This window comes from Streptomyces sp. 17_S59 (genome assembly GCF_056930295.1).
Genome location: NZ_JBXOWD010000001.1, coordinates 2507031 through 2616628, shown reverse-complemented (window position 1 = coordinate 2616628; position 109598 = coordinate 2507031). Strand labels below are relative to the sequence as shown.

At 70.2% G+C, this 109598-nt stretch carries 118 protein-coding genes, 2 tRNA genes, 1 other RNA gene and 1 riboswitch (2 of these 122 cut by a window edge); of the genes, 87 read left to right on the top strand and 34 right to left on the bottom strand.

Annotated features, from left to right (window positions below):
• The 10 genes from smpB to AC1Z4A_RS11545 all read left to right on the top strand — a co-directional run.
• Positions 1 to 355, top strand: partial view of an SsrA-binding protein SmpB gene (smpB, locus tag AC1Z4A_RS11590; protein ID WP_483677931.1) — the 3' portion only. It extends 128 nt beyond the left edge of the window; only the last 355 of its 483 coding nucleotides appear in the window; the start codon falls outside the window, past its left edge; its stop codon occupies positions 353 to 355.
• Between the two features lie 120 nt (positions 356 to 475).
• Positions 476 to 845, top strand: a transfer-messenger RNA (tmRNA) gene (gene ssrA, locus AC1Z4A_RS11585).
• 167 nt (positions 846 to 1012) lie between these two features.
• A complete protein-coding gene (locus AC1Z4A_RS11580; RefSeq protein ID WP_483677929.1) occupies positions 1013 to 2191 on the top strand; it encodes a hypothetical protein in 1179 nt (392 codons plus the stop codon).
• Between the two features lie 205 nt (positions 2192 to 2396).
• A complete protein-coding gene (locus tag AC1Z4A_RS11575; protein WP_483677928.1) occupies positions 2397 to 3392 on the top strand; it encodes a LysR family transcriptional regulator in 996 nt (331 codons plus the stop codon).
• Between the two features lie 87 nt (positions 3393 to 3479).
• Complete coding sequence (locus tag AC1Z4A_RS11570; protein WP_483677927.1) at positions 3480 to 4091, top strand: CGNR zinc finger domain-containing protein; 612 nt, start codon at positions 3480 to 3482, stop codon at positions 4089 to 4091.
• Between the two features lie 176 nt (positions 4092 to 4267).
• Positions 4268 to 4807 carry a sigma-70 family RNA polymerase sigma factor gene (locus AC1Z4A_RS11565; RefSeq protein WP_483677926.1) on the top strand — a complete coding sequence of 180 codons (540 nt, stop codon included), beginning with the start codon at positions 4268 to 4270 and terminating at the stop codon, positions 4805 to 4807.
• The gene (locus AC1Z4A_RS11560; protein WP_483677924.1) at positions 4804 to 5565 is read left to right on the top strand and encodes a zf-HC2 domain-containing protein; all 762 of its coding nucleotides are present in this window, start codon (positions 4804 to 4806) and stop codon (positions 5563 to 5565) included. The genes AC1Z4A_RS11565 and AC1Z4A_RS11560 overlap by 4 nt, the downstream gene beginning before the upstream one ends.
• Positions 5566 to 5713: 148 nt before the next feature.
• Positions 5714 to 8098 (top strand): HelD family protein, encoded by a 2385-nt coding sequence (locus AC1Z4A_RS11555; protein WP_483677923.1) that lies wholly within the window; start codon positions 5714 to 5716, stop codon positions 8096 to 8098.
• 475 nt (positions 8099 to 8573) lie between these two features.
• The gene (locus tag AC1Z4A_RS11550; protein WP_483677922.1) at positions 8574 to 10007 is read left to right on the top strand and encodes an NAD-dependent malic enzyme; all 1434 of its coding nucleotides are present in this window, start codon (positions 8574 to 8576) and stop codon (positions 10005 to 10007) included.
• A gap of 288 nt (positions 10008 to 10295) precedes the next feature.
• A complete protein-coding gene (locus AC1Z4A_RS11545) occupies positions 10296 to 10577 on the top strand; it encodes an HU family DNA-binding protein (RefSeq protein WP_004951951.1) in 282 nt (93 codons plus the stop codon).
• 178 nt (positions 10578 to 10755) lie between these two features.
• On the opposite strand, the gene murA is transcribed toward AC1Z4A_RS11545, so the two are convergent.
• A complete protein-coding gene (gene murA, locus AC1Z4A_RS11540) occupies positions 10756 to 12093 on the bottom strand; it encodes a UDP-N-acetylglucosamine 1-carboxyvinyltransferase (RefSeq protein WP_483677920.1) in 1338 nt (445 codons plus the stop codon).
• A gap of 338 nt (positions 12094 to 12431) precedes the next feature.
• On the opposite strand from murA, the gene AC1Z4A_RS11535 reads away from it, so the two are divergent.
• The 14 genes from AC1Z4A_RS11535 (at position 12432) to AC1Z4A_RS11470 (ending at position 28079) form a co-directional block, all read left to right on the top strand.
• Entirely contained in the window at positions 12432 to 13040 is a 609-nt protein-coding gene (locus AC1Z4A_RS11535; protein ID WP_483677919.1) for a YqgE/AlgH family protein, read from the top strand.
• 30 nt (positions 13041 to 13070) lie between these two features.
• The gene (locus tag AC1Z4A_RS11530) at positions 13071 to 13358 is read left to right on the top strand and encodes a DUF3039 domain-containing protein (RefSeq protein WP_483677918.1); all 288 of its coding nucleotides are present in this window, start codon (positions 13071 to 13073) and stop codon (positions 13356 to 13358) included.
• Between the two features lie 174 nt (positions 13359 to 13532).
• A complete protein-coding gene (locus AC1Z4A_RS11525) occupies positions 13533 to 15164 on the top strand; it encodes a beta-N-acetylhexosaminidase (RefSeq protein ID WP_483677916.1) in 1632 nt (543 codons plus the stop codon).
• Positions 15165 to 15534: 370 nt separating this feature from the next.
• Positions 15535 to 16434, top strand: a complete 900-nt coding sequence (locus AC1Z4A_RS11520; protein WP_483677915.1) for an FAD binding domain-containing protein — start codon at positions 15535 to 15537, stop codon at positions 16432 to 16434.
• On the top strand, positions 16431 to 18158 hold the full coding sequence (locus AC1Z4A_RS11515; RefSeq protein ID WP_483677913.1) for a (2Fe-2S)-binding protein: 1728 nt from the start codon (positions 16431 to 16433) through the stop codon (positions 18156 to 18158). The genes AC1Z4A_RS11520 and AC1Z4A_RS11515 overlap by 4 nt, the downstream gene beginning before the upstream one ends.
• A gap of 41 nt (positions 18159 to 18199) precedes the next feature.
• Positions 18200 to 20536 carry a xanthine dehydrogenase family protein molybdopterin-binding subunit gene (locus AC1Z4A_RS11510; protein WP_483683568.1) on the top strand — a complete coding sequence of 779 codons (2337 nt, stop codon included), beginning with the start codon at positions 18200 to 18202 and terminating at the stop codon, positions 20534 to 20536.
• 121 nt (positions 20537 to 20657) lie between these two features.
• Positions 20658 to 21044 (top strand): hypothetical protein, encoded by a 387-nt coding sequence (locus AC1Z4A_RS11505; protein ID WP_483677912.1) that lies wholly within the window; start codon positions 20658 to 20660, stop codon positions 21042 to 21044.
• A 155-nt stretch (positions 21045 to 21199) separates the two neighbouring features.
• Complete coding sequence (locus AC1Z4A_RS11500) at positions 21200 to 21643, top strand: hypothetical protein (protein WP_483677911.1); 444 nt, start codon at positions 21200 to 21202, stop codon at positions 21641 to 21643.
• Positions 21640 to 23214: a WXG100 family type VII secretion target gene (locus AC1Z4A_RS11495; RefSeq protein WP_483677910.1), complete on the top strand. Its 1575-nt coding sequence runs from the start codon at positions 21640 to 21642 to the stop codon at positions 23212 to 23214. The genes AC1Z4A_RS11500 and AC1Z4A_RS11495 overlap by 4 nt, the downstream gene beginning before the upstream one ends.
• A gap of 30 nt (positions 23215 to 23244) precedes the next feature.
• Positions 23245 to 24429 carry a type VII secretion-associated serine protease mycosin gene (mycP, locus tag AC1Z4A_RS11490; protein WP_483677908.1) on the top strand — a complete coding sequence of 395 codons (1185 nt, stop codon included), beginning with the start codon at positions 23245 to 23247 and terminating at the stop codon, positions 24427 to 24429.
• A 16-nt stretch (positions 24430 to 24445) separates the two neighbouring features.
• Positions 24446 to 24754 carry a hypothetical protein gene (locus AC1Z4A_RS11485; RefSeq protein ID WP_483677906.1) on the top strand — a complete coding sequence of 103 codons (309 nt, stop codon included), beginning with the start codon at positions 24446 to 24448 and terminating at the stop codon, positions 24752 to 24754.
• Complete coding sequence (locus tag AC1Z4A_RS11480; protein WP_483677904.1) at positions 24751 to 26430, top strand: alpha/beta hydrolase; 1680 nt, start codon at positions 24751 to 24753, stop codon at positions 26428 to 26430. The genes AC1Z4A_RS11485 and AC1Z4A_RS11480 overlap by 4 nt, the downstream gene beginning before the upstream one ends.
• Before the next feature lie 95 nt (positions 26431 to 26525).
• Positions 26526 to 26996 carry a hypothetical protein gene (locus AC1Z4A_RS11475; protein WP_483677902.1) on the top strand — a complete coding sequence of 157 codons (471 nt, stop codon included), beginning with the start codon at positions 26526 to 26528 and terminating at the stop codon, positions 26994 to 26996.
• Between the two features lie 609 nt (positions 26997 to 27605).
• Positions 27606 to 28079 carry a hypothetical protein gene (locus AC1Z4A_RS11470; protein WP_483677900.1) on the top strand — a complete coding sequence of 158 codons (474 nt, stop codon included), beginning with the start codon at positions 27606 to 27608 and terminating at the stop codon, positions 28077 to 28079.
• Positions 28080 to 28093: 14 nt separating this feature from the next.
• Here the strand turns inward: AC1Z4A_RS11470 and AC1Z4A_RS11465 are convergent.
• The 3 genes from AC1Z4A_RS11465 to AC1Z4A_RS11455 form a co-directional block, all read right to left on the bottom strand.
• A protein-coding gene (locus AC1Z4A_RS11465) for an IS5 family transposase (protein ID WP_483683567.1) occupies positions 28094 to 28884 on the bottom strand; the annotation gives its coding sequence in 2 pieces (ribosomal slippage) (positions 28094 to 28569 and positions 28569 to 28884; 792 coding nt in all).
• A gap of 236 nt (positions 28885 to 29120) precedes the next feature.
• Entirely contained in the window at positions 29121 to 29315 is a 195-nt protein-coding gene (locus AC1Z4A_RS11460; protein WP_483677899.1) for a DUF397 domain-containing protein, read from the bottom strand.
• 11 nt (positions 29316 to 29326) lie between these two features.
• Positions 29327 to 30178, bottom strand: a complete 852-nt coding sequence (locus AC1Z4A_RS11455; protein ID WP_483677898.1) for a helix-turn-helix domain-containing protein — start codon at positions 30176 to 30178, stop codon at positions 29327 to 29329.
• A gap of 282 nt (positions 30179 to 30460) precedes the next feature.
• Between AC1Z4A_RS11455 and AC1Z4A_RS11450 the strand changes: the two genes are divergently transcribed.
• Together AC1Z4A_RS11450 and AC1Z4A_RS11445 are read left to right on the top strand one after the other, a co-directional pair.
• Entirely contained in the window at positions 30461 to 30949 is a 489-nt protein-coding gene (locus tag AC1Z4A_RS11450) for an ATP-binding protein (protein ID WP_483677896.1), read from the top strand.
• Between the two features lie 253 nt (positions 30950 to 31202).
• On the top strand, positions 31203 to 31757 hold the full coding sequence (locus AC1Z4A_RS11445; RefSeq protein WP_483677894.1) for a hypothetical protein: 555 nt from the start codon (positions 31203 to 31205) through the stop codon (positions 31755 to 31757).
• Between the two features lie 111 nt (positions 31758 to 31868).
• Here AC1Z4A_RS11445 and AC1Z4A_RS11440 read toward each other — a convergent pair whose 3' ends face one another.
• The gene (locus AC1Z4A_RS11440) at positions 31869 to 32384 is read right to left on the bottom strand and encodes a hypothetical protein (RefSeq protein ID WP_483677893.1); all 516 of its coding nucleotides are present in this window, start codon (positions 32382 to 32384) and stop codon (positions 31869 to 31871) included.
• A gap of 79 nt (positions 32385 to 32463) precedes the next feature.
• Between AC1Z4A_RS11440 and AC1Z4A_RS11435 the strand changes: the two genes are divergently transcribed.
• From AC1Z4A_RS11435 to AC1Z4A_RS11420, 4 genes are all read left to right on the top strand, one after another.
• Positions 32464 to 32805 (top strand): VOC family protein, encoded by a 342-nt coding sequence (locus AC1Z4A_RS11435; RefSeq protein WP_483677892.1) that lies wholly within the window; start codon positions 32464 to 32466, stop codon positions 32803 to 32805.
• Positions 32806 to 32934: 129 nt separating this feature from the next.
• Positions 32935 to 33366 carry a hypothetical protein gene (locus AC1Z4A_RS11430; protein ID WP_483677891.1) on the top strand — a complete coding sequence of 144 codons (432 nt, stop codon included), beginning with the start codon at positions 32935 to 32937 and terminating at the stop codon, positions 33364 to 33366.
• A 42-nt stretch (positions 33367 to 33408) separates the two neighbouring features.
• Positions 33409 to 33717, top strand: a complete 309-nt coding sequence (locus AC1Z4A_RS11425) for an NIPSNAP family protein (protein ID WP_483677889.1) — start codon at positions 33409 to 33411, stop codon at positions 33715 to 33717.
• Between the two features lie 40 nt (positions 33718 to 33757).
• A complete protein-coding gene (locus AC1Z4A_RS11420) occupies positions 33758 to 34183 on the top strand; it encodes a PPOX class F420-dependent oxidoreductase (protein ID WP_483683566.1) in 426 nt (141 codons plus the stop codon).
• A gap of 42 nt (positions 34184 to 34225) precedes the next feature.
• On the opposite strand, the gene AC1Z4A_RS11415 is transcribed toward AC1Z4A_RS11420, so the two are convergent.
• The 4 genes from AC1Z4A_RS11415 to AC1Z4A_RS11400 all read right to left on the bottom strand — a co-directional run bounded on the left by AC1Z4A_RS11415 (position 34226) and on the right by AC1Z4A_RS11400 (position 36194).
• Entirely contained in the window at positions 34226 to 34555 is a 330-nt protein-coding gene (locus AC1Z4A_RS11415) for a hypothetical protein (protein ID WP_483677887.1), read from the bottom strand.
• 301 nt (positions 34556 to 34856) lie between these two features.
• Positions 34857 to 35177: a hypothetical protein gene (locus tag AC1Z4A_RS11410; protein ID WP_483677885.1), complete on the bottom strand. Its 321-nt coding sequence runs from the start codon at positions 35175 to 35177 to the stop codon at positions 34857 to 34859.
• 13 nt (positions 35178 to 35190) lie between these two features.
• Positions 35191 to 35538, bottom strand: coding sequence for a hypothetical protein (locus AC1Z4A_RS11405; RefSeq protein WP_483677884.1), 348 nt, complete (start codon positions 35536 to 35538; stop codon positions 35191 to 35193).
• A 140-nt stretch (positions 35539 to 35678) separates the two neighbouring features.
• Entirely contained in the window at positions 35679 to 36194 is a 516-nt protein-coding gene (locus AC1Z4A_RS11400; protein WP_483677882.1) for a hypothetical protein, read from the bottom strand.
• Between AC1Z4A_RS11400 and AC1Z4A_RS11395 the strand changes: the two genes are divergently transcribed.
• Both AC1Z4A_RS11395 and AC1Z4A_RS11390 read left to right on the top strand, forming a co-directional pair.
• Positions 36194 to 36367: a hypothetical protein gene (locus AC1Z4A_RS11395; RefSeq protein WP_483677881.1), complete on the top strand. Its 174-nt coding sequence runs from the start codon at positions 36194 to 36196 to the stop codon at positions 36365 to 36367. The genes AC1Z4A_RS11400 and AC1Z4A_RS11395 overlap by 1 nt on opposite strands.
• 42 nt (positions 36368 to 36409) lie before the next feature.
• Complete coding sequence (locus AC1Z4A_RS11390; protein ID WP_483677879.1) at positions 36410 to 36718, top strand: NIPSNAP family protein; 309 nt, start codon at positions 36410 to 36412, stop codon at positions 36716 to 36718.
• Between the two features lie 162 nt (positions 36719 to 36880).
• Here the strand turns inward: AC1Z4A_RS11390 and infA are convergent, their stop codons facing one another.
• From infA to AC1Z4A_RS11375, 3 genes are all read right to left on the bottom strand, one after another.
• Positions 36881 to 37105, bottom strand: a complete 225-nt coding sequence (infA, locus tag AC1Z4A_RS11385) for a translation initiation factor IF-1 (RefSeq protein ID WP_483675814.1) — start codon at positions 37103 to 37105, stop codon at positions 36881 to 36883.
• Positions 37102 to 37893 (bottom strand): GNAT family N-acetyltransferase, encoded by a 792-nt coding sequence (locus AC1Z4A_RS11380; RefSeq protein ID WP_483677877.1) that lies wholly within the window; start codon positions 37891 to 37893, stop codon positions 37102 to 37104. Before AC1Z4A_RS11380 ends, infA begins: the two co-directional genes overlap by 4 nt.
• A gap of 243 nt (positions 37894 to 38136) precedes the next feature.
• Positions 38137 to 39120, bottom strand: coding sequence for a helix-turn-helix domain-containing protein (locus AC1Z4A_RS11375; protein ID WP_483677875.1), 984 nt, complete (start codon positions 39118 to 39120; stop codon positions 38137 to 38139).
• A 124-nt stretch (positions 39121 to 39244) separates the two neighbouring features.
• On the opposite strand from AC1Z4A_RS11375, the gene AC1Z4A_RS11370 reads away from it, so the two are divergent.
• A complete protein-coding gene (locus tag AC1Z4A_RS11370; protein ID WP_483677874.1) occupies positions 39245 to 40276 on the top strand; it encodes a saccharopine dehydrogenase family protein in 1032 nt (343 codons plus the stop codon).
• Between the two features lie 10 nt (positions 40277 to 40286).
• Here AC1Z4A_RS11370 and AC1Z4A_RS11365 read toward each other — a convergent pair whose 3' ends face one another.
• From AC1Z4A_RS11365 to AC1Z4A_RS11355, 3 genes are read right to left on the bottom strand one after another with little or no spacing between them, the layout of a single operon-like run.
• Positions 40287 to 40619 (bottom strand): hypothetical protein, encoded by a 333-nt coding sequence (locus AC1Z4A_RS11365; protein WP_483677873.1) that lies wholly within the window; start codon positions 40617 to 40619, stop codon positions 40287 to 40289.
• Complete coding sequence (locus AC1Z4A_RS11360) at positions 40619 to 41305, bottom strand: class I SAM-dependent DNA methyltransferase (RefSeq protein ID WP_483677872.1); 687 nt, start codon at positions 41303 to 41305, stop codon at positions 40619 to 40621. The genes AC1Z4A_RS11365 and AC1Z4A_RS11360 overlap by 1 nt, the downstream gene beginning before the upstream one ends.
• 22 nt (positions 41306 to 41327) lie before the next feature.
• Positions 41328 to 42065, bottom strand: coding sequence for a hypothetical protein (locus AC1Z4A_RS11355; RefSeq protein WP_483677871.1), 738 nt, complete (start codon positions 42063 to 42065; stop codon positions 41328 to 41330).
• A 411-nt stretch (positions 42066 to 42476) separates the two neighbouring features.
• Here AC1Z4A_RS11355 and AC1Z4A_RS11350 point away from each other — a divergent pair, with 411 nt between their 5' ends.
• Complete coding sequence (locus AC1Z4A_RS11350; RefSeq protein WP_483677870.1) at positions 42477 to 43178, top strand: rhomboid family intramembrane serine protease; 702 nt, start codon at positions 42477 to 42479, stop codon at positions 43176 to 43178.
• Between the two features lie 225 nt (positions 43179 to 43403).
• On the opposite strand, the gene AC1Z4A_RS11345 is transcribed toward AC1Z4A_RS11350, so the two are convergent.
• From AC1Z4A_RS11345 to AC1Z4A_RS11335, 3 genes are all read right to left on the bottom strand, one after another.
• Complete coding sequence (locus tag AC1Z4A_RS11345; RefSeq protein WP_483677869.1) at positions 43404 to 43832, bottom strand: hypothetical protein; 429 nt, start codon at positions 43830 to 43832, stop codon at positions 43404 to 43406.
• A gap of 106 nt (positions 43833 to 43938) precedes the next feature.
• Positions 43939 to 44703 carry a glycosyltransferase family 2 protein gene (locus AC1Z4A_RS11340; protein ID WP_483677868.1) on the bottom strand — a complete coding sequence of 255 codons (765 nt, stop codon included), beginning with the start codon at positions 44701 to 44703 and terminating at the stop codon, positions 43939 to 43941.
• A gap of 2 nt (positions 44704 to 44705) precedes the next feature.
• The gene (locus AC1Z4A_RS11335) at positions 44706 to 45494 is read right to left on the bottom strand and encodes a GntR family transcriptional regulator (RefSeq protein ID WP_483677867.1); all 789 of its coding nucleotides are present in this window, start codon (positions 45492 to 45494) and stop codon (positions 44706 to 44708) included.
• A gap of 499 nt (positions 45495 to 45993) precedes the next feature.
• Here AC1Z4A_RS11335 and AC1Z4A_RS11330 point away from each other — a divergent pair, with 499 nt between their 5' ends.
• From AC1Z4A_RS11330 to AC1Z4A_RS11265, 14 genes are all read left to right on the top strand, one after another.
• Positions 45994 to 46806, top strand: coding sequence for a DUF4097 family beta strand repeat-containing protein (locus AC1Z4A_RS11330; RefSeq protein WP_483677866.1), 813 nt, complete (start codon positions 45994 to 45996; stop codon positions 46804 to 46806).
• A gap of 128 nt (positions 46807 to 46934) precedes the next feature.
• A complete protein-coding gene (locus AC1Z4A_RS11325) occupies positions 46935 to 47225 on the top strand; it encodes a hypothetical protein (protein WP_483683565.1) in 291 nt (96 codons plus the stop codon).
• The gene (locus tag AC1Z4A_RS11320; protein ID WP_483677865.1) at positions 47222 to 47887 is read left to right on the top strand and encodes a GGDEF domain-containing protein; all 666 of its coding nucleotides are present in this window, start codon (positions 47222 to 47224) and stop codon (positions 47885 to 47887) included. The genes AC1Z4A_RS11325 and AC1Z4A_RS11320 overlap by 4 nt, the downstream gene beginning before the upstream one ends.
• Entirely contained in the window at positions 47887 to 49023 is a 1137-nt protein-coding gene (locus AC1Z4A_RS11315) for a conjugal transfer protein (protein WP_483677864.1), read from the top strand. Before AC1Z4A_RS11320 ends, AC1Z4A_RS11315 begins: the two co-directional genes overlap by 1 nt.
• Positions 49024 to 49219: 196 nt before the next feature.
• On the top strand, positions 49220 to 51442 hold the full coding sequence (locus AC1Z4A_RS11310) for a cell division protein FtsK (RefSeq protein WP_483677863.1): 2223 nt from the start codon (positions 49220 to 49222) through the stop codon (positions 51440 to 51442).
• A gap of 140 nt (positions 51443 to 51582) precedes the next feature.
• Positions 51583 to 51834, top strand: coding sequence for a hypothetical protein (locus tag AC1Z4A_RS11305; RefSeq protein WP_483677862.1), 252 nt, complete (start codon positions 51583 to 51585; stop codon positions 51832 to 51834).
• A gap of 17 nt (positions 51835 to 51851) precedes the next feature.
• Positions 51852 to 52046, top strand: coding sequence for a hypothetical protein (locus AC1Z4A_RS11300; RefSeq protein ID WP_483677861.1), 195 nt, complete (start codon positions 51852 to 51854; stop codon positions 52044 to 52046).
• Positions 52047 to 52060: 14 nt separating this feature from the next.
• The gene (locus AC1Z4A_RS11295; RefSeq protein WP_483677859.1) at positions 52061 to 52528 is read left to right on the top strand and encodes a hypothetical protein; all 468 of its coding nucleotides are present in this window, start codon (positions 52061 to 52063) and stop codon (positions 52526 to 52528) included.
• Positions 52529 to 52544: 16 nt separating this feature from the next.
• A complete protein-coding gene (locus AC1Z4A_RS11290) occupies positions 52545 to 52835 on the top strand; it encodes a hypothetical protein (protein ID WP_483677857.1) in 291 nt (96 codons plus the stop codon).
• Between the two features lie 16 nt (positions 52836 to 52851).
• Positions 52852 to 53340: a hypothetical protein gene (locus AC1Z4A_RS11285; protein WP_483677855.1), complete on the top strand. Its 489-nt coding sequence runs from the start codon at positions 52852 to 52854 to the stop codon at positions 53338 to 53340.
• 91 nt (positions 53341 to 53431) lie between these two features.
• Positions 53432 to 54328, top strand: coding sequence for a bifunctional DNA primase/polymerase (locus tag AC1Z4A_RS11280; protein ID WP_483677853.1), 897 nt, complete (start codon positions 53432 to 53434; stop codon positions 54326 to 54328).
• Positions 54321 to 55796 carry an ATP-binding protein gene (locus tag AC1Z4A_RS11275; protein WP_483677851.1) on the top strand — a complete coding sequence of 492 codons (1476 nt, stop codon included), beginning with the start codon at positions 54321 to 54323 and terminating at the stop codon, positions 55794 to 55796. The genes AC1Z4A_RS11280 and AC1Z4A_RS11275 overlap by 8 nt, the downstream gene beginning before the upstream one ends.
• A gap of 439 nt (positions 55797 to 56235) precedes the next feature.
• The gene (locus tag AC1Z4A_RS11270) at positions 56236 to 56451 is read left to right on the top strand and encodes a helix-turn-helix domain-containing protein (RefSeq protein WP_483677848.1); all 216 of its coding nucleotides are present in this window, start codon (positions 56236 to 56238) and stop codon (positions 56449 to 56451) included.
• Between the two features lie 86 nt (positions 56452 to 56537).
• On the top strand, positions 56538 to 57818 hold the full coding sequence (locus AC1Z4A_RS11265) for a tyrosine-type recombinase/integrase (RefSeq protein ID WP_483677847.1): 1281 nt from the start codon (positions 56538 to 56540) through the stop codon (positions 57816 to 57818).
• A gap of 82 nt (positions 57819 to 57900) precedes the next feature.
• Here AC1Z4A_RS11265 and AC1Z4A_RS11260 read toward each other — a convergent pair.
• Positions 57901 to 57972 (bottom strand) — tRNA-Cys (locus AC1Z4A_RS11260).
• Between the two features lie 244 nt (positions 57973 to 58216).
• On the opposite strand from AC1Z4A_RS11260, the gene AC1Z4A_RS11255 reads away from it, so the two are divergent.
• From AC1Z4A_RS11255 to AC1Z4A_RS11245, 3 genes are all read left to right on the top strand, one after another.
• Positions 58217 to 59122, top strand: a complete 906-nt coding sequence (locus AC1Z4A_RS11255) for a LysR family transcriptional regulator (protein ID WP_483677846.1) — start codon at positions 58217 to 58219, stop codon at positions 59120 to 59122.
• Between the two features lie 109 nt (positions 59123 to 59231).
• Complete coding sequence (locus AC1Z4A_RS11250; RefSeq protein ID WP_483677845.1) at positions 59232 to 59798, top strand: cysteine dioxygenase family protein; 567 nt, start codon at positions 59232 to 59234, stop codon at positions 59796 to 59798.
• Positions 59798 to 60865, top strand: a complete 1068-nt coding sequence (locus tag AC1Z4A_RS11245) for a YeiH family protein (RefSeq protein WP_483677844.1) — start codon at positions 59798 to 59800, stop codon at positions 60863 to 60865. Before AC1Z4A_RS11250 ends, AC1Z4A_RS11245 begins: the two co-directional genes overlap by 1 nt.
• 118 nt (positions 60866 to 60983) lie before the next feature.
• Here AC1Z4A_RS11245 and AC1Z4A_RS11240 read toward each other — a convergent pair whose 3' ends face one another.
• Positions 60984 to 61604, bottom strand: coding sequence for a hypothetical protein (locus AC1Z4A_RS11240; RefSeq protein WP_483677843.1), 621 nt, complete (start codon positions 61602 to 61604; stop codon positions 60984 to 60986).
• Positions 61605 to 61938: 334 nt separating this feature from the next.
• Here AC1Z4A_RS11240 and AC1Z4A_RS11235 point away from each other — a divergent pair, with 334 nt between their 5' ends.
• Positions 61939 to 63399, top strand: coding sequence for an MFS transporter (locus AC1Z4A_RS11235; protein ID WP_483677842.1), 1461 nt, complete (start codon positions 61939 to 61941; stop codon positions 63397 to 63399).
• A 301-nt stretch (positions 63400 to 63700) separates the two neighbouring features.
• Positions 63701 to 65491 (top strand): DEAD/DEAH box helicase, encoded by a 1791-nt coding sequence (locus AC1Z4A_RS11230; RefSeq protein ID WP_483677839.1) that lies wholly within the window; start codon positions 63701 to 63703, stop codon positions 65489 to 65491.
• Positions 65492 to 65578: 87 nt separating this feature from the next.
• Here the strand turns inward: AC1Z4A_RS11230 and AC1Z4A_RS11225 are convergent, their stop codons facing one another.
• Positions 65579 to 66517 (bottom strand): LAETG motif-containing sortase-dependent surface protein, encoded by a 939-nt coding sequence (locus AC1Z4A_RS11225; RefSeq protein WP_483677837.1) that lies wholly within the window; start codon positions 66515 to 66517, stop codon positions 65579 to 65581.
• A gap of 372 nt (positions 66518 to 66889) precedes the next feature.
• On the opposite strand from AC1Z4A_RS11225, the gene AC1Z4A_RS11220 reads away from it, so the two are divergent.
• Both AC1Z4A_RS11220 and AC1Z4A_RS11215 read left to right on the top strand, forming a co-directional pair.
• On the top strand, positions 66890 to 67531 hold the full coding sequence (locus tag AC1Z4A_RS11220) for an IclR family transcriptional regulator (protein ID WP_483677835.1): 642 nt from the start codon (positions 66890 to 66892) through the stop codon (positions 67529 to 67531).
• 112 nt (positions 67532 to 67643) lie between these two features.
• Entirely contained in the window at positions 67644 to 68489 is an 846-nt protein-coding gene (locus AC1Z4A_RS11215; RefSeq protein ID WP_483677833.1) for a S16 family serine protease, read from the top strand.
• A 107-nt stretch (positions 68490 to 68596) separates the two neighbouring features.
• On the opposite strand, the gene AC1Z4A_RS11210 is transcribed toward AC1Z4A_RS11215, so the two are convergent.
• Positions 68597 to 69061, bottom strand: a complete 465-nt coding sequence (locus AC1Z4A_RS11210; protein WP_483677831.1) for an Lrp/AsnC family transcriptional regulator — start codon at positions 69059 to 69061, stop codon at positions 68597 to 68599.
• Between the two features lie 124 nt (positions 69062 to 69185).
• Between AC1Z4A_RS11210 and hppD the strand changes: the two genes are divergently transcribed.
• Both hppD and AC1Z4A_RS11200 read left to right on the top strand, forming a co-directional pair.
• Positions 69186 to 70331, top strand: coding sequence for a 4-hydroxyphenylpyruvate dioxygenase (hppD, locus tag AC1Z4A_RS11205; RefSeq protein ID WP_483677830.1), 1146 nt, complete (start codon positions 69186 to 69188; stop codon positions 70329 to 70331).
• A 61-nt stretch (positions 70332 to 70392) separates the two neighbouring features.
• Positions 70393 to 71802: an FAD-binding oxidoreductase gene (locus AC1Z4A_RS11200; RefSeq protein WP_483677829.1), complete on the top strand. Its 1410-nt coding sequence runs from the start codon at positions 70393 to 70395 to the stop codon at positions 71800 to 71802.
• Between the two features lie 41 nt (positions 71803 to 71843).
• Here AC1Z4A_RS11200 and AC1Z4A_RS11195 read toward each other — a convergent pair whose 3' ends face one another.
• Positions 71844 to 72260, bottom strand: coding sequence for an SsgA family sporulation/cell division regulator (locus tag AC1Z4A_RS11195; protein ID WP_483677827.1), 417 nt, complete (start codon positions 72258 to 72260; stop codon positions 71844 to 71846).
• 267 nt (positions 72261 to 72527) lie between these two features.
• Between AC1Z4A_RS11195 and AC1Z4A_RS11190 the strand changes: the two genes are divergently transcribed.
• On the top strand, positions 72528 to 73949 hold the full coding sequence (locus AC1Z4A_RS11190; protein ID WP_483677824.1) for an RDD family protein: 1422 nt from the start codon (positions 72528 to 72530) through the stop codon (positions 73947 to 73949).
• 221 nt (positions 73950 to 74170) lie between these two features.
• Positions 74171 to 74611 (top strand): RDD family protein, encoded by a 441-nt coding sequence (locus tag AC1Z4A_RS11185; RefSeq protein ID WP_483677822.1) that lies wholly within the window; start codon positions 74171 to 74173, stop codon positions 74609 to 74611.
• On the opposite strand, the gene AC1Z4A_RS11180 is transcribed toward AC1Z4A_RS11185, so the two are convergent.
• Entirely contained in the window at positions 74597 to 74872 is a 276-nt protein-coding gene (locus AC1Z4A_RS11180) for a hypothetical protein (RefSeq protein ID WP_483677820.1), read from the bottom strand. The genes AC1Z4A_RS11185 and AC1Z4A_RS11180 overlap by 15 nt on opposite strands.
• Positions 74873 to 75186: 314 nt before the next feature.
• On the opposite strand from AC1Z4A_RS11180, the gene AC1Z4A_RS11175 reads away from it, so the two are divergent.
• Together AC1Z4A_RS11175 and AC1Z4A_RS11170 are read left to right on the top strand one after the other, a co-directional pair.
• On the top strand, positions 75187 to 77607 hold the full coding sequence (locus AC1Z4A_RS11175) for an immune inhibitor A domain-containing protein (RefSeq protein WP_483677819.1): 2421 nt from the start codon (positions 75187 to 75189) through the stop codon (positions 77605 to 77607).
• 122 nt (positions 77608 to 77729) lie between these two features.
• Positions 77730 to 78062, top strand: coding sequence for a hypothetical protein (locus AC1Z4A_RS11170; protein WP_483677818.1), 333 nt, complete (start codon positions 77730 to 77732; stop codon positions 78060 to 78062).
• A gap of 20 nt (positions 78063 to 78082) precedes the next feature.
• On the opposite strand, the gene AC1Z4A_RS11165 is transcribed toward AC1Z4A_RS11170, so the two are convergent.
• A complete protein-coding gene (locus AC1Z4A_RS11165; RefSeq protein WP_483677817.1) occupies positions 78083 to 78676 on the bottom strand; it encodes an isochorismatase family protein in 594 nt (197 codons plus the stop codon).
• A gap of 171 nt (positions 78677 to 78847) precedes the next feature.
• Positions 78848 to 80176, bottom strand: a complete 1329-nt coding sequence (locus AC1Z4A_RS11160; RefSeq protein WP_483677816.1) for a nicotinate phosphoribosyltransferase — start codon at positions 80174 to 80176, stop codon at positions 78848 to 78850.
• Positions 80177 to 80298: 122 nt separating this feature from the next.
• Between AC1Z4A_RS11160 and clpS the strand changes: the two genes are divergently transcribed.
• The 8 genes from clpS to AC1Z4A_RS11120 all read left to right on the top strand — a co-directional run bounded on the left by clpS (position 80299) and on the right by AC1Z4A_RS11120 (position 86374).
• Positions 80299 to 80610 carry an ATP-dependent Clp protease adapter ClpS gene (gene clpS, locus AC1Z4A_RS11155; RefSeq protein WP_483677815.1) on the top strand — a complete coding sequence of 104 codons (312 nt, stop codon included), beginning with the start codon at positions 80299 to 80301 and terminating at the stop codon, positions 80608 to 80610.
• Positions 80610 to 81209 (top strand): DUF2017 domain-containing protein, encoded by a 600-nt coding sequence (locus tag AC1Z4A_RS11150; protein WP_483677814.1) that lies wholly within the window; start codon positions 80610 to 80612, stop codon positions 81207 to 81209. The genes clpS and AC1Z4A_RS11150 overlap by 1 nt, the downstream gene beginning before the upstream one ends.
• Before the next feature lie 335 nt (positions 81210 to 81544).
• Positions 81545 to 83011, top strand: a complete 1467-nt coding sequence (locus tag AC1Z4A_RS11145) for an amino acid permease (RefSeq protein ID WP_483677813.1) — start codon at positions 81545 to 81547, stop codon at positions 83009 to 83011.
• Between the two features lie 128 nt (positions 83012 to 83139).
• The gene (locus tag AC1Z4A_RS11140; RefSeq protein WP_483677812.1) at positions 83140 to 83568 is read left to right on the top strand and encodes a M67 family metallopeptidase; all 429 of its coding nucleotides are present in this window, start codon (positions 83140 to 83142) and stop codon (positions 83566 to 83568) included.
• A 161-nt stretch (positions 83569 to 83729) separates the two neighbouring features.
• The gene (locus AC1Z4A_RS11135) at positions 83730 to 84011 is read left to right on the top strand and encodes a MoaD/ThiS family protein (RefSeq protein ID WP_483677810.1); all 282 of its coding nucleotides are present in this window, start codon (positions 83730 to 83732) and stop codon (positions 84009 to 84011) included.
• 11 nt (positions 84012 to 84022) lie between these two features.
• Positions 84023 to 84973, top strand: a complete 951-nt coding sequence (locus AC1Z4A_RS11130; RefSeq protein ID WP_483677809.1) for a PLP-dependent cysteine synthase family protein — start codon at positions 84023 to 84025, stop codon at positions 84971 to 84973.
• A gap of 123 nt (positions 84974 to 85096) precedes the next feature.
• The gene (locus tag AC1Z4A_RS11125; protein WP_483677807.1) at positions 85097 to 85216 is read left to right on the top strand and encodes a hypothetical protein; all 120 of its coding nucleotides are present in this window, start codon (positions 85097 to 85099) and stop codon (positions 85214 to 85216) included.
• 405 nt (positions 85217 to 85621) lie between these two features.
• On the top strand, positions 85622 to 86374 hold the full coding sequence (locus tag AC1Z4A_RS11120) for an MBL fold metallo-hydrolase (RefSeq protein WP_483677805.1): 753 nt from the start codon (positions 85622 to 85624) through the stop codon (positions 86372 to 86374).
• Positions 86375 to 86438: 64 nt separating this feature from the next.
• On the opposite strand, the gene AC1Z4A_RS11115 is transcribed toward AC1Z4A_RS11120, so the two are convergent.
• On the bottom strand, positions 86439 to 87638 hold the full coding sequence (locus tag AC1Z4A_RS11115) for a PTS transporter subunit EIIC (RefSeq protein WP_483683564.1): 1200 nt from the start codon (positions 87636 to 87638) through the stop codon (positions 86439 to 86441).
• 369 nt (positions 87639 to 88007) lie between these two features.
• Complete coding sequence (locus AC1Z4A_RS11110) at positions 88008 to 89321, bottom strand: PTS transporter subunit EIIC (protein ID WP_483677802.1); 1314 nt, start codon at positions 89319 to 89321, stop codon at positions 88008 to 88010.
• A 197-nt stretch (positions 89322 to 89518) separates the two neighbouring features.
• Between AC1Z4A_RS11110 and AC1Z4A_RS11105 the strand changes: the two genes are divergently transcribed.
• The 3 genes from AC1Z4A_RS11105 to rdgB all read left to right on the top strand — a co-directional run bounded on the left by AC1Z4A_RS11105 (position 89519) and on the right by rdgB (position 91225).
• On the top strand, positions 89519 to 89752 hold the full coding sequence (locus AC1Z4A_RS11105; protein ID WP_229348836.1) for a PTS sugar transporter subunit IIB: 234 nt from the start codon (positions 89519 to 89521) through the stop codon (positions 89750 to 89752).
• Between the two features lie 89 nt (positions 89753 to 89841).
• A complete protein-coding gene (rph, locus tag AC1Z4A_RS11100) occupies positions 89842 to 90573 on the top strand; it encodes a ribonuclease PH (RefSeq protein WP_483677799.1) in 732 nt (243 codons plus the stop codon).
• A gap of 49 nt (positions 90574 to 90622) precedes the next feature.
• A complete protein-coding gene (gene rdgB, locus AC1Z4A_RS11095) occupies positions 90623 to 91225 on the top strand; it encodes an RdgB/HAM1 family non-canonical purine NTP pyrophosphatase (RefSeq protein ID WP_483677798.1) in 603 nt (200 codons plus the stop codon).
• Positions 91226 to 91285: 60 nt separating this feature from the next.
• On the opposite strand, the gene AC1Z4A_RS11090 is transcribed toward rdgB, so the two are convergent.
• From AC1Z4A_RS11090 to AC1Z4A_RS11080, 3 genes are all read right to left on the bottom strand, one after another.
• Positions 91286 to 91369: transfer RNA gene (locus tag AC1Z4A_RS11090), tRNA-Leu, on the bottom strand.
• Between the two features lie 47 nt (positions 91370 to 91416).
• Complete coding sequence (locus AC1Z4A_RS11085; protein ID WP_483677796.1) at positions 91417 to 92094, bottom strand: HNH endonuclease; 678 nt, start codon at positions 92092 to 92094, stop codon at positions 91417 to 91419.
• The gene (locus AC1Z4A_RS11080) at positions 92091 to 92768 is read right to left on the bottom strand and encodes an HNH endonuclease signature motif containing protein (RefSeq protein ID WP_483677794.1); all 678 of its coding nucleotides are present in this window, start codon (positions 92766 to 92768) and stop codon (positions 92091 to 92093) included. Before AC1Z4A_RS11080 ends, AC1Z4A_RS11085 begins: the two co-directional genes overlap by 4 nt.
• A gap of 298 nt (positions 92769 to 93066) precedes the next feature.
• Between AC1Z4A_RS11080 and AC1Z4A_RS11075 the strand changes: the two genes are divergently transcribed.
• Positions 93067 to 93594: a hypothetical protein gene (locus tag AC1Z4A_RS11075; RefSeq protein ID WP_483677792.1), complete on the top strand. Its 528-nt coding sequence runs from the start codon at positions 93067 to 93069 to the stop codon at positions 93592 to 93594.
• A gap of 5 nt (positions 93595 to 93599) precedes the next feature.
• Positions 93600 to 94880 (top strand): sensor histidine kinase, encoded by a 1281-nt coding sequence (locus AC1Z4A_RS11070; protein ID WP_483677789.1) that lies wholly within the window; start codon positions 93600 to 93602, stop codon positions 94878 to 94880.
• Positions 94881 to 94942: 62 nt separating this feature from the next.
• On the opposite strand, the gene bcp is transcribed toward AC1Z4A_RS11070, so the two are convergent.
• Positions 94943 to 95410 (bottom strand): thioredoxin-dependent thiol peroxidase, encoded by a 468-nt coding sequence (bcp, locus tag AC1Z4A_RS11065; RefSeq protein WP_483677788.1) that lies wholly within the window; start codon positions 95408 to 95410, stop codon positions 94943 to 94945.
• A 150-nt stretch (positions 95411 to 95560) separates the two neighbouring features.
• Between bcp and AC1Z4A_RS11060 the strand changes: the two genes are divergently transcribed.
• The 3 genes from AC1Z4A_RS11060 to AC1Z4A_RS11050 all read left to right on the top strand — a co-directional run bounded on the left by AC1Z4A_RS11060 (position 95561) and on the right by AC1Z4A_RS11050 (position 96801).
• Complete coding sequence (locus AC1Z4A_RS11060; RefSeq protein ID WP_483677787.1) at positions 95561 to 95914, top strand: DUF3618 domain-containing protein; 354 nt, start codon at positions 95561 to 95563, stop codon at positions 95912 to 95914.
• A 113-nt stretch (positions 95915 to 96027) separates the two neighbouring features.
• Positions 96028 to 96330, top strand: coding sequence for a GroES family chaperonin (locus tag AC1Z4A_RS11055; RefSeq protein WP_058046871.1), 303 nt, complete (start codon positions 96028 to 96030; stop codon positions 96328 to 96330).
• 53 nt (positions 96331 to 96383) lie between these two features.
• Positions 96384 to 96448, top strand: a riboswitch (guanidine-III (ykkC-III) riboswitch).
• A 32-nt stretch (positions 96449 to 96480) separates the two neighbouring features.
• Positions 96481 to 96801, top strand: a complete 321-nt coding sequence (locus AC1Z4A_RS11050; protein ID WP_483677786.1) for a DMT family transporter — start codon at positions 96481 to 96483, stop codon at positions 96799 to 96801.
• Between the two features lie 31 nt (positions 96802 to 96832).
• Here AC1Z4A_RS11050 and AC1Z4A_RS11045 read toward each other — a convergent pair whose 3' ends face one another.
• Positions 96833 to 99175 (bottom strand): transglycosylase domain-containing protein, encoded by a 2343-nt coding sequence (locus AC1Z4A_RS11045; protein WP_483677785.1) that lies wholly within the window; start codon positions 99173 to 99175, stop codon positions 96833 to 96835.
• A 326-nt stretch (positions 99176 to 99501) separates the two neighbouring features.
• On the opposite strand from AC1Z4A_RS11045, the gene AC1Z4A_RS11040 reads away from it, so the two are divergent.
• The 4 genes from AC1Z4A_RS11040 (at position 99502) to AC1Z4A_RS11025 (ending at position 102874) form a co-directional block, all read left to right on the top strand.
• Positions 99502 to 100302, top strand: coding sequence for an ABC transporter permease (locus AC1Z4A_RS11040; RefSeq protein WP_483677784.1), 801 nt, complete (start codon positions 99502 to 99504; stop codon positions 100300 to 100302).
• 46 nt (positions 100303 to 100348) lie between these two features.
• A complete protein-coding gene (locus tag AC1Z4A_RS11035) occupies positions 100349 to 101113 on the top strand; it encodes an ABC transporter permease (protein ID WP_483683563.1) in 765 nt (254 codons plus the stop codon).
• A gap of 8 nt (positions 101114 to 101121) precedes the next feature.
• On the top strand, positions 101122 to 102132 hold the full coding sequence (locus AC1Z4A_RS11030; RefSeq protein ID WP_483677783.1) for an ABC transporter ATP-binding protein: 1011 nt from the start codon (positions 101122 to 101124) through the stop codon (positions 102130 to 102132).
• A 91-nt stretch (positions 102133 to 102223) separates the two neighbouring features.
• Positions 102224 to 102874: a DUF1707 SHOCT-like domain-containing protein gene (locus AC1Z4A_RS11025; RefSeq protein ID WP_483677782.1), complete on the top strand. Its 651-nt coding sequence runs from the start codon at positions 102224 to 102226 to the stop codon at positions 102872 to 102874.
• A 21-nt stretch (positions 102875 to 102895) separates the two neighbouring features.
• On the opposite strand, the gene AC1Z4A_RS11020 is transcribed toward AC1Z4A_RS11025, so the two are convergent.
• On the bottom strand, positions 102896 to 104242 hold the full coding sequence (locus AC1Z4A_RS11020) for an SGNH/GDSL hydrolase family protein (protein WP_483677781.1): 1347 nt from the start codon (positions 104240 to 104242) through the stop codon (positions 102896 to 102898).
• A 246-nt stretch (positions 104243 to 104488) separates the two neighbouring features.
• On the opposite strand from AC1Z4A_RS11020, the gene AC1Z4A_RS11015 reads away from it, so the two are divergent.
• From AC1Z4A_RS11015 to AC1Z4A_RS10990, 6 genes are all read left to right on the top strand, one after another.
• Positions 104489 to 105883 (top strand): DUF445 domain-containing protein, encoded by a 1395-nt coding sequence (locus AC1Z4A_RS11015; RefSeq protein WP_483677779.1) that lies wholly within the window; start codon positions 104489 to 104491, stop codon positions 105881 to 105883.
• 210 nt (positions 105884 to 106093) lie between these two features.
• Positions 106094 to 106291, top strand: a complete 198-nt coding sequence (locus AC1Z4A_RS11010; RefSeq protein ID WP_483677778.1) for a DUF3311 domain-containing protein — start codon at positions 106094 to 106096, stop codon at positions 106289 to 106291.
• A gap of 41 nt (positions 106292 to 106332) precedes the next feature.
• Positions 106333 to 107817 carry a sodium:solute symporter family protein gene (locus tag AC1Z4A_RS11005; RefSeq protein WP_483683562.1) on the top strand — a complete coding sequence of 495 codons (1485 nt, stop codon included), beginning with the start codon at positions 106333 to 106335 and terminating at the stop codon, positions 107815 to 107817.
• A gap of 127 nt (positions 107818 to 107944) precedes the next feature.
• Positions 107945 to 108253, top strand: coding sequence for a DUF6412 domain-containing protein (locus tag AC1Z4A_RS11000; protein ID WP_483683561.1), 309 nt, complete (start codon positions 107945 to 107947; stop codon positions 108251 to 108253).
• 133 nt (positions 108254 to 108386) lie between these two features.
• Entirely contained in the window at positions 108387 to 109187 is an 801-nt protein-coding gene (locus AC1Z4A_RS10995; RefSeq protein ID WP_483677777.1) for a YidC/Oxa1 family membrane protein insertase, read from the top strand.
• 105 nt (positions 109188 to 109292) lie between these two features.
• Positions 109293 to 109598, top strand: the 5' end (the start) of a protein-coding gene (locus AC1Z4A_RS10990) for a fumarylacetoacetate hydrolase family protein (protein ID WP_483677776.1). Its footprint extends 555 nt past the window's final position; the window shows 306 of its 861 coding nt (coding positions 1–306); its start codon is at positions 109293 to 109295; its stop codon lies off the right edge, out of view.

Genomic DNA, 109598 nt, shown 5'->3' with positions numbered 1-109598 from the left:
TCGGGCGTCGCTGGTGGACGGCTTCGTCCACATCGACGGCGGCGAGGCGTGGCTGCACAACGTCCACGTTCCCGAGTACAGCCAGGGGACCTGGACCAATCACAGCGCGCGGCGGAAGCGGAAGCTGCTGCTGCACCGCGCGGAGATCGACAAGCTGGCCTCCAAGGCGGACGAGTCGGGGCACACGATCGTGCCGCTCGCCCTGTACTTCAAGGACGGCCGGGCCAAGGTCGAGATCGCCCTGGCGAGGGGCAAGAAGGAGTACGACAAGCGGCAGACCCTCCGCGAGAAGCAGGACCGGCGCGAGGCGGACCGTGCGATCTCGGCGGCGAAGCGGCGTCAGCGGGGCAAGTAGGCAGGTCACCCCGGCGGGGGCCGCCGGGAATATGCTGGCCCCGTCGCGCGTCGTTCAAGTACGATGGGCAACGCAGCACACCGGGCGTTACCGTGTGTGCGCTCTTTGAAAAAACAACATGGGGATGATCGGTTTCGACAGCGGATGTCGAAGCAGGGGAAGCGAGCCGAGGAAGCGGCAATGATCTCGTAAACCATATGTCGCAACCAATAATCGCCAACACCAAGCGCGATTCCTTCGCCCTCGCTGCCTAAGTAGCGACCTGCGAAGTGTCAGCCCGGGACTGTTCCCGACCCGGATCCTGGCATCATTGAGGGAACTAAACCACTAGGCCCGGCCACGGGGCCTGGTGGGAAACCAAACAGTGGCTGAGCCCGTCGGAGACTTGTTCGCGTGATCTCCGGGGCTGAGAAAATCGCAGCGAACTGCGCTCGGAGAAGCCCTGGTTCCGCACCGTTGGACGCGGGTTCGATTCCCGCCATCTCCACTCATCCCATGTGAGGCCTCCGGCCCGCGAGCCTGCTCGCGGGCCGGAGGCTTTTTCGCGCCCGGAACGGGCACGAGATACCCACCCGCACCCCGCCGTCCCGGCACGGGGCGCAACCACGGGGCCGGGAAGGCCCTCTTCCATGGCGACAAGGGGGTGGCCCGGTGAACGTGAACTGGACACGCACGGCACTCGCGGTGGTGGCGACGGGCACGCTGTGGCTCGGCGGCGGCGGCGCCGTCGCGGCGGCCGACGACGGCCCGGACGGGGTGCACCTGCTGCTCAACAGCGCCTTCGACAACCGGCCGGGCGAGCTGATCGACATAGACGTCCAGGGCGTGCGGTCCTCCGGCGACGTCACCGTCACCTCACCCGTCTTCGCCCACCGCGTGCGGCTCACCCGCTACGACCACGACGGCCGCGGCCACCATGCGCGCCCGGCCGTCTCCATGGCCGTCAAGCCCGGCACGTACCCGCTCACCGTGCATGCCGGGGGCCGGGTCGTCGCCCGGGAGTACGTCGAGGTCAAGCCGGCCCGGCGGCCGGAGTTCCAGGTGAACACGCCCGGCGACGTGCTGCGGCCCGGCGAGCGGCTGGGCCTGTGGTTCGACGACCTCTACCCCGGGGAGCACGGCGACTCCTTCACCGCGACCTCGCCCGCCTTCCGCGCCCCGGTGCGGCTGACCCACGACCCCAAGGGCGGGCACTGGAACAACCCCCGGATGTTCTCGGCGCTGGTGGCCCTGCCGCCGGACGTGAAGGACGGCACGTACAAGGTCACGCTCTCGGCGGCGGACGGCGGGACCGTCCAGGAGAAGCCCCTGGAGGTCCGCGCGGCCCGCCCCGGCGACAGCGACTACGTGGGCCGGGCCCGCGGCCCCGCCTTCTTCGGCGCCGGCGGCCGCCCCGAGACGGCCCGCGCCAACGGCCACAAGGTCGAGGCCGGCAGCACGGTCAATGTGCTGTGGCGGGACGCCTCGCCCGATCCGGGCGAGGAGGAGAAGCTGACCGCCACTTCCCCCGCCTTCGAGCACCCCGTCCCGCTCAAGCGCGACGACAGCAAGGCCGGCGACGGCGACGACCCGCGCTACTACGGCCCCGCACGGGTCCGCCCCGGCCTGGAGGCCGGGCGTTACCCGGTCACGGTGATCAGCCACCACGGCCGGGTGAAGCGCACCGGCCACCTGGTCGTCGCGGGCACCGAAGCGTCCGCGCCCGCGTCCGCCGAGGACGACGACCCGGACCGCACGCTGCTGATCGCGGGCGCGGGCACGGGCGCGGCCCTGGGAGTCGCGGGCGGCGTGCTGCTGCTGAGGTGGCGCGGCCGGGTGCACCGCGCCGGCGTCTAGGGGTGTCCCTGGCCGGCCGGTCTCAGGCGCCCCGCCCCCGCCACGCCCGGCGGAGGCGGGTGCGGAGGCCGGGGCGCGGGGTGGGGGTGTAGCGCGGGGGTGCGGCGAGGAAGAGGATCATGCGTCTACCGTCGCGGACGGGGCCGGGCGCGGTCCAACACCTGATCAGTGGCCATTCACGCGCCTGTGTTGTTAACTGCCTTGTATGACGGGGGACATGGAACCGCGCCTCCTGCGCGCGTTCGTCGCGGTGGCCGAGGAACTGCACTTCACCCGCGCCGCGGCGCGGCTGTACGTGGCACAGCAGGCCCTCAGCCGCGACATCCGGCGGCTGGAACGGGAGTCGGGGGCGCAGCTGTTCGTCCGTACGACGCGCAGCGTCGCCCTCACCGCGGAGGGCGAGCGGCTGCTGCCGTACGTGCGGCGGGTGCTCGCGGCGCACGACGAGCTGGCGGCCGCGTGCACCGGGAACGGCGCGGACCGGCCGCTGCTGGTGGCGGTCGGCTCCCGGTCCGGCACGGCCCACCTCGTGGTCGAGGCCGCCCGACGGGCCGTGCCCGAGCCGGAGTTGGTCTGCCGCTACCGCAGCGGGCTCACCGGGGCGGTCGGCGACCTGCTGAGCGGGCGCCTCGACGTCGCCTTCGGCCGGGTGGCCGGGCTCGCGCCGGAGATGCGGGAGGGGCTGGAGCACCTGCCGGTGCGGCTGGAGCGCATGGCGGTGCTGCTGCCCGGGGAACACCCGCTGGCGGAACGGGAGCGGGTGCCGCTGGCCGCGCTGCGCGGCGAGACCCTCTACACGGCCGCCGGGAACGCCGCCACGGCCGAATGGACGGAGCTGGCCGGGCTGCTCTTCGCGGGGCGCGGGATCGCCGCCGCCGAGCCGTTCCCGGAGATCGAGGGCGCCGAGGAGTTCGTGCGCGTCGTCCGCAAGCGGGGCTGGTCCGTGCTGGCCAGCGTCGAGTTCGTCGACGTGCCGGGGATGGTGCTCAGGCCGCTGGACGGCCCGGTGCCGCTGTCGCCCGTGTCGATGGTGTGGCGGCGGGGACTGCGGCACCCGGGGCTGGACGCGCTGCGCTCCGCCGCGAGCGGGCTCGCGGCGGAGCACGGCTGGCTGGTGCGGCCGGCCGGGGCCTGGCTGCCGCCGGGCGACGCGGCGGTGATGGGCGTCCCGGCCGACATGCCCGCCGACATGCCCGTCTGAGTCTGGCGCCGCGTCACCCGGGAGCGCACCCTGGGACGGCGGGGGAACCTCCCGGAGACACCTCCCAGAGAAGAAGGGGTGACACGCATGGCGGCGGCAGCGGCCTCCTACGACCTGCGGTTCGACTCAGGGCGGCTCTGCCTCGACCTGGTGGCCACGGTCGGCCGGCGGTTCAGCGAGGAACCGGTCGAGCGGCTCGACACCCCCGAACGGCTCTGCGCCTGGCTGCTCGGCGCCGGGGTCGTGCCGCCGGGCACCCCCCTCGACGCCGTGGACGCGGCCTGGCTCGCCCGCTTCCACGCGGTCCGCGACCTGCTGCACCGCGTCGTGCACGCCGAGGTCGACGGGCGCGCCGCCGAGTCCGACCTGGAGCGGGTCAACGCCCTCGCCGTCGCCGCGCCGCCCGCGCTCCGGGCGGTCCGGGCCGCCGACGGCAGCCTCGTACGGACCGTCGGCGGCACCCTCGACTGCGGCTCCCTGGTCGGCCGGATCGCCCGGGACGCCGTCGAGCTGCTCACGGACCCGGCGGCCCGGGAGCAGCTCCGGCGGTGCGAGGGCGAGGCCTGCTCGCTGCTCTACCTGGACACCTCGCGGGGCCGCCGCAGGCGCTGGTGCTCCAGCGAAGTCTGCGGCAACCGCGAGCGCGTGGCCCGCCACCGGCGGCGCGTCTCCGCCGCCTCCGCCAACGGCTCGCCGTGAACCGGAACCGGCCCGCTCCGGAGGATCTTCCGCTCGCCTGAGCGAAAGCCGGCCGCCGCCCGTACTTCCGTACGAAGGGGTCTTCTTGCACCGGCGGCACCGGAGGGAGCGGCCACTGACCACTCACCACAAGTCCCGGGACTCACCGCACCGCGCTCTCGACCCAGGGGGAAGGCTTGCGCAAGGATGCCGTCGTGGCTGACAGGACGACTCCCGACGAGGAGCTGATGCGGGCGCTCTACGCGGAGCACGCGGGCCCGCTCCTCTCCTTCGTCCTGCGCCTCGTGGCGGGCGACCGGCAGCGCGCGGAGGACGTCGTCCAGGAGACGCTGCTGCGCGCCTGGCGCAACGCCGACCGGCTGCGCGTCGCCCCCGGCTCCGTACGGCCCTGGCTGGTGACCGTCGCCCGGCGCATCGTCATCGACAACCACCGCAGCAGGCAGGCCCGCCCCCCGGAGGTCGACCCCGGGCCGCTGGAGCAGATGCCTGCGGTCGACGAGATCGACCGGGCGCTGCGCCTGATGACGATCTCCGACGCGCTGGGCGACCTTTCCCGGGCCCACCGAGAGGCCCTGATCGAGACCTACTTCAAAGGACGTACCGTGAGCGAGGCGGCGGAAGAGCTGGGCGTGCCGCCCGGGACCGTCCGATCCCGGGTCTTCTACGCACTGCGCTCCCTGAAGCTCTCGCTCGAGGAACGAGGAGTGACGGCATGAACCGGCAGCCGGCACCGGGCCACGAGCACGCGGCGGACGACGGCCACGCCGCCGTGGGCGCCTATGCGCTCGGCGTCCTGGGCGGGGCCGAGGCCGCGCGCTTCGAGGAGCACCTCGCCGACTGCCCCCGCTGCGCCGCCGAGCTGGACGGGCTGATGGGCCTCGCCCCGCTCCTCGCCGACGTCCGGGAGCACACCCCCGACCCCGGCGCCCTGGCCGCCCCGCCCCGCGCCGAGCTGCTGGACGGGCTGCTCGGCAAGGTCACCGCCGTCCGCCGGGCCCAGCGGACCCGCAGGATCTGCCTGGCCGCCGCGGCCGTCGCGCTGATCGTCGCCGGGCCGCTCGCCGTCGCCGCCGTCACCCAGGACTCGGGCGGGGGCCACTACGGCACGAGCGCGGCCAAGCAGATGTACGACGAGGGCGAGAAGTACAACGGCGGCACCGACCCGGTCACCCACGTCAACGCCACCGTGTCGCTGGAGGACAAGCCCTGGGGCACCCACGTCGCCCTCCGGCTCGGCAACGTCAAGGGGCCTCTGACCTGCACTCTCGTCGCCGTCGGCAAGAACGGCCAGGAGCAGGTCGTGACCACCTGGGCGGTACCCGCCTCCGGCTACGGGCTCGAGAAGGGCACGGGCGACAAGTGGAGCCAGGAGCCGCTCTACACCCACGGCGGCACCGCCTTCAACGAGAAGGACATCGCACGCTTCGAGGTCCGCACGCTCGACGGGCAGCACCTGGCGACCGTGAACGTGTGAGCCGGCGCGCCGGGCACCGAGGGGCCGATCGGTTCATCCGTCAACAGGTGGAACTCGTGGCATACCCCTCATGTCCTGACAGGTGCGCTCAGCACCCCTGTTCGCGTACGGTTGACGGCTGCCCTACGCAAAGAAGAAGGGGGCCTGGGTGGCCGCGCAGAACGCCACACACGCGCAGGTGGCGACGGAACCGGCGGCGGAGGCGGACGGGGTCCGCAACCGCGAGATCGGTGCCGAGCAGCATCATCTGGACCGGGTGTACCGGCGCCTCGAGGAGAAGATCCACGAGGCGGAGTTCCTCATGGACGACGCCGCCAAGCGCGGCCAGGTCGGGACCCCCGGCGCGCTCGCCGAGCGGGACGCCCAGGTGTTCCGCGCCGGGGTCCACCTCAACCGGCTGAACAGCGAGTTCGAGGACTTCCTGTTCGGCCGCATCGACCTGCTGCTCGGCAAGGACGGCAAGAAGGGCCCGGACGGGGCGTACACCTCCGTCGAGCCCGCGGACGACGCCGTGCAGGGCGACCGGGCCGAGATCGCCGAGACGCTGCACATCGGCCGCATCGGCGTGCTGGACGCCGACTACTCGCCGCTGGTCATCGACTGGCGGGCGCCCGCGGCCGCACCCTTCTACCGCGCCACCCCGGTCGCGCCCGGCCGCGTCGTGCGCCGCCGCGTCATCCGCTCCAAGGGCCGCCGGGTCCTCGGCGTCGAGGACGACCTGCTGCGCCCGGAGCTGAGCACGACCCTGGACGGGGACGCGCTGCCCGTGGTCGGCGACGGCGCGCTGATGGCCGCGCTCGGCCAGGCCCGCAGCCACACCATGCGGGACATCGTCTCCTCCATCCAGGCCGAGCAGGACCTGGTCATCCGGGCCCCCGCCGCCTCCGTGACCGAGGTCGAGGGCGGCCCGGGCACCGGCAAGACCGCCGTGGCCCTGCACCGCGCCGCCTACCTCCTCTACCAGGACCGCCGGCGCTACGCGGGCGGCATCCTCGTCGTCTCCCCGACGCCGCTGCTGGTCGCCTACACCGAGGGCGTGCTGCCCTCGCTCGGCGAGGAGGGCCAGGTCGCCATCCGGGCGGTGGGCTCCCTGGTGGACGGCGCCGAGGCGGACACCTACGACGAGCCCGCCGTCGCCCGCGTCAAGGGCTCCTCCCGCATGCTGAAGGTGCTGCGCAAGGCGGTGCGCGGCGCCCTGGAGGTACCGGCCGGACCCGGCGCGGCCACCGGGCGCGACGGGCAGCTGCCCTTCGACGACGGCTTCTCCGGCCCGCCCGAGCGGCTGCGGGTCGTCGCCTTCGGCGCCCGCCTGGAGCTGGACGCCGACGAGCTGCGCCGCATCCGGCAGACCGCCCTCGGCGGCACCGCCCCGGTCAACCTGCTGCGCCCCCGCGCCCGCCGGCTGATCCTGGACGCCCTCTGGTCCAAGGCCGGCGGCCCCAAGCGCTACACCGACCCCGAGCTGGCCGCGGAGGCACGTTCCGCCTTCGACGAGGACATCACCACCGAGGACTCCTTCACCGGCTTCCTCGACGCCTGGTGGCCGGAGCTGACGCCCCGTCGGGTGCTGGCCTGCCTGGCCGACGAGAAGCGGCTGTCCCGCTGGTCGCGCCGGGAACTCAACCCGCGCGAGGTGCGCCGGCTCGCCCGCTCGCTGCGCCGCCTGGACGCCCGGGGCCACGGCCCGCTGTCCGTGCACGACGTGGCGCTGCTGGACGAGCTGGAGACGCTGCTCGGCGTCCCGCACCGGCCGAAGCAGCCCCGCGAGGTCGACCCGCTCGACCAGCTCACCGGGCTGGAGGAGCTGATGCCGAACCGCGGCGAGTCGCGCCGCGAGCGCGCCGAGCGGCTGGCGCAGGAGCGCCGCGACTACGCGCACGTCATCGTCGACGAGGCACAGGACCTGACGCCCATGCAGTGGCGCATGGTCGGCCGCCGCGGCCGCCACGCCACCTGGACGATCGTCGGCGACCCGGCCCAGTCCTCCTGGTCCGACCCGGACGAGGCCGCCGCCGCCCGCGACGAGGCGCTCGGCACCCGCCCCCGCCGCCGCTTCCGGCTCACCGTGAACTACCGCAACCCCGCGGAGATCGCGGAGCTGGCCGCGAAGGTGCTGGCCCTGGCCATGCCCGGGATGGAGTCCCCGGCGGCGGTCCGCTCCACGGGCATCGAGCCCCGGTTCACCGTCGCCGGCGACGGCCTGGGCGCGGCCGCCCGCCGGGAGGCGGAGCACCTGCTGGCCGACGTGGAGGGCACGATCGGCGTGGTCGTGCCGATGGGCCGGCGTGCCGAGGCGCGGCAGTGGCTGGCCGGGCTGGGCGACCGGGTGGTGGTGCTGGGCAGCCTGGAGGCCAAGGGCCTGGAGTACGACGCCACGGTCGTGGTCTCGCCCGCCGAGATCGCCGACGAGTCCCCGGCCGGGCTGCGCGTGCTGTACGTGGCGCTGACCCGGGCCACCCAGCGGCTGACGGTGCTGTCGGGGGAGCGGGACGACCCCGACGAGCTGGGGGTGCCGGACCTGCTGCGGGACTGACCGGCCGGGTCGGGTGCGCCCGTTCAGAGGTTCTCCGGACGCTCTCCGGATGCTCTCGGGTCGATCTCGGGTCGATCTCGGGACGTTCTTCAAAAGGAACGCGCCCTACCGGAATGACTTCCGGGACCGGTTTGTTAGCCTGGGTACGGCACCGGCTCGATCCAAGCCCCCGGGCCCAACCTTCGTCGCTTCGAGCGACCACTTGCCGCGAGGCGAGCATGGCGGGTCGGTGCCGCTCGACGTGTCCTACGGGCGCTCTTCCCCGGATTCTCTTCCGGGGAAGAGCGCCCGTAGGCGTTTCCGGCCCGGGGCTCCCGTATGTTGGAAGGCTCCTTCCGGGATGCGGCGCTGGTTACCGCGTACTCACCGGTAGGTGGGACGATCGGGATCGCGCACCGGTGAACTGCGTCGGCATAACGAACGCAACACCAGAGCGGCATCACAAACGAAACAGTGAAAGCAGAGGAAAGCGGCCATGGCAACGGCGCCTAGCGTCTCGTACTCGATGACGGTCCGGCTTGAGGTCCCCGCGGGCGGGACCGCGGTCAGCCAGCTCACGACGGCCGTGGAGTCCTCCGGCGGTTCGGTGACCGGCCTGGACGTGACCGCCTCCGGCCACGAGAAGCTGCGCATCGACGTCACCATGGCGACGACCTCGACCGAGCACGCGGACGAGATCGTCGAGAAGCTCCGCAGCATCGAGGGCGTGGTGCTGGGGAAGGTCTCGGACCGTACGTTCCTGATGCATCTGGGCGGCAAGATCGAGATGGCGTCCAAGCACCCCATCCGCAACCGTGACGACCTGTCCATGGTCTACACCCCCGGTGTGGCCCGGGTGTGCATGGCGATCGCGGAGAACCCCGAGGACGCGCGCCGTCTGACCATCAAGCGCAACTCCGTCGCGGTGGTCACGGACGGCTCGGCGGTGCTGGGCCTGGGCAACATCGGCCCGAAGGCCGCGCTGCCGGTCATGGAGGGCAAGGCCGCGCTCTTCAAGCGCTTCGCGGGCATCGACGCCTGGCCGATCTGCCTGGACACCCAGGACTCCGACGCCATCGTGGAGATCGTCAAGGCCATCGCCCCGGGCTTTGCGGGCATCAACCTCGAGGACATCTCCGCCCCCCGCTGCTTCGAGATCGAGGCCCGCCTGCGCGAGGCCCTGGACATCCCCGTCTTCCACGACGACCAGCACGGCACCGCCATCGTCGTCCTGGCCGCCCTCACCAACGCCCTGCGCGTGGTGAACAAGAACATCGGCGACGTACGGGTCGTCATGTCCGGCGCGGGCGCCGCCGGTACGGCCATCCTCAAGCTGCTGATGGCCGCGGGTGTCGGGCACGCGGTCGTCGCCGACATCCACGGCGTTGTCCACGCCGGCCGCAAGGACCTGGTGGACGCGGGCCCGGAGTCGGCGCTGCGGTGGATCGCGGACAACACCAACCCCGAGGGCATCACCGGCACGCTCAAGGAGGCCGTGCGCGGGGCGGACGTCTTCATCGGCGTCTCGGCCCCCAACGTCCTCGACGGCGACGACGTGGCCGCCATGGCGGGGGACGCGATCGTCTTCGCGCTGGCCAACCCCGACCCCGAGGTCGACCCGGCCATCGCCCGCCAGACCGCCGCGGTGGTGGCCACCGGCCGCTCGGACTTCCCGAACCAGATCAACAACGTGCTGGTCTTCCCCGGCGTCTTCCGCGGCCTGCTCGACGCCCAGTCCCGCACCGTGAACACCGACATGATGCTCGCCGCCGCCCGCGCCCTCGCCGACGTCGTCGCCGAGGACGAGCTCAACGCGAACTACATCATCCCCAGCGTTTTCAACGACAAGGTGGCCGGTGCGGTCGCCGGAGCCGTCCGCGAGGCCGCCAAGGCCGCCGGAGCGGCTGTGACGGCCACCACGACGGTCTGACCACGGCGCGTCGAGTGGCGCGACGCCGCCGGGCCCCCCATAAGGTGTCGGGCAGACATCCGGGCCCGCAGAAATGCGGCCGCATCCGAGGCTGTGGCGCTGGAAGTGGCGCTTTCCGTGTGACTCTCCAGGGTGCCGGATTGGCTTTCCCGCCACTGGTGGGGGCAGGATGCGTAACCGGGCGCGAGGGTCTGGCAAACGGACCCGGGTCCGGGGACTGTCCGAGGGCCCTGGCAGCATCGGCTTCGATCTCACGCCTCATTGGCAAGAAGAACACGGGAGTACAACATGAACCGCAGTGAGCTGGTGGCCGCTCTGGCCGACCGCGCCGAGGTGACCCGCAAGGACGCCGACGCCGTTCTGGCCGCGCTCGCCGAGACCGTCGGCGAGGTCGTCGCGAAGGGCGACGAGAAGGTCACCATCCCCGGCTTCCTGACCTTCGAGCGCACCCACCGTGCCGCTCGGACCGCGCGCAACCCGCAGACGGGCGAGCCGATCCAGATCGCTGCCGGTTACAGCGTGAAGGTCTCCGCGGGCTCCAAGCTGAAGGAAGCCGCGAAGGGCAAGTAAGCCCCCAACGCGAAAGGGCGGCCACCCCCGCACGGGGGTGGCCGCCCTTTTGACGTCTGCGGACCTTTCCGGGAACCGGTGGCCCCGGGGGACGGTAACGGCCCGTCAGGCCCTGTGGGGGCCTGTACGGGCCGTCAGAAGCCCACGTCGGGCCGGACCTGCGGGTCGGTGCCCCGCGTTACGCCGCGGAACCCGGCAGCTCCACGTGCGCCCCGAGCTCCTTCAGCTTCTGCATGAAGTTCTCGTAGCCGCGGTTGATGAGGTCGATGCCGTGGACGCGGGACGTGCCCTCCGCGGCCAGCGCCGCGATCAGGTACGAGAAGCCGCCGCGCAGGTCGGGCACGACCATGTCGGCGCCCTGCAGCTTCGTCGGGCCGGAGACGACCGCCGAGTGCAGGAAGTTGCGCTGGCCGAAGCGGCAGGCGGAGCCGCCCAGGCACTCGCGGTACAGCTGGATGTGGGCGCCCATCTGGTTCAGCGCGGACGTGAAGCCCAGCCGGGACTCGTACACCGTCTCGTGGACGATGGACAGGCCCGAGGCCTGGGTCAGGGCCACGACCAGCGGCTGCTGCCAGTCGGTCTGGAAGCCGGGGTGGACGTCCGTCTCCAGCGCTATGGCGTTGAGCGGGCCGCCCGGGTGCCAGAAGCGGATGCCCTCGTCGTCGATCTCGAAGGCGCCGCCGACCTTGCGGTAGGTGTTGAGGAAGGTCATCATCGAGCGCTGCTGGGCGCCGCGCACGTAGATGTTGCCCTTGGTGGCCAGCGCCGCCGACGCCCAGGAGGCCGCCTCGAGGCGGTCCGAGAGGGCGCGGTGGTTGTAGCCGCCGAGCGTGTCGACACCGGTGATCCGGATGGTCCGGTCGGTGTCCATGGCGATGATCGCGCCCATCTTCTGCAGCACGCAGATGAGGTCCTCGATCTCCGGCTCCACGGCCGCGTTGGACAGCTCGGTGACGCCCTCCGCCAGGACGGCGGTCAGCAGCACCTGCTCCGTGGCGCCGACCGACGGGTAGGGCAGGCGGATCTTGCAGCCGCGCAGCCGCTGCGGGGCCTCCAGGTACTGGCCGCCCTCGCGCTTCTCGATCGTCGCGCCGAACTGGCGCAGCACCTCGAAGTGGAAGTCGATCGGCCGGCCGCCGATGTCGCAGCCGCCCAGGCCGGGGATGAAGGCGTGGCCGAGCCGGTGCAGCAGCGGGCCGCACAGCAGGATCGGGATGCGCGAGGAGCCGGCGTGGGCGTCGATGTCGGCGACGTTGGCGCTCTCCACGCGGGAGGGGTCCATCACCAGCTCGCCGGGCTCGTCCCCGGGACGCACCGTGACGCCGTGCAGCTGGAGCAGCCCGCGCACCACGCGGACGTCCCGGATGTCGGGGACGTTGCGCAGCCGGCTGGGGCCGCTGCCGAGCAGGGCGGCGACCATGGCCTTCGGCACGAGATTCTTCGCGCCGCGGACGCGGATCTCTCCCTCGAGCGGGGTGCCGCCGTGGACAAGCAGGACATCGTCAGGGCCGGGCATTGGTCTCGCGTTCCTGGAGTTGGGCAAGGGGCAAGAAGAAAGGGTAATGCGACCGGAGGGCCGTCCCAACGCCCTGAGGGGGATCGGGGCACGTCATGGGTTTGTCACAACACTCTGTGTTTACGGAATGGTCGCTACCGGTTATCACGAGGGCCGTTTCGACCATGATCACCGGACTTTTTCCGGTCACGGCGGCCGGAAAGTCCCGTCGGGACGGCCGGGAACCGCCGGGGCCCGGTGCGCGTGCGCGTCCGTTGCTCTCGTGCGCCCCCGCGTCGCCCTGTCCGGTCGTCGCCGTCCACTCCCCGTACCGGCGGGAAATGCGGGATCATGTGGCCATGACCGAGGTGTCCTCCCTCACAGGACGGCTGCTCGTGGCGACGCCGGCGCTGGCCGACCCGAATTTCGACCGCGCGGTGGTGCTGCTGCTCGACCACGACGAGGAGGGCTCCCTCGGCGTGGTCCTCAACCGGCCGACCCCGGTCGGCGTCGGCGACATCCTGGAGTCGTGGGCCGCGCTCGCGGGGGAGCCCGGGGTGGTCTTCCAGGGCGGCCCGGTCTCGCTGGACTCGGCCCTGGGCGTGGCCGTGGTGCCCGGAGAGCCCCACGACGCGGCAGCCGGGGTCCTGGCGGGCGAGCGCCCCGGCCGGAGCGACCCCATCGGCTGGCGCCGGGTGCACGGGGCGATCGGGCTGGTCGACCTGGAGGCCCCGCCGGAGCTGCTGGCCGCGGAGCTGGGCTCGCTGCGGATCTTCGCGGGCTACTCCGGGTGGGGGCCCGGCCAGCTGGAGGACGAGCTGGTCGAGGGCGCCTGGTACGTGGTCGAGTCCGAGCCCGGCGACGTGTCGTCGCCCGTCCCCCAGCAGCTGTGGCGCGCGGTGCTGCGCCGCCAGCGGAACGAACTGGCGATGGTCGCCACCTATCCGGACGACCCGAGCCTCAACTGACCGGGCCCGGCCCCAGTACCCTTGGGGACCATGAGCACTCTCGAGCCCGAGCGCGGGGCAGGTACCGGCACCCTCGTAGAGCCGACGCCGCAGGTGTCGCACGGCGACGGCGACCACGAGCGCTTCGCCCATTACGTCCAGAAGGACAAGATCATGGAGAGCGCGCTCTCCGGTTCCCCGGTCGTGGCCCTCTGCGGCAAGGTCTGGGTCCCCGGGCGCGACCCCAAGAAGTACCCGGTCTGTCCGATGTGCAAGGAGATCTTCGACGGCATGGGTGCCGGCGGGGACGACAAGGGCGGCGACAAGAACAAGAAGTAGCCGCGCCGGCAGGCTCATATCCGACCCACGGCTCCCGGGGCGCGCGACGGCGCGTTCCGGGAGCCGTTGTGTATGCGGTGCGGGGGCAAATCCAGCCCGTCCGGCGTTTGAGGACCGGGGGTCCGGGGCGGAGCCCCGGTTACGGGAAGGGGCGGGGTGGGGGAAGAAAAACCCATGCCCGACCTCATACCGGCCCCCCTCCGCCTCCACACCCACGCCACCCCCACCCTCACCCTCGACGAAAACACCCGCATCCAGGCCCACCCCGGCACCGAACCCACCGCCCACTGGCTCCGCACCACCGTCGGCGCCGCGACAGGGCTCCCCCTGCACCCGGGAGCCACAGGCGACAACCGCATCGTCCTGGCCCTCGACCCCGCCCTCGGGCACACCCTCGGCCCCGAGGCCCACCGCATCACCCCCACCGCCACCGGAACCCTCCACCTCACCGGCGGCAGCCCCGCCGGCGTCTTCTGGGCCGCCCAGACCCTCCGCCAGCTGCTCGGCCCGGATGCCTTCCGGCGGGCGCCGGTCACGTCGAAGCGGGAGTGGGCGCTGCCCGCCGTCGCCGTCGAGGACGCACCCCGGTTCGCCTGGCGCGGCGTCCTCCTCGACGTCGCCCGGCACTTCACGCCCAAGGACGGCGTGCTGCGCTACATCGACCTGCTCGCCGCCCACAAGCTCAACGTCCTCCACCTCCACCTCACCGACGACCAGGGCTGGCGCCTGGAGATCGAGCGCTGTCCGAAGCTGACCGAGGTGGGCGCCTGGCGCGCCCGCAGCAAGTACGGGCACCGGGCCTCGCCCCTGTGGGACGAGCGGCCGCACGGCGGCTACTACACGCGCACGGACATCCGCGAGATCGTCGCGTACGCCGCGGCCCGGCACGTCACCGTCGTGCCCGAGATCGACCTGCCCGGCCACGCGCAGGCCGCCATCGCCGCGTACCCCGAGCTGGGCAACACCGACGTCGTCGACACCGCCGCCCTCGCCGTCTGGGACACCTGGGGCGTCAGCCCCAACGTGCTCGCCCCCACCGACACCACCCTCGCCTTCTGCGAGAACGTCCTGACCGAGGTCCTCGAACTCTTCCCCTCGCCCTTCGTCCACATCGGCGGCGACGAGTGCCCCAAGGACCAGTGGCGGGCCTCGCCCACCGCCCGGGCCCGCATGGCGGCGGAGGGGCTGGCGGACGAGGACGAGCTGCAGAGCTGGTTCATCCGCCACTTCGACCAGTGGCTCGCCGCGCGCGGCCGGCGGCTCGTCGGCTGGGACGAGATCCTGGAAGGCGGCCTCGCACCCGGCGCGACCGTCTCCTCCTGGCGCGGCTACGCGGGCGGCATCGCCGCGGCCCGCGCCGGCCACGACGTCGTCATGTGCCCCCAGCAGCAGGTGTACCTGGACCACCGTCAGGACGCGGGCCCCGACGAGCCCGTACCCATCGGCTACGTCCGCACCCTGGAGGACGTCTACCGCTTCGAGCCGGTGCCGCCGGAGCTGACGGCCGAGGAGGCGGCCCGCGTCCTGGGGGCGCAGGCCAACATCTGGACCGAGGTGACGGAGAACCAGCAGCGGGTGGACTACCAGGCGTTCCCCCGGCTCGCCGCCTTCGCCGAGACGGTGTGGTCGGCCCTGCCCCCGCCCGCCGAGCGCGACTACGCCGCCTTCGCGCGCCGCATGACCACCCATTACGCCCGGCTCGACGCCCTCGGCGTCGACTACCGCCCGCCCTCCGGCCCCCGGCCCTGGCAGCGCCGGCCCGGCGTGCTCGGACGCCCGATCGAGGGCCCGCCCCCGATCGTGTGAGCCGCGCCGGAAGGTGACGAACCGTGGGGCGCGCCCTGGCACGGTGGTCCTTCACACACTGCCGTAAGTCGCACAAGGGGCGGCGAAGCGTGGCAATACGCCCACAGTGCTCAGAGTGCTCAGAGTTGTCCAGATCACTCACACTGCGCAGAGCGGAGAGACCGCTGGAAAACGGACCTTCCTTGCGGCGAGGGCCGGTCCCGCGTTCCACGGACCCGTTCCCGGACCCTCGCGACGACCGACCCGGAAGATGTGCCAGAGTTGCCAAGTCCGGGCCGACAGCACGTACCGTACGGCGAGATCAGGCAGATCAGCCGGATCGGGCGGATCGAGCGGAACAGCCGGAACCACCGGGGAAGGGGCAGCTGGGTTGACCACGCACGCACCGCAGGCGGCGCACACGGTGACGCTGCCGGGCTCGCTCGACGAGGCCGTGGCGGCGCTCACCGCCATGCCCACGGCCGTGCCCGTGGCGGGCGGCACCGACCTGATGGCCGCCGTCAACCGCGGCCGGCTGCGCCCCGCCGCCCTCGTCGGCCTCGGCCGCATCAGCGAGATCCGCGGCTGGCAGTACCAGGACGGCGCCGCGCTGCTCGGCGCGGGCCTCACCCACGCCCGCATGGGCCGCCCCGACTTCGCCGCCCTCATCCCGGCGCTGGCCGCCGCCGCCCGCGCCGCGGGACCGCCCCAGATCCGCAACGCCGGCACGCTGGGCGGCAACATCGCCTCCGCCCAGCCCACCGGCGACGCGCTGCCCGTGCTCGCCGCGCTCGAGGCCTCGCTGGTCATCGCGGGCCCCGGCGGCACACGCCGCGAGGTCCCGGTCGGCCAGCTGCTCGCCGGGCTCGACATGCTGCGGCCGGGCGAGCTGATCGGTTACGTGCGCGTCCCGCTGCTGCACGCCCCGCAGACCTTCCTCAAGGCCACCGCCCGCACCGGGCCGAGCCGCGCCGTCGCGTCCGTGGCCGTCGTCCTGGACCCGGCGCGGCGCAGCGTGCGGTGTGCGGTGGGCGCGGTGGCGCCGATGCCGCTGCGGCCGTTCGACGCCGAGCGCTGGGTCTCCTCGATCATCGACTGGGACGGCGAGCGCACGCTGGCGCCCGACGCCTGCACGGCCTTCGGCGAGTACGTCGGGGCCGCCTGCATCCCCGACCCCGCGCCGGCCGGAGGCGAGGGCGGCGAGCCGGGTACCCTGCCGCCGGCCGTTCTGCATCTCCGTCGTACGGTGGCGACCCTGGCCCGCCGAGCACTGGGGAGGGCACTCGCGTGAGTGACGAACAGCAACAACACACCCATGTGCCCGGCGAGGGCAGCTGGCAGCCCATCCCGCGGGGCGGCGAGCTGGACGCGGACGGCACCACCTTCGTGCAGCTCCCGCCCGAGCTGCTGGCCCACCCCGGCCCGACGGCCACGAGTTCGTGGGGCCCGCTGGCGGCTCCCGGCACGGGCGCCGGGTACGCGCCCGCGGAGGACTCCTGGCAGCAGCGGCCCGTTCCCGAGCCGGTCCCGGTCGCCCAGGGCCAGGGCTCCTGGAACGCGGTGCCGCAGGCGGCCCCGTACGGGCACGCGCCCGCCGACCCGCACGGCGTGCACGACCCGCATTCTTACGACCCGCATCCGCACGACCCGCATCCGCACGACCCGCATGCGCATGACCCTCAGGCCACGGCGGAGTGGGCGATGCCGTTCGCGTCCGCCGAGGGTGCGGGCGCCGTGGGCCCGGGGGACCTGCCGGTTCCGGCGGATCCGACGGGTCCGGACGGATCGACGGGTCAGTGGTCCGTGCCGGCCGCCGGGGACGACTCGGTGGAGGAGTCGGGCGAGTACGCGCTGCGCGGCACCCGTGCGGGCAGCACGGGGGTAACCGGTGCGGGCGATAATCCGATCGGCGAGTGGACGGCCGGGGCGCAGGCCCCGGAGCCGGTCGCGGCCGCGACCGAGGCTCCCGCGGAGCCCGAACAGGACAACCCGGCGGCCGAACCGGAGGCGGAGCCCGCCACCGGGCACGTCACTGCTCCCGCTCCCGAGCCCGTCGCCGTACCCGGCCCCCGCTCGGAAACCACGCTGGAACTCAAGCTCGACTCCCTGCCGAAGCCGGACCCCGAACCGGAACCGGAACCGGCGCCGGAGCCGCACTCCGAGCCCGAGCCCGGGCATGAGCTGCACACAGAGCACGCTCCCGCCCCCGAAGCGGAGCTTCCCCCCGCCCACCCGCACAACGAACACCCCTGCGCCTCGTACGTCCTGCGCGTCAACGGCACCGACCGTCCCGTCACCGACGCCTGGATCGGCGAGTCCCTGCTGTACGTGCTGCGCGAGCGCCTCGGCCTCGCGGGCGCCAAGGACGGCTGCTCGCAGGGCGAGTGCGGGGCCTGCTCGGTGCAGGTGGACGGCCGGCTCGTCGCCTCCTGCCTGGTGCCGGCCGCGACCTCGGCGGGCGCCGAGATCCGCACGGTCGAGGGCCTGGCCGCCGGCGGGCAGCCCTCCGACGTGCAGCGGGCGCTCGCCGAGTGCGGCGCCGTGCAGTGCGGCTTCTGCGTGCCCGGCATGGCGATGACGGTGCACGACCTGCTGGAGGGCAACCACGCCCCGACCGAGCTGGAGACCCGGCAGGCGCTGTGCGGCAACCTCTGCCGCTGCTCCGGCTACCGGGGCGTGCTCGGGGCGGTGCGGCAGGTCGTCGACGAGCGCGCCGCGACGGCCGCGGCCCAGGAGGAGGCCGAGCAGGCGGCCCAGGCCGCGCAGGCGGACCACGACGGCCACGCCGACCACGCCGCCGGTCCGGAGACACCGGGCATCCCGCACCAGACGGGCCCGCACGACACCCTGCACGGCTACGTCGACGGTTATGGCGACGGCTATGCCGACACCACCTACGGCGGCGGCCCCGTCGGCTACGGCAACGGCTTCGGCGGTGACTTCGGCGGCGACCTCGGTGGCGGCTTCGGCGACGGCTACGCCGACGGTGACGGCAGCGGAAAGGCAACGGCATGACGGGAATGGGCGGGACGGCCGGAACGGGCGCGGCCGAGGGGATGGCGGGAGCGGGCACCGATCCCGGCTCCGTCGCCGCCGCCCTCGCCTCCGTGACGGCGGCCGCCGCGCCGCCGCCCGTCCCCGTGCCCCCGCCGCACGGCATCGGCGCCTCCCTCCCGGCCACCGACGCGGACGCCAAGACCCAGGGCACCTTCCCGTACGCGGCCGACCTGTGGGCGGAGGGGCTGCTGTGGGCGTCGGTGCTGCGCTCCCCGCACCCCCACGCCCGTATCGTCTCGATCGACACCACCGCCGCGGCCACGATGCCGGGCGTGCGCGCGGTCGTCACGCACAAGGACGTACCGGGCGACGCGGCCCACGGCCGCGGCGTCGCCGACCGCCCCGTCTTCGCCTCGGAACTCGTCCGTTACCACGGCGAGCCGATCGCCGCCGTCGCCGCGGACCACCCCGACACCGCCCGGCTCGCCGCCGCGGCGATCGCCGTCGAGTACGAGCCGCTGGAGCCGGTCACCGACCCGGAGACGGCGTTCGGGGCCGGACCGCTGCACCCCGACGGCAATCTGATCCGCCACATCCCGCTGCGCTTCGGCGACCCCGAGGTGCAGGGCGAGGTGGTGGTCGAGGGCCTGTACCGCATCGGCCGCCAGGACCCGGCCCCCATCGGCGCCGAGGCCGGGCTCGCCGTGCCCTGCCCGGACGGCGGCGTGGAGATCTACACCGCCTCCACCGACCCGCACGCCGACCGCGACCTGGCCGCCGCCTGCCTGGCGCTGGCGCCGGACCGGGTGAAGGTCGTGGTCACGGGCGTGCCGGGCGCGATGGGCGACCGCGAGGACATCGGCAGCCAGCTCGCCCTGAGCCTGCTGGCGCTGCGCACGGGCCACCCGGTCAAGCTCGCGGCGACCCGCGAGGAGTCCTTCCTCAGCCACGCCCACCGCCACCCGACGCTGCTGCGCTACCGCCACCACGCGGACGCGGAGGGCAGGCTGGTGAAGGTCGAGGCCCAGGTCCTGATGGACGCGGGCGCCTACGCCGACTCGTCCTCCGAGGCGCTGGCGGCGGCGGTGGCCTTCGCCTGCGGCCCGTACGTCGTCCCGCACGCCTTCGTCGAGGGCTGGGTGGTGCGCACCAACAACCCGCCCTCCGGTCATGTGCGCGGCGAGGGCGCGATGCAGGTGTGCGCCGCGTACGAGGGCCAGATGGACAAGCTGGCGGCGAAGCTGGGCCTGGACCCGGCCGAGATCCGCATGCGCAACGTCATGGCGACCGGCGACCTGCTCCCCACGGGCCAGACGGTCACCTGCCCGGCCCCGGTGGCGGAACTCCTGCGCGCCGTCCGTGATTTCCCGCTCCCGGACCTCCCGGCGGACGACCCCGAGGAGGACTGGCTGCTGCCCGGCGGCCCCGACGGCGCGGGCGAACCGGGCGCGGTCCGGCGCGGCGTCGGCTACGGCGTGGGCATGGTCCACATGCTGGGCGCGGAGGGCGCGGACGAGGTCTCGACGGCCACGGTGAAGGTCAGCGGCTCGGTGGCCACGGTCATCTGCGCGGCGGTCGAGACGGGCCAGGGCTTCTCGACCCTCGCCCGCCAGATCGTCCAGGAGATCCTGGGCATCGACGAGGTCCACGTGGCCCCGGTCGACACCGACCAGCCCCCCGCCGGCCCGGCGGCCCACGGCCGCCACACCTGGGTGTCGGGAGGCGCGGTGGAGCGCGCAGCCCGCATGGTCCGCACGCAACTCCTGCAACCCCTGGCTCACCAGTTCGGCATGTCCACAGAACTGCTGTCGATCGCCGACGGCAAGATCACCTCGTACGACGGCGTGCTGAGCACGACGGTGGCCGAGGCCCTGGCCGGCAAGGAACTCTGGGCCACGGCCCAGTGCCGCCCCCACCCGACGGAACCGCTCGACGAGACGGGCCAGGGCGACGCCTTCGTGGGCATCGCCTTCTGCGCGGTACGGGCGGTGGTCGACGTCGACATCGAGCTGGGCGCGGTGCGGGTGGTGGAGATGGCGGTGGCCCAGGACGTGGGCCGCGTCCTCAACCCCCGCCAGGCGCACGCGCGGATCGAGGCGGGCGTGACCCAGGGCATCGGCGCGGCCCTGACGGAAAACCTCCGCACCAACGGCGGCCTGGTCCGCCACCCGGACCTGACGGGCTATGCGCTGCCGACGGCTCTGGACGCCCCGGACATCCACATCGTGAAGCTGGTGGAGGAACGGGACGTGGTGGCCCCCTTCGGCGCGAAGGCCATCAGCGCGGTCCCGGTGGTGACGTCCCCGGCGGCGGTGGCCTCGGCGGTACGGGCGGCGACGGGCCGCCCGGTGAACCGGCTGCCGATCCGGCCGCAGACGGCGGCGGGGGTGCGGTAGCAGGGGCTCTTTGGGTTCAGCCCGTGGGGGCTGGGCCCCGGGCCCGCCCCCGGTAAGTATCCGTACGCCTCAGGATGAGTACGACAGCCCAAGCGGAGGCTCACCGGCCATTGGTTGGCTGATGGCCATGAAGAAGCCCGCGATCAACGAATGGCTGCCCGGCGCTCTCCCGCTGCCCCGCGACCCGCGCACGCACGACTCGAAGGCATGGCTCGTGCGCGCGGCAGCGGCGCTGGTCATGCTGCCGCTGCTGGGGCTGGACCTGATGTTCATCGGGCTGTCTCCCATGGCGACCGACAGCTGCGGGCCGGACCACTGCCCGGACGCCCTCAACCAGCGGCTGGTAGCTGCGCCCATCGTCTGGGTCGTCGCCGTCGCGCTGCTTGTCGCGACGTGGGCTCTGCCATCTCATCCCCGCTTCCGCGAGGCGCGGGTTCTGGTGGCGGTGGCTTGCTTCACGGCCGGGGCCATGGTCGTGGGCATACTCTCCGATCTCCCTACGAGTTGACGGTTGCGTGCTCGGGCGGCGACGGCGCTGAGGCTCTGAGTACGTTGCCGAAAGTGGTGTCGAGCTGAGTACGCGTACTCAGGCGAGCGTCAGTGCTAGTCAGTAGCCTTCCGTGAAGACGGGGGTACGGACTGACAAGAGAGGCGGGGACGGGCGTGGGCACGGGTGCGGCCGGAAGACTGCATGCGGAGCTGGAGTCGCTCAAGGGCTTCAAGGGACGGGTCGACGAGATCCTGACGACACTGGGGGAGTCGGAGGCGGCGCCGTCGCGCATAGGAGCGGACCGGCTAGCTGCTGGGCACCTGGGCAAGAACTTCACTGCGGCGATGTCCCTCTACAACGCGTACCACGACGTCCGCAGCGACCTGGAGGCCCTTTCCCGTCTGCTGTCGGACGAGATCGACGCCCTGAGCATCGCGATGCAAGGCGCCCACAACGGCTACGTCGAAACGGACTTGGCGCAGCGCGACCGCATGTGGGCGGTGCAGCGCCGTCTCACGCAGCAGTACGACGCGGGTCAGGACCCGCACGCACAGCACAACCCGAGTGCCGACACCGGCACCAACACGAAGCCAGGCGACAACGAGGTGACGTTGTGACGACCACACACAGGGCCAACGACCCTCGCCGCCCCTTCCCCTTCGCGTTCATCGCGCAAGACTTTGCGGCAATTCCGCACGAGCAGTTACAGGCGATGATCGAGGAAGCGGACGCGGGCAGAGTCACGACGGTGGCCGACAAACTGAAGGCTGCGGCTATTGCGATCAAGAAGGTCGGCGATGACCTGAAGCAGCACATGGAGCACGTCGAATGGGAGGGCGAGGGCGGAGACGCATTCCGCAACTGGGGCGCGGACATGTCCAACGCAACGCTGCGTCTGGGCAATTACAGCGAGGACGCCGGCAAGTGGATGCAGCACGCTGCTGTCACGCTCACCGAGGTCAAGCAGGCCATGCCGCGCTACTCGCCCGACACGAAGGCGACGGTCGACGCCTATCTGAACAACCATCCGCAGCAGCTTAGCTCTGTGCCGAACCCGTTGACAGCGGACGTCGACAAGGGCCTGAAGACGGGCGGTCCGAGCCAGGCCGAGGCGTTCGCGGCGCAGAAGCGGCTGCATGACGAGCACATGGCTGCGGCGCAGCAGATGAAGAAGCTGGCGGAGTCCTACAACGACTCGGGGCTGAGGATTTCTACGGTGGAGCGGCCGAGTTTTCCGCCTTTGCCGGGTCAGATCATGCCCGCAGAGTCGAAGCACGACGAGATGCAGTACATCGCTCTTCCCGGGACGGTAGCTCCTCAGACGGGCAGCGGTGCCCATGGTGCCTCCGGATTGGGACCCGCGACCTACTCGATCAGAACCGGGGCTGCTGCTCAGCAAGGCGATGAGCACATCGCAAGCCACGGTGTGCCCCACGCCATGGGTCTTGACAGTGGGCCAGCTGTGTCGAAGGCGCCGTATGCGTCACCGGCCGACGTGGTGTCACTGTCGCACACGAACGTGCCTCCGTTGCCTGTGCCGCATTTTCCTGGATTGACCACGCAATCCAACTACCCGAATATTCCCGGTATTTTCGCCTCAGCTAGGGGAAGCGAACGCAAACCTCCCGGTGGCCGACTTCCGATGTCCGCTGGTAAGGAGGGTGCCCCGGGCAGGGGTGAGATGCATGCCCCGAGTACGCACGAAGGCACTTTTGATCACCGTCCGACTCCTCCAAAGGAGGCTCTACCCCCGGCGGGGATCCCTCGCGGAGTAGTTGTCGGCATGGAGCCCGGACAAGGTCAAACCCTGGGGCGAGTGCCTTTGGGGCGCGGAGGCGTCTTCGGAGGTACGGCCGTGCCAGTGCAGGGTGGGACAGGCGCTGTCGGCGGACGCCCTACGGTGACCGAACCAGGCGGGGTCGTTGGTGGCCGGCCTGTGCCGCGACACGAGGTATTTGCTGATAAACCCTTCACGCCTGGAGGGTCGGGGCTGGTGCGGAGACAGTCGGTTGGAGAGAACGGTGCCTCGGCTATGACCGGACGTGTCCACAGCGGCATGCTGCCAACTTCTGGTGTGAACGCCACTCAACCCAGGCAAAGCCAAGGACGGCGGCCCGACTATCTGGTTGAGGACGAAGAGACCTGGACACGGGGCAGTCGACGTATCACGCCCCCTGTTATCGACTGACACGAGTGCATGTCACAGAGGGATTCAACGATGCATAGCACTGCCCGCATGCCTGGGCAATGGGTGGGTTCGGTTGCCACGATCCTCACTCTGACGATGGCTGGTGTATCGGCTGTACCTGCATACGCGGACACAGTCCGCTCCCGCCAGTGGCACCTGGACGCGATGCATGCGGAAGAGGTGTGGAAGAAGAGCACGGGCACTGGCGTCTCAGTGGCGGTTCTCGATACCGGCGTGGATGCGGAGCTTCCTGACTTGCAGGGCCAGGTGCTGGAAGGAAGGAACTTCACCAGCAAACCTGGCGATGCCCATACGGATCCCGACGGACACGGTACGCACATGGCTGCGCTAATCGCCGGAACGGGGAATAGAGGCAACGAAGCCGGATCCTATGGACTTGCTCCGGGGGTCAAGATCCTCCCGCTCCGAGTGGGCGGGAGCAACTTCCATGAAGACTCGATCGCCATGGGGAAAGCCCTCCGCTATGCGGCGGATTCAGACGCGAAGATCATCAACATCTCGCGTGGTAGCCCAGGACGGAGTGCCGAGGAAGAAAATGGCATCGACTACGCTTTGTCCAAAGGGAAGATGATTTTCGCAGCAGTCGGAAACTCCGGAGACAAGAGTAATTCTGTCGAATACCCGGCAGCCTACCCCGGGGTCATCGGTGTAGCCGCGATCAATCAAGGGGGTGAAGCCGCGGCCTTTTCTCAGCGGGGTGCCCAAGTCGATCTAGCGGCACCGGGAGTGGGCGTGGTGGGGGCTTGCCTGGGTGGCAGTGGCGTTTGCAGTGCTGACGGCACCAGCGACGCGACCGCTCTTGCCTCGGCCTCCGCCGCCCTTGTCTGGTCCGCCCACCCCGACTGGACGGCAAACCAGGTACTTCGGGTCCTCATCAACACGGCAGGCGGCCCCCACAGCGGGGCCAAGCGCAGCGACACAGTCGGCTATGGCGCTGTTCGTCCCCGCATTGCCCTCCAGGATCCTGGCGATCCGGGTCCGCCGGCTGTCAGCCCGATCCCGGAATTGGGGGCCTCTTCGGCCTCTAAGGCTCCTGTGCCCCGTGCGTATGAGCCGCAGGGACGAGCGGCCGCGAAGGAAGACAGCCTCCTGTCCGGCCGCCACGTACTCATGGTCGGCGTCGCCGTCGTGGTGGCCCTTGCCGCCGTCGTGCCGGTATTCATCATCCGCCGTCGCGCTCGTTCTCATACATGAGAGGCAAAAAACTTCTATGGGCGACAAGCTGAAGATCCCTCTCAGCGAGCTACGGGCAAGTGGCGCAGCTGCCGGGTGGATAGGCCGGGATCTGGAACCCCATGTGAGCAAGGCTGTCAACCAGACCAAGGATGCGGCGAGTTCTTTACGCGACTGGGCCTTCGGGGCGGCCCTGGAAGAGTGCGCAACGGATTGGAACGCGGCGCTGACCGCCATGCGCACTCGCCTGACCAAGAGCGGAAGTCTCCTCTCGGATACCGCTGACGGTCACGAGTGGAACGAATTTGAGATATATAAGTCCTTCCATGGAGACTTGCGGAGATGACATCTGCCTATCAAAGGCTGTTCAAGTTGGACGTCGCAGATCTGGAGGCGGCAGTTTCAGCCTGGCGCAGCCTCGCTCGGGGGCTTGAGACTGCCCATACAGATCACCGTAAACAGGTGACTGGCCCGCTTGAGGGGAGGTGGGAGGGCGACAGTGCCAAAGCGGGAATTCCTGTGCTGGAAAGCGTGCAGGGCCAGTTGGAAGCGGCACGGGTCGACGCGCTGTTGATTGCCAAAGTGCTCGACACGACACGATTTCGGTTGGAGCAGGCGCAGACTGACCTGAGGAACGCGGTGCGCAGCGCTGAGCTGGAGCACTACGAAGTGAACGACGCGACAGGCCAACTCTCCTTACCGAAATGGCTGACTAGCACGAATCACGACCCTGATCAGCCGGCGATCGTTGCTGGGTATTTGAACGCGATGTCCAAGTATCAGAAGGCCATCGACGATGCGCTGAGCGACGGGGAGAAGGCGAGCGAGGAGGGCCGCAAGGCCCTTGGGTCGGTACGGGCGCAGCTGCTCGACGAAGAAGATGCTCTCGGGCAAACGGCTGTGGAGGCGCGCGAGGTCGGCAAGTTGCTGGGGATTGGGCCGTATGGGATCCCCGATGGGCATGATACGAAGCAAAATGCCGATTGGTGGAAGGGCTTGAGTAGCGACCAGCAGCAGACCTATATAGCGATGTACCCGGACAAGATTGGCGTGCTGAACGGATTGCCAACTGTGGCTCGTGACGACGCGAACAGGCTGCTGCTGGATCAGATGCTCAATCCAGCACCTCCGGAGCACGGCATCAATGTGAATGAGTTCAACAAGCAGCAGGAGGGTCTTCGCGGGATTAAACAGCGCCTCGATTCCGCTGACAGCAACCCGCAGAAGAACCTCTATCTGCTCAAGATAGATCCCAAGGGGGATGGCCGGGCGATCGTTGCGATGGGGAATCCGGATACTGCCGACAATACCGCTGTGCTAGTCCCTGGGACCAATACAGACCTCAAATCGATGTCAGGTCAGATTAATCGCATCGATGCCCTGTACAACGCTGCCAAGGGGCGCGCACCGGAGAAGAGTACGGCAGTCATCTCATGGCTGGACTATGACCCGCCGAATGAGAATATTGCTGATTCTCGGTTCGAGGGTGGAGTGGCCTTGAGAGGCCGCGCCAAGGAGGGAGGGGAGGCGCTTCGTGAATTCACTGCCGGCACAAGGACAGCGCAAGGAGACCATCGCAGCAATCTCACTGTGATTGGGCATAGCTATGGCTCGACAACGGTCGGCGCAGGAGCTGCTGGAGGGCATGGCCTGGGTGCTGACAACATAATTGCTGTTGGAAGTCCTGGAATGACCGTCGAGGAAGCCCAAGAGCTTCATATAAACCCCAAGAACGTGTATATTGGTGCGGCGGAGGACGATCCGATCATTAATTATTTCTCCGATAAGACGCTGGGTGTCGACCCGGCGACGAAGAATTTCGGGGCTCAGAGATTTGTCGTTGATACGAGCGGCCACAGTGGGTACTGGGATACCCGCGGCGGGATCCCTAGCGAGAGTCTGAGAAATCAGGGCCGGATCATTGTGGGTGAGTCGCCCACGATGGAGGCCCCCAAGCCGTCATCCTTCGGACGTCCGGGATACAAGGAGCCTTTCCCTGGCGTGCCACAAGGAGTGAAATGATCCCTCATGCATTCCCAGTCGTCAGTCGACGCAACTTGCGGTCGGCTTGCACAGCTCTAATGGCGGCTTTTACTCTTTCAACCCTTGGAGGGTGCGTGTCCGACGGTGACGGGAAGAATGATCCGCTACCGAGAATGGATAAGGTAGAGGCCGAAGAATGGGCGCGTAGATTTACTGAGCACCTGGCAGGTGCTGCGGGTGTCCAGGTCGGCCCTCGCCGGCCGGACAGCAGTTTCCTGGGGTGTGAGGGAAAGAAGGGTGAAATTCCCGGCGACGCAAGGTATCAGCTTATGTATAGCGCTTGGGCTGTTATGCCCGGCGAGAAACATAACGAGGCTGGCGTAAAGATCCGAAAAGCGCTGGAAGGCGACGGTTACGCAATCACGACCTATCGTGAGTATCGCCCCCCCCGTCAGAGCATGATTGTTGAGGCGCGCCCAGCGAAAGGGGGATTCTCTATTGGGGTGGAGTCTGCCAATTGGTCGAATGCTGGGTATTCCGAGATTCTTCTCTCGGTCCATTCTCCCTGCATGATCCCGAAGGGTGAAGAACAGAAGAAGCAATAGCCTTCCCTGCCGACTCCGGGTGAGGGTGCCCTCTTTGGGATATGACTCGATTACGTAGCCGCAGACTGCGGCCGTCGGCTCAGGGGGCTGGCGCGGAGCACTGCGCAGGCTCTGATCGGACTTCAGGATGCGAGCCTGGGTGGAAGCGCGCAGCACCCTGGGCAGGAAGCGGTCCTTCCTGCCAACCGGCGGGCAACGGACTGTGGTGCCCGGTCGTTCGTGACGCGACGCCTTCGTTGTGGATGAGTACATGCGCTGGCAAGACTGAGTAGCAGCGCCCATACGACCGATACTCCCAAGACGCTTTGATGTTGGCATGAGCTGGATTACGTTGATCACCACATCTGCTGACACACCCGCTGACAGGGTCCGCCGCCGATCCGCCCTTGCTGCTGTTGCATTTGTTCCCATCCTGTTCTTCGCCGGGGTTGTGACGTTGGCGTCAGGACGTGCATCGAGATGTGTGACATATGGAGAGGAATGCTCCACGTTGCCGGATGACGCGCTCTGGTTGACGCTCTGCGCCGTGTTGGCGACATGGTGAAGTCATGTCGAATAGCCGTTGCCATGCTTTCTGCTCTAATCGTTTCTACGGGATGTTCCTCTGCTGTGAATAATGGGCTTGACTACGAGCCGGAGAAGATTTCGGTCAATGAAGCCATGGATCTCGCGCGTCGTCAGTCCAGCGTGATCCTTGACGTCTCTGGATTGAAGTACGAAACGACCAATGGATCTCCTTTTGCGAGTGAATGCAAGGGTGTGAAGCACGGTTACCGCATCACTCATTCCTGGAAGGTTTTCGGGCCATCCCGAGAAGTTCCAACCCAAGCCCTTGAGCGCCTGCATGAGGAACTCCCCAAGCGTGGCTGGAAGGCGTACCGATTCGAGCACGCCAAATCAAAGGCGCGTCAGATGCAGCTCGACGTGGAGGATATGAAGCTCCATCACACAGTGACCATTGAAGAAGACTTCGTATCTCGTGACCCCGACGCAGGCAAGTGGGAGAAGAGTGGTCGCGACGGGTTGTACGTCTACCTGAACTCACCTTGCTATGTGGATGAGAACTACAAGGGAGACCTTTAGAACTCGTAACACGATCATGGTTGGTGCTTCTTCAGGCGTCTCCAGCAGATGAGGCTGCAGGCCAGGGAGGCGAGGGCGTCGTGCAGGTCGAGTCGCCGTTCCCAGCGGACGGCCAGGCGCTTGAAGTGGTGCAGCAGTGAGAAGGTCTGCTCGACGACATAGCGGAGCTTGCCCAGGCCCTCGATGTTCGGGGCGCCCTTGCGGGAGATGACCGGCAGGATGCGGCGCTTGCGCAGTTCCCGGCGGTTGGGGTTGCTGTCGTATCCCTTGTCGCCGAGCAGGGCGTCGGGCCGTCTGCGGGGGCGACCGGGTCTGCCTGCCACGGGCGGGACGGCATCGACGAGGGCCAGGGTCTGGGTGACGTCGTTGACGTTGGCTGCGGTGGTGATGACCTTGAACGGGGTGCCGTTGCCGTCGCAGATCAGGTGGTGCTTACTGCCCTTCTTCCTCCGGTCGACCGGCGACGGACCGGTGGCTTCGCCCCCTTTTTCGCGCGGATGTGGGAGGCGTCCACGCAGGCCCGTGACCAGTCGATCGCGTCTGCGGCGTTCAGTTTGGCGAGCAGGATGCGGTGGAGGCTGTCGAAGACGCCGGCCTCGTGCCACCGTCCCAGGCGTCGCCAGCAGGTCTGTCCCGAGCCGAACCCCAGCGCGGGCGGCAGGAGTTGCCAGCTGATGTCGTTGTAGAGCACGTAGAGGATGCCCTGCAGGCACAGCCGGTCGTCCACCGGCCGCGGCCCCGGTGCCCGTTCGGGCCAGGGCGGCAGCAACGGCTCCACCAGCTCCCACAGCCCGTCGTCCACGATCCACGGCCATCTGCTCACGTCTGACGAACAGCCGGAACACAGCCGAAGTCACGGCTGACCGGCCTTGCTCCACAAGATCGTGTTACGAGTTCTTAGCCTCATGTAATCGCCCTGTTGGACTCCCTGCTGGGCGGCAGAGCACATCGGCTGGGGTCCTCAGGGCAAAGCAAGGACATCAACGGGCAAGCGGGGGTGAGACGCTGACCGCTGCAGTGCCCATGACGTGAACTTCCGGGTCATACGAGATGGTCGAGTTCGCCCCGCTTCGCCGCTTCGACAAAGTTGCGCAGGCCCGCCTGCGTGGTGATGACCAGTTCGTCTGGGCGGGCGGTCTCGCGAAGTATGGGGGTGCCGTCTGTTCTGTGGCCGATCTGGAGGCAGGCGTTTCCACCTCCACCACAGAGTGGTTCCTGCCACTGGATCTCGGACATGACTGCTCCTCTCAGAGTTCTCGGGCGATTGTGTGGATGAACTTGCGGGACATGTCCTCGTCGAGGGCGCTGAGTTCCATCTTGTCGAGGAGGTGCCGGTAGTTGGCAAGCTGCATGTCGGAATCAATGAACACGGATCCGTACGAGGTGTCGAGCTGCACCGTGTCCAGTTGGGGCACAGGACCGCACGCGTACAGGACGGTCTGGCCGGCGCCGGGGAAGCCCCCAACCGTGAACGGGATGACCTTCAGAGTTACGTGATCGCGTTCGCTTGTGTCGAGCAGGTGCTTGAGCTGCGTACGCGCTGTGTCCCGGCCGCCGAACTGCATCCGTAGGGCGCTTTCGTGGACGATTGCTTCGTAGGTCGGTGGGGCTTCACGGTCCAGCACCCGACTGCGCTGAAGCCGTTGCGAGACTCGCAGGTCAACCTCTTCCGGTGGCAGCTCCGGAATGACCATCTCGAAGAGGGCGCGAGCGTGATCAGCCGTTTGCAGCATGCCGGGGATGTGTGACGTCAGGGCGTTGCGGAGACGTTCCGCATGCCACTCCAGCTCCGCGATGTCGAGGAAGAACGGCGGGAGCGCCCCTCTGTACTCCTCCCACCAGCCCTTGGTGTGGTCCTGGGCCATGTCCGCGAGGGCATCCACCAATTGGGCGTCCGGACAGCGGTAGTTGCAGGCAAGTGTGCGTACACGGGCCGGGCTGATGCCGAAGCGGCCGGCTTCCGTGTTGGAGATGCGCGTGCGGTCCACGCCGAGCAGGGCTGCGGCGTCAGAAGCTGACATTCCAGCCTGCTCTCGTAGCCGGCGCAGCGCGGCGCCCAGGCGCCGCTGGCGGATCGTCGGGTTGCTTCTCGGTGGCATGGGGCGCCCCTCTCTCGAACCGGCAACCAGTCTGCCCACAGGGTGCTATGAGATCCAGCGATGGACCGGTAGCTCAGGGATTCCGGCAAGCGAGTAGCACAGGGCTTCCGGAACGCGCTACCTTCGGTGTTGCTTGGCTCACACGCCGTGGCGCCGGAAGAGCACCGCGCGAGCATGCTCACTCTCCCTGGGGTGAGGTGTGCCCGCGCCCAGGGAGGCGAGCCACCGGTACCCCCTGCGCGTGCGAGAACTCCCCCACTCGTACATGTGCTTGGAGTCCGCATGAGCAACATGCCCTCGCCCTGCCCGCCCGAACCGATCCCCTTCACACCGGGTGGCCCGACCCCGGCCAACCTCAACTACTCCTTCGGGTTTCCGGGTGAGGCGTACTGCCTGCCCATGGCCCGGACCGCCGTACGTCGCCTGCTCTTCGACCATGGGCTCGCAGACCTCGCCGAACTCGGCACCCTCGCTGCATCCGAACTCATCACGAATGCATGTCAGTTCACTCCGGGGCGTGAAGTGAGTCTGTCCATGCGCTGGCGCTTCGGCGTGCTGCGGCTGACCGTCTTCGACGAGCACCCCGCCCACAGCCGGGGCGCCGGCAAGGCATGCCGCGAGCGGCGGCGTGCGGCGCTGGCCTCGCTGGATGCCGTCGTCGGTGCGTGCGGTGGGATTTGCGGGCTGGATGACGCGAGGGCGCCGCTCCGTGGGAGCAAGATGTGGGTCGTCTTCTCGCGGGAGGCGGCCAGAGAGTACGCCCGGCTTTGATGCCGGCGGTGCTCGGCGATGCCGTGCACTCAGGCGGCGTCACCCACACCTACTGCGGCGACGAGGGAACTGAGTACGGAACTGAGTACGAAAGCTCAGGGCGAAGCCCGGCTCGGCCGGGATGCTGAGGATCATGACAACGTCTCTCCTCCCCGGCCCGCCGCCGTACCCGCCGAGCCCTGGCTTTCCGGTTCCGCCCCCGCCTCCGGCCGGTCGGCCGCGCAACCGCCGGGCCGCCGTGGTCGGTGTCGTCGTGGCCCTGGTCGTCGCGCTGGCGGGCGGGGGCGTCGCCGCGTGGTGGTGGATGCGGGACGAAGACAATTCCCCGTTGGCCGGTCGGCCGCGCGTGACGGATGACGCCGCCGGACTCTCGTATGCGATACCGGAGAGATGGGAGAAGCCCCGGAAGCAGGGCGAGCTGATCGGCGCCTTCACCTCCGCGATCACGACGAAGCACAGCGACGGTGAGGGCGGCAGCGCCGTCTTTGCGGGCCGGGGTGGAGCCATGCCGCAGCACTCCCTGCAACGGCAGACGGAGCGAGCCGCACGGTCCAACGCGGAGTTCTTCTATCCGGACGGAAGCTCAACGCTTGAGGAATCCCGGGCAACGACGGTCAAAGGCCACCCCGCACACACGGTGGTGCTGAAGGTGAGCGAGCGCAAGGGCGGCAGCGCAGGCCGTCTGCGTCTGACCGTCATCGCCGTGAATGACAGTCGCAGTGCCTTCCTCCTCGGCATCAGTCAGCCGGCCGGGGAGTCCGGGCAGCGCGAAGTGGACCTGGTAGTGGAGAGTGCCTCCGTGACGTGAGCCCAGATCTCTGCCCGGCCGCCCGGCGACGTGTCCCATGCCGGGCGGTCACGCCCTGAATCGGATTGCGCCGGTTCCCCACCGACTGCTTTCGGGAGGCTCGCAGGCCGGTCACAGTTTGCCGAACACCACTCCGCGCCATGTCCATCCAGCCTCAAGGACCGTGTTCCGCAAGGGATTCTTCATCTCCCGCGAGTCGAAGCGGAACGTCTCGACCTTGTGCCGACGGCCGTCGGGCCCCCGCTCGTATGTCCACTCCCGGGAAACCGTGGTGATGTTTCCGCGGCCGTACGCACGCGACGTGGCCAGCCTGGGTGTGTCCCCGAGCCACGTCACCTCCCACTGCTCGTCGAGAGCCCGCACCTCACGGCTCTCCGGGACCAGGCGCATTCGGGTCTTGATGGTCCGGTCCAGGCGGGTATGGGAGAAGAGGGTGCGCACGGCGGGATCCGTGATCCGCCACTCCGCCACCAGGTCGGCCTTCTCCGAGGGGAGAGCGTTGCGCACGCGGTACGGCACATCCGGCCCGCTGAGCGCGAGCAGCGCAGCCCGGACCTCCATGGCGGGGCGCGGTGCGACGCCGCTGCCGGGGTACTTGGTGCCGGTCAGTTTGTCGAAGAGGCCCATCGGGCCAGCCTAAGGGCCCCCTGACACGATCTTGTGGGCGGGAGCCGAGGCGGGCGAGGAATCGTCATAGGGTGCGGTCATGTACGTCGTGGACTTCGTGGAGTTTCCCTCCAGCTCGACTGCGGCCTCGGGCCAGTTCTTTGAGAAGGCGTTCGGGTGGACGCCCATTGACTACGGCCCCATGTACACCGACGTCGGCGGTGCCGGTGTAGGGCTGGGGTTTCAAGCTGATCCGGAGGAGCGGCCCAGTGCGCCGCTGGTGGCCATCCGAACCGACAACCTGGAAGCGGCCCGGGCCGCTGTCGAGGCTGCTGGTGGAGTGATAACGGTTGAGGCCTTCGATTTCCCCGGAGGGCGGCGGTTTCACTTCCGTGAGCCGGGCGGCTGCGAGCTGGCCCTGTGGCAGCCCGTCGGCCAGTAGGCGCTGATACGCACGCAAAAGCGCAGCCCCGACCTTCGCCGTCAGGCCTGCGGCCATGACGTTTGTCATGCGGAGCCGATGCCTGTCGGCACTGACGGCACATCAGGCCATGGCCGTACCTTTGAGGACATGGAGATCACGAAGAACACCGCCGCCACCAGCATCCCCCGCACCCAGTGGAGCCTGTCGCTCCTCGGTGGCCTGAAGCGCCAGGGCTCTTTCACGGCCCGGGAGCGTACGGTGCACGTGGCCGCCGTGGGCGGGGCCAAGCTCGACCACACCGACGCCGAACTGCCTGCGGGTCCTACCCACCTGGTCAAGGCGTCCCTGGTCGGCGGCGCGGAGCTTGCCTACCCGGAGGGCGCGTCCGCCGAGGTCGATGCCTTCTCGCTGATCGGCGGCGTCGACCTGACGGTTCCGCCCGGCACGGCGGTCGAGGTCAGCGGCTTCTCCCTGATCGGCGGCCGTAGCGTGGACGTGGCGGGGGAGCCGGGCGGGGCGGTGGTCAAGGTCCGCTCGTACTCCCTGGTCGGCGGTGTCAAGGTGCGCCAGGGCCGGTAAAGCGGCGGCCAACCGGGCTGCCACTCAGGCACCATGTGCCACATGATCACTGTTCATCTGACGTATGAGATCGACCCCGACCGCATCGAGGACTTCGAGGAGTACGGCCGCCGCTGGGTCACCCTCGTCGATCGCTTCGGGGGCACGCACCACGGCTACTTCCTGCCCAGCGAGGGCGACAGCGACATCGCGTACGCGCTCTTCTCCTTCCCCAGCCTTGCCGCGTACGAGCAGTACCGCTTGGACAGCATGCGGGACCCCGAGTGCCAGGAGGCCTTCGAACTGGCCCGGCGGACCCGGTGCATCCGCCGGTACCAACGCCGCTTCCTGCGGCCGCTCGACCAGGTGTGACCGACGTGTCCCGTGAGTCGTGCCTGGGCAGTACTTGTTCATGGTTGCTTTACCGAACGACATACGCCTGAGAATCGAAGCACCACATATCTGGTACGTCGGAACGGTCAACCTGGACGGGTCGCCTCACGTGAGCCCCATGTGGGTTGGCCTCGACGGCGACCTGCTGCTGTTCAACACCGCTGTCGGCCGGGTCAAGGAGCGCAACCTGCGCCGTGATCCGCGTGTGTGCCTGTCCCACGCGGACCCGGACGACCCTTACGACCGGGTGCAGATCCGGGGCCGTGCCGTCCGGTTCGTGGAGGGCCAAGAGGCGGACCGGAACATGGACATGCTGGCAGGGGTCTATCTGGGCACCGAGCGGTTCGAGTGGCGCATCCCTGGTGAACAGCGGGTCATCGTGCTGATCGAGCCGTCGCGCGTACGTCGGGTGGTCGGCGCCGAGCCGTTTTCTTCGTCTCCATGAGGTGATCGCCCAGGCCGCTGCCGAAGCCGGCGGCCTGGGCGATCAATCGGCTGGGTTGCTGCCCCGGATCAGCTGCCAGCCGGAGCTGCGGCTGCCTGATTCGAGATGACGCGTGCCCGTGCCGCGGAGCGTGACCAGCGCCGTGAGGGCCGGGTCGAGTGCCTTGATCGGCTGCCCGTAGCAGAGAATCCGCGTCAACTCCAGGTCGATGGAGGCCGCAGTGCCGTGGACCTCGCGGAAGCGGGCGCCGAGACGGACGGGTCCACGCATGCAGCGGACTACGACAGTCGCCTCGGTTTCGTCGGCGGTCTCGACCCGATCGACGTGGAGTTCCGCATCGGTCACCAGATGGGCTGGTTCGAAGGCCGTCATCGCATCGCCTGCTCATGGCGCTCGACTACGAGCCCGCGTGTGAAGGGATCACGGCGGTCCGATCGGCCTGGTCGCAACCGGGTTCGGCAGGCGCCGTATTCGAGGAGGAACTGCAGGCAGCAGGAGGAGGAATTGGGCACACCGCACTCTCTCACAGCGTCTGATGACCCCGAGCCTGGTTTTCACCCGAGTGGACACGGTGAGCCCTGCGCCCGGCGCTCCCGGCATTCTGATGGAGAAAACCTGCAGGACACGCCGTGGCATCGGGCAGCCTGCGGCCGGTTTTCGCCATCACAATGCCTCATTCGTACGCGTTGGCCAGACCTGCCCAGAGCCAGACCAAGAACGCGATGGGGCCGATCGTCAATGCGGCGAGCAGTGCAAGAACGATCAGAGACGGGACATCCTGTGCCCCCTTCACACGCTGCGTAGCAGCGAGGGCGATCCAGGCGCAGAACACAGCGGCGATTCCCATCAGGAGTGCCAGCGGGACGCCCACGGCCGTGACCGTGGCCCAGGCGACGGCCGCCGTTGCGCAGCAGATCGTCCAGCGACGGATGATGACACGGCGGCACACCGTTGCGGCCGTATCGCCGGGTGTACGGGATGGTCTTGTGGTCATGAGTCGGCCCCTCTCAGTACCCGCTGCCATGCAATACCGGGGCGGGGCGACCTCCCGAAGCGCCCGAGCCGACCCCCTTCTGCAAGTTGCTCATGGCAGTGATGATGGAGGCGGTCACAGCCACCGATACGAGCGTGGTGATCACGCCCAGCAGGACTCCCGCGAGAGCCATGCCTCCTTCCGCCCTCGCCCGCCCGATCAGTCCATAGACCACGGCAGCCATGCCCAGGATGGGGGAGATCGGGGTGAACACCCCGCTGACAGCCGTCAGGGCTGCCAGGAGGCCCAGGGCCAGCGAGGTCCGGGCCGCATCGTTGCCGGGTGCCGGGCGCGTCTCGGGGCCTGATGCTCTTGTCGCCATAGGGCAATTGCACCGCTGGGGACGGCCGCTGAGACAGAGTCGTCGTACTCAGTCAGGGCTGAGTATCAATGCTGCTTCCGTGACGGAAAGTACGCCTACGGCCGCGGCATCCCTCGTCCGGCTCCGCACCCCCAGGCCGGTCACAGTTTGCCGAACACCACTCCACGCCACGTCCATCCCGCCTCAAGAACCGTATTCCGCAAGGGATTCTTCATCTCCCGCGAGTCGAAGCGGAACGTCTCGACCTTGTGCCGGCGGCCATCGGGCCCCCGCTCGTACGTCCATTCCCGGGAAACCGTGGTGATGTTCCCGCGGCCATACGCACGCGACGTGGCCAGCCTGGGCGTGTCCCCGAGCCAGGTCACCTCCCACTGCTCGTCGAGAGCCCGCACCTCGTGGTTCTGCGGGACCAGGCGCATCCGGGTCTTGATGGTCCGGTCCAGCCGGGTATGGGAGAAGAGGGTGCGCATGGCGGGATCCGTGATCCGCCACTCCGCCACCAGGTCGGCCTTCTCCGAGGGGAGAGCGGTGCGCACGCGGTACGGCACGTCCGGCCCGCTGAGCGCGAGCAGCGCTGCCCGGACCTCCATGGCGGGGCGCGGTGCGGCGCCGCTGCTGGGGTACTTGGTGCCGGTCAGTCTGTCGAGAAGGCCCATTGGAGCAGCCTACGCATGACCTTACGGTCCCGCCCGGCACGGCGGTCGAGGTCCGAGGCTTCTCCCTGATCGGCGACCGCAGCGTGGACGCGGCAGGGGAGCCGAGCGGGGCGGTCGTCAAGGTCCGCTCGTATTCCCTGGTCGGAGGCGTCAAGGTGCGCCAGAGCCAGTAGAGCGGCGGACGCCCCGGCCGCCACTCGGGCACCATGTGTCACATGATCACTGTTCATCTGACGTATGAGATCGACCCCGACCGTATCGAGGACTTCGAGGAGTACGGCCGCCGCTGGGTCGCCCTCGTCGATCGGTTCGGGGGCACGCACCACGGCTACTACCTGCCCAGCGAGGGCGACAGCGACATCGCGTACGCGCTCTTCTCGTTCCACAGCCTTGCCGCGTACGAGCAGTACCGTTTGGACAGCGCACAGGACCCCGAGTGCCAAGAGGCGTACGAACTGGCCCGGCGGACTCGGTGCATTCGGCGGTACGAACGCCGCTTCCTGCGACCGCTCGGTCAGGTGTGACGTTCGTCGGGGTGAGGCCCCTGCTTCGGCTCGGGCCGGACCTGCCGGCGGCGGCTGGAGCGGTGGCCGCCGCGGCCGTGTGAGCCGTCATCGGGGCCCCGGTCACGGAAACGCCGTGACCGGGGCCCCAGGATCAGTTACCGCGGAAGGTGCCGACCGCCGCTAGTTCCGGTACCGGAACACGATCCGGCCGCGCGTCAGGTCGTACGGCGGGAGCTCCACCAGCACCCGGTCTTCCAGCATGATCTTGATGTAGTTCTTGCGGATCTTCCCGCTGATGTGCGCGAGCACCTGGTGGCCGTTGCCGAGCTCCACGGTGAACATGGCGCTGCGCAGGCACTCGACGACCTTGCCCTCGGCTTCGATGACGTTCTTGTGCTTCGTCATCGCACCAGCTCCAGGTTGCTGCTCATCGGCCGGGCGCCGATGCCCTCGAACAGTGCCGAGGCTGCTTGGCTGGACTCTTGGACTTCGGTCCAGGCCGCGGTGAACCCGGAGCGGTGCAGCGTCCCCAGCGCGTGGGCCAGCAGTGCCCGCGCGATACCGCGGCGCTGCTCGCCGGCCCGGACCGCGACCAGCCCGATGCGCGGGCGGTTCACCGTCACCACCCGGATCAGACCCAGGTAGCGGTCCGGTGCCGCGGCCACGGCGTATTTCGTCGGGTCGGCGATGGTGTCGCCTTCGGGGAGGGCGATCACCTCCGCGGGCATCGACTGCCACCCGGCGGTCGCCCCGACTTGGTCACGGATCGCGCGGTCCACCGCCCGCAGCAGACTCTCGTCCGCCTGGCCGGCGGGCACGATCGTCACGCCCGCAGGCGGCAGGACTTCGTCGAGCCCTGTGACCCGCGGGTCGGTCGGCACGGCGTACTCCCACTCGCGGCGCCGGATCGTGAAACCGGCCCGCCGCCAGCCGGCCGTCAGCTCGACGTCGGCTTCGTCGACCACCGTGTACAGCGGCGCCGGCAGTTCCGCCAGCATCGCCTCGGCGAGCCGGTCGAAGACGGCGTCGTGCCAGGCGTCGATGCTGACGAACAAGCGTCCGTCGGGCCGCTGCTCCGCATGCCCGCGGCCGACCACCAGGTCGCCATCCAGTGCATGCCACTGCCTGTCCGCCACACGCGTGATCATCACCGCGTTCTCGCCCAGGCCGGATATGAAAGGCTTCGTGTTCATCGGAGTCTCCCTCCAGGAGTGCCTCGATCTCAGGCGCTCCCGGCGACACCGAACGTCAGCCGCCGGACCGTGACGGGTTGAGGGAGCACCCACGGGTAACTGTGTTCACGGGGCTCACCTCCATACGACGACTTCACGATCCACCACGACAGTAGCAACGGGCGCCGCCGCGCTCAAATTCTTTTCTGTAGAGGCGTACGGCTCCCGGGCCGCCCGTCGTCAGCTGTGCAAGCACACCTCAGCTCAAGCACGTTCGTGGCGTTCTTGGCTGTCGTTCGGGCCCGGGCCGGTCCGTGAGCGGAAAGTCCGACGGTACGTGTCCGGAGGCACGCCGACCGTGCGGTTGAAGTGGCGGCGCAGCGTCGTGGCGGTGCCCATGCCGGTGGCCGTCGCGATGGCCTCGACCGTGTCGTCGGTGGTCTCCAGCAACTCCTGGGCGTGGCGGATCCGCTGAGTCAGCAGCCATTGCAGCGGGGTCGTGCCGGTCACCGACCTGAAGTGGCGGCCCAGGTTCCGCGAACTCATCCGCGCCCGGCGGGCCAGGTCCTCCACGGTCAGCGGATGGTCCAGCCGTTCGATCACCCAGGGGAACAGCTCGGCGAGCGGGTGGTTGTCCGGGGCGGGCACCGGGGTGGTGACGAACTGGGCCTGACCGCCGTCCCGGTGCGGCGGCACGACCAGGCGGCGGGCGACCGCGTTGGCGATCGACGAGCCGCGGTCGAGGCGGACGACGTGCAGGCACAGGTCCATGGCGGCGGCTTTGCCGGCAGAGGTGAGCACGCTGCCGTTGTCCACGTAGAGGACGTCCGGGTCCACCTGCACTTCGGGGTAGCGGGCGGCCAGGGCTCGGGTGTGCGCCCAGTGCGTGGTCGCGCGCCGCCCGTCCAGCAGGCCGGCGGCGGCCAGCACGAACGCGCCCGTGCAGAGGGAGATCACACGTGCGCCCGCCTCGTGGGCCGCGCGCACCGCGTCGACCAGGTCGGCGGGCGGGGGCTCGTCGACGTCGGCCCAGCCCGGGACGATCACGGTGTCGGCGCGCGGGAGGTGGCCGAGGCCGTGGTCGGGCTCCAGCCGGAACCGGCCGGCCCGCACGGCGCCCGGACCGCAGACGACGACGCTGTACCAGGGGTCGGCCACGCCGACCGGGGCGGCGCCGAAGACCTCGTATGCCACGGACAGTTCGAAGTGCAGCATCCCGTCGGTGACGGCCAGCGCGACAGTGTCCACGTCCGGAATTGTACGGGTCATGGCGTTCCGGACACTCGTGTGGGACACCCGCCCTCGGCAGGATGTCCGTGGCAGGTCGCGACAGATCAATCGCAATGGATCGTTTCAGTACGGGGGAGAACTCATGGGATCGGGACTCACGGTGGCGGTGTTCGGCGCGTACGGGCACACCGGGCGCTTCGTGGTGGCACAGCTGCGGGAGCGCGGGTTCGTCCCGGTTCTCTCCGGGCGCGACGCCGGCAAGCTGAAGGCGCTGGCGGAGTCAGGATCCGGACTGGACGTCCGCCCGGCGTCGGTCGATGATCCCGCCTCGCTCGACCGCGCATTGGCCGGTACGGCGGCCGTGATCAACTGCGCCGGGCCCTTCGCCACGACGGCCGCTCCCCTGATCGAGGCGGCACTGCGCGCCGGGATCCCGTATGTGGACGTGGCGGCCGAGATCGAGGCCAACGCCGATACGTTCGCGCACTTCGCGGACCGCGCCCGCGCCGCAGGAGTGGCGATCGTCCCCGCGATGGCCTTCTACGGCGGCCTCGGCGACCTGCTGACCACCGCCGCAATGGGCGACTGGACGGCCGCCGACGAGGCACACATCGCGTACGGGCTGAACAGTTGGCACCCCACCGCCGGGACGCGTACCGCTGGCGCGGTCTCCCGGCAGCAGCGGGGCGGACGGCGCCTCGTGTACACGAACGGGCGGCTGGAGCACCGCCAGGACAACCCGCCGACCCTGGAGTGGACCTTCCCCGAGCCGATGGGCCCCCGGGCCGTCATCGGGGAGTTCACGATGGCCGACGTCGTCACCGTTCCCAGCCACCTGTCCATCCCCGAAGTGCGCACCTATATGACGGTCGAGGCGGCCAGGGACGTGTCGGCGCCGGACACGCCGACGCCGGTCGCGGTCGACGAGAGCGGGCGGTCCGCGCAGACCTTCCTCGTCGATGTCGTCGTCCGCTCCGGCGGCAGCGAACGGCGCGCTGTGGCGAAGGGCCAGGACATCTACGCCGTCACCGCACCGCTCGCGGTGGAGGCGGTCGACCGCATCCTCACCGGACGGACCAGGACGGCCGGTGTGGCCTCGGCCGGCGAGATTTTCGACGCGCCCGACTTCCTCCGCGCGCTGTCGCCGCACGTCTCCTTTGTGCTGGGGCAGTAGCAGGCCGGGTTCATGCAGCCGGGTTGCTGCCCTGGATCGTCTGCCAGCCGGAGCTGCGGCTGCCCGGTCTGAGGTGGCTGATGCCCGTGCCGCGGAGCGTGACCAGCGCCGAGACGACCGGGTCGAGTGCCTTGATCGGCGTCCCGTAGCAGAGGATCCGTGTCAGTTCCAGGTCGATGGATGCTGCGGTGTCATGGACCCTGTGGAAGCGGGCGCCGAGGCGGACCGGTCCGCGGATGCAGCGGACTACGACGGTTGCCTCGGTTTCGGTGACGGTCCTGATGTGATCCACCTGGAGTTCAGCGTCGATCAACGGACGGGTCGGTTCGAGGGCGGCGGTCATCAGGCCGTCCGCTCATGACGCTCGTTCAGGGAGGTGTCCGGCTTGCGTGCCAGCAAGTAGGCCTGCGGCACCGCCGTCTTTCCCTCTTCGGGCTCGCACACGAGGCGGGAGTGCAAGGCCAGCCCCGACTCCTCCAGCAGCCGCACGATCCGGTCCGGCTGCCGGCGGCGGAAGTCGAGCGTGACCTCGTAGCCGAACGGCTGGGACACGCGCAGCGGCTCGTCGCCGACCTGGAAGGCGAGCAGTGCGTGGCCGCCCGGCGCCAGAACCCGGTGGAACTCCGCGAAGATCTCCGACAGCCGGGCCTCCGGTGTATGGATGATCGAGTACCAGGCCACGATGCCCGCGAGGGCGCCGTCCGGCAGGTCCAGGGCCAGCATCGAGCCCTCTTCGAAGCGCAGGTCCGGGTGCTCCTGCCGGGCCAGGGCCACCATCCGCGGTGAGAGGTCGACACCGAACACGGACAGCCCCAGGCCGTGCAGGTGCCCCGTCAAGCGGCCCGGGCCGCAGCCCAGGTCGGCCACCTGGGCGTTGCCGTCGCCAGCCCGTACGAGTTCCGCGAAGGCGGCGAGCATCGCCCGGGCCAGCGGATTCGCCGCCAGCTCGTCGCGGTAGCGGTCGGTGTATTCGGTGGCGATGGCGTCGTAGAACGTTCGGGCGGTGCTGAGGAAATCCGGTTCGGTCACGGTCGGGCACCCTACTGCCCGGCTACGGCACGGCCAGCCGCCAGGTGTACGGGGCGTGGAAGCCGCCGGGGGCGAACTGGAAGTCCAGGTGCGGGGGTTCGTCCCCCTCGGTCGTGTACGTGAACTCCAGGTGTTCCGTGCCGCCTTCCCCGATTCTGACGGGCGTGCTCGAGTCCAGCCCGCTCACCTCCTTGACGCCCTGCTGCGCCAACGCGCGGCCGCCGATCTCGTAGCTCGTCAGCTCCACGGGGGCGCCGCTCCCGTTCGTCACCGTCACGGGGATCAGATAGGCCTTGTCATCTGTCTTCCGAACGGGGCCTATTGCCACCCGGACTCCATCCGCGTAGGTGATCGTCCCCTCGCGTGCCGGGCGCCCCCTCCCGTCGGCCGCGCCCGTCCGCTTGCGGGCCGTGACCGTGTCGTTCTTGTCGTAGCGGATGCAACCGCCGTCCGTCCTGATCTCCGGCTCGCCGCTGAGCCAGGCGCCGCGGAGCATGATGGTGACGCCGTGGTTGTCCTTCGTCGTGATGCCGGGCAGGTGTGGGTCAGGCTTGCCCTCCGCGATCTCCGGGGGCGGTATGTCGTGCACTTTCCAGCCCCGGTTCTTCCAGAGCGCCCGCAGTTTTTCGAGATCCGCCAGGTAGTCGTCCCTGCTGGGGTAGGAGAGTTCCCACGTATAAGTGGGCTGCCCTCTGCGCACGCCGTTCCCGTCCAAGCCGAGGTCGTCCACGCACGAGGCGCTGCCCTCCTCGTACACCAAGTCGGTCCTGCCAGCCCCCGGTCGCAGATCCTTCAGGGCTCGTCTGCCCGCCTCCCGCGTGTCGATGTCACGCTTGCGATAGTCGGCCGCCGACCGTACCTCGAAACAGCTGTAAACGATGGAGCATGCCCACCCGATCGCTCCGAGGACAGCCAGACATACGGCCCAGCGCCACACGATTCCTCGGCGGCTCACAGAGGTGGTGGTGGATTCGGCGGGCCCGTTCGTTTCCATGAGGTGATCCCACCTCGTGCGCCCGGTCCCCCGGCAGCGCTCGCGTGCTCAAACCCGGCTGAGTACCCATACCCAGTCAGCCGCCGCGCCCCCGCGCGCTCCCGCAACACCGGGTGCCCGCTCACTACGTAGGGTAGGCCCGCAATGGGGAAGCCCCGGACAATGGGCAGAAATGGGATGAGTGGATTGAGCAGGAAGCCGACCGGCGCGGCCGGCGCGGAAGAGATGATCGCCGAGGCGCGCGACGCGTTCTTCGTGATGTTCGGGTTCCTGGCCGTCGTATGGGTGGTGCAGCTCGTCAACTGGGGTTACGACTACTCCCTCTCCCGCCAGTACGCGCTGATGTCCGGCGACGTCGGCACGCTCCCCGACATCTTCGCCTCGCCCCTTCTCCACTGGAGCTGGCAGCACATCGAGGCCAATTCGGGGCCGCTCTTCGTCTTCGGATTCCTCGCCGCGTACCGCGGAGTGGCCCGGTTCCTCGGGCTGACGCTGCTGGTCGCCGTGGTCAGCGGGCTCACGATCTGGCTCTTCGAGCGCGGGAACGTGGGGACGGTCGGGGCCAGCGGTCTCGTCTTCGGGTATTTCGGGTACGTGGTCGTCCGCGGATTCTTCGACCGGCATCTGATCGACAGCCTGGTCGGTGTCGTCATGGCGGCGTCCTTCGCCTACACCTTCGCCGGGGTCGTGCCCGGCACGCCCGGGATCAGCTGGCTGGGGCACCTCGGCGGTCTGATCGGCGGCGTGGTCGGGGCCTGGGTCTTCCGCGACCGGCGGGGCGGCACGACCAAGGGGACGAGGAAGGAAGTGGACCGGGCCGGCGCCGGCCATCCGCGCGCCGACCTGTACAAGGAGCTGGGCGACCTCGGCGTGCTGTAGGGAGACCGGCAATGGAGGCCGTGGCGGGAATCGAACCCACGTAACTCGCTTTGCAGGTTTGTCCGCACGGGTCAGACCCTGATCCGTGTCCGTTCGCCAATGTTCATCCCCGTACGGCGGCTGTGCCCATTGGGCCCGGGTGAACGGCGCCGGACGGCCGCGTACGGGGATGAACGAGACGGAAACTGAGACGGAGGCCATCTGGGGTGACCCTGGCCACTGCCTTCATCGGTTGGCGGAGGTCAGCCAGCTCACCAGTTCCCGCACCGTGTCCTCGTCTGCCGCTTCCACTAGGCGTTCCAGGGCCGACGAGTCGACCTTGTACAGCGCGATTCCCGCTGCGGCAAGGGCAGACGTCAGAAGGTCGCGCTTTCGTCCCCTCAGTCGCTCTTCACGAGCGCTGAGAGAAGGCCCTACCGGCTCTGCCGACTCGCCACCCTTCCAGTCGGGCGGCCATGGCGGGGCATCGATGGCTTCGAGGCGCTGCCAGTCGTGGCCGTCCTCGGTCGGACCCCACAGCTGGGCGATTGCCCTTTCGCCGCGGGCCTGCAAGGTCTGCACCATTTCGGCGACAACCGTGTCCGCGGCACGATGCCTCGTTGGCGATTCCAGGGCTACCTTCCACCCGACTTTGGGCCGGTAGAAGGCAGCCACGAACCTCGGCGTCCCTGAGGGCGATGACGGCATGTACTCACTCGCCATGGCGGTGCCTCCCAACTGCGGGGATGGGAGGTGAGAGTACCGCGAACCTGGCGCAGCGTCAGCTAGCTGTGGCCGCCGTCGGCCAGCTCCAGCCGAGCTGGGTCAACGCCCGCGCCCTGGCCTCCACCACAGCCATGCGGGCAGTTCGCTCATCCTCGTTGACATGCGCCGCCTGACCTGTGACCTGGCCCGGCCACTTGCGGTAGAGCAGGCCGGTCTCGGCAGAGAACCACCCCTTCGCCACAGCGTTGAGTGCCAGGAGTAGCCCAGTGTCCTCCGAGGCAGGCAGGGCCATCCAGCCGCCGAGCGCCGTGAGCAAGTCGCGCCGGACGAACAGCGTCGCGGGGTGGACCTGGGCGCGGTAGTCGTGGGACTTCCAGTGGGCCAGGACGGCACCGCGCTCAATGGCCCCGGCCGGCGGATCCTGATCGAAACCGACCGTGGAGCCGTCGGGGAGTAGGTCAAGAACCCTCGACGTGGCCCAGCCGATATCAGCGTGCTCAGTCAGCACCTTGAGATCGCGGAGCAGGGCTCCGGGGGTCAGCTGGTCGTCCGCGTCCAGAACTCGGATGAAGTTGCCGCGGGCGCGAGCCAGTGCCATGGTGCGAGCGACCCCCGCCCGTCCGGGGCGCCCCTGGCCGAAGCTGATGCGCGAGTCATCAGGCAGGTAGGGCATGACGTCGTCCGTCTCACCGTCCTCCTGGATGACCCACTCCCATTCCCACCCGTCCGGCAGCTCCTGCTCCACGAGCGACTTGTACGCCTCGGGGAGGTGGTGCGCGGCAGGAGCGTGGACCGCGGTGATGACAGTGATGAGGCCCATGTTCACCACCGAGCCAGGGGGGTCGTGAAGACCATCTCGGTCCTATCGCCAGGCAGTACCACGTCGGAGACCTCCACTACTCGCCCGTTGGTGTCGATCGACACCTTACGAAGAACCATGACCGCTACGCCCGCCGTGAGCCCCAGCGCTTCCGCCTCCTCGGCGGTCGGCGGACGAGCTGTGACGTGCTCAACGATGCGGTCCAGCTCAATGCCGATGGTGTAGAGCTGCGACTGGGTCCCACCCGGCCACGGCTCTTCGGACGCGTCGAGGAGTTTCGGATTCTTCGCCACGACGTCCCACACCAAGAACGAGTGCGCCAGGTTGAACGGGTAGTCCTCCTGCTGGTAACGCGTCCGGAAGATGCGCTCCAGCAGACGCGTCCCGACCGGCACGCCGAATACAGCCGCCATGCCTTCGTCGGCGTCGATCCCTCGGTACTCCGCCGAGAACGCCAGATCCCCGACGGAAAGGCCTGTGTCGTGCTCCGTGGCACCAGTCGTCCGGCGCTCGCCTTCGGGGGCTCGTGCGCGGTCTTTCTCCCATTGGTGCCGTTCATTGGTGCGCTGCACGAGTTTGCGGGGCTTGCGGACGAAGTTCCCGCGTCCGTGATGCTTCTCGACAAGGCCCTCCGCCTGCAAGGCGCCGAGCGCCTGTCTCACCGTCGGCAGGCTGTACTTGTACTGATCGGCGAGCGCCGTCTCAGCGGGAAGCCGCTCCCCGGGCTGTAGCTCACCTGCGGTGATTCGTCGACGAAGGTCGTCGGCGATCTTCTCGTACGCCTTGGGCATGCGGAACTCCATCCCTGATCGACAGGCAGTCACAGCATAAGAGTCCTCAAGAGGTGTTGACGACTCCTCGCCATGCATGCCATGGTCTCCTCAACTCCTAATGAGGAGTTGAGGACAGGACCTCTGTAAGACCTCCTATGTCCTCACTCTGCACGGCGCACGGGGCCCGCGGTAGGGCCCAAGGGGCCCCTCGGGAGCTGGGGCCATGGGTACCGGCAACCCTTTGCAACCGGATGGCTTTAGACCGAAAGGTCACGTCTCCATACGCCTGGAACCGGAAGCTCGCTTCCGGAAGGAGACACACAGCACGCGTTCGACCCTCCGCAGCACTTCGCTACTGCGGCCGGTTGCCTCCTCCGTCCGTCTCGTACGGGCGGGGTCGAGGGGAGCCAGGGCCGATACGGCCGACTGGTTCGCACTCCTCGGTACACGGCACTCCCGGACAAGGACAGCCGCCGTGTCCGGCCTCTCTATCCCGACGCAGTCAAGGAGTTCTTCCATGACCGAGCGCACGATTCCCGTGGACACCTTCGGCCCGATCGCCCTCGACCTGGCGATGAACGCCGGCAGCATCCGCATCGTCGTCGACCCGTCGCTGAAGCAAGCGCATGTGGTGCTGAAGACGGAAGCCACCTCCGGCCCGTCCGTCGACACGATCCGCGACGCCGCTGTCAGTCTCCAGGGGCAGAACCTCAAGGTCCGTGTCCCGGACGTGGCCGGCGGCATGGGCGGCAGCACCACCATCCGTGTCGGCGGCAACGTCATGACGTTCTCCGGCGGCAGCGGCGTGCAGATCGTGGGCGGCAACGTCCACATCAACGGCCACGGCGGCGGCAAGGTCTTCATCAACGGCCGCGAGGTCACCACGGGTGGCACGAGCGGGGACACGGTGACGCCGATCAGTGCCGTCGTTCACCTGCCCGCCGGGTCCATGGCGCTGATCAGCACGCACACCGCCGACACGGTCGTCACGGGTGAGCTGGCACGGCTGGAGTACGACGGTACGTCTGGCTCTCTGACCGCCGAACGCGTCGTTGAGCTGGACGCCACGATCACCAGTGGCAGCGTCATCGTCGGCGACGTGACCGGTTCGCTGGACGTCGATCTCACCTCGGGCAACTTCGGCGTCGGCGCGTACAGCGGCCACGACGCTCGGCTGAACCTCACCTCGGGCAACGTCCGGATGGCCGCGACCTCGCGGGCCACCGGCCGCCTCGCGGTGAGCGCTACCTCCGGCTGCGCGCGCATCACGGGCGCGGCGCACTTGAACGTCCGCCGCCGGGTGACCAGCGGCTACGTCCAGATCGCGTAGCGCCGCCCCCCGCTCGTCATCACCACCGCCTGATCCCCCTCGCGGGGCGGTCGCACTCCCCGGACAAGGACAGCCGACCGCCCCGCGCCTTCCCGACGCTTGCAGAAGAGGAGAGATCAACCATGCCCATGCGCACTTTCGTCGCCGACCAGGAGGCGTACGGCGACCAGGAGTTCGCGGAACTGGCGCTCGGCATCGACATCGACCTGTTCCGCGGCCCGCTGCAGCCGGAGACCCGCGAGGAGCGGCGCGCTCGGCAGGACGCGGCCCGCGACATCCTCGCCGACCTGCGCGAGCAGGCCGAGGACGGCGACGAGATCGCCGGTTGGGACGCCTTGTACGCCGACGCGCTCACGCGGACCGTGCCGTTCCTTCGCGCCGTCCGCGGCCACCGGTCCGGAACGGGGGAAGCGGCATGAGCGAGCTGTTGTTCGCTGCCGCTGCTGGGCTTCCGTTAGCGGCCGGCTGGTCGGTGCACGCCCTTCAGCTGACGCGCCGGATCACGGCCGTACGCCACGACCCGCTGACCGGCCTGTGGGCACGGGATGCGTTCGAGGAGCGCGCCCGCAAGAGCCTGTCTCAGGGCCAGCAGCGCGCCGTGCTGGTGCTGGACCTGAACTGGTTCAAGCAGATCAACGACACCTATGGGCACGCGGCGGGGGACGCCGTGATCCGCGAGACCGGCCTCCGCCTCGCCGCCTGGGTTGACGAGCATCACGGGGTGGCCGGTCGGCTGGGCGGGGACGAGTTCGCCGCCGTCACCGACGTGTGCGGCACCGCCTCCACGGTCATCGAGAACCTGTCCGTGAGCGTGCTGGACCTGGTCAGCCGCCTTGAGCAGCCCGTGGCGTTCGGTCGGCACCACATCGATGTGCATGTGTCGGTCGGGGTGGCTCGCTACTGGCGGCAGGGTGTTGGCCTGTCTGCTCTGCTGCGGCTGGCCGATGAGCACATGTACCGCATCAAACGGGAGGGCGGGGGTGTCAGCATCGCCGCGATGCACGAGCGCGGCCCCGCGCTGCCCACTGTCCGTGGCCGCCGCTTCGGCCGGCCGGGCGCCACCATCAGGGAGGTGGCGTGATGGCTGAGCGCACGTCGCTGACGAAAGCGCAGATCACGGTTCTCGCCGCCGCGTTCGTGCCGATGCTGGCTACCGGCGTGGCCGGGGGTATCGGGACGTTCAGCAACATCAGCCGCGCCTACGGCCAGGGAACTGCGCTGGGTGCGGTCGCCGCGGGCGAGGGCGCGACCGCCGTTCTGGCGCTCGTGCTACTGGGGCTGACCATGCTGGGCCAGTCCTCGCCCCGGGTCGTCCGCATCGGGCTGTGGGCCCTGCCCGCTGCCGCATCCGCCATGGCTGCCATGGCGGCGAGCGACCCCGGCCGGACGGTCATCTACGCAGTGACTCCCATGGGCATGTGCGTGTCTGCCGAGGGCATGGCGTTCCTGGCTCGACGCATCGTCGTCCACACCGACGGCCGCGATGCGGAAGCCGAAGCCCGTGCCGCCGCTGTGGTCCGCTCGCTGGCCTACCACCGAGCCGTCGCAGCCAACCACCCCGACCAGGAGGCGCGGGGGAAGTCGGAGCGCAAGTCATGGAAGCTGGCTCGCAAGGTCGGTATGGGCGACCACTCGCTTGGGGAACGGCTGCTGGACGTCCAGCGTGAGCGGGTCACTACGGGCGCGGACGCAGCGCTGGCAGCCATGTTCGCCGCCGCCCCAACCGCTCGCGAGATAGCACCAGTCGACCCGACTGAGACAGCGATCCCGGAGGCTCCTGCCCCGATCGCAAACCAGGATCAACCGCAGCAGGACATAGCAAATCAGTCGCCCTCTGAGCTGCAGGAATCGACCTCCGTCGACCCGTCGCCGGTCGACGCCGAGTCGGCCGATCCGGAAGCGTCCGCCCGTGAGCGGGTGCTCTCGGCTCTTGCGCTGCCGATCGATCCGCCTGCCCCCGTCGGACAGCGGCGCCGTCGGCCGACCGGTCGGGTACCGGCAGCGGCCCGATCGCCCCGACCGAACCGCACGGCGCAAGACCTCCTCGCCGAGGCCCGCGCGGCCACGGCCGACTGGCCGGACGAGGAACTGACCGCCGAACGGATCCGCAAGACAGTCCGTACCGCTCCGCCCAAGGCCCGCGCGTTGCGCGATGCGCTCAAGGCCGAGCGCGCCAAGCGCACCACTACCCATGGGCCCGAAGAGGTGGCCGCCTGATGTCCGGGCCGCTCGGCGATTGCTACGACCCGGCCGGCACGCGCTACGGCGTCCCCGTCTCGCTCGGGGCGTGCGTGACCGGCACCTATCCCGAAGAACAGCGCGCTGCCTGAACCACCAGGACCCAAGGTCCGGCCACCCACCTTCCACAGCATGCGGCTGGACCCTTCGACTCCCGCGAAGGAGCGGATACATCGTGACGGAAACCACCGTGCTCCCGCCCCCGGAAGAGCCGGAGGGTGACGACGAGCGGACGGCCGAGGTCCTGCCGTTCCCGCTGAAGAAGGCCGCCGATCCCGCCGCGCCCGGCGAGGACGAGGTCAAGCCGGGCGAGTGGCAGGCCGAACTCCCCGACACCGACGACCCTGAGGGCGACGGCCTGACCGAGGGCGCGCCGGTCGACCCGCCGCGCGAGGTCTACCCGCCCTCGGTGGCGGAATGGATCGAGGCCAAGGACAAGGCTCGCCTGCCCGTGCTGCCGGACTGGGTGAAGCTCCCGGACCAGCGCAAGGCCGTGCGCAAGTGGGCCGTCCGCCACTACTCCACGGTCATCGGGTACCACGCCGTTCGCCTGCCGTGCGTCTACACCCCGAAGATCCTTGTGTACTCGCCGCGCGGTGCGTGGCGCTGGTCGGCCGCGATCGGCCGGTGGGTGTTCGACGCGGAGGGCAAGTCCCTGCGCCTGGCGGCCGTGGCGGCCGAGGACGCGGCCGAGTACCTGAGGCTGTCCCGGCAGCGCAACGACCGCGTCCGGCTGCGGGGCATCGTCACCGCGCTCGCCGGATTCATCGGCCTCGCCGCCGCCCTCACCCTGTACGTCATGGCCCCGTCGTGGCTGCTGTTGCTGTGCATCGCCGCCCTCACGACGACGCTCGGGACGGCCGGGGCGCCGGCAGACCGCCCGCTGATCGACAAGGTCAAGGTGACCTTCCGCAAGCGACGGCTGTCCTCCGACATCATCACCCGCGCCTTCGAGGCGGCGAATCTGACCGTGAAAGACCAGGGCATTGCCTTCCCGAGGCCGATCGGCCGGGACGGCGACGGCTGGCGCGTCGTCGTCGACCTGCCGTACGGCAAGACGTTCGCCGACGCGGTCAAAGCGCACGAACGCCTCGCGTCCGGCATCGACATCGCCCCGACCCAGCTGTTCCTGGACAAGGACGAGACCAGCGCGCGGCGGGTGTCGATGTGGATCGCCGACCGTGACCCGCTCGCCGTCCCCTCCGGCAAGACGCCGCTGCTGGGGGCGACGCGGGTGGACTTCTGGAAGCCGTTCCCGTGGGGTGTGGACGAGCGCGGCAACCCGGTCATGGCCACCATGCTGTGGCTGTCCCTGCTGGTCGGTGCCGTCCCCCGGCAGGGCAAGACGTTCTCCGCACGCACCATCGCACTTGCCGCCGCGCTGGACCCGTACGTCAGGCTGTTCATCTTCGACGGCAAGGCATCTCCGGACTGGCGAGCGTTCACCAAAGTCGCCCACCGCATCGCGTTCGGCATCGTCCCGAAGAACGGGTTCGACCCGGTCCTTCACCTGCTGACCGCTCTGCGGGAGCTGAAGGCGGACGTCGAAGACCGGTACCACCGGCTTTCGGAACTGCCGCTGCACGTCTGCCCGGAGGGCAAGCTCACCCCGGAGATCAGCTGGGACAAGAAGCTGAACATGCCCCTGACCTTGTTCGTCGTGGATGAGGTGCAGGAGTACTTGCAGCACCCCGAGCACGGCAAGGAAATCCTGTCCCTGCTGGTCTACCTCGCCCGGGTTGCCCCGGCTGTTGGCGTCAGCGTCTTGACGGCGACGCAGAAGCCGGACGACAAGGCGTGCCCGTCGGAGCTGCGTGACCAGCACCAGTCCCGGTTCGCCCTGCGGGTCGGGTCACTGCACGTCTCCGATGTCATCCTCGGTGCCGGGTCCTACAGCGAGGGGCTGGACGCGTCCAAGCTGCTGAAGTCGCACAAGGGCGTGGGCATCCTCAAGGGCATGTCGGACGACGCCGGCATCGTCCGCACCTACCTCGCCGACGGCCGCGACGCCGAACGCATCCTCACCCGCGCCGCCGCACTGCGTGAGGCCGAAGGCACCTTGTCCGGCGACGCGGCCGGTGAGGCACCCGCGCCGGAGACGTCCGCGACGATCCTGGACGACGTCGCGGCCGTGCTCGGCAAGGGCGAGGCCAAGGTGTGGTCCGAAACCATCGTCGACCGCCTCGCCGACCTGCGCCCCGAGGTCTATGGACCGTGGGCGGAGCTGGAGCCCAAGCCCAAGGCCGAAGCGCTCTCCAACGCGCTCAAGCCGTTTGGCATCAGCACGGGGCAGATCAGCCGCCGGATCGACGGCGGGCAGGTCAACAAGCGCGGCATCAAGCGTGACGACATCGCCGCTGCGATTACGGAGCGCAACAAGAAGAGGGACGCGGGATAGGTCTCACAGCTTGCTACCGGTAGCGCCCGCCGCCGCTACCGGTAGCAACCCCGCTAGCGACCCAAACGGCCCCTGATCAGGCAGCTAGCACCTAGCGGCCCACCTGCGGAAACCCTCCAAATCCCGTCCGAGAGGCCCTGATGAGCCTTCCCGCCCTCGCTGCCGCCTTCCTTCTGCTGATCACGCTCGGTTACATCATCGTGTGCCGGGTGAGCCCGTTCGGCGACTGCCGCAAGTGCGGCGGCCTCGGCTTCCAGCTCAACACCAACCGCAAGGGCAAGCCCAAGCGCGGCAAGGACTGCCGCCGCTGCCACGCCACCGGCAAACGCATACGCGTCGGCCGCCGGATCTCCAACCGTGCCGCTCGCACCTACCGCGACGGCACCCGCTGATCCCCTCGGGAGGCTCCATGGTCATCACCATCCCGCTCGTGCTGCTGCTCGCCGTCGTGCTCGTGCTGCTGCTGCGCTTCCGGGCGCTCGGTGCCGGCGCGGCCGTCGCCGCCGCGCTCTTCGGCTTCTACCTCGCCGGTACCGGCGTCAGCAGCACCGTCAACCAGCTCGTCACCGCCATATCCGGCGCTCTCGCCGGAATCGGCCACTAGAGGGAGACCAGGACGTGAACGAACCCACCGCCTACCGCCGCCCGGTCGGCCACGACACGGCGCCTGTGGCAGTCCACCACTCCACCCCGCTCACGCCCATGCACACCGCGCCGCTTGTGCCCGTTCAGCTGGGCGACGTCCCGGCCGTGACGAGCATCGTCCTGCCTGACGGCCGCATCGTCACCGGCTACGCCATCGAGCCCGCCAAGCCCGACCCCGTCGCCGCCAAGCCGGCGGTCTCCCGCACGGCGGTGAACATCGCCCTCGGAGGCATCGGATTCAGCGCCGTCTGTGGCGGCCTCGTGCTGCTGGCCGCGTTCATCGCCGCTCTTGCCGCGCTCATCCACCAGCTCGTCATCCTCGCCGCCGTCATCTTCGGCGGCTGGGTCGCCGTCCAGCTCTTCGGCCACAGCTCCAGCGGCGGCGGGGCCACGGTCAACATCCGCAAGGCCATCTTCAAGCGCAACCACTTCCACGGCTGACAGGAGATCGTCCCACGTGTTCCGACTGCGTATCGAGCGCGCCGAACTGCCCCGCCGCGCGCTGGTCCTGACCGACACGCCCCGCCCCGACTGCCGTAACTGCGACGGCATGGGCGGCACCTCCCACGACTACGGCCACCCCGAGACCGGCGAATACGACGGGACCGAGTGGGAGCCGTGCCCCTGCTGGACGCCGTGGCGCATGGTCCTGCTGCCCCTCCCGCGCCTGCCCCGGTGGCTGCGCCGACGCGGCATTGAGCGCGCCCCCAAGGCCACCAGTGGCTACAGCGACGAGCCCCCTTTCTGACCCGAGAGGAAAACCCGTGTTCGAGATCCGCATCATCTGCGACCCGGCCGACACCGACCGCGTCATCGCCACGCTCAGCACCGCATTCACCACCGGCACCGTGCGCCAGTACCCGACCCGCGACGGCGAGCGCACCCGTCTGTACGTCACCGCCGACCACCGCCCCGCCCCGGAACCCTGGCCCACCCCGGAAACGGCGTACGCGCTCGCCCCGAGCACCATCAGCGAGATCGGCTGGACGGCGCGCACCGCGGCCACCGCCGAGCGCTTCACCGAACTGGAGCGGGACTACTACCTGCGCAAAGCCGCCCTGCTGGACCGCATCGCGCTGATACAGGAACCCACCCCGCCCTTCGGCGACGTCACCGAGGTCGCACACGCTGCGGCTCTGTTCCTGCTCGACACCGACCGCCACCACATCGACCAGCACCTCGCGGACAGGGCTGAGAAGGACCCGCGCGGCTACGTCCGCCAGGAATACGCCCGCTGGGCCGAGCAGCAGTAGATGCGCCCGGGGGCGGCGGCACTCCCGGACAAGGACAGCCCGCCGCCCCCGGTCTCCCAATCCCGACGAAGCAGAACAGGAGACCTACAGGATGACACCTGACTGCAAGGCCCGGTGCCCCGTCGACGGGAATCACCCCGACGGGAACCTCCTGCGCACCGCGTTGGACCTCGCGGCGGCCGGCGTGCCCGTGCTACCCCTGCGCGAGGGCAAGGTGCCGTTCGGCAACTGCCGCGCATGCGCCAAGAACGTCTGTGGCGGACGGCCGAACATGAAGAGTGCCGGTCCCTGCCAGTGCGCCAGCGTCTGCCACGCCTGGGCCGCAGCCACCACCGACCCTCGCGTCCTCACCTTGCCGGCATGGGCGTCCGCGTGGCGTGCGGCGGCGGCCGTCGCTTACCACCCTGGTGGGGCGGGGCTGACGGTGGTCGACCTAGACGACGCAGCAGCCGTGGCATGGGCCTGTGAGGCCCTGCCCGCCACCCGCACGGTACTGACCACGCGGGGCGAGCACTGGATCTACCGGGGTGCGATGCAGTCCGCGAACGCTGTGCGGTCCGGCGTCGACATCAAGTCGCTCATGTCCTACGCCCGGTGGCTAGGTCCCGGAACCGGCACTATGGCCGATCTGCCCGGCTCCGTGCGCGCGCTGGCCGTGAAGAAGCCCTCCACGGTCCGGCCTGCACGGCCTGTCGTCACCGTGCCCGCGCTCGCCGGGGGCGGGGACTGCCGCCATCGCACGCCCGTCTATCTGGACCGTGGCATCGCCATGGCCGAGCAGCGCATCACCGAGGCCCGTAGCGCGGTTCACGCGACCGTCTACCGGACTTTCCTCGCCGTGCTGGCCGCCCATGGCCGGTGCGGCTGCCTGACCGACACCCACGTCGCGCGGCTGTTTGCCGCCGCGCAGGCCAAGGGGGAATCCTTCCGGCACTGCACCGAAGCGTGGGCCAACGCCCTTACCAGGTTGGGTCTTAGCGATGTCTGACGACGAGAAGACTCCGGCCCGCGAGGTCATCGTCGATTACGCGCAGCAGCATTTTCGGTACTTTCGCACTGCCGACGGGACCGTGTTCGCGCAGAAGAACGGCCACCCCGTGGCGCGTCCGATCCGCTCGCAGGGCACCTCGGGGAGCCACCGGCAGGAACTCATGGTCGGCCTCTTCAACGACGAACACGGCGTGTTCAACGGAACCGCTCTCAAGGAGGCGCTGGACTTGATCGAAGCACTGGCGATGAGCCAGGAGGTACAGCCCGTTCACCTCCGCGTCGCACCCGGATTCGACGGTGCGACGTGGCTCGACCTGGGGCGCAGCGACGGGCAGTCCGTCCGTATCCACCCCACCGGCTGGGACGTCCTCACCCCCGACCCGCAGGAGGTGTGCTGGCGGCGCACCCAGCTCACCGGGGAACTTCCCCTGCCTGCCAAGGACACCGACGGCAAAGGCATCGACCTGCTGCTGAGGCTGTGCAACTTCGCCACCGCGGAGACCGAGTGCCTGGCCATCGCCTGGCTCATCGGCTGCCTCGGGCCGTCCGTGCCTGTCCCCGCTCCGTTCCTCACCGGCCCTCAGGGCGCGGGCAAGTCCACCGGGGGCCGGATGCTCGTGCGGATCATCGAGGGCATGAGCGGCGACCTGCGTCGCGCCCCGAAGGACGAGGAGAACCTGATCGCGGCCGTGGCCGCCGGTTGGGTCACCGCGCTGGACAACCTGTCCCACCTGGCTCCGGACCTGTCCGACCTCATGTGCTGCATCGTCACCGGGGCCGAGACCATCAAACGCGCCCTCTACACCGACGGCGACGTGGTCCGCGCCCGCTACCGCCGTCCCCTGCTGTTGACCGGCATCGACGTGGGCGTCATTCGCCCCGACCTCGCCGAACGCCTCCTCCCGCTCCGTCTGGAGCGCCCCGGTGTCCGGCGGACCGAGGCCGAGCTGTGGGCGGAGTTCGAAGAGGCGCTGCCAGTCGTCCTCGGCTCTCTCCTCGACCTCACCGTCAAGGTCCGGGCCGCCGAGGCCGACATCCCCACCGATCTGCGCATGGCCGACTTCGCCCACCTGTGCGCGCAGCTCGACGCGGCGGCTGGCCTCGGAGCGCTCAACGCCTACCGGGCCAGCCTGGACGACCTCAACGACGACGTCATCGAGGGCGACCTCCTCGCGCAGACCGTGCTCAAACACGCCGCCGACCTAACGGCGGGCGTAGAGACGCGGATGACTTCCTCCGAGTGGCTGCACTGCCTCACCGGCCTGTACACAGGGGACGACTGCCGTCCCCTGCCCAAGGGCTGGCCCACCACGGGCAAAGTCCTCTCCGACCGCCTCAAGCGCCTTCAGCCGACCCTCGCCGCCCGGGGCGTCCTGATCGACTGGGGCCGCACCAAAGAAGGCCGCTACATCGAGATGACCCGACGCCCGACCCCGCCGCCACATCAGCAAGAGCCGATGCTCTGACCGGCGACCCACACCCCGCCAGGACAAGCAAGAAGAGCACCACCTCGCACCGCGCGGGGTGCTCTTCTTGTTGTTCGGCGGCACGCCGCCGCCCGATGGTCGCGCCGCGAAGCGGCTCCTTCTTCACGCCCTTGAGACACAGCAACAGACACCCACCTTCTCTTTTCCTAAGAGAAGAGACGCTGCGTCACCCGCGTCACCCAAGGGTAGAAACCGGCCCCTGACCTGCCGCTACAGCGGTGACGCAGGACGGCCGCGGCTGCGTCACCCCACGTCATCCGCGTCACCCGGTGACGAAAGCCAGCGTCACCAGGTGACGCACCCCAAAACCTCTGCGTCACTCAAAACCGCAGGTCAGGGAACACGAATGACGCAGATGACGCGGTGACGCAGAATCCCGCACCTCGGACAGCTCGCCCTGATCGAAGGGGATCTCTACATGGACACGGCCGACATCGCCGCTGTTGATTCCACCCTCGTCCTACTCACCGTCGAAGAGGCCGCCCGCCGGCTCCGCATCGGCCGGACCACGTGTTACGGGCTCATCCGCTCCGGAGAGCTGGAGTCCATCGACATCGGCAGTCTCCGCCGTGTCCCTGCCGACGCGCCGGCCGCGTACCTTGCCCGCCGCCGCGCGGCCAAACGAGCCGCTTGACGATGCCCGGGGCGGCGGCACTCCCGGACAGGACAGCCCGCCGCCCCGGTCTCCATCCCGACACACAAGAAACATGGAGTCTGCCTGTGGCAGAGGAAAAGAAGAAGCGCACCCGACAGCCCAACGGCCGAAGCTCCATCTACTTCGGCAAGGACGGCAAGTGGCACGGCCGCGTCACCGTCGGCATCCGTGACGACGGCTCGCCCGACCGCCGCCACGTGGAACGCAAGACTCGAGCGGAAGTCACTGCCGCCGTAAGGGAGCTGGAGCGGCAGCGAGACGCCAAGACCGTGCGCAAGCCGGGCAAGCCGTGGACGGTAAAGGCGTGGCTGACGCACTGGGTCGAGAACGTCGCTCCCCTTGCCGTCAACGACAACACGATGGTCGGGTACGGCGTCGCCGTGCGGAAGCACCTCATCCCCGGCTTGGGCGCTCACCGTCTCGACAAGCTCAAGCCTGAGCATATCGAGGCTTTCTACGCGAAGATGCAGGCCAACGGCAGCAAGCCCGCGACCGCCCACCAGGTGCACCGCACCTTCCGCACCGCCCTCAACGAGGCCGTACGGCGCGGCCATCTCGGCAAGAACCCCGTCCAGTTGGCCAAGGCTCCGAAGACGGGGGAGTACGAGGTGGAGCCCTTCAGCGTCCAAGAGGTGCAGCGGTTGTTGAAGGCTGCTGACCAGCATCGCAACTCGGCGCGCTGGGCCGTTGCCCTGGCCCTGGGACTGCGCCAAGGGGAAGTGCTGGCCCTGAAGTGGGAAGACGTGGACCTCGACGGTGGCTTCCTCGTAGTCCGCCGCAGTCGCCACCGTCCGCAGTACGCCCACGGGTGCGCGGAGCCCTGCGGACACAAGGCCGCCGGGTACTGCCCGCAGAGGCGACGTACCAACCCGGAGATCTCCACCACCAAGTCGCGTGCCGGCCGCCGAGCGGTCGGTCTCCCGGAACAGCTCGTTGACCTACTACGGGCCCACCTCAAGGCTCAGGTAGCCGAGCGGGAGGCGGCCGGGAAGCACTGGGTGGAAAACGGCCTGGTGTTCCCGGACGAGCACGGCCGTAGCCCCTCCCACCGCCGGGACTGGACTGAGTGGAAGGCTCTTCTGACAGAGGCGAAGGTCCGGGACGCGCGTCTGCACGACGCGCGTCATACTGCCGCTACGGTGCTGCTCATCCTCGGTGTCCCCGAGCGGGCCGTCATGGGCCTCATGGGATGGTCAACCACCGCCATGGCGGCTCGGTATCAGCACATGGTGGATGCCGTGCGGGCCGACGTCGCGAGGCAGGTCGACGGTCTGATCTGGAAGACCGAGACGGACCGGCCGGACGATGACGACGGTGCGGCTGGCGCCCTCGTACCTGCCAACTGAGACGGGCACTGAGACGGACGATCGAAAGGGCGGCACCCCCGACGGGGCGCCGCCCTTTCGTTTTGCCTGGTCAAGGCAGTAGAGGCCGTGGCGGGAATCGAACCCACGTAACTCGCTTTGCAGGCGAGCCCCTCAACCACTCGGGCACACGGCCGTGTCGCTCGTCTCGTCTCTCCGCGCGACTCGTACGGACGACCATACGGGCCCCTCGCCGCGCCCTCAATGGGGACTCCGCCCCTGTCACAGAGCCGACATATCCGGTTCATGCTCGGCGAGTCGGCCGTGCCGTATGGGGCGTATTGCTACGCAAAGCGGAGATCCATCCCCTTCGCCCCTTGATCCAGAAGCAAGCCGTACGCGATCGCCCCCCAATCCCAAATTCCGCTTATGATTCCCGGGTGTTCGACTCCCGGCACATCAAGACCTTCCACGCGGTCGTCACCGCGGGGTCGTACTCGGCTGCCGCCCGTGCCCTCGGCTACACGCAGCCCGCGATCACCCAGCAGATGAAGGCCCTCGAACGCGCCGTGGGGTCCCCGCTCTTCACCCGCGTCGGGCGGCGCATGCGGCTGACCGAGGCCGGGGAAGCGCTCGCCCGGCACGCGGAGATCATTCTCGACAGCCTCACCGCTGCGCAGCAGCAAATGAGTTCGCTGACCCGGCTGCGCGCCGGGCGGGTGCGGGTGTGTGCGTTCCCCAGTGCCGGGGCCACCCTCATACCCGAGGCGCTCGCCCGGCTCGCCGCCGACCACCCCGGGGTGCGGGTCGAGCTGCTGGAGGGCGAGCCGCCGGACTCGCTCAGCCGGCTCGTGCGCGGCGAGTGCGACATCACCCTCGCCTTCACCTATCCCGGCCTGCGCGAACAGGTTCCCGAGGAGCTGGTGGAGATCCGGCTGCTGGAAGACCAGATGACCGTGCTGCTGCCCGTGGGGCACCCGCTCGCCCGCCGCCGGGCCGTCAAGCTCGCCGACCTCGCCGAGGAGCGGTGGATCGCCGGCTGTCTGCGCTGCCGCGCCAACTTCCTGCACGAGTGCGCCGAGCAGGGCTTCGCACCCGACATCGCGTTCACAACGGACGACATCCTCGTCGTGCAGTCGCTGGTCGCCGAGGGGCTCGGCGTGGCGATGATGCCGGGGCTGGTGTTGTCCTTCCTGCGGCACGACAAGATCACGGGGCGCGCGCTGGACCCCGCCGCGCGGCGTCAGGTCTCCGCCTACGTTCTCCGCGAGCACCTCCGGATTCCCGCCACCGCGCTCGTCCTCGACGAGTTGAAGGCGGCTGCCGCGCGGCGCGTCGGATGCTGACGAGCTGCTGATCACCGGACGACCGGCCGTTCATCCATAAGCCCGGGTTTGCATCCCGGCAAAGAACTGTCGTTGGACGTGATGGATCCGCCGCATCGAACCTGCACGTATGACCACACCCACCGCACCCCCGACGACCGCGACCACGACCGCGCGCATCGACCGACTCGTCGCCGATGTCCGGGAGGCCGTAGGCCGCGGCCTGCCGCCCGACACGACGGCGTACCTGGTGGGCGAGCGGCTCGCGGACCATCTCGGTGCCCCCGACCTGCTCACCGCGGAACAGTGCGAGGGCGACCCCGACCGCTACCGCCAGCACATCCTGCACGCCGAGCAGGACGGCAGCTTCTCGATCGTCGCGCTCGTGTGGATGCCCGGACAGGAGACCTGCATCCACGACCACGTCTCCTGGTGCGTCACCGGCGTCCACCAGGGCACCGAGAGCGAGCGCCGCTACCGCCTCGTCCCCGAGGGCATGACCGCGCGCCTGGTCGCCACCGAGGACGTGGTCAACCACGAGGGTGACGTCTGCGGCTTCGCCCCGCCCGGGGACATCCACCGGGTGCGCAATGCGTGTTCGTCCATCGCCATCTCCCTGCACATCTACGGCGCCGACGTCTCGCGACTGGGCTCCAGCGTCCGGCGCGTCTACGACCTGCCGACCGAAGAGCTCTGATGTCACTCACCAATGCACGGCGGGTCACGAGCAGCCCGGCGCAGGGTGCGGCCCCCGCGGCCAAGTCCCGCAAGCTTCCCGGGCTGGCCATGGCCGCCTGCGGGGTCGCCCTGGCCTGGGGCACGCACCGGCTCGTACCCGCCGTCCCCATGCTCACCGCCGCCGTCGTCCTCGGCATCGCCGCCGCGCACTTGCCCGGGCTGCGGGCGCGGGTGCGCGGGGTCGGCAAGCCGGGCCTCACGCTGGCGGGCAAGCGGCTCATGCGGATCGGCATCGTCCTGCTGGGGCTCAAGCTGAGCCTCGACGACGTGCTCGGGCTCGGCTGGGCCACCGTGGGCATGGTCGTCGCGGTGGTCCTGGCCACCTTCTTCGGCACGCTGTGGCTGGGCCGGCGGCTGGGGCTGAGGGGCGATCAGCCGCTGCTCATCGCCACCGGCTACTCGATCTGCGGTGCCTCCGCGATCGGCGCGGTCAGCGAGGTGTCGGGCAGCGACGAGGAGGACGTGGCGACGTCCGTCGCGCTGGTCACCCTGTGCGGCACGCTCGCCATCGCCGTGCTGCCGCTCCTGCACCACCCGCTCGGGCTGGACGACGCGCAGTTCGGCCGCTGGGTCGGGGCGGGCGTGCACGACGTGGGCCAGGTCGTGGCCACCGCGCAGACCGCCGGGCCCGAGGCGCTCGCCGACGCCGTCCTCGTCAAGCTGATGCGGGTGGCGCTGCTGGCGCCGCTCGTCGCGGCGGTGGCGGTGTCCGTGCGGCGTCGGCGTCAGGCCATCGGAGACGGGGCCGGGGAGGCGTCCGGCAAGCGGCCGCCGCTCGTACCGCTCTTCGTCGCCGGCTTCCTGGCCATGGTGGCCGTGCGGACGACCGGCTGGCTGCCCGGCAGCGCGCTCGATGCCGCACAGCACGCTCAGGAACTGCTGCTCGCCGCCGCGCTCTTCGGGCTCGGCAGCGCGGTGCACCTGCCCTCGCTCGTCCGGACGGGCGGGCGCGTGGCGGCCCTGGGGCTGTGCTCGTGGGTCGTCATCGCGGGGGCCTCGTACGGGGGCGTGCTGCTCACGACCTGAGGGCCTGACGGCCTGACGGGTCGGCGACCTGCTCCTTCGGGGGCGCCGAGGAGGGGACGGGGCCCGGCTGCGTGCCGGGCCCCGCGGCGTTCCCGGTTTCCGTGACGACGGGCGGTTGTTACGAGCCGTACATCTCGGTCATCTCGGTGATCGTGTCGCCGGGGCCCACGACCACGTCGTAGAAGTTCTGGCCGTAGCAGTACTCCGTGGTGTTCGGGGCGGTCGCCATGTTGGCTCCCTTGCGCTCCGGGTCAGCGCACAGCTTGACGTGGCCCATTCCGGACAGCTGGTCGCCGGCGGGCGGCTGCGTACGGTCCTCGGGACCGTTCTTGCCGATGACGGTGACCTTGGAGCCCTCCTTCCAGTGATAGGTCTTGTCGCTGCCCTCGGCGTGGAAGGCGGCTCCGTTGTTCAGCGTCTTGGAGCAGGACATCTTGGCGTCCTTGGCGGTGACGTTGTTTGCCGCGCCCGTGACGCCTTCGACCAAGATGTACTTGTGGCCCTTGGCCAGCGTCGGGCAGTCGCCCTTGCCGCCGCCCTTGCCCTGGTCCCCGCCGCTGCCCTTGTCACCCTTGTCACCCTTGTCCCCGCCGGTGTTCTGCGACGGGGCCGCGCTGGCCGAGCCCTTGCTGTCGTTCTTGCCGTCGCCGCCGCCGTCGTTGCAGGCGGTCAGCGTGAGCGCGCCGGAGACGACCAGCGCGGCGGCGATGACATGCCGAATGGAAATGACGTCCCCCATGGGTGCTGCCTGGCGCCGACCGCCAGGTGAAGTAGGTGAGTTGGTCCGCTCGGCACAGGTGCTGCGCGGCGTCGACCTCGGCCGAGAGTTTATAGGCATGGGCATGGCGGAAAATCGCCTGTGAGGCGACTGAACGACTGTTTGCGTGATCATGGTCGAATCGCGACCCAACCACGACGGAGCTGTGGCCGACCTGTGGCCGAGCGCCCCCCGGGGGGCGCCAGAGGACCGCAGGCCTAGTCGTTGCCCGACCTCGTGACTAGGCCTCATGGCCGAGAAGATCTACTCCCCGCGACAGGGGTCAACTGCGGGTTCGCCTCTTACTGTGAAGGCCATGACCGCCGCCGATTCCATATCCGCCGACCCTGCTGAGCCCGCCGATCCCGCCGACCCAGCGGACCTTGCCGATCCCACCGCAACGGACACAGCGGAGGACGGCGTCCTCGGGCGCCGTTACCGTGCCCTCACCCTCGGCATAGTCTCCGTCGTCTCCCTGATCGCCTTCGAGGCCAGCGCCGTCAACACGGCCATGCCCGTGGCGGCCCGCGCCCTCGACGGCATCGGGCTGTACGCCTTCGCCTTCTCCGCCTTCTTCACCGCGAGCCTCTTCGCGATGGCGCTGTCGGGGGAGTGGTGCGACCGCGCCGGGCCCCTCGTACCCCTCTTCACGGGCATCGCCGCCTTCGGTGCCGGGCTGGTGGGCGCGGGCTCGGCGCAGGAGATGTGGATGTTCGTCGCCGCGCGCGGCATGCAGGGCTTCGGCTCCGGGCTCGTGATCGTCGCGCTGTACGTGGTCGTGGGGCGGGCCTATCCGGAACGGCTGCGGCCCGCCGTGGTCGCCTCCTTCTCCGCCGCCTGGGTCGTCCCCGTGATCGTGGGGCCGCTGGTGGCCGGGACCGTGACCGAGCAGCTCGGCTGGCGCTGGGTGTTCCTGGCCATCCCGGTGCTCATCCTGCTGCCGCTCGCCGTGATGCTGCCCGCGCTGCGCAAGCTCCCGCCGGGGAAGAACTCGGACGCGATGGACCGGCGCCGGATCCTCCTCGCGCTCGGTGTCGCCGCCGGGGCCGGGCTGCTCCAGTACGCCGCGCAGGACCTGCGCCTGCTCTCCCTCCTCCCCGCGGCCGCCGGGCTCGCCCTCCTCGTGCCGTGCGTGCTGCGGCTGCTGCCCGCCCGTACGTTCCTGGCCGGGCGCGGGCTGCCGTCGGTCGTGCTGCTGCGCGGGCTCGCGCAGGGGTCCTTCCTGGCGGCCGAGAGCTTCGTGCCGCTGCTGCTGGTGACCGGGCGCGGGCTGTCGGCCACGCTCGCCGGGCTGTCGCTCGCGGGCGGCGGGCTGACCTGGACCCTCGGCTCGTACACCTTGAGCCGGCCCCGCATGGAGCACCGTCGCGAGCGGCTCGTGGTCCTGGGCATGGCGCTGCAGGCGGTCGCCGTGGCGGCGGTGCCGCTGGTGCTGATCGATGCGGTGCCGGTGTGGCTGGTGGCCGTCTGCTGGCTCCTGGTCGGGTACGGGATGGGGCTGACGATCTCCAGCGGGGCCGTGCTCACGCTGCGGTTGTCGCGGCCGGGGGAGGAAGGGACGAACACGGCTTCGCTCCAGGTGTCGGATGCGCTGGGGAGTGTGGTGCTGGTGGGGGTGGCGGGGGCGCTCTTCGTCTCCGCCGGGGGTGGGTCGGTGTCCCTGGGCGCGGACGGCGCGGCCGCGCCGTCCCGCGCCTTCGTCGTCGTCTTCGCGCTCGCGGCGGCCGGCGCGCTGGCCGGGGCGTGGGTGGCTACGCGGTTGCGGCCGCGGGGGTAGGCCCTGCGGGGCGTTTCCCCACCCCGCCCCTTCCCGTAACCGGGGGCAAGCCCCCGGACCCCGGGCGGGGTGGGGAATGGGGGCTCCGCCCCCTGCGCCCCCCGGACCCTCGCGCTGCGCGCGGGGCCGAAGCCCGGGGCTCCGCCCCGGACCCCGCTCCTCAAACGCCGGAGGGGCTGGATCGGGGACCATGTGACCTCGGTCCCACCCCCGGGCGGACCCGGCCCGTAGCACCCGGAAGCCGCCGCGGACGCGGGTAGGCTGACTCGGTTGCCGATCGCCGAGCCAGCCGACGGAGACCGTGACTACCACCACCGCCCATCACCATCTCTCGCCCGCCTTCCCCGGCCGGGCCCCCTGGGGTACCGCGAACAAGCTGCGTGCCTGGCAGCAGGGCGCCATGGAGAAGTACATCCAGACCCAGCCCCGCGACTTCCTCGCCGTCGCGACCCCGGGCGCCGGAAAGACCACCTTCGCGCTCACCCTCGCCTCGTGGCTGCTGCACCACCACGTCGTCCAGCAGGTGACCGTGGTCGCGCCCACCGAGCACCTGAAGAAGCAATGGGCCGAGGCCGCGGCCCGGGTCGGGATCAAGCTCGACCCGGAGTACAGCGCCGGGCCGCTGGGCCGCGAGTACCACGGCGTCGCCGTCACCTACGCGGGTGTCGGTGTCCGGCCGATGCTGCACCGCAACCGCTCCGAGCAGCGCAAGACGCTCGTCATCCTCGACGAGATCCACCACGCGGGCGACTCCCGCTCCTGGGGCGACGCCTGCCTGGAGGCATTCGAGCCGGCCACCCGTCGGCTCTGCCTGACCGGTACGCCCTTCCGCTCCGACACCAACCCCATCCCCTTCGTCACCTACGAAGAGGGCAACGACGGGATCCGGCGGTCCGCCGCCGACTACACCTACGGATACGGGAACGCCCTCGCCGACAACGTCGTCCGGCCGGTCATATTCCTCTCGTACAGCGGCAACATGCGCTGGCGCACCAAGGCGGGCGACGAGCTGGAGGCCCGGCTCGGCGAGCCGATGACCAAGGACGCGATCTCGCAGGCCTGGCGCACGGCCCTGGACCCGCGCGGCGACTGGATGCCCAATGTGCTGCGCGCGGCCGACCAGCGGCTGACCGAGGTCCGCAAGTCCATCCCGGACGCGGGCGCGCTCGTGATCGCCTCCGACCAGGACTCGGCGCGCGCCTACGCGAAGCTGATCCGGGAGATCACCGGCGAGGGCCCGACGGTCGTCCTGTCCGACGACTCCGGCGCCTCCCAGCGCATCGACGACTTCTCGGGCGGCGACTCGCGGTGGATGGTGGCCGTCCGCATGGTGTCCGAGGGCGTAGACGTGCCCCGGCTCGCCGTCGGCGTGTACGCCACGACGATCTCCACGCCGCTGTTCTTCGCCCAGGCCGTCGGCCGCTTCGTGCGCTCGCGGCGGCGCGGCGAGACCGCGTCCGTCTTCGTGCCGACCATCCCGACGCTGCTGACCTTCGCCAACGAAATGGAGGTCGAGCGGGACCACGTCCTCGACAAGCCCAAGAAGGAGGGCGAGGAGGAGGACCCGTACGCCGAGTCCGAGAAGGAGATGGACGAGGCGAACAAGCAGCAGGACGAGGACACGGGTGAGCAGGACATGCTGCCCTTCGAGGCGCTGCAGTCCGACGCGGTCTTCGACCGGGTCATGTACAACGGCGCCGAGTTCGGCATGCAGGCCCACCCCGGCAGCGAGGAGGAGCAGGACTACCTCGGCATCCCCGGGCTGCTGGAGCCCGAGCAGGTGCAGCTGCTGCTCCAGAAGCGGCAGGCGCGGCAGATCGCGCACAGCCGCAAGCGACCGGACGAGCAGGCGGACCTGCTCGAAATGCCCGCCGAGCGGCGGCCGGTGGTCACGCACAAGGAGCTGCTGGAGCTGCGCAAGCAACTCAACACGCTCGTGGGCGCGTACGTCCACCAGAGCGGCAAGCCGCACGGGGTCATCCACACCGAGCTGCGGCGGGTGTGCGGCGGTCCGCCGTCGGCGGAGGCCACGGCCGGGCAGCTGAACGAGCGCATCAAGAAGGTGCGCGAGTGGGCCACACGCATGAAGTGATGTGAGAGGGGACGGGGCCCGGACGTGGTGTGTCCGGGCCCCATTTCGTTTGCCTGTTTCTCTGTGGCTACGGCCTTACGGGCGTGGTCAGTTGCCCGCGCCCGAGCGGCGGCGGGCCGCCACCACGATGCCGCCGCCCGCGATCAGCGCCACGGCGCCGCCCGCGGCGATCCACGGGGTGGCCGGGTCGGCACCCGTGGAGGCCAGCTCGGTCGTGCCGCCCGCGGGCCTGGCGTCGGTGGTCACCGTGCCGACCGCCGCGGACTGCGAGGCGGACGCGCTCGGCTGCGCGGAGGGCGCGGCGGTGGCCTTGTCGTCGGCTGGCTTCTTGCTCGGCTGGGCGGTGGGCTTGCCCGTGCCCGTACCAGTGTCCGGCTTCTTGGTGGGCTCGGCGGTGGGCTGCTTGGTGTCGGCGGCCGTGACGGTGAGGTCGTAGGACTTCGGCTCGGGGTAGTACGACTTGTCGAGGGTGGCGATGCCGCCCACCTTGATGGTGCCCTTGCCCGCCGGGACGCCGGAGGCGAGGCGCAGACGGAAGGAGACGGACGCCGTGCCGCCCTTCTTGACCCCGGCGGGGGCGGTGATGGCCCGTGTGGTGTTGCCGGTGTAGCTGCTGAGGGACGAGCGCTCCCAGGCAGCCCTGTGGTTGTTGAAGAACTCGATCTCGGTGTTGCTGTCGTCGAGCTTGCTCGGGAAGGTGAGGTCGATCAGCGGCGAGACCGCGAGGTCCTCGCTCCCCTTGGTGTTGTCGATGACGACCTTGAGGGTGGTCCAGTCGGCACCCGCCTTGATGGTGGACGGCCAGCCGTCGAGCGTCACGACGGGCTGCTTCTGGTTCTGGTTCTGGTTCTGACCGGCGGTCTGCTCCGTCCCCTTGTCTCCCTGGGGCGTTCCGCCCTGGTCCTGCTGCGTGGCCGGCGCCTGCGGCTTGGAGTCGACGTCCGCGGCGGCGGCCGGGCCCGCGAGGAAGACGGCCGGCGCTATGGCGGTCGCGGCCGCGAGGGCGGCGATCCGGTGGAGCTTCATCAACAATCCCCCTGTTGAAGAGTCAAGCCAATGCCATTGATGCGGCACAAAGGGGCTCATCCTGCCCATTGGTCTTACGGGAACCCTACGGTCTGGATCACCGGCGCCGAGCGCCGGGGGCGCCCGCGGAGCCCGCGCGCCCCGGAGTCCCGGAATCCGCCAGCACGTTGACCGGATTGTGGGCAGACTCTTCCGATGACCGGACCGGCGGCGCTACGGTGCCGGTCACGCACACGCCCCGTGGCAGCGCCGCCGCGGAGCGCAGCCGGACCCTGCGTCAAACCACCGGCGGCCTCTCCTCGCGCGCTGCCGGACGGGACCGGCGGCGCACCCCACCCTGCGGAGGGCCGCCCTCATCGGAGGAGGGGCGTCGTGACCGCGGAGACTTCGCAGACGCTCGACAGGGGCCTACGGGTCCTCAAACTGCTCGCCGACACCGACCACGGTCTGACCGTCACCGAGCTGTCCACCAAGCTCGGCGTCAATCGCACGGTCGTCTACCGTCTGCTGGCCACCCTGGAGCAACACGCGCTCGTACGCCGGGACATCGGCGGCCGGGCCCGGGTCGGGCTCGGGGTGCTGAGGCTCGGGCGCCAGGTGCATCCGCTCGTGCGGGAGGCGGCCCTGCCCGCCCTGCGTTCGCTGGCCGAGGACATCGGGGCCACCGCCCATCTCACCCTCGTCGACGGCGCCGAGGCGCTGGCGGTCGCCGTCGTCGAGCCGACCTGGACCGACTACCACGTGGCCTACCGCACCGGGTTCCGACACCCCCTGGACCGAGGTGCGGCAGGACGGGCGATACTCGCGGCCCGCCGGGGCGAGGTCGACAACCCCGGCTACGCGCTCACCCACGGCGAACTGGAGGCCGGGGCGAGCGGGGCCGCGGCGCCGCTGCTCGGGGTGAGCGGGATCGAGGGGAGCGTGGGAGTGGTCATGCTCGCCGACTCGATACCCCAGCGGGTCGGTCCGCGGGTGATGGAGGCGGCGAAGGAGGTGGCCGACGCGCTGCGGTAGCGCGCCCTCGCGCGGGGCGGGTCCCGTTCGGTGGGCCCGCCCGGTCGTCCGGTGGGCCCGCCCGGTCGCGGCCCGTGCCGCGCCGGTCCCGCGCGTGAATTAGATTCGCAGCATGCCAGCTGCTCCCTCGTCGTCCGCGTCGCCGTCCGCGCCGAGCGCCCCTAAGGCGCCCTCCGCACGGACGAAGCGCCTGCGGACCCTCGCCGTCTGTGCCGCCCCCGTCGTCGCCCTGCTCGCGGTCGCCGCGCTCGTACCGCTGCCCTTCACCATCGCGCAGCCCGGCTCGACGGTGAACGTGCTCGGCACGGACAAGAACAAGCCGGTGATCAGCATCAGCGGTGCGCCGGTCCGCCCGACCAGCGGCCAGCTGCGGATGACCACCATCGTGGCCACCGGGCCGCGTGTGGACGTCACCCTGGGCGACGTCGTGGACAACTGGTTCCGCACCGACCGGGCCGTGATGCCGCACGACGCCGTCTACCCGGCCGGGCAGTCCGACACGGAGATCGAGAAGCACAACGTCGCCGAGATGAAGAAGTCGCAGGACTCGGCCGTGGAAGCCGCCCTGCGCTATCTGCACCGCTCGCCCAAGGACGTCAAGATCGACCTCAGCCTCGCCGACATCGGCGGCCCGAGCGCCGGCCTGCTCTTCACGCTCGGCATCGTCGACAAGCTCGACGGCGACGGGCGCGGGGGCGACCTCACCGGGGGCCGCACGATCGCGGGGACCGGGACGATCGAGCCGGACGGGACGGTCGGCGCGGTCGGCGGCGTGTCGCTGAAGACGCAGGCGGCGCGGCGGGACGGGGCCACGGTGTTCCTGGTGCCGAAGGCGGAGTGCTCGGACGCGGGCGCGGAGCTGCCGAAGGGTCTGCGGCTGGTGCCGGTCGGGGAGCTGAAGGACGCGGTGGAGGCCCTGCGGGCGCTTCGGACGGGGGGCGAGGTCCCGAGCTGCTGAGCGGGGGCTTTTTCTCCCCTGTCCCGCCCCTTCCCGAAACCGGGGCTCCGCCCCGGACCCCGGACCGCGCTTCGCGCGGTGTCCTCAAACGCCGGACGGGCTGAAATTCAGCCCCCCGACGCCTGCTTCACCAGGGGAATGATCCGCAGCGGCACCGGATTCTCCATCACGATCGCCGTCGACGCCCGCACGATCCCCTCGAAGCCCACCACCTTGTCGATCACCCGCTGAAGATCCGCGTTCGACCTCGCCACCAGCCGGCACAGCATGTCCCCGTGGCCCGTCGTCGTATGCAGCTCCAGGACCTCGGGGACCGTCGCCAGGTGCGTCCGCACATCCGCGCCCTGGCCCTGTTTGATCTCCAGCGTCGCGAAGGCGGTCACCGGGTAGCCCAGCGCCGCCGGGTCCACGTCGGGGCCGAAGCCGCGGATCACGCCCTGGGACTGCAGTCTGTCCAGCCGCGCCTGCACCGTGCCGCGGGCCACTCCGAGGCGCCGCGAGGCCTCCAGCACGCCTATGCGCGGCTCCTCCGCCAGCAGTTCGATCAGCCGTCCGTCCAAACGATCGATCACCGCGGTCCGCCTCTCGTGGTCATCCTGCACAGATCGCCCGGCTCATCCTCGACCCTGCTGTGCAGGATGCCCAGGGAAAACGCAAACTATTGCGCACCTTGCGGTTCGGAGAGACGCTGCGGCCATGACACAGACCACGGATCACACCCTTCACACCGCACGGCAGGCCGACCCCTTCCCGGTCAAGGGGATGGACGCGGTGGTCTTCGCCGTCGGCAACGCCAAGCAGGCCGCCCACTACTACTCCACCGCCTTCGGCATGAAGCGCGTCGCCTACTCCGGCCCGGAGAACGGCAGCCGCGAGACGGCCAGTTACGTCCTGGAGTCCGGCAGCGCCCGGTTCGTCTTCACCACCGTGATCAAGGCGGCCACCGAGCACGGCCGCTTCCTCGCCGAGCACGTCGCCGAGCACGGCGACGGCGTGGTGGACCTGGCCATCGAGGTGCCGGACGCCCGGGCCGCGTACGCCTACGCCCTGGAGCACGGTGCCACCGGCCTGCAGGAGCCGTACGAGCTGAAGGACGAGCACGGCACCGTCGTCCTCGCCTCCATCGCCACGTACGGCAAGACCCGCCACACCCTCGTCGACCGCTCCGCCTACACCGGTCCTTACCTGCCCGGCTACGTCGCCGCCGACCCCGTCGTCGAGCCCCCGGCCAAGCGCAACTTCCAGGCCATCGACCACTGCGTCGGCAACGTCGAGCTGGGCAAGATGGACGAGTGGGTCTCCTTCTACAACAAGGTCATGGGCTTCACCAACATGAAGGAGTTCGTGGGCGACGACATCGCCACCGAGTACTCCGCGCTCATGTCCAAGGTCGTCGCGGACGGCACCCGCAAGGTGAAGTTCCCGCTCAACGAGCCGGCCATCGCCAAGAAGAAGTCCCAGATCGACGAGTACCTGGAGTTCTACAACGGCCCCGGCGTGCAGCACATCGCGCTGGCCACGAACGACATCGTCGCGACGGTGCGGGCCATGCGGGCGGCGGGCGTCCAGTTCCTGGACACCCCGGACTCGTACTACGACACGCTCGGCGAGTGGGTGGGCGAGACCCGCGTGCCCGTCGAGACCCTGCGCGAGCTGAAGATCCTCGCCGACCGCGACGAGGACGGCTACCTGCTGCAGATCTTCACCAAGCCCGTCCAGGACCGCCCGACCGTCTTCTTCGAGATGATCGAGCGGCACGGCTCCATGGGCTTCGGCAAGGGCAACTTCAAGGCCCTCTTCGAGGCCATCGAGCGCGAGCAGGCCAAGCGCGGCAACCTCTGAGCCGCTGAGCCGCAGCCGCGGCGATCTTCCCCCTGCCACCGCGCGGTGGCAGGGTGGAGGCATGGGCGATCTGATCAAGCTCCTGCGCGCGGGACTCCCCGCCGAGGCCGTGCTCACCGACCCGGATGTCACCGGCTCGTACGCCGGTGACATGGCAGGCTTCTGCGAGGCCGGCGCCCCGGCGGCCGTCGTCCTGCCTCGCACCGTCGAGCAGGTCCGGCACGTCCTGCGCACGGCCACCGCCCTGCGCGTCCCCGTCGTCCCGCAGGGCGCCCGCACCGGGCTGTCGGGCGCGGCCAACGCCGTCGACGGCTGCATCGTGCTCTCGCTCGTCAAGATGGACCGGATCCTCGAGATCGACCCGGTGGACCGGATCGCGGTCGTCGAGCCGGGAGTCGTCAACGCCACCCTCTCCCGGGCCGTCGCCGAGCACGGCCTCTACTACCCGCCCGACCCGTCCAGTTGGGAACAGTGCACGATCGGCGGCAACATCGGCACCGCCTCCGGCGGGCTGTGCTGCGTCAAGTACGGCGTCACCGCCGAGTACGTCCTGGGCCTGGACGTCGTCCTCGCCGACGGCCGCCTGCTCACCACCGGCCGCCGCACCGCCAAGGGCGTCGCGGGCTACGACCTCACCCACCTCTTCGTCGGCTCCGAGGGCAGCCTGGGCGTGGTCGTCCGGGCCGTCCTGGCGCTCCGGCCCGCACCGCCGCAACAGCTGGCCCTGGCGGCCGAGTTCCCCTCCGTCGCGGCGGCGGGGGAGGCCGTCCGGCAGATCATGGCGCGCGGCCATGCGCCCTCCCTGCTGGAGCTGATGGACCGCACATGCGTCCAGGCGGTCAACGCCATGGCGCACATGGGCCTCCCCGAGACCACCGAGGCCCTCCTCCTGGCCGCCTTCGACACCCCCGACCCCGCCCTCGATCTGGCCGCCGTCGCCGAGCTGTGCACGGCGGCCGGGGCCACCGAGGTCGTACCGGCCGCCGACGCCGCCGAGTCCGAGCTGCTCCTCCAGGCCCGCCGGCTCGCCCTGCCCGCGCTGGAACGGCTCCGGCCCGCCACGATGATCGACGACGTGTGCGTGCCCCGCTCCCGGCTCGCGGCCATGCTCGACGGCACCGCCGCCATCGCCCGGAAGCACGACCTGACCATCGGCGTCTGCGCCCACGCCGGGGACGGCAACACCCACCCCGTGGTCTGCTTCGACCCCGCCGACCCGGACGAGTCCCGGCGGGCCCGGGACTCCTTCGAGGAGATCATGGCGCTGGGCCTGGAGCTGGGCGGCACCATCACCGGCGAGCACGGGGTGGGGCTGCTCAAGAAGGAGTGGCTGGCCCGGGAGGCCGGGCCGGTGGCCATGGAGCTGCAGCGCGGCATCAAGGCCGTCTTCGACCCGCTCGGGCTGCTCAACCCCGGCAAGGTCCTGGACGTTGCCGACGGTCACTCCATCGGGTTCCCCACCGGCACCTGACCCCACTCGAAGGTGCCCTTCCGCGGGATGCGGCGCCCGGGTCAGGCACCGGACGCCAGCAGCTCCCGCAGCCCCTCGTCGAGCCCCAGCCACCCGTGCTCCTCGCCCGCCGGGACGGCCCGCAGCGTCCGCTCCAGCCACGCCGACACCGGCGCCGCCGGGGCTCTGAGCAGGGCCTCCCCGTCCGGCGAGGACAGCGCCACACAGATCACCGCCCGCCCCTCCTCCATCCCCGGGAACACCAGCACGTCCCCCGCCCCGGTGGCCCGGTACAGCCCGACCGACACCAGCTCCCGGGCGAAGGTCCAGGTCACCGGGTGTTCCGAGGTGGCATGGAGGGTGAGGTGCACGGCGTACGGGTCCGCCGAGCGGTAGGCCAGCCGGGCCGGCACGGGGATGCTGCGCCCCGGCGCCGGCACCAGCTCGAAGTCCAGGCATCGTTCCACCACGGTGTGCATGAGTCGCGCCCTCTCTGCTCTGCTTCCTCGGCACCGGTAGAGAGGGCGCCGACCGTGCCGCATTACGCGACTCCGCGCCACCGGCCGGAAAATTTTCGGCCCTTCGGACCGATGGTTTGCCGACGACTGTCCGTGCCGCCTTTTCGAGCCGCCGTGCAGTCGCACGTGTGAGTGGTACGGGCCCGGGCAGGCCACGGAGAAGGGGGCCGTCTGGTAGACCTGTTGGCTACCCCAGTACGGCCGAGCAGATACGGGACACCGGAGACCATGAGCGCACCCACCTCGGGATCCGCCGACAGCAGCCCCGCAGCCGGCTACTACCCGGATCCGTCCATTCCCGGCTATATCCGCTTCTGGAGCGGTGCCGCCTGGGTGCCCGGCACCAGCCGGCCCGCGCCCGCCGAGGGGGAGCCCATGCCCGCGCCGCCCGCCTCGGTGGCGGCGGCGCTGCCCGCGCTCGCCGCGCCCGTGCCGCCGACTCCGCGGCCGGGGGCCGGGAGCGGGGGCGGCCGGCCGGCCGAGGAGACGGGGCCGGTGTTCCTGGACGAGGAGCCCGAGCCCGCCCGGGAGGGGAGCGGCGGGGCCTGGCAGGCCGACGCCGCGCGGCAGGACGGCTTCGGCGGCGAGCAGGACCGCCGGGTGTCCTGGGGCGGCAGCGGCGCCCCCGCCGCCATGACTCCCGCCACTCCGGCGGCTTCTGCCGCTTCCGCGGCCCCCGCCACTCCGGCGACCCCTGTCACTCCGGCGACCCCCGCCGCTTCCGCGGCACCCGTCACCCCCGCGCTGCCCAAGGCCCGTGATCCGCGGATCGCCGCGCTGCCCTCCCCGGAGCCGGCCGCGCGGCCCGCGGCGGACGCCGCGCCCGCCGTGCGCGGCCAGGGCACCCTCGACCTCCGTCCCAAGCCGCACGGCGCCGCCCCGGGCGGCGCGCCCGCGCCGCTTCCCCCCGGGGAGCAGCGGGTGGAGCAGGCCCCCGTCCCGGCCGTGGCCCCGCCCGCCCGGCAGCAGCAGCCGGCGCTGCCCGTACGGCGCGAGGAGAGCGCCCCCGTTCCCGCCGCCGAGCGGCCCGTGGGCTGGGCGCAGCAGGTGCACCAGCTCGCCCAGCAGCAGCCGCAGGCACAGCAGCCCGCCGGGGCGGAAGCGGCCATGCCGTGGAAGCCGCCCGTGGACGACCCCTTCCTGCGGGCCGCGCAGGCGCAGGGCCGCCCGGCCTCGCTCGGCCGCCGGCTCGGGGCGCGGCTGCTGGACACGGCGGTGCTCGGCGGTGCGGTGGCGGCCGTGGGCGTGCCGCTGTGGAGCAAGTCCGTCGAGCACATCGACGCCAAGGTGGAGCAGGCCCGGCAGACCGGGCAGACGGTCACGGTCTGGCTGATCGACGGCACGACGGGCCTCTATCTGGGCATCGTGCTGGCCGTCCTGCTCGTGGCCGGGGTGCTGTACGAGGCGCTGCCGACCGCCAAGTGGGGGCGCACGCTGGGCAAGAAGCTCTTCGGGGTGCGCGTGCTGGACATCGAGTCGCACGACACGGCGTCGTTCGGGTCGGCGCTGCGGCGCTGGCTGGTCTACGGCGGGCTGGGGGTGCTGGTGGTCGGGCTGGTCAATGTGGTGTGGTGCCTGTTCGACCGGCCGTGGCGGCAGTGCTGGCACGACAAGGCGGCGCGCACCTTCGTGGCTTCGGCGGACAGCTGAGGGGCCTGCCGGCCGAGTCCCGTCCACCGGACGGCACCTGACCGGATGCAGGAAGCGGAGGGCTGGGTTCTACTCGGGCCATGAGCACCGATCAGCCACCTCCGCCCCCGTCCTACCCCGGAGGTCCCGGCGGCGGTCCCCCTCCGGAAAGCGGCAGCCCCTTCGGCGGTGGCCCGTACGGGGGTGCACCGTACGGCGGCGCGCCCGATCCCCTCGCCGGCATGCCGCCCCTGGCGAACCGCGGCCGCCGGCTGATCGCGCGCATCATCGACGGCCTCATCGTGAGCATCCCGGTGAGTGCGGTCTTCTGGGCCGTCTACTGGAGTTACGACCCCTGGCACGACCGGACCAAGTCCACCGGCCTCGGCATCATCACCTCCGTCGTCTACTTCGTCTACGAGGGCCTGATGCTGACCACGCGCGGGCAGACGGTCGGCAAGATGGCGATGAAGATCCGCGTGGGCATGCTGAACAGCGGCGCGATCCCGGAGGGCACGCCGGGCTGGACGCGCGCGGCGGTCTACTCGCTGCCGCAGGTCGTGCCGTGCTGCGGCTTCGTCTTCTGGCTGGTCAATGTGCTGTGGTGCACCTGGGACGAGCCGTACCACCAGTGCGTCCACGACAAGGCGGCCAGGACCGTGGTGGTCTCAACCGCGTACTGACTGCCCTTCCACCGGCCGCCCGGCGTGCGCGGCGGGTGCACGCGCGGGCGTGTGCTGCCCGGGCGGACCGGCCGGGGCGTCCGCCTGCTTGCGGGCCGGCGGCACGGCGGCGGCGACGGCCAGCCCCAGCGCGAGCGCGGCCAGCGCGATGACGGCGATCCGGAGGCCGGACGCCGCGGGCATCAACAGGAGCAGGACGGCGGTCGAACAGACAACGGTGGCCGAACCGTAGGCGATCTGAGCAGGAGTCGGACGCGGCATGGCGGGACCGTCCTCAAGGCAGCGATATGGGTGCAGAGCCGGTTGGTACGTACCGCTATTCGACTCTACGGTGCTCCATGCCCGAGGGGAACTGGCAGTAAGCGTGACCTAACCCACGGTGCCGGGAGCGCGAGGGGCGCACTGGGTCATCCGGACCGTCAGGGGGTGAGACTGGCGCGCCCGTTGACGCCCGATATCCGCAAGTTAAAGATCGCATAACCTACTTGCTTGACCGGGCGCAGTCAAGACCTGTCTTTTCTTGATTAACTTAGGTCAAATACCTCCACAGTTCTTACTGGGGAGGACATTCACAAGTGAAGAGCAGCCAACGGAGGGTCGCCAGATCCGCCGCAGTGGCCGTCGCGGTCGCGGCCCTCGGCTCCGCGGCCCTGTCGGCAGGGGTCGCGCAGGCGGCGGGCACGACCGGCCCGCAGACCGCCGGCCAGGGGCCCGCGCAGGTCGAGCGCCATGACCCGGCGCAGATCGAGCGCGGGGTCGAGCACGACCTCAAGGGCCCGTTCAGCAAGAAGCAGGAGGACCGGCGCAAGGCGGCGCTGGAGCAGGTCATCGCCGGGGACGCCAAGGCGGAGCAGCGCGGCCCGTCGACGGTCGTCCAGCTCGGCCGGGGGAAGTACGCCGAGCTGGCCCGCCAGAAGACCGACAAGATCTTCACGATCCTGGTGGACTTCGGCGACCAGGTCGACGACACCACCATGTACGACCCGGACGGCCCCGACGGCCCGAAGCCGCCCGTGAAGAAGTACGGCGGCACCCCCGGCCCGGCGCACAACCGGATACCCAAGCCGGACCGTGCCAAGGACAACAGCACGGCCTGGCAGCAGGACTACAACCGCGAGCACTACCAGGACCTCTACTTCTCGCACGACAAGAACAAGGAGTCCCTGGCCAAGTACTACGAGAAGCAGTCCTCGGGCCGCTACTCGGTCGACGGCGTCGTCACCGACTGGGTCAGGGTCCCCTGGAACGAGGCCCGGTACGGCTCCAACTACTGCGGCTCCACCAACTGCCCCAGCGCCTGGGACCTGGTGCGCGACGCGGTCAACCAGTGGGTCAAGGACCAGAAGGCCGCCGGTCGCAGCGATGCCGACATCAAGGCGACGCTCGCCCAGTACGACCAGTGGGACCGCAACGACTACAACCACAACGGCAACTTCAACGAGCCCGACGGTTACATCGACCACTTCCAGATCGTGCACGCCGGCGAGGACGAGTCCGCGGGCGGCGGCGCCCAGGGCAAGGACGCCATCTGGGCCCACCGCTGGTACGCCTACGGCTCCGACGCCGGCAAGACCGGCCCCGCGTACAACAAGGCGGGCGGCACCGAGATCGGTGACACCGGCATCTGGGTCGGCGACTACACCATGCAGCCCGAGAACGGCGGCCTCGGCGTCTTCGCCCACGAGTACGGCCACGACCTGGGCCTGCCCGACGAGTACGACACCACCGGCACCGGCGAGTCCTCGGTCGCCTACTGGTCCCTGATGTCCTCCGGCTCCTGGCTCGGCACCGGCAAGGAAAGCATCGGCGACCTGCCCGGCGACATGAGCGCCTGGGACAAGCTCCAGCTCGGCTGGCTCAACTACGACAAGGCCAAGGCCGCGACGCGGTCCACCCACAAGCTGGGCGTCGCCGAGTACAACACCAAGGACAAGCAGGCGCTGGTCGTCGACCTGCCCGCCAAGAAGGTCACGACGGACGTCGTCAAGCCCGCCGAAGGCACCAAGCAGTGGTGGAGCGGCCAGGGCGACGACCTGAAGAACACCCTCTCCCGCTCCGTGGACCTCACCGGCAGGTCCAAGGCCTCCCTCGACCTGTCCGGCTGGTGGGACATCGAGGAGAACTACGACTACCTCTACACCGAGGTCTCCACGGACGGCGGCGCCAACTGGACCCCGGTCGACGGCACCGCCGACGGCAAGTCCATCACCCGCGACGGCGGCAACAAGCCCGCGCTGACGGGTACCTCGGGCGCGTACAAGAAGCTGTCCTTCCCGCTCGACGCCTACGCGGGCAAGAAGATCGACCTCCGCTTCCGCTACGCCACCGACGGCGGCACCTCCGGCAAGGGCTTCACCGCCGACGCCATCACGCTGACCGCCGACGGCACCACCGTCTTCGCGGACGGCGCCGAGGGCGACGACAACGGCTGGACGGCGAAGGGCTTCTCGCGCATCGGTGCCTCCTTCACCAAGGAGTACCCGCAGTACTACATCGCCGAGAACCGCCAGTACGTCTCGTACGACACGACCTTGAAGACCGGCCCGTACAACTTCGGCTGGAAGAGCACCAAGCCGGGCTGGGTCGAGCACTACCCGTACCAGAACGGCCTGCTGATCTGGCAGTGGGACACCTCGCAGGCGGACAACAACGTCGGCGTCCACCCGGGCTCCGGCCGCATCCTGCCGATCGACGCCCACCCCAAGGTGGAGAAGTGGGCGGACGGCTCGGTGATGCGCAACCGCTTCCAGGCCTACGACTCGCCCTTCAGCTGGTACCCGACCCAGGGCTACACCGTGCACTCCGACGGCGTCGCCGCCCGCGTCAAGGGCAAGCTGGGCACGCCGGTCTTCGACGACCACCGGAACACGTACTACGACGAGTCCAACCCCACCGGCGGTGTGAAGATCACTGACACCAACACCCGGATCCGGATCCTCACGGAGGCCCTCTCGGGCTCCACGATGACGGTCCAGGTGGGCCCGGCCGGCAAGTGACCGGCCCGGCCGAGCGGTGAACGGCGGCCGTCGCCCCCTGGCGGGCGGCGGCCGTTCGTGTTGAGAATGCCTCACATGATGGTCTTATCGACACCCTTTCCCGCAGGGGAGCAGTGAGGCGGATGGCAGGCGGTGGATACGCACGGCTCCCCGACGGCAGCGTGGTCGTCGCCCTGTCCCTGGCCGCCCCCACGGACGGCGGGGCCCCGCCCGGCTCATGGGTGCGCGTCCTGGTCCGCGCCGGGAACCGGCAGCGGGCGCTGACGCGCCTGCGGAACTACGGGCTGCGGGCGGTCTACCTGCGGGGCAACATGGAACCGCCGACGCCGGACGAGATCACGGCGGTGCTCCATCACCCGGACGGAGCCGTCTGGCGCTCGGAGCCGGACGACGAAACGGAATCCTGGCACCCGATCGCAAGCCTGCTGCGACGGAGGCCGGCGGGTGCGGCGTAGGGGGGCGGGGTGGGGAAAAGCTAACCGCCCTGCACCACCGGCTTGCCCGTCAGTTCCACGCCCGCATCCCGCAGCTCCTCCACCGTCCGGTCCGTCGTCTCCCGCGCCACCCCGGCCGTCAGATCGAGCAGCACCCGCGTCGCGAAACCCTCGCGCCGCGCGTCCAGGGCCGTCGCCCGGACGCAGTAGTCCGTCGCGATGCCCACCACGTCCACGTCCGACACGCCGCGCTCGCGCAGCCAGTCCGCCAGCTTGATGCCGTTCTCGTCGGAGCCCTGGAAGGCGCTGTAGCCGGCCTCGTAGGCGCCCTTGTCGAAGACGGCCTGCACGGCGCCGGAGGTGATCGCGGGGGTCAGGTTCGGGTGGAAGCCGCTGCCCTCCGTGCCGGCCACGCAGTGGCGCGGCCAGGAGCGCTCGTAGTCCGGGTGGTCGGAGAAGTGCTCGCCGGGGTCTATGTGCATGTCGCGCGAGGCCACGACGTGCGCGTATCCGGCGGGCGCCTCGGCGACCAGGTCGGTTATGGCCGCCGCCACGTCGGCGCCGCCGGCCACCGCGAGGCTGCCGCCCTCGCAGAAGTCGTTCTGCACGTCGACGATGATCAGTGCACGGTTCATGGTGCAGATCCTTTGTGAGGGGGCCTCGGCCGAGGTGCGGATCAACGGATCGACTGCAGATCGACTGCAGATCAGCGGATCAACTGCGGATCAGCCCTTATGTGACCGAGGGTAGTGACTGCGGGGTTGTCGCGGGAGTGTGCCCTCGGGCGAACCCGTCGGGCGAACCCCTCAGACGAACTCGGTGGGCAGCACGGGCTCCCCCCGCGAGAGCTGGGTCGCGGACATCGGCAGCGCCGCGCGCGCCGCCACGTGCCGGTCACGCGCCGCGTCCAGGGGCTCACGGGCGATCACCTCACCCGCCCGGACCAGCTCCACCAGCAGCTGCCGGCCGGCCAGCTCCGCCGGCACCTCGCCGGTGCCCACGACCTCGGCCTCGGCCACCCCGGCCGCGTCCGGGCGGCGCGCGGCCCACTTGCGGCCGCCGATGGACATCTTGCCGCCCATCGACTTCTTGGCCACCGCGCGCAGGGGCGCGTCCGGGCCGGGGCCGTCCGCGCGGGCCACCAGCTTGTAGACCATCGAGCAGGTCGGGTGCCCGCTGCCGGTGACCAGCTGGGTGCCCACGCCGTAGGCGTCCACGGGCGCGGCGGCCAGCGACGCGATGGCGTACTCGTCCAGGTCGCTGGTGACGACGATCCTGGTGTTGCGGGCGCCCAGGTCGTCGAGCTGCTGCCGCACCCGGTGGGCCAGCAGGAGCAGGTCGCCGGAGTCGATGCGTACCGCGCCCAGGCCGGGTCCGGCGACCTCGACGGCCAGCTTCACGGCCTCGTGCACGTCGTAGGTGTCGACGAGCAGCGTCGTGCCCTCGCCCAGCGAGTCCACCTGCGCCGTGAAGGCGTCGCGCTCGCTGTCGTGCAGAAGGGTGAAGGCATGCGCACTGGTGCCGACCGTCGGGATGTTGTAGCGGAACCCTGCGGCCAGGTCGGAGGTGGAGCTGAAGCCGCCCACGTAGGCGGCGCGGGCGGCGGCGACGGCGGACAGCTCGTGGGTGCGGCGGGCGCCCATCTCGATCAGCGGCCGCTCGCCCGCGGCGACCGCCATCCGGGAGGCCGCGGCCGCGACGGCCGAGTCGTGGTTGAGGATCGAGAGGATCACGGTCTCCAGCAGCACCGCCTCGGCGAAGGTGCCCTCGACCCGCATGATCGGCGAACCGGGGAAGTACACCTCGCCCTCGGGGTAGCCCCAGATGTCGCCGCGGAAGCGGTAGTCGGCCAGCCAGGCGAGCGTGGGCTCGTCCACGATCCGGCGGTCGGCGAGGAAGTCCAGCACGCCGCTGTCGAAGCGGAAGTTCTCCACGGCGTCCAGGACGCGGCCGGTGCCCCCCACGACGCCGTAGCGGCGGCCGTCGGGCAGCCGGCGGGTGAAGACCTCGAAGACCGAGCGGCGGTGTGCGGTGCCGGACCGCAGTGCACCCTGCAGCATCGTGAGTTCGTACCGGTCGGTGAAGAGGGCCGTCGACGGCACCGTCACCGGCAGCCCCAGGTCCGCAGTGTTCATGCTGGCGATGCTACCCCGATTACTCGTCAGAGTGACGATTTCTGTGGGTGGGCATCGCCCGTATGTGCGGGAATCCGTTTGTGCGGGACCCGTTTGTGCGTTGCGCACCTTCGAGTGGCAGCATGGGAACCGTGAGTGTTGCACCGGTCGAGATCGAACGGCCCGAAACGGGCGAGTCGCCCTTCGCAGTGGCCGAACCCGACGTGCCATGGGTGACCCTGGTCCACAACGACCCCGTCAACCTCATGAGTTATGTGACGTATGTGTTCCAGGCCTACTTCGGCTACCCCAAGGACAAGGCGCACCGGCTGATGCTCGACGTCCACAACAAGGGCCGCGCGGCGGTCTCCAGCGGCAGCCGCGAGGAGATGGAGCGCGACGTGCAGGCGATGCACGGGTACGGGCTCTGGGCGACCCTCTCGCAGGACCGTTGATGGCCGGGCACTTCGAGCCGCTGCCGGGCGGCGGGGCCGCCGTGGCCCTGGACGAGGTCGAGGTCTCCATCCTGCGCAGCCTGGCCGTCCAGCTGCTCGAGCTGATCGGGCCGGGGGAGACGGAGGGGCCGGAAGCCGCGGACCCGCTGGCCCGGCTGTTCGCCGACGGCCCCAGCGAGCCGCCCGCCGACCCGGCCCTGGCCCGGCTCTTCCCGGAGGCGTACGGCACCCCCGGCGCCGAGCAGGACTCCGAGGAGCGCGCCCACGCGGCCGAATTCCGCCGCTACACCGAGAACGACCTTCGCGAGCGCAAGCGCCAGGACGCCCTGGGTGTCGTCCGCTCGCTGGACTCGCTGACCGTGGCCGGGGACCGCGCCGCCGTGCTGCGGCTGTCGCCCGACGACTGCCGGCAGTGGCTGGGCGCCCTGAACGACCTCCGGCTGACCATCGGCACCCGGCTGGAGATCGCCGAGGACGACGACGGCGACGCCCTCTTCCGGCTGCCGGACGACGACCCGCGCAAGCCCATGGTGATGGCCTACCTCTGGCTGGGCGGGCTGCAGGAGACGCTGGTGGAGGCCCTGATGGCCGGATTCTGACCGTCGATGGCGGGCCATTCCTCCGCAATGCGGACGCCAGACGGGCGGTGTTCGCTCATCGAACGCTCAAATCCGGATAACGATCGAATCACTATAACGGCGGCTATTAGCCGCCGTTATTGCTTTTGTCCGTATTTATTTGTGGCGTGCGCCATAGTCGGCCAGATGATCTCCTTGTCACACGTGATAAATCTTGCCGACCTGCCTCCGTGACGCCACCCCTGTCACGGCGGGAGCGCTGAGCCGACCGACCGTCGGCACTTGCAGGACTCCATCCGGGGGGATCGGAACCCGATCCGGAGTAACCGGATCGGTATGGAGAAAGGCGCACCACCATGACCTCTGAGCAGGTCGCGGAACGCACCGCCGGCAAGGCCGAGGTGCGGGACGAAGCAGGAAGCGGCAAGGAAGCTTCCGAGGGTTACCAGCGGGGGCTGGGCAACCGGCAGATTCAGATGATCGCCATTGGTGGCGCCATCGGCACCGGTCTGTTTCTCGGCGCGGGCAAGGCCATTTCCAAGGCCGGCCCCAGCCTGATCCTGGGCTATGCAATCGCGGGCCTGGTCATCTTCTTCATCATGCGGGCGCTCGGCGAGCTGCTCATGTACCGGCCGGTGTCGGGCTCCTTCTCGGAGTACGCACGGGAATTCCTCGGTCCCTTCTGGGGCTATGTGACCGGATGGACGTACTGGCTCTTCTGGGTCGTCACCGGCATGACCGAGGTCACCGCCGCGGCCACCTATGTCCAGTACTGGGACAAGTCGATTCCCCAGTGGGTGTCGGCGCTCGGCTTCACCGTCGTCCTCTACTTCGCCAACCTGATCTCGGTGAAGCTCTTCGGTGAGCTGGAGTTCTGGTTCTCGATGGTCAAGGTCACGGCGATCATGGGCATGATCCTGATCGGCGTCGGCGTGATCACCTTCGGCTTCTCCAGCGCCGGTGACACCGCTTCCTTCAGCCTGCTCTGGTCGGACGGCGGCTTCTTCCCCAAGGGCATCGGCGGCACGCTGTCGACCCTGCACCTGGTGATGTTCGCCTTCATGGCCGTCGAGCTCGTCGGCGTCACCGCGGGCGAGGCCAAGGACCCGAAGAAGACCCTGCCCCAGGCCATCAACACCGTGCCGTGGCGGATCGCCCTCTTCTACCTCGGTGGACTCATCATCATCCTGTCCGTGGTCAGCTGGACCGCCTTCAAGCCGGGCGTCAGCCCGTTCGTCGAGGCATTCCAGAAGATCGGCCTCCCGGCGGGTGCCGGGATCGTCAACTTCGTGGTGCTCACCGCGGCGCTGTCGTCCTGCAACTCCGGCATGTACTCCACCGGCCGCATGCTGCGCGACCTCTCCCTCAACGGCCAGGGCCCGAAGTTCTTCGGCGTTCTGACCAAGAAGGGCCTGCCGCTGCGCGGCACCACCATCTCCGCCGCGCTGATGCTCGTCGGTGTGTGGATCAACTACCAGTGGCCGGGCGACGCGTTCAACTACGTCGTCTCCTTCGCCACCATCTCCGGTCTGTGGGCCTGGATCATGATCCTCGCGTCCCACCTCCGCTACCGGCGCCTGGCCGACCGCGGCGTGGTGCCGCAGTCGCCCTTCAAGGCCCCGGGCGCGCCCTGGACGAGCATCTTCTCCCTCGCCTTCATCGGCATGGTGATCGTGCTCATGGGCCTCGACAAGGACGCACGCATCTGCCTGTACTTCGCGCCCGGCTGGGCCGCGGTCATGGTGGTGTCCTACTTCGTGCTCAAGAAGCGCAACCCGCAGGCGTTCGCCCGCAAGGAGCACGCCGTGGCGGCCGCGGAGTAGAACCGCCGAGCAGAGCGGAGTAAATCTGCAACCGGTGTTGTGAACGGAGTTTCAACACTGCGTTTCGGCCAACGGGCCCGCACGTACCACCCTCGGTATGTGCGGGCCCGCTGCTTATGCTGAGGCGCATGCTGACCATCACACAGGCGCTGTACGACCGGATCGTCGAGCACGCCCGCGCCGACCACCCCGACGAGGCGTGCGGCGTCGTTGCGGGCCCGGCCGGCAGTGACCGCCCCGAGCGGTTCATCCCGATGCTCAACGCCGCCCGCTCGCCCACGTTCTACGAGTTCGACTCCACGGACCTGCTCAAGCTCTACCGCGAGATGGACGACCGCGACGAGGAGCCCGTGATCGTCTACCACTCGCACACCGCGACCGAGGCGTACCCGTCCCGCACGGACATCTCCTACGCCAACGAGCCGGCCGCCCACTACGTCCTGGTCTCCACCGCCGACACCGACGGCTCGGGCCCGTTCCAGTTCCGCTCGTTCCGCATCGCCGACGGCGAGGTGACCGAGGAAGAGGTCGCCGTGGTCGAGGCGTACGCGTCCTGAGATCCGTCCTGAGATCCGTCCGGGCAGCCGCCCGGGATCCGTCCTGAGATCGTTCCGTCCGCATACCGGGACGAACTTCCGAGGGCTGCACAGGGAATCGATACGATGCGCCCACGGTTGTCCCGCAGGAACCTCCCCGCACTCCGACTGGAGCCCATTCCATGGCCATCGAGGTCCGCATTCCGACCATCCTCCGCACCTACACCGACGGCGAGAAGGCCGTCGAGGGCAGCGGAGCCACGATCGACGAGCTGTTCAAGGACCTCGAGACCCGGCACGCGGGCATCCGTGAGCGCCTCGTCGACGAGTCCGGCGACCTGCGCCGCTTCGTCAACGTCTACCTCAACGACGAGGACGTCCGCTTCCTGAGCGGCATCGCCACCGAGCTGGCCGACGGCGACAGCGTGACCATCCTCCCGGCCGTCGCCGGCGGAATGATCTGATCGGGGCGCTCATGCGCTACGAGAGCCCCCTGGCCGCGGTGGGCAACACCCCGCTGGTGCGCCTGCCGCGTCTGTCCCCGTCCGAGTCCGTGCGGATCTGGGCCAAGCTGGAGGACCGCAACCCCACCGGCTCGGTCAAGGACCGTCCCGCCCTGCACATGATCGAGCAGGCGGAGAAGGCCGGGCGGCTGACGCCCGGTTGCACCATCCTCGAACCCACCTCCGGCAACACCGGTATCTCCCTCGCCATGGCCGCCCGGCTCAAGGGCTACCGCATGGTGTGCGTCATGCCGGAGAACACCAGCCGGGAGCGGCGCGAGCTGCTCGCCATGTGGGGCGCCGAGATCATCCCCTCACCGGCCGCGGGCGGTTCCAACACGGCCGTGCGGGTCGCCAAGGAGCTGGCGGAGCAGCACCCCGACTGGGTGATGCTCTATCAGTACGGCAACCCCGACAACGCCGGGGCGCACTACGCCACCACCGGCCCCGAGATCCTCGCGGACCTCCCGGAGATCACCCACTTCGTCGCGGGCCTCGGCACCACCGGCACCCTGATGGGCGTCGGCCGCTATCTGCGCGAGCACCGGCCCGGCGTCGAGATCGTCGCCGCCGAGCCCCGCTACGACGACGTCGTCTACGGCCTGCGCAACCTCGACGAGGGCTTCGTGCCCGAGCTGTACGACGCCTCGGTCCTCACCACCCGCTACTCCGTCGGCAGCGAGGACGCGGTCCGCCGCACCCGCGAACTCCTCGCCGAGGAGGGCATCTTCGCGGGCGTCTCCACGGGCGCCGTGCTGCACGCCGCACTCGGCGTCGCCCGCAAGGCCGTTCGGGCCGGGAAGAGCGCCGACATCGCCTTCATCGTCGCCGACGGCGGCTGGAAGTACCTCTCCACCGGCGTCTACACGGCCGCCACCACGGAAGAGGCGGTCGAGGCACTCCACGGGCAGCTCTGGGCCTAGGAGGTGTCCGAGGACACGACTGCGCGTCGGTCCGCGCCGGTCCGTAAAAAACAGAACTGTGCACGGGTGAACTGCTACTACCGATGTTGGCAGGCGGCTGACATCATCACGTAGGAGACGCACATGAACTGTCCCGCATGTGGATCTTCGGACATGAGGCAACTCAACAATGGAAACTGGCAGTGCGGAAACTGCGGCGCAGTCACGGCTGGACCGGGCAGCGTGGGATGCGCTCGCCCCTGAGACGCGTGAGCGGGCGGCGGCCTTCATGTCGCCGGAGATGTTCACGGTGACGGCAGGCAGCAAGGAGTCGGCCGAGCGCTTCCAGCGCTTCATGGAGACGCTGGACCGCGCCGAGCGGCACCGGCCGCTGTAGCGCGCGCCGCCCGCGCGGTGCGGTCCGGCCGGCCGCTCGCGCCCTGCCCGCGCCCCGTCCACTGCCTCGTCCGCCGGTCCCGACCGCGCTCCACCCCGGGCGCGGGCCGGGGCCTTTGTGCTTCCCGGCGCCGGCGGCGGGCCGCCCCCAGGTCCGTCCTGGTGATTCCGCCCACACGCCACCCTCCCGGAGGAGCCCGCGCCCGTTTCTCGTCTTACCCTCGACTGCACCGCATGGCCCCCCGTCACCGGCCCACGGAGGTTCAGGCCCGCATGAAGCTCACCGTCGTCGGATGCTCGGGTTCGTTCCCGTCCACGGAATCGGCCTGCTCGAGCTATCTGGTGGAGGCCGACGGCTTTCGGATCCTCCTCGACATGGGCAACGGCGCCCTCGGCGAGCTGCAGCGCCACACCGGTCTCTACGACCTCGACGCCGTGCTCCTGTCGCACCTGCATCCGGACCACTACATCGACATGTGCGGTTACTTCGTCGCCCGCTACTACCGTCACGACGGCGGCCGGGCCGGTGCGATCCCCGTCTACGGGCCGGAGGGCACCGAGCAGCGGCTGGTGACGGCGTACGGCGACGTGCCCGACGAGGCGTCCATGAGCGAGGTGTTCGACTTCCGGACGCTGACGCCGGGCGCCTTCACCCTGGGCCCCCTGACGATCCGTGCGGAGCGGGTGCGCCACCCCGTGGAGGCGTACGCCTTCCGTATCGAGCACGACGGCTCGTCACTGGTGTACTCGGGCGACACGGGCCCGTGCGAGGCGCTGCACAAGCTGGCGGAGGGAGCGGATCTGCTGCTGTGCGAGGCGTCCTTCACCTACGGCAAGGAGGACATCCCGGACCTGCACCTCAACGGCCTGGAGGCGGGCGAGGCGGCGGCCCGCGGGGGAGTGGGCCGGCTGGTGCTCACGCACATCCCGCCGTGGACGGACCCGCTCACCAATCTGCGGGACGCGCGCTCGGTGTACGACGGGCCGGCGGAACTGGCCCACGCGGGCGCGACGTACGAGGTGTGACACGTGGAAGCCCCCGGAACACCTGACGGTTCCGGGGGCTTCCACGTCGTTCACACGAGCGGCGTCACTTGCCGGTGTCCTGCAGCGCCTCCTCGGGCTCGCGGCCCGGGGTGGGGATGTTGAACTTCGTGATCGCGAAGCGGAAGACCACGTAGTACAGGGCGCCGAAGCACAGGCCCACCAGGGCCAGCAGCCAAGGCTTGGTGGCGATGCCCAGGTTGAGCACGAAGTCGATGGCGCCGGCGGAGAAGCCGAAGCCGTCCTTCATGCCGAGTGCCCAGGTCAGGGCCAACGAGACACCGGTGAGGACCGCGTGGATCGCGTACAGCACCGGGGCGACGAACATGAAGGTGAACTCGATCGGCTCGGTCACACCGGTGACGAACGCCGTGAGCGCGAGGGAGGCCATCATGCCCCCGACGACCTTGCGGTTCTCCGGACGGGCGCAGTGGACGATGGCCAGGCAGGCGGCGGGGAGCGCGAACATCATGATCGGGAAGAAGCCGGTCATGAACTGCCCGGCGTTGGGGTCGCCCGCGAGGAAGCGGGCGATGTCGCCGTGCTTGCCGTTGAAGTCGCCCGCCTGCAGCCACGGGAAGGAGTTGAGCAGGTGGTGCATGCCGACCGGGATCAGCGCGCGGTTGGCGACACCGAAGATGCCCGCGCCCACGGCGCCGGAGCCCACCAGCCACTCGCCGAAGTTGTGCAGACCCGCGCCGAGGACCGGCCAGATGAGGCCGAAGAGGATGCCGATGAGCAGACCCGCGAAGGCGGAGAGGATCGGGACGAGGCGGCGCCCGCCGAAGAAGCCCAGCCAGTCGGGGAGCTTCTTGCGGCTGTAGCGCTGGTAGAGCAGGGCCACGACCAGACCTATGACGACACCGCCGAGGACACCGGCGTTGACCGGAGCTTCCTTCATGACGATCTTGCCATCGACGACGGAGGCGACCTTCGGCAGGTTGCTGTCGGTGAAGGTGGCGAGCACCTCCTTGAACACCAGGTAGCCGGTGACGGCGGCCAGGGCGGTGGAGCCGTCCGACTTCTTGGCGAAGCCGATCGCCACACCAACGGCGAAGAGGAGGGCCATGTTGCCCAGCAGCGCGTTGCCGCCCGCTGCCATATAGCCGGCGATCTTGGTGATGAACTCGGGGAACGAGTCGCGGCCGAGCATGTCGTTGTTGCCCAGGCGCACCAGCAGCGCTGCGGCAGGCAGCACGGCCACCGGCAGCATCAGGCTGCGGCCGATACGCTGGGCGATCGCCATGGCACCGGAGCCGAACTTCTTCTTCTCCGGTGCCGCTTTGTCCGCCTTCTCGGCCTTTTGAGCCTTCGCAGGCTTCTCAGGCGCCGCCTTTGCCGCCTTTGCTGCCGTACTCATCGGATTCCTCCAGGTGAGGCGGGCGCTCGGGGGAAGGGGGACGGCCCGCATTATGGTCTACACCACTCAGTGGTTTAGACCTGTTGTAGCACGTGAGTCGGGCATAAAGGAATCCGCAGTTCCTGGTGGCCTGGGCCACATGCGTAAAGGCGGCGTGAGGTACCTGCACTGTGTCACGCCGCCCTCACGGGACGTTGGTCCGGCCCCCTGTTCCACCCCCGGTCCGGCCCCCGTTCCGCCCGTACCCGGGCCGGGCTACTTGATGTTCTCCTTCTCGATCTCCTCCGCCAGCTCCTCCGGTTCACGTCCGGGTGTCGGGAGATCGAACATGGTGATCGCCAGCCGGAAGACCACGTAATAGACGGCCGCGAAACACAGCCCGATGGGGATGATCAGCCACGGCTTCGTCGCCAGCCCCCAGTTGATGACGTAGTCGATCAGCCCCGCGGAGAAGCTGAAGCCGTCGTGCACCCCCAGCCCCCAGGTGATCGCCATCGAGACGCCCGTCAGCAGCGCGTGCACCGCGTACAGCAGCGGCGCGATGAAGAGGAACGAGTACTCGATCGGCTCGGTGATGCCCGTGACCAGCGAGGTCAGGCCCACCGACAGCATCATTCCGCCGACGACCTTGCGGCGGTGCGGCTTGGCGCAGTGCGCGATCGCCAGCGCGGCCGCCGGCAGCGCGAACATCATGATCGGGAAGAAGCCCGAGGTGAACTGCCCCGCCGTGGGGTCGCCCGCCAGGAAGCGGTTGATGTCGCCGTGCACCACCGTGCCGTCCGGCTTGGTGTACGCACCGAACTGGAACCAGACGAAGACGTTCAGGAACTGATGCAGGCCGATCACCAGCAGGGCGCGGTTGGCCACGCCGAAGACGCCCGCCCCGGCCGCGCTCAGATCCACCAGCAGCTTGCTGAAGCTCGTCAGCCCCCGGCCCACCGGCGGCCAGATCCACAGGCACAGCGCCGCGAAGACGATCGCCACGAACGCCATGATGATCGGCACCAGGCGGCGGCCGTTGAAGAAGCCCAGCCAGTCCACCAGCCGCACCCGGTGGAAACGCTGCCAGAACCAGGCCGCCAGCAGACCCATCACGATGCCGCCGAAGACGCCGGGGTTCTGGTACGCGGCCGCGGCCGGCGTCCCCGCCGCGGTGACGCAGACGCCGCTCAGCAGCCCCAGCGCCGTGTGCTTCGCGCCCACCGGGCAGGGCTCGGGGAACTGGTGCAGCACCGCGTAGTAGACGAGGAAGCCCGCCACCGCCGCGAGCGCCGTGGAGCCGTCCGACTTCTTCGCCATGCCGATCGCCACACCCACCGCGAACAGCAGCGGCAGCCCCAGCGAGGAGTCCAGCAGCGCCCCGCCCGCACCGGCCATCACCTTGGCCACGTCCGTCCAGCCCAGGCCGTCCTTGCCGAACACGTCCGGCTGCCCCAGCCGGTTGAGGATGCCCGCCGCCGGCAGCACCGCGATGGGCAGCTGGAGGCTGCGCCCCATCTTCTGGAGGCCCTGGAAGAGTCCCTGCAGCGGCTTCTTCTTCCGCGGGGCCGCCGCGGCGATCGAACTCATCGTGTCCTCCCGGCTGCTGGCATACTGGTGTAGACCATTTGCGGTACGGGTTCAGGCCCCCGGAGCGCGGTGTGCCGGGTGGTCGCCATCCTTCGTCAGGTGGCGGACAAAAGCCCGCATAGTTGGTCTGAACGTGGAATACCGTGTGAAAGCCGGTCGGCGACACCGCCGAAGGGCTGAGACAACCAGGAGTGCACATGGCCAGCAAGGCTGAGAAGATCGTCGCCGGCCTCGGCGGGATCGACAACATCGAGGAGATCGAGGGCTGCATCACCCGCCTCCGCACCGAGGTCGCCGACGCCTCGCTCGTCGACGAGGCCGCCCTGAAGGCCGCCGGCGCCCACGGCGTCGTGAAGATGGGCACCGCCATCCAGGTCGTCATCGGCACCGACGCGGACCCGATCGCCGCCGAGATCGAGGACATGCTGTGAGCTGAGCCACGGCTCCGCAGAACGGGCCCCGTACCGGTCGGCACCACAACCGGAACGGGGCCCTCTGTCATCCCTATAGGCTCATGGGCATGTCTCGCATCGACGGCCGCACCCCCGACCAGCTCCGACCCGTGACGATCCAGCGCGGCTGGAGCAAGCACGCCGAGGGCTCCGTACTCATCTCCTTCGGCGACACCAAGGTCTTCTGCACCGCCAGCGTCACCGAGGGCGTGCCCCGCTGGCGCAAGGGCACCGGCGAAGGCTGGGTCACCGCCGAGTACTCGATGCTGCCCCGCGCCACCAACACCCGCGGCGACCGCGAGTCCGTACGCGGCAAGATCGGCGGCCGCACCCACGAGATCTCCCGCCTCATCGGCCGCTCCCTGCGCGCCGTCATCGACTACAAGGCCCTCGGCGAGAACACCATCGTCCTCGACTGCGACGTCCTCCAGGCCGACGGCGGCACCCGCACCGCGGCCATCACCGGCGCCTACGTCGCCCTCGCCGACGCCATCACCTGGGCCCAGGGCAAGAAGCTCGTCAAGCACGGCCGCAAGCCCCTGACCGGCACCGTCAGCGCCGTCAGCGTCGGCATCGTCGACGGCGTCCCCCTCCTCGACCTCTGCTACGAGGAGGACGTCCGCGCCGAGACCGACATGAACGTCGTCTGCACCGGTGACGGCCGCTTCGTCGAGGTCCAGGGCACGGCCGAGGCCCAGCCCTTCGCCCGCACGGAACTCAACAGCCTGCTCGACCTCGCCGTCGCCGGCTGCGCCTCGCTGGACGCAGCGCAGCAAGAGGCCCTCGCCCGCACCCTCTGACGCGGGCCGCCCCGGGGGCCCACCGCGGCCCCCGGGATAATCGGGAAGCATGAAGCGCCTGATCCTCGCCACCCGCAACGCCAACAAGGTCACAGAGCTGCGCGCGATCCTCGCCGCGGCGGGCCTCGACGTCGAACTCGTCGGCGCCGACGCCTACCCCGAGATCCCGGACGTCAAGGAGACCGGCGTCACCTTCGCCGAGAACGCCCTCCTCAAGGCCCACGCCCTGGCGAAGGCCACCGGCCACCCGGCCGTCGCCGACGACTCCGGCCTCTGCGTCGACGTCCTCAACGGCGCCCCCGGCATCTTCTCCGCCCGCTGGGCGGGCAAGCACGGCGACGACAAGGCCAACCTGGAGCTGCTCCTGGCCCAGCTCTCCGACATCGCCGACGAGCACCGCGGCGCCCACTTCGCCTGCGCCGCCGCACTGGCCCTGCCGGACGGCACGGAGCGCGTGGTCGAGGGCCGGCTGAGGGGCACCCTGCGGCACGAGCCGACGGGCACCGGGGGCTTCGGCTACGACCCCATCCTCCAGCCGCTGGGCGAGACCCGGACCTGCGCCGAGCTGACGCCGGCGGAGAAGAACGCGATCAGCCACCGGGGGGAGGCGTTCCGGGCGCTGGTGCCGGTGGTGCGGGAGCTTTTGGGCTGACCGTAGGCCGAAGGGGCCGGTCCGTTGAGGAACGGACCGGCCCCTTCGATTCAAAAGTCGTGCGGCCGGTGGGACTCGAACCCACATGGGATTGCTCCCAAGGGCACCTAAAACCCTCGCTTATACCGATTCAGCAACGGCCGCATGCCGCCAGCTATCGTAGCGGGCTGGCGGCACATGCGGCACCAGGGTCAGTTGGTCCTGCGTGATTGTGCTCGGCGGCCACCGCCACGGCACCACGTGTCCGTGACGGCGTGGCAGTTGGGGCAGAGTAGGCGAAGGTTCTCCCGGCGGTCGTCGCTGTAGTCCCCGTTGATGTGGTCGACCTCCAGCGTCATGGGACGGCCATTCCATGACGGACCGGTTCCGCAACTGGCGCACCGTTCCGGCACGCCGGTCTCGTGAAGTGCACGGCGGAGCAAGTACGCCCCCGTGCGGCGCTTGCCGCTGTGCTTCACCAGAACCTCCTCAGGGGACTTCCTGCGGGTCGGCCCCGGCTTGCCCCGCTGGTGGGCTTGACCGAGAAAGTGAGTGGTGGTGAGACCGTCCTCAGCTGTCCAGCGTCGCAGCAGGGCCCTCTGGCAGCCGCTGTCCCGTTGACCGAGGCGGCGCAGCGTTTCGGCAATGGAGAAGGATTCTTCGACAGCCCTCCGCAGCACATCAGGCGAGGGCCGCGCTCCGTTCTTGCGGTAAGGACGGTGGGGCAAGTGCGAGACGTCGATCCCGAAGTGGGCGAAGCGCCGATACAGATATCGGGACAGGTTGTCGTAGGGCCGAGTCCCCAGGAAGGCGATGACCTCATCCATGGTGTTGCACTGCCGGGCCGCCGCGGCGAGCCTTTCCTTCGTGTACTGATTGCCTCGATTCATCGGTGGGCCTCGCCAGCGCCGGACTCCCGGCGAGCAGCGGCTCGCCGCGCCTTTCCGCGCCCCCGATATGTGTCTGTTGTCGAGTGACAGTTGGGGCACAGCAGCCGGAGGTTCTCGATCCGATTGTTTCGCCAGTCCCCGTCGATGTGGTCGACCTCGAGCGGCAACGCGTGGCCCTGCCACACGGCCTCGATGCCGCAGAGGGCGCAACGATCGGCGACGCCGAGAGCGAGCATGGCCGCCTTGAGTCGGCAGTTCTGCTCGCGTCGGGCCTTGGGCGAGGTCTGCAAGGCGAGCAGTTCCTCGGGCGGACGCTTGCGCAGCTTGCCGCTCGATGCCGGAGCTACGAAGTGCGACGTGTCGATGCCGAGTGCTCGAACGCGGCGACTGATGTGGGTGTGCTGACCGCCCACAACCTCGACCCCGAGGTGGCGCAGTACCTCGCACATGTTGGACGACGCCGCGACTGCGGCCTCCAGGATTTCCCTGGTCCAGCGCGCCCCCTCACGCTCGAAGTGAGACGTGTCGACGCCCAGCTTCTTCATCCGTTCATGGATGTAGCGCCGCGACGAACTCTTCGGGTCCACCCCGAGTTTGCTCAACGCCTCCGACAGCGTTCGTGACGATTCCGCCGCTGCGGCGAGCCGCTCCCGCGTATACGGACTGACCGGCATGATTCCCCTCCCACCCCACAAGGGCGCCAACGGGAGGAGGGCACGGCCAACGGCCGTACCCCGTTCCCGTCCTGTCCCCTCGGGATATGACCCGGACGGTTGCGAATGCTGGGTACGGCCACCAGTGGGCAGCCTCGTACAGAGAAACGACCGCACTCCCGATCGGTTACGCCATCCGGGTCAGGAGAACCGGACACCCCCGGGAGGGAACGTACGGGCCCATTTCTCCGTCACTCAGGGCGGGGGAGGGGACGTGCCCCGTGATCGAAGACCCGCCGGGAGCGAGGAAGAGAGCCCGATGACCGACCGCGTCGTGGCCCGGTGGGCCCGTGTGCGCACTGTTGTGGCGATCTTCGCGGGTGCGGGCGTGCTGGTGCTCGGCGGAATGTGCCTGGAGAAGGCCACCGACCGGGCGAGCGTCGTGGACAGGGCGCCGAAGACCGCGGCCGCTCAGAAGGCCGTGGCCGCCGGGCGCGACTCGCAGATGGAGGTCCAGGAGTCGGCCTCCGACGAGATGCCGGGCGTACGGGACTGCGGCATCGGCGAGCCGGAGCTGGAGCCCACGTTCATCACCCTCGACTGCGCGAACTCGGGCCGGGTGGCGAGCGGGATCCGCTGGGACGACTACACGCGGGACGGCGCCGCCGGCACCGGCGTGGTGCAGGTGTCCGGGGGCGGCGGGGCGTCGGGGAAGTCCTTCCCGGCGCGGCTGCGGCTGTTCCAGCCGAAGAACGTGGACGGGCAGATGGCGTTCACGGCCCTCGAGGTGACGTACACGGGTGCCACGCCGACCGGCAAGCCGACGGAAATGTTCTCGATCGCGTGATGGGTATGGGCATCAGGGGCCGGATCGCGCTCGCGATCTCCTTCGTCACCGCGCTGGCCGTGGTGGTGCTGGGGGTGGCGGTGCATCACATCTCCGGTCTGGAGCGGGACCGGCAGGCCATGGCCTACCAGGACGAGCTGCTGAGTTCGGCGCTCCAGGTGTACCAGCGCGACGGCTCGCTGGCGCTGGGCGCGCAGCTGGACGACGCCAGGTTGCCGTCGCCGCTGGCGCGGGCCGTGGCCAAGGGCGAGTCCGGCATGTACATCAGCTCCGGCGACGACCCCCGGGTGTGGGCGGCGACGCCGGTGGGCGATGACAAGGTGTTGTCGGTCTCGGCCTCGTACCCGGCCCGTGACCCGTTGCAGACGGCGCTGGACAAGGCGCTGGTGGCGGCGGGTGCGGCGACGGTGGCGCTGATGGCGGTGGTGGCCTGGTTCGTGGCGCAGAGTCTGTCGCGGCGGCTGCGGATGAGCGCGGCGGCCGCGCGGCGGATCGCGGCGGGCGAGACGCCGGACGCGGACGCGCTGCACGGCGACGGCAAGGACGAGGTGGCCGAGCTGGGCCGCTCGGTGCATGCCATGGCGACGTCGCTGGCGGCGCGGGTGTCGGCGGAGCGGCAGTTCACCGCGGACGTGGCGCACGAGCTGCGGACGCCGGTGGCCGGGCTGGTGGCGTCGGCGGAGCTGCTGCCGCACCCGCGTGCCGTGGAGATGGTGCGGGAGCGGGCGCAGACGATGCGGGTGCTGGTCGAGGACCTGCTGGAGGTCTCCCGGCTGGACGCGGGCGTGGAGAGCGCCCAGCTGGACGGCGTGGAGCTGCCGTCGCTGGTGCAGGGCATCGTGAAGCGGGCCCGGGGTCAGCGCGGCGTGGACGACGTGGCGGTCGCGGTGATCGGCGAGGGCCGGATCGTGGCGACGGATGCCCGCCGTGTGGAGCGGATCCTGGTGAACATCCTGGCCAATGCGGCGAAGCACGGGCGCCCGCCGATCGAGGTGACGGTCGAGGGCACGCGCATCGTGATCCGGGACCACGGCGACGGCTTCCCGCCCGGCCTGGTGGACCAGGGGCCGCGCCGGTTCCGCACGGCCGCGCCGGAGCGCGGTACGGGCCACGGCCTGGGCCTGACGATCGCGGTGGGTCAGGCGGCGGTGCTGGGGGCCCGGCTGGAGTTCGGCACGGCGGAGGGCGGCGGCGCCCGCGCGGTCCTGGAGCTGCCGGAGGCCGAGGAGGCGCCGGAGGAGGACCGGCCGGTGCTGCGCGGCGCCGGGGTGCCGAACGGCGGCTGAGCAGCTGAGGTGCCGAGCGGCTGAGGGGCGGGCCGGGACCCGCCCCTGTGCGCTGGGCGGTCCTACAGCCCCAGATCCTTGATGATCTTGGCCACGTGTCCGGTCGCCTTCACGTTGTACAGCGCGCGCTCGACCTTCCCGTCCTCGTCGACGATCACGGTGGAGCGGATCACGCCGGTCACGGTCTTGCCGTACAGCTTCTTCTCGCCGAAGGCGCCGTAGGCCTCGAGCACCTTCTTCTCGGGGTCGCCGACGAGCGTCACCTTCAGCTCCTCCTTCTCCCGGAACCTGGCGAGCTTCTCCGGCTTGTCGGGCGAGACGCCGATGACGTCGTAGCCGTGCCCGGCCAGGAAGTCGAGGTTGTCGGTGAAGTCGCACGCCTGCTTGGTGCAGCCGGGGGTGAGGGCGGCGGGGTAGAAGTAGACGATGACCTTGCGCCCCTTGCGGTCCGCGAGCGAGACCTGCTTGCCGTCCGCGTCGGGCAGGGTGAAGTCGGGGGCGGTGTCGCCGGGCTGCAGTCGCACGCTCATGGCTCTCCTCGGGATGTCCTGGGTTACCTTCCCGAGGTTAGCCAGGTCACGGATCGGGGGTGCCGCGGGGCGCCGGGCCGGGGCAGCTGACAGACTGTAGTCATCACTCTTCATCATTCTTATCGACATCGACGAGACGGAGGCAGCGCCGTGGCGGAAGCCAGGACCCCTGCGCAGATCGAGGCGGACATCGCTCGCCGGCGGCAGGAGCTTGCCGTGGTGCTCGACGAGATCGGCGTGCGGATGCACCCGGCGACGATCATCGGCGACGCCAAGGCGAAGGTCGCCTCGAAGGTGGACCACACGGCGGGCCGGGCCTGCGTCGTGGCCGGCCGGGTCGTCTCCGGGATCCGCTCGCGGTTCATGACCGAGGACGGGCAGCCGCGGCTGGAGCGGATCGTTCCGGCGGCGATGCTGGCGGTGGGCGTGATCGGCCTGCTGACCTCGTCGAAGTCCGCGAAGTCCGCGAAGTCCGGCACGTCCGCGCGCGGGCGCAAGGCGTAGCCCGTGGTGACCGGTTCGGGCCGGAAGGCGGCCCTCTGGACCCCGTCCCCTGTCCGGACAGGTACGGTCGTGGCGTGAGTACGCATACCACCCACGACAAGCTGCCCATCCGGATGCTCCACGACCGTGTGCTGGTCCGGACCGACATTCCCGAGGGCGAGCGCCGCTCCAGCGGCGGCATCGTCATTCCGGCGACGGCGGCGGTGGGCCGCCGGCTGGCCTGGGCCGAGGTCGTGGCGGTCGGGCAGAGCGTGCGCACGGTGGAGCCGGGCGACCGGGTGCTGTACGACCCGGAGGACCGCGCCGAGGTCGAGGTGCGGGGGGTCGCGTACGTGCTGATGCGCGAGCGCGACCTGCACGCGGTGGCGGCGGAGCGGCTGGAGGGGTCCGAGGACTCCACGGGCCTGTACCTCTGAGCCTCCGATCCCCTGACCTGCTGTTCTTCGTTCTGTCCTTCGTTCCCTCGGGCGCTTTGCTACGGTCGTAGGCACCCGACGAGACGCGCCGTACCGGGTCAGGACAAGACGACGCACCCCCTGGAAGTCCGTTTCCCCGGAGGTGCCGTCATGGCATGGATCCTGCTCGCTGTCGCCGGTCTGCTCGAGGTCGGCTGGTCGGTCGGCATGAAGTACACCGAAGGCTTCACCCGCCTGTGGCCCAGCGTGGGCACGGTCGTGGGCATCGTGGCCAGCATGCTGCTGCTGGCGCAGGCGGCCCGGACGCTGCCGATCGGTACGGCGTACGGGGTGTGGGTCGGGATCGGTGCGGCCGGGGCGGCGGTGCTCGGTATGACGCTGCTGGGCGAGCCGGCGACGGCCGCACGGATTTTCTTCATCGGGCTGTTGCTGGTGGCGGTGGTCGGTTTGAAGGCGACGTCGGGGCACTAGGAAATGCCGGCTGGGCCCCGTACGCCGGCCGTCAGAAGTCGTACCCCAGCAGATCCCTCTGGTGCTCCGCCGGGTGCCGTTCCTTGCCCTCGTTCGGGGGGAACGGCGGGCCGAAGGTCGGCGGGCCCGGGGTCGGGAAGCCCGGCGGTGTGATCGGCGGGGGCCCCGTGGGCGGCAGGGGCGGGCCCGAGGAGGCCGGGGGCGTGCGCGGCGGGGCCGACGCGGTCGGCGGTCCGGAGGGGGACGGCGGCGCCGACGGCGTGGCCGGTTCCAGCGTGGGCGTACCGGCGCCGGTCTCCAGCTGCAGGTCGAAGTCCTTGGGCTCGGTGCCGTCCAGCGCCGCCGCGGTGTACGCGGCCCAGATCTGCGCGGGGAAGCCGCCGCCGTTGATGCGGGCCCGTCCCGTCGCCCCGTACAGCGGCTTCTGGTCGCCCGTGTCGGAGTCCTGGCCCATGACGGCGACGACGGTCGCCAGGTCGGGGGTGTAGCCGGCGAACCAGGCGGCCTTGTCCTCCTCGGCCGTGCCCGTCTTGCCGGCCGCGGGGCGGCCCGCCGCCTGGGCGGCCCGGCCGGTGCCGCTCTCCACGACGCTCTGCAGGATCGAGGTCGTCGTGTCGGCGGCCTCGCGGGAGACGACCTGCTTGGTCTCCTCGCCGTCGGGCAGCGAGATGTCCTCGGCGCCCTTGGAGATCTTCTCGACCAGGGTGTACGGGCCGTGCCGGCCGTGGTTGGCGAGGGTGGCGTAGGCCTGGGCCATGTCGAGGACGCTGGCGGTGGCGACGCCGAGCGCGATGGAGGGGGTGGCGGTGAGGTCGGGGGTCCGGGCGGGCACGCCGAGGGCCACGGCCGTGTCCTTGACCTTCGACGGGCCGACGTCCTCGGCCATCTGTGCGTAGACCGCGTTGACGGAGAGGTCGGTGGCCTTGGTGACCGTGATGCGCGGGTACGAGACGTCGTCCTCGTTGGCGGGGGCGTAGCCGACGGGGCCGCCGGGGCCCTGCACCTGCCGCTTGTTGGTGCCGTCGTAGAGCGTGTTGGGGGTGATCGTGCGGCCGTCCTGCGTCGTCGCCTCGTTGTTTACGGCGGAGGTGAAGACGAACGGCTTGAAGGTGGAGCCGACTTGGTAGTCGCGGCGGGTGGCGTTGTTGACGTACTGCTTGGTGTAGTCGATGCCGCCGTAGAGGGCGACGACCTTGCCCGTCTTGGGGTCGACGGAGGCTCCGCCTGCGCGCACGTAGCGGTCGGCCTTGTTGTCCTCGCTCAGCTCGCTCATGAGCTGTTCGCTCACCGCGCTGACGAAGGCGTCCTGCTTCTTGCGGTCGATGGTGGTGGTGATCCGGTAGCCGCCGGTGGCCAGCGTCGTCTCGTCGACGATCTTGTTGCTGGTGAGGTAGTCCTTGACGGCCTCGACGAGGTAGCCGCGCTGTCCGCCCATGCCGAGCCGGGGCTTGGCCTTGCCGGGCGCGGGGAACTGGATGGCGGCCCGGTCGGCCCGGCTCAGCCACTTCTTCTTGACCATACCGTCGAGGACGTAGTTCCAGCGGGCCAGGGCGCGCGGCTTGTTCTCGGGGTGGGCGCCGACGTCGTACAGGCTGGGCGCGTTGAGGAGGGTGGCGAGGTAGGCGCCCTCGGCGGCGTCGAGCTTGTCGCAGTCCTTGTTGTAGTACGCCTGGGCGGCGGCCTGGATGCCGTAGGCGTTGCGGCCGAAGTAGCTGGTGTTGAGGTAGCCCTCGAGGATGTCGTCCTTGCTCGACTCGCGGTCGAGCTTGATCGCGATGAAGAATTCCTTCACCTTGCGGCTGATGGTCTGCTCCTGGCCCAGGTAGTAGTTCTTGACGTACTGCTGGGTGATGGTGGAGCCGGACTGCTTGCCCTTGCCGGTGGCGGTGTTCCAGGCGGCCCGGAGCATGGCCTCGGGGTTGACCGCGGACTCGGAGTAGAAGTCGCGGTCCTCGGCGGCGAGGACGGCGTGCTGGACGTCCTTGGGGATCTTGCTGAGCGGTACGCTCTCGCGGTTCACCTCGCCGTCCCGGGCGAGCTGGGAGCCGTCGGAGTAGAGGAAGACGTTGCTCTCGGCGACGGCCATCTTGTTGGCCGCGGGGATGTTGACCAGCATGTAGCCCGCGACCAGGCCGCCCACGACGAGGAGCACGATCAGCAGGAAGCCGCCGAGGACCATGCGCCAGGTGGGCAGCAGCCTGCGCCAGCCGGTCCGCCGGGGGCGGCGCGGTCCGCCGGGGCCGCCCGGTGCGGCGCCGGCGTCCGGGGCGGCGGGCCCGTCCCCGCCGCGGGGGACCCAGCCCGGCGGTCTGCGGCTGCCCGGCGGCGGTTGGCCGGCACCGGCGGTGCGGTGCTGTGACTGCTCGTCGCTCATGTCTCCAGGGACTCCTCGGCCGCCGCCGGGGTTGTACGGCCGCGGCGGTGCGGTGTCGTGTGGGGCGGTTCCGAACAGGGTCGTGAGCCCCGTAAGACACTGTCGCATCATGCGTTCCGGCTGAAGGGTGTAGCGCACCTTTGGACAGCGCCGTAAGGGCCGTTCGGGTCAGGCCGACCACACCTTGGGGTGAAAAACCCGTGGTTCGGGCCTGATGCGGACGGCTAGGCTCCTGCGCTTCGGGTGCGGGCGGTTACTGGCTGGCCGGCCTGCGGGCTGACCTGCGGGCTGGCTAAAGAAGTTCAACGACGAAGGGGGTCTGCGGGATGCGGCTGTACCTGGCCGTGGCCGTCGGCGGCTTCCGGCGGCATGCGACCTACCGGGTCGCCACGGCGGCGGGGGTCTTCACCAACACCGTCTTCGGCTTCATCGTCGCGTACACCTTCATCGCCCTGTGGGCCGAGCGCCCCCATCTCGGCGGCTACGACCGGGCGCAGGCGCTGACGTTCGTATGGGTGAGCCAGGCGCTGATGGCGGCCCTCTCGCTGCTGGGCGGGGGCTTCCAGGAGGAGCTTCAGGAGCGCATCCGGTCCGGGGACATCGCGGTGGACCTCTACCGCCCCGCCGACCTCCAGCTGTGGTGGCTCGCGAGCGACGTGGGGCGGGCCGCCTTCCAGCTGCTGGGCCGGGGCGTGGTGCCGCTGACGGTGGGCGCACTGACCTTCGAACTCGCGCTTCCGGCCGACCCCTTGACCTGGCTGGCGTTCCTCCTCTCGGTCCTCCTGGGCGTCGTGGCGGGCTTCGCGCTGCGCTATCTGCTGGCGCTGTGGTCCTTCTGGCTGCTCGACGGTGCCGGGGTCGATGTGATCAGCGCGGTGCTGTGCATCTTCTTCTCCGGGACGCTGCTGCCCCTGACCGTCTTCCCGGGAGCCTTCGGCGAGGTCGTGCGGATGCTGCCGTGGGCGGCGCTGCTCCAGGTCCCGGCGGACGTCCTCCTGGGGCGGCACCACGGGGCGGGCCTGGCGGGGGCGCTGGCGTTCCAGGCCGGGTGGGCGGCGGTGCTGCTCGCGGCTGGGCGGGTGCTCCAGGCGGTGGCCACCCGGAAGGTGGTGGTCCAAGGTGGCTGATTCCCGTGCCCTGCAGGGCGTCCGGGCCTACGGTCTGATCGTCGGGATGTGGGTGCGCTCGACGATGGCCTACCGCATGTCCTTCGTGATGACGGCGCTCGGCAACTTCGCCGTGACCGCACTGGACTTCGTCGCCATTCTGATCATGTTCTCGCACGTCGACGCGCTGGGCGGCTTCACCCTCTCCGAGGTCGCCTTCCTCTACGGCACCACGAGCACGTCCTTCGGTCTCGCCGATCTCGTCCTCGGCAACATGGACCGGGTCGGCCGACGGGTGCGCGACGGCACGATGGACACCCTGCTGGTGCGGCCCGCACCGATCCTGGCGCAGGTGGCCGCCGACCGCTTCGCGCTGCGCAGGCTGGGCCGGGTCGCCCAGGGCTCGCTGCTGCTGGCCTGGGCGCTGGCGCGGCTGGACGTCGAATGGACGCCGGTGCGGCTGCTGCTCGTCCCCGTGATGGTGGTCAGCGGCGCGGTGATCTTCGGGGCGGTGTTCGTGGCGGGCGCGGCCTTCCAGTTCTGGGCGAACGACGCCTCCGAGGTGCAGAACGCGTTCACGTACGGCGGGACGACGCTGCTGCAGTACCCGCCGACGGTCTTCGCCACGGACCTGGTGCGCGGCGTCACGTTCGTCATCCCGCTGGCCTTCGTCAACTGGCTGCCCGCGCTGCGGGTGCTGGGGCGGGACGATCCGCTGGGGCTGCCGGGGTGGGTGGACTTCGCGTCGCCGGCGGTGGCGCTGGTGTGCTGCGTGCTGGCGGGACTTGTGTGGCGGGTGGGGCTACGGAGCTATCGGAGTACGGGGAGTTGACGGACGTCATGGACAGCGCCGCTGCGGACGGCCTCGGGGGCGACGGCTCCGGGGGCGACGGCTTCATCGAACTCGACGGCGTGGAGAAGGTCTTCGACGTACGCCGCCGGGTCGGTCTGCTGCGCCGGGAACGGCGCGAGGTGCGGGCGGTGGACGGCATCAGCTTCCGCATCGGGCGCGGCGAGATGGTCGGCTACATCGGGCCCAACGGCGCCGGGAAGTCGACCACGATCAAGATGCTGACGGGCATCCTGGTGCCCAGCGGAGGCCGGCTGCGCGTGGCGGGCATCGACCCCTCCCGCGAGCGCACGAGGCTGGCGCGCCGCATCGGCGTGGTCTTCGGGCAGCGCACCACCCTCTGGTGGGACCTGCCCCTGCGCGACTCGTATGCGCTGGTGCGCCGCATGTACCGGGTGCCGGAGGCCCGCTACCGGGCCAATCTCGAGCGCTGTGTCGAACTGCTCGACCTGGGCGAGCTGCTGGAGGTGCCCGTGCGGCAGCTCTCGCTCGGGCAGCGGATGCGCGGGGACATCGCGGCGGCACTTCTCCACGATCCCGAGGTGCTGTACCTGGACGAGCCGACGATCGGCCTGGACGTGGTCAGCAAGGCCAGGGTGCGGGAGTTCCTGCGGGACGTGAACGCCGAGCAGGGGACGACGGTCCTGCTCACCACGCACGACCTGACCGACATCGAGCAGTTGTGCAAGCGGGTGATGGTCATCGACCACGGGCGGCTCGTCCACGACGGGGGACTGGACGGGCTGCACGCGGTGGGGGAGAGCGAACGGATGCTCGTGGTCGATCTGGAACGCGAACTTCCGCCCATTGCCGGGGTGCCCGGCGCCCGCACGGTGAAGGTCGAGGGGCCCCGCCAGTGGCTGGCCTTCCCCGCCACGCAGAGCGCGGCACCGATCGTGGCGGCCGTGGCCGAGCGCTACCCGCTGGTCGACCTCTCGGTGCGGGAGCCGGACATCGAGGAGGTCATCGCCAGGATGTACGCAGGCGGAACGGCGGGCTGAACGGGGCCCGCGGGGCCTGTGCCGACCCACCGGACACCCCCTGGGGGGAGGCCCATGGGGCACCGCCGCGGCAGGGCTTACGCTGAGCGCCATGAGCAGCGAACTTCCTGAGATGCGGGCCTCCGACGCCGAGCGCGAGCGGATCGCCGAGGCCCTGCGCGAGGCCGTCGCCGAAGGGCGGCTGAACATGGAGGAGTTCGAGGAGCGCCTGGACGCCGCCTACAAGGCGCGCACCCACGCCGAGCTGGCGCCGCTCGTCCGGGACCTGCCCGCGCCCGGCACCGGCCCGGCCGTGGCCGAGCGCGCGGCCGACGGCGACTGGGCCGCGCGCATCGGCGGCACGGCGACCTCCCGGTGGGGCATCGGCGTCATCGGCGGCTTCCAGCGCAAGGGCGCCTGGACCGTGCCGCGCGCCTTCACCGCCATCTGCTTCTGGGGCGGCGGCGAACTCGACCTGCGCGAGGCCCGGTTCGAGGACCGCGAGGTGGTCATCCGCTGCTTCGCCGTCATGGGCGGCATGCAGGTCATCGTCCCGCCGGACCTCGAGGTGCACGTCGGCGGCGTCGGCATCATGGGCGGCTTCGACGACAAGGCCACCGGCACCGGCACCCCGGGATCACCCGTGGTGCGCATCACCGGCTTCGCCTTCTGGGGCGGCGTGGGCGTCGACCGCAAGGCCACCAAGGCCGAGCGGAAGCGGCTGCGGGAGGAGCGACGGGACCAGCGCAAGACGCTGGAGTGACGGTGCTGCGCGCCGGGCGCGTCACAGCGCCGCCGCGATCTGCCCCCTGCCCGCCGCACCTGCCAGCTCCTTGACCTTGCCGAGGTCGAGCGAGTCCGCCATGGCGCGGTAGCCGGCGTCGCTGGGGTGCAAGTGGTCGCCGCAGTCGTACGCCGGGAGCAGCCGCTGGGGGTCGGCCGGGTCGCGCAGGGTCCGGTCGAAGTCCACGACGGCGTCGAAGACCCGGCCGGACCGGATCTCCTGGTTGAGGCCCTGCCGGACGACCTCGTTCTCGGGGCCCGCGCCCTCGCGCCCCATGAAGGGCGTCAGCGTCGAGCCGATGACCCGCAGGCCGCGCGCGTGCGCCCGCCGGACCAGCTGCCGCAGCCCGTCCGCGATCCGTTCGGGGCTGGTCTGCCGGGGCTGGCGCAGGATGTCGTTGATGCCGAGTTCGACGACCACGACGCGTACGCTCGGGCGCGAGAGGACGTCGCGGTCGAACCGCTCCAGGGCGCTGGGGTTGGCGGTGGGCGAGGTTCCCTGGCCGCTCAGCAGGACGCGGTTGCCGCTGATGCCCTGGTTGAGGACGCCGTAGTGGGGGGCGCCGGGCTCGCCGTGCAGGCGGGCGGCGAGGAAGTCCGTCCAGCGCCGGTTGGCGTCCACGGTGGCCGAGACGCCGTCCGTGATCGAGTCCCCGAGCACCGCAACCGAGCCGTGGGCCTCGGTACTCCAGACCTCCACGGCGCTGACGTAACGCCAGTACGTGGTCCTGGTGGTGAACGACGACCCGTCGGTCTCGTCGGCGCGGTCGCCCCGGGCGAGGTAGGAGGTCTGGCGGCCGTGCGGGTGGAAGGTCGCCGGGCCGGACGGCGTCGGGGAGTACGTCGTGACCAGCAGGTTCGCCCCGTACTCGACCGGGAGCCGCACCGGGTCGCTGACGATGGTCCGGCCCGCCGGGATGGTCGCCGTGGGCTGCCCGCCGAAGGTCATCGCGCGCATGCTGCCGGGCATCGCGGCCGGGCTCTCGGGGCCGGCCGCCAGCGCCAGGGTGGCGTGCGAGACGGTCAGCGGCTCGGTGCCGAAGAGGTTGGAGAGCTGGACGCGGGCGCTGCTGCCGGCGAGCGTGGTGTGCACCACGTTGCGTACGGACTGGTCGGCGAAGCCCTGCGGAGCGTCCGTCTCCGCCGCCGCCGGGGAGGTGGACCAGGCCCCCACCCAGCTGCCCGCCGCGACGGGCGAGAGGGTCGGCCGGGCCTCCCGCGGCTCGGTCTCGATGCCGCCGAAGCCGCCCACCCCGAGGAATATCGCGGTGGAGACGACGGTCACCACGGCCACCAACGCGGCGAGCACGGCGTAGGCCGCGCCGCGGGGCAGGGGTGGCCTGTTCATGTGCGGGAGTCTCCTGTGGACGGCGGAGCGCACGGCTCCGGTGTACGGATCCGACGGAGGTTACCGGCGGGCCGGCCGCCGGTCGGCGGCGGGGCCCGCGCGCGGTCGCCGTTTCATGATCCCACGGGGTGCTGCGGGGGTCGCGGCGGCAGTGCGACTTGTCGGGCGCGGGGAACTCTTCGACCGTTCTCCGAGTCGGTCGGGTAGGGACAATGCACGTGAGGACGGCCGGAACGGGTGGTGCGGATGAATCGGTCCCAGGGCGGCGGCGCTCAAGGCTCTCGGGGGGCCGGGCGAACCGGCGGAGGCGGCGGCGCGGCAGCGCCCGCCGGGAGTGAGGCGGCGGCGGTCACCGGAATGATGCCCGGTGTACCGGGCGGATTCACCTACAGCGCGGCGGACGAGGAGAAGCGGCGCGGCGTGCGCCGCATGAAGGCGTTCGCGACCGGCCTGCTGCTGGCCGTGGCCCTCGTCTACGCGCTCGTGAAGTGGGCGCAGTCGTCGGGCGCGGGCGGCTGGGCGGGCTATGTGGCGGCCGCGGCCGAGGCGGGCATGGTCGGCGCCCTCGCCGACTGGTTCGCCGTCACCGCGCTCTTCCGGCGGCCCCTGGGGCTGCCCATCCCGCACACGGCGATCATCCCGACCAAGAAGGACCAGCTCGGCCAGAGCCTCGGCGAGTTCGTCGGGGAGAACTTCCTCTCGGGCGACGTGGTGCGGGTCCGGCTCCGCGCGGTGGGCATCGGCTCCCGGCTGGGCGCCTGGCTCGCCGAGCCCGCGCACGCCGACCGGGTGACCGTCGAGCTGGCCACCGCCCTGCGCGGCGCGCTGACCGTGCTGCGCGACTCCGATGTGCAGGCCGTGGTCGGCGAGGCCATCACCCGGCGGGCCGACGAGGCGGAGATCGCGCCGGGCATCGGCACGATGCTGGAGAAGGTCGTCGCGGACGGCGGCCACCGCAGGGTGGTGGACCTGGTGTGCGCACGGGCCCACGACTGGCTGGTCGAGCACAGCGACTCCGTGATGCAGGCCGTCACCGGCGGCGCCCCCGGCTGGACGCCGCGCTTCGTGGACCGCAAGGTCGGCGAGCGCGTGTACAAGGAGCTGCTGCGCTTCGTCACGGAGATGCGCGACTCGCCGGAGCACCCGGCGCGCGGCGCCGTCGACCGCTTCCTCGGGGACTTCGCCCGCGACCTCCAGTCCGACGAGGACACCAGGGCGCGGGTGGAGCGGCTGAAGTCCGAGATGCTGGGCCGCGGCGAGGTGCAGGACATCATCGCCTCGGCGTGGTCGTCGGTCCGCGCCATGGTGGTGGCGGCCGCGGAGGACGAGCGCAGCGAACTGCGGCTGCGCACCCGGGCCTCGATCCTGTCCCTGGGCGCCCGGATGACGGCCGACGACCGCCTGCGGGAGAAGGTCGACGGCTGGCTGGAGGACGCGGCCGTCTACGTGGTGACGACCTATCGGGACGAGATCACATCCCTGATCACGGACACGGTGGCGAGCTGGGACGCGGAGCACACGTCCCGCAAGATCGAGGCCCACATCGGCCGCGACCTCCAGTTCATCAGGATCAACGGCACGGTGGTGGGCGCCCTGGCGGGCCTGCTGATCTACACGGCGTCACGGGCTGTGGGGGCGTAAGGGTTGTGGGCAATCGTTCCTCCCCCAGCTACCGCTGGGAGGTGCCCCCAGGCGATGGGGGTGCCCCCATGCCGTTCAGGCAATGGGGGAGGGTGGGCACAACCCGGCCCACCGGCCTGCACCACCAGGGGGTCCGGGGGCGAAGCACCCAGTTTCGGGAAGGGGCGGGGCAGGGGAGAAAACCCCCGGTCACACCCTAGGGTCGACCTCGTGCTGAAACGTCCCACCCTGCTGTGGCTCCTGGCCCCCTACGCCCTCTACCTGGGCGCCCTCCCCTTCGTGGACCGAGTCCACCCCACCGTCCTCGGCCTCCCCTTCCTCTTCTTCTGGCTCCTGCTCGCCACCCTCCTCACCCCCGCCGCCGTCTACTTCGCCTGGCGGGGCGACCGGAAGCGGGGCCGCGCGTGAGCGCCGACGCCGCCACAGCAACGGCCGTCTTCGCCGTCTTCATGGTTCTCACCGTGGCCCTCGGCCTGCTGGCCGTCCGCGGGCGCGGCAGCGGCGGCGGCATCGCCGAGTGGTCGGTGGGCGGCCGCAGCATGGGCACGGTCTTCATCTGGGTGCTCATGGCCGGAGAGGGCTATACGAGCTTCAGCTACCTGGGCGCCGCGGGCTGGGGCTACAACTACGGCGCACCCGTCCTGTACGTCATCGCCTACCTCTCCTGCGGCTACGCGATCGGATACGTGGTCGGCCCGACCCTGTGGGCGTACGCCCGCCGCCACGGCCTCGTCACCATCACGGACATGGTGGCCCACCGCTACGGCCGCCCCTGGCTCGGCACGGCGGTGGCGATCCTGGCGACGGTGTGTCTCCTCCCGTACATCCAGCTGCAGATCACCGGCATGGGCGTCGTCGTGTCGACGATCTCGTACGGGGCGATCAGCCTGAACTGGGCGTACTTCATCGCCTTCGCGGTGACGACCGGTTTCGTCGTCGTCAGCGGCCTGCGCGGCAGTGCCTGGGTGTCGGTGCTGAAGGACGTGCTCGTCATCGGCACCCTCGCCTTCCTCGCGATCTACGTGCCGGTGCACTACTTCGACGGCTACGGGCCGTTCCTGGACCGGCTGGTGGCGGAGAAGCCCGCCTGGCTGACATTCAGCGGACACGGCGGCAGCGGGCTCGACGGCGGCTGGTTCGTCACGACCGGCCTCCTGAACTCCCTGACGGTCGTCATCTTCCCGACGACCGTTGCGGGTTACCTGGGCGCCCGTAGCGCGGATGCCCTGCGTCGCAACGCGATCCTGCTGCCGTTCTACAACGTGCTGCTGTTCGTGCCGATGCTGCTGGGCATGGCGGCGGTCTTCGTGGTGCCGGGGCTGACGGGGGCGGGGTCGAACCTGGCCCTGTTCAAGCTGGTGGTCGACTCGCTGCCCGCCTGGGCGGTCGGTGTGATCGGGGTGGCGGCGGCACTGTCGTCCATCGTGCCGATGGCGGTGTTCATGCTGGTCATCGGCACGATGTGGGGGCGGAGCGTGCTGGGTGCGGTGCCGGCGCTGGCCCAGCGCCCGGACCGGCAGAAGGTGGCGGGACAGGTCGTGGTCGTGGCGGCGGGCACGCTGGCGCTGATCCTGACCTACACCGAGCCGAACACGCTGGTGCGGCTCTCGCTCATCTCGTACGAGGGCATGGCGCAGCTCGTTCCCATGGTTCTGCTGGGGCTGATGTGGCGTCGGCTGACGCTCTGGGGAGCGGTTGCCGGGCTGGTGGCGGGCGGCACGCTGGTGTGCTGGCTGGTCTTCACCGAGCGGGATCCCGTGTGGGGCGTGAACGCGGGGGCGCTGGCGCTCGGGGTGAACCTGGCGGTGGCGCTGGCGGTGTCGTGGCTGGGGCCGAAACCCGTGGACGAGCGGCCCGACGACGAGGTGCTGGCGCGGGATCCGGGGCGGGAGGAGGAGGCGGCGGGCGTGACCGCTGTCAGTGGCGAGGGCTAGTATCGGGGCAGTTGAAATTGCGATCGGGAGTTCGAGAGTCCGAAGCCTGATCGCGGGGGATCGAAGGGAGGGGGCTCCTGTGGGTGTGAACGCCACGTTCCGTGCGCAGTTCCGTACGCGGTTCCGCATGCAGTCCCGCACGCACGTCGGCGTGCTCCTCTTCCTCCTCGCCGAACCCCTCCTCGCCCAGAGCAGCTTGGGCGGCCTGATGAGCTTCGTTGCCCTGGGCGCCTTCTCCGCCGCGGTGGCCGCGGCGGCGCTGCTGCTGTGCGCGGCGGCCGCCGGCCAGGGCACCGGCCCGCTCACGCCCACGCGAATACGCACCGCGATCAGGGACCGGGAGCTGCGTACGGCGTTCCTCGCCCAGCGCGATCCCGATGCCCAGGGCCGCCGACGGCCCCGAGCGCCCGGCCGTTCCGTCCCGACGGCCGCGTAGGCGCTCCAACAGCCCCTGAACAACAGGTTGCTTCCTGCCCTCCGGAGCAGGGAGCCGGAGCGTACCCGCGCGGCTCGTCACGCCGAATTACCCATTTCCTTTCGGCAAGACGGACCCCGTGGAGGGCTCGACCATGTCCCTGTCCCTGTTCCCGACTCTCGGCTCCCTTCTCTCCCATCTCGCGGGCGCGCTCGACCCGCTCTTCGGCGCCTCGGCGACGGCCGTCGCGGTCGTCGTGCTGACGATGGCGGTGCGGCTCGCGCTGCACCCGCTGGCTCGCTCGGCGGCGCGGGGCGAGCGGGCGCGGGCCGAGCTGGCCCCCCGCGCCGCGCAGCTGCGGCGCAGGCACAAGCACAACCCCGAGCGGCTGCTGCGCGAGATGAGGGAGCTGCACGCGAAGGAGGGCGTGTCCCCCATGAGCGGCATGCTGCCGATGCTGGCGCAGCTGCCGGTGTTTTACGTGATGTACCACCTGTTCTCCACGGGTTCGGGCGGCGCCGGGCTGCTCGACCACAGCCTGCTGGGGGCTCCGCTGAGCGGCCGCTGGGCGGACGTGCTCGGGCACGGCGGCGTGTTCGGGGCGCGGGGGCTGGTCTATCTGGGCCTGTTCGCGCTCGTGGGCGCGGTGGCCACCTGGACGTACCGCACCGCCCGCAAGGCGGCGGCCGCGCTCCCCGCGGCGGGGGACGGCGCGGAGCCGGGGGCGGCGGTGATGGCCAAGGCGGCGAAGGTGGCGCCCCTGCTGTCCTTCGGCACGCTGATCACGGTCGCCGTGGTGCCGCTGGCGGCCGGGCTGTACATGGTGACCAGCACGACGTGGACGGCGGCGGAGCGGGCCCTGCTGAAGGGGCTGCGCACGCCGCGGGAGGAGGCGAAGACAGGGGCGAAGTCGGGGGCGAAGTCGGGGGCGAAGAGGAAGTCTTGCGCCATATAGGCGTCCGAACGGGGCTCCACAGACCGAAACGGGGCTTGTGGAGTGGGCCTCCGTTCCTGGACGATCACTGCGGGGCCGAGGGCGTACGGATTCGGGGGTGGGGCGATGAGGCTGCTGCGTGTCGGGCCCGTGGGCGCGGAGCGCCCGGCGTTGCTGGAGGAGGACGGGACGCTGCGCGACCTGTCCGGGCTGGTGCCGGACGTGGACGGGTCCCTGCTGGGCGACGAGGCACTGCTGGCCCGCGTCCGGGCGGCCGTCGGGGCGCGCATACTGCCGGTCCTCGACCCGCGCGGGCTGCGGATCGGCCCGCCGGTCGCCCGCATCGGCAAGATCGTGGGTATCGGGGTGAACTACCGGGACCTCGTGGCCGAGGCGCGGATACCGGTCCCGGCCGAGCCGGTGCTGTTCCTG

Bases quoted from the DNA above. Each gene is read 5' to 3' on its own strand.
- AC1Z4A_RS11575 (WP_483677928.1), top strand. From the start codon at position 2,397: ATGACGGGGGACATGGAACCGCGCCTCCTGCGCGCGTTCGTCGCGGTG.
- AC1Z4A_RS11570 (WP_483677927.1), top strand. From the start codon at position 3,480: ATGGCGGCGGCAGCGGCCTCCTACGACCTGCGGTTCGACTCAGGGCGG.
- AC1Z4A_RS11560 (WP_483677924.1), top strand. From the start codon at position 4,804: ATGAACCGGCAGCCGGCACCGGGCCACGAGCACGCGGCGGACGACGGC.
- AC1Z4A_RS11550 (WP_483677922.1), top strand. From the start codon at position 8,574: ATGGCAACGGCGCCTAGCGTCTCGTACTCGATGACGGTCCGGCTTGAG.
- AC1Z4A_RS11545 (WP_004951951.1), top strand. From the start codon at position 10,296: ATGAACCGCAGTGAGCTGGTGGCCGCTCTGGCCGACCGCGCCGAGGTG.
- murA (WP_483677920.1), bottom strand. From the start codon at position 12,093: ATGCCCGGCCCTGACGATGTCCTGCTTGTCCACGGCGGCACCCCGCTC.
- AC1Z4A_RS11535 (WP_483677919.1), top strand. From the start codon at position 12,432: ATGACCGAGGTGTCCTCCCTCACAGGACGGCTGCTCGTGGCGACGCCG.
- AC1Z4A_RS11530 (WP_483677918.1), top strand. From the start codon at position 13,071: ATGAGCACTCTCGAGCCCGAGCGCGGGGCAGGTACCGGCACCCTCGTA.
- AC1Z4A_RS11525 (WP_483677916.1), top strand. From the start codon at position 13,533: ATGCCCGACCTCATACCGGCCCCCCTCCGCCTCCACACCCACGCCACC.
- AC1Z4A_RS11510 (WP_483683568.1), top strand. From the start codon at position 18,200: ATGGCGGGAGCGGGCACCGATCCCGGCTCCGTCGCCGCCGCCCTCGCC.
- AC1Z4A_RS11505 (WP_483677912.1), top strand. From the start codon at position 20,658: ATGGCCATGAAGAAGCCCGCGATCAACGAATGGCTGCCCGGCGCTCTC.
- mycP (WP_483677908.1), top strand. From the start codon at position 23,245: ATGCATAGCACTGCCCGCATGCCTGGGCAATGGGTGGGTTCGGTTGCC.
- AC1Z4A_RS11485 (WP_483677906.1), top strand. From the start codon at position 24,446: ATGGGCGACAAGCTGAAGATCCCTCTCAGCGAGCTACGGGCAAGTGGC.
- AC1Z4A_RS11480 (WP_483677904.1), top strand. From the start codon at position 24,751: ATGACATCTGCCTATCAAAGGCTGTTCAAGTTGGACGTCGCAGATCTG.
- AC1Z4A_RS11460 (WP_483677899.1), bottom strand. From the start codon at position 29,315: ATGTCCGAGATCCAGTGGCAGGAACCACTCTGTGGTGGAGGTGGAAAC.
- AC1Z4A_RS11455 (WP_483677898.1), bottom strand. From the start codon at position 30,178: ATGCCACCGAGAAGCAACCCGACGATCCGCCAGCGGCGCCTGGGCGCC.
- AC1Z4A_RS11450 (WP_483677896.1), top strand. From the start codon at position 30,461: ATGAGCAACATGCCCTCGCCCTGCCCGCCCGAACCGATCCCCTTCACA.
- AC1Z4A_RS11440 (WP_483677893.1), bottom strand. From the start codon at position 32,384: ATGGGCCTCTTCGACAAACTGACCGGCACCAAGTACCCCGGCAGCGGC.
- AC1Z4A_RS11435 (WP_483677892.1), top strand. From the start codon at position 32,464: ATGTACGTCGTGGACTTCGTGGAGTTTCCCTCCAGCTCGACTGCGGCC.
- AC1Z4A_RS11430 (WP_483677891.1), top strand. From the start codon at position 32,935: ATGGAGATCACGAAGAACACCGCCGCCACCAGCATCCCCCGCACCCAG.
- AC1Z4A_RS11425 (WP_483677889.1), top strand. From the start codon at position 33,409: ATGATCACTGTTCATCTGACGTATGAGATCGACCCCGACCGCATCGAG.
- AC1Z4A_RS11420 (WP_483683566.1), top strand. From the start codon at position 33,758: ATGGTTGCTTTACCGAACGACATACGCCTGAGAATCGAAGCACCACAT.
- AC1Z4A_RS11415 (WP_483677887.1), bottom strand. From the start codon at position 34,555: ATGACGGCCTTCGAACCAGCCCATCTGGTGACCGATGCGGAACTCCAC.
- AC1Z4A_RS11410 (WP_483677885.1), bottom strand. From the start codon at position 35,177: ATGACCACAAGACCATCCCGTACACCCGGCGATACGGCCGCAACGGTG.
- AC1Z4A_RS11405 (WP_483677884.1), bottom strand. From the start codon at position 35,538: ATGGCGACAAGAGCATCAGGCCCCGAGACGCGCCCGGCACCCGGCAAC.
- AC1Z4A_RS11400 (WP_483677882.1), bottom strand. From the start codon at position 36,194: ATGGGCCTTCTCGACAGACTGACCGGCACCAAGTACCCCAGCAGCGGC.
- AC1Z4A_RS11390 (WP_483677879.1), top strand. From the start codon at position 36,410: ATGATCACTGTTCATCTGACGTATGAGATCGACCCCGACCGTATCGAG.
- infA (WP_483675814.1), bottom strand. From the start codon at position 37,105: ATGACGAAGCACAAGAACGTCATCGAAGCCGAGGGCAAGGTCGTCGAG.
- AC1Z4A_RS11380 (WP_483677877.1), bottom strand. From the start codon at position 37,893: ATGAACACGAAGCCTTTCATATCCGGCCTGGGCGAGAACGCGGTGATG.
- AC1Z4A_RS11370 (WP_483677874.1), top strand. From the start codon at position 39,245: ATGGGATCGGGACTCACGGTGGCGGTGTTCGGCGCGTACGGGCACACC.
- AC1Z4A_RS11365 (WP_483677873.1), bottom strand. From the start codon at position 40,619: ATGACCGCCGCCCTCGAACCGACCCGTCCGTTGATCGACGCTGAACTC.
- AC1Z4A_RS11350 (WP_483677870.1), top strand. From the start codon at position 42,477: ATGAGTGGATTGAGCAGGAAGCCGACCGGCGCGGCCGGCGCGGAAGAG.
- AC1Z4A_RS11340 (WP_483677868.1), bottom strand. From the start codon at position 44,703: ATGGGCCTCATCACTGTCATCACCGCGGTCCACGCTCCTGCCGCGCAC.
- AC1Z4A_RS11335 (WP_483677867.1), bottom strand. From the start codon at position 45,494: ATGCCCAAGGCGTACGAGAAGATCGCCGACGACCTTCGTCGACGAATC.
- AC1Z4A_RS11330 (WP_483677866.1), top strand. From the start codon at position 45,994: ATGACCGAGCGCACGATTCCCGTGGACACCTTCGGCCCGATCGCCCTC.
- AC1Z4A_RS11325 (WP_483683565.1), top strand. From the start codon at position 46,935: ATGCGCACTTTCGTCGCCGACCAGGAGGCGTACGGCGACCAGGAGTTC.
- AC1Z4A_RS11320 (WP_483677865.1), top strand. From the start codon at position 47,222: ATGAGCGAGCTGTTGTTCGCTGCCGCTGCTGGGCTTCCGTTAGCGGCC.
- AC1Z4A_RS11315 (WP_483677864.1), top strand. From the start codon at position 47,887: ATGGCTGAGCGCACGTCGCTGACGAAAGCGCAGATCACGGTTCTCGCC.
- AC1Z4A_RS11305 (WP_483677862.1), top strand. From the start codon at position 51,583: ATGAGCCTTCCCGCCCTCGCTGCCGCCTTCCTTCTGCTGATCACGCTC.
- AC1Z4A_RS11300 (WP_483677861.1), top strand. From the start codon at position 51,852: ATGGTCATCACCATCCCGCTCGTGCTGCTGCTCGCCGTCGTGCTCGTG.
- AC1Z4A_RS11280 (WP_483677853.1), top strand. From the start codon at position 53,432: ATGACACCTGACTGCAAGGCCCGGTGCCCCGTCGACGGGAATCACCCC.
- AC1Z4A_RS11275 (WP_483677851.1), top strand. From the start codon at position 54,321: ATGTCTGACGACGAGAAGACTCCGGCCCGCGAGGTCATCGTCGATTAC.
- AC1Z4A_RS11270 (WP_483677848.1), top strand. From the start codon at position 56,236: ATGGACACGGCCGACATCGCCGCTGTTGATTCCACCCTCGTCCTACTC.
- AC1Z4A_RS11250 (WP_483677845.1), top strand. From the start codon at position 59,232: ATGACCACACCCACCGCACCCCCGACGACCGCGACCACGACCGCGCGC.
- AC1Z4A_RS11245 (WP_483677844.1), top strand. From the start codon at position 59,798: ATGTCACTCACCAATGCACGGCGGGTCACGAGCAGCCCGGCGCAGGGT.
- AC1Z4A_RS11240 (WP_483677843.1), bottom strand. From the start codon at position 61,604: ATGGGGGACGTCATTTCCATTCGGCATGTCATCGCCGCCGCGCTGGTC.
- AC1Z4A_RS11235 (WP_483677842.1), top strand. From the start codon at position 61,939: ATGACCGCCGCCGATTCCATATCCGCCGACCCTGCTGAGCCCGCCGAT.
- AC1Z4A_RS11225 (WP_483677837.1), bottom strand. From the start codon at position 66,517: ATGAAGCTCCACCGGATCGCCGCCCTCGCGGCCGCGACCGCCATAGCG.
- AC1Z4A_RS11215 (WP_483677833.1), top strand. From the start codon at position 67,644: ATGCCAGCTGCTCCCTCGTCGTCCGCGTCGCCGTCCGCGCCGAGCGCC.
- hppD (WP_483677830.1), top strand. From the start codon at position 69,186: ATGACACAGACCACGGATCACACCCTTCACACCGCACGGCAGGCCGAC.
- AC1Z4A_RS11200 (WP_483677829.1), top strand. From the start codon at position 70,393: ATGGGCGATCTGATCAAGCTCCTGCGCGCGGGACTCCCCGCCGAGGCC.
- AC1Z4A_RS11195 (WP_483677827.1), bottom strand. From the start codon at position 72,260: ATGCACACCGTGGTGGAACGATGCCTGGACTTCGAGCTGGTGCCGGCG.
- AC1Z4A_RS11190 (WP_483677824.1), top strand. From the start codon at position 72,528: ATGAGCGCACCCACCTCGGGATCCGCCGACAGCAGCCCCGCAGCCGGC.
- AC1Z4A_RS11185 (WP_483677822.1), top strand. From the start codon at position 74,171: ATGCCGCCCCTGGCGAACCGCGGCCGCCGGCTGATCGCGCGCATCATC.
- AC1Z4A_RS11180 (WP_483677820.1), bottom strand. From the start codon at position 74,872: ATGCCGCGTCCGACTCCTGCTCAGATCGCCTACGGTTCGGCCACCGTT.
- AC1Z4A_RS11170 (WP_483677818.1), top strand. From the start codon at position 77,730: ATGGCAGGCGGTGGATACGCACGGCTCCCCGACGGCAGCGTGGTCGTC.
- AC1Z4A_RS11165 (WP_483677817.1), bottom strand. From the start codon at position 78,676: ATGAACCGTGCACTGATCATCGTCGACGTGCAGAACGACTTCTGCGAG.
- AC1Z4A_RS11160 (WP_483677816.1), bottom strand. From the start codon at position 80,176: ATGAACACTGCGGACCTGGGGCTGCCGGTGACGGTGCCGTCGACGGCC.
- clpS (WP_483677815.1), top strand. From the start codon at position 80,299: ATGGGAACCGTGAGTGTTGCACCGGTCGAGATCGAACGGCCCGAAACG.
- AC1Z4A_RS11150 (WP_483677814.1), top strand. From the start codon at position 80,610: ATGGCCGGGCACTTCGAGCCGCTGCCGGGCGGCGGGGCCGCCGTGGCC.
- AC1Z4A_RS11145 (WP_483677813.1), top strand. From the start codon at position 81,545: ATGACCTCTGAGCAGGTCGCGGAACGCACCGCCGGCAAGGCCGAGGTG.
- AC1Z4A_RS11140 (WP_483677812.1), top strand. From the start codon at position 83,140: ATGCTGACCATCACACAGGCGCTGTACGACCGGATCGTCGAGCACGCC.
- AC1Z4A_RS11135 (WP_483677810.1), top strand. From the start codon at position 83,730: ATGGCCATCGAGGTCCGCATTCCGACCATCCTCCGCACCTACACCGAC.
- AC1Z4A_RS11130 (WP_483677809.1), top strand. From the start codon at position 84,023: ATGCGCTACGAGAGCCCCCTGGCCGCGGTGGGCAACACCCCGCTGGTG.
- AC1Z4A_RS11125 (WP_483677807.1), top strand. From the start codon at position 85,097: ATGAACTGTCCCGCATGTGGATCTTCGGACATGAGGCAACTCAACAAT.
- AC1Z4A_RS11120 (WP_483677805.1), top strand. From the start codon at position 85,622: ATGAAGCTCACCGTCGTCGGATGCTCGGGTTCGTTCCCGTCCACGGAA.
- AC1Z4A_RS11115 (WP_483683564.1), bottom strand. From the start codon at position 87,638: ATGGCGATCGCCCAGCGTATCGGCCGCAGCCTGATGCTGCCGGTGGCC.
- AC1Z4A_RS11110 (WP_483677802.1), bottom strand. From the start codon at position 89,321: ATGAGTTCGATCGCCGCGGCGGCCCCGCGGAAGAAGAAGCCGCTGCAG.
- AC1Z4A_RS11105 (WP_229348836.1), top strand. From the start codon at position 89,519: ATGGCCAGCAAGGCTGAGAAGATCGTCGCCGGCCTCGGCGGGATCGAC.
- rph (WP_483677799.1), top strand. From the start codon at position 89,842: ATGTCTCGCATCGACGGCCGCACCCCCGACCAGCTCCGACCCGTGACG.
- rdgB (WP_483677798.1), top strand. From the start codon at position 90,623: ATGAAGCGCCTGATCCTCGCCACCCGCAACGCCAACAAGGTCACAGAG.
- AC1Z4A_RS11085 (WP_483677796.1), bottom strand. From the start codon at position 92,094: ATGAATCGAGGCAATCAGTACACGAAGGAAAGGCTCGCCGCGGCGGCC.
- AC1Z4A_RS11080 (WP_483677794.1), bottom strand. From the start codon at position 92,768: ATGCCGGTCAGTCCGTATACGCGGGAGCGGCTCGCCGCAGCGGCGGAA.
- AC1Z4A_RS11075 (WP_483677792.1), top strand. From the start codon at position 93,067: ATGACCGACCGCGTCGTGGCCCGGTGGGCCCGTGTGCGCACTGTTGTG.
- AC1Z4A_RS11070 (WP_483677789.1), top strand. From the start codon at position 93,600: ATGGGCATCAGGGGCCGGATCGCGCTCGCGATCTCCTTCGTCACCGCG.
- bcp (WP_483677788.1), bottom strand. From the start codon at position 95,410: ATGAGCGTGCGACTGCAGCCCGGCGACACCGCCCCCGACTTCACCCTG.
- AC1Z4A_RS11055 (WP_058046871.1), top strand. From the start codon at position 96,028: ATGCTCCACGACCGTGTGCTGGTCCGGACCGACATTCCCGAGGGCGAG.
- AC1Z4A_RS11050 (WP_483677786.1), top strand. From the start codon at position 96,481: ATGGCATGGATCCTGCTCGCTGTCGCCGGTCTGCTCGAGGTCGGCTGG.
- AC1Z4A_RS11045 (WP_483677785.1), bottom strand. From the start codon at position 99,175: ATGAGCGACGAGCAGTCACAGCACCGCACCGCCGGTGCCGGCCAACCG.
- AC1Z4A_RS11040 (WP_483677784.1), top strand. From the start codon at position 99,502: ATGCGGCTGTACCTGGCCGTGGCCGTCGGCGGCTTCCGGCGGCATGCG.
- AC1Z4A_RS11035 (WP_483683563.1), top strand. From the start codon at position 100,349: ATGTGGGTGCGCTCGACGATGGCCTACCGCATGTCCTTCGTGATGACG.
- AC1Z4A_RS11030 (WP_483677783.1), top strand. From the start codon at position 101,122: ATGGACAGCGCCGCTGCGGACGGCCTCGGGGGCGACGGCTCCGGGGGC.
- AC1Z4A_RS11025 (WP_483677782.1), top strand. From the start codon at position 102,224: ATGAGCAGCGAACTTCCTGAGATGCGGGCCTCCGACGCCGAGCGCGAG.
- AC1Z4A_RS11020 (WP_483677781.1), bottom strand. From the start codon at position 104,242: ATGAACAGGCCACCCCTGCCCCGCGGCGCGGCCTACGCCGTGCTCGCC.
- AC1Z4A_RS11015 (WP_483677779.1), top strand. From the start codon at position 104,489: ATGAATCGGTCCCAGGGCGGCGGCGCTCAAGGCTCTCGGGGGGCCGGG.
- AC1Z4A_RS11005 (WP_483683562.1), top strand. From the start codon at position 106,333: ATGGTTCTCACCGTGGCCCTCGGCCTGCTGGCCGTCCGCGGGCGCGGC.
- AC1Z4A_RS11000 (WP_483683561.1), top strand. From the start codon at position 107,945: ATGCAGTCCCGCACGCACGTCGGCGTGCTCCTCTTCCTCCTCGCCGAA.
- AC1Z4A_RS10995 (WP_483677777.1), top strand. From the start codon at position 108,387: ATGTCCCTGTCCCTGTTCCCGACTCTCGGCTCCCTTCTCTCCCATCTC.